Source organism: Colwellia sp. C2M11 (assembly GCF_018860915.1).
Lineage (GTDB): Bacteria > Pseudomonadota > Gammaproteobacteria > Enterobacterales > Alteromonadaceae > Colwellia.
In genome coordinates, this window is sequence record NZ_JAHKQD010000044.1 from 1 (window position 1) to 115,343 (window position 115,343).

The window sequence follows — 115,343 nt, forward strand, 5'->3', positions numbered from 1 at the left end:
TTAGCAGTACTATTGAGTTTAGTTACTAATACCAATCTCACTAACTATGTGATAATTGTTACTTGCTAAAATCACCAACTACATCGTTATTTATTTAATAATTAGAACAACTAGTTATTGCAATAAATGCCTTGTATTTGGCAATTTTTTCTACGTATAAAATTGTTCACTTAATTAATGAAATTGGTATTAACCATTTTTTCACTTAAATTTTTTCATTTAAAGGGTAGCGAGTGAATTTAAGTCGCTAGGGTAAGAAAAACCCTAGTAGCTTTATATGAAACAAAATTTAGTACAAGGCGGTATTTATTAATAGAGAATAACTCTCAATGACAAAGAAATACGGTTGAAATCACTGGCTACTACAGTTAAGCACCTTCAAGCAAAATCACCCTTGAGCGAAAACACCAGAATAACCTTTTTTGCTTTTTTCCAAGTAACTCAATTTGACTTTATTCAATATCTAATGGCTCTGGAGACAATATAATACCGGTGTTATCAGCATAAATATGATCATCAGGTAATATGGTTACGCCACCAAAGTTAATCGCAATATCAATTTCACCAAATTCATTATCGTTAGCGCCAACAGGAATTGAAACTAATCCTTGAATACCGATATCTATTTCTTCAATCGCGTCAACATCACGAACACTTCCATAACAAACAATACCTTCCCAGCCATTGTTTGCAGCAGTTTCTGCGATATCTAAGTCAATTAAAGCGCGCCTAGTTGAACCACCACCGTCAATGACGAGTACCTTGTTTGCTCCTTCCGTCATTACTGTTTTTTTTATGAGCCCAACACCTTCGAAGCACTTTATGGTGACTACTTTGCCCCCAAAAGAATGTCGGCCACCATAGTTGCTAAAAATAGGATCGATAACGTCAATTAAGTCAGCGTAGATATCACACAGTTGCGAGGTATCACATTCCATAACAATAGCCTTAAGTTTTAGAGATAATAGCTGTTAGTATAACCTGCTGAAGTGAAAATAAAATAGCTACTTGTATTTTGGACTAAAACTCTCTTTAATAGATGATTCATTCTCACTAATAATTGATATATTAATGCTTGTAAGTACGGACTCATTTACATTTTTATTTGCTATGCAAGCCATTGTGTTTGCTATTTTGTCATTAGTATTTTTAGTGTATTTTCGCTCTTTTAAACGTGAGTATGTCAAATGTTGGTTGTTTAGTTTAGTGGCATTAAGTGGCTATTATGTTATTAGTGCAGCACTTCCTATTACCGACATCTATATAAAAAATAACAGCTTATTGCTTTTTTATGAGCAAGTTCAACAAACAGCCTTATATCTCTTTCTAGCTTTTTTATTACTTGGCCTTTATCGCACAAAAAGAAAGCTCACAAAAACCTTTGTGAGTCTAGCCGTGTTACTCACTTTTTTTGTTAGCTTAACGGCATCAATTGCTTATTTATTTAGCGAAGATAACGCAGCTATGTACTTTGAGGTTAAAGCACAGGTACAAAGTTTTATTTTCATTATTAGTTTCTTAAGCGCAAGTTTATATCTCTTTATTGATCGCAAACCACACTTTTCTAGTAAACTTTTATTTGCCTTTTTCCTTATTTCTGCCATTCGTTATCTCGCTTATGTAACCATGACAGTGATGACTTTAACAGCTGAGTGGCTAAACCAATTAACGTTACTATTAACTTATTTTGATATTGGTGCTCACAGTATTTTAGGATTTATTTTACTTATTTGGATACAAGGGGATGAGCGTAATATCTCGAAACAGTCTATTCTTCGTGAGCAGTATTTAGGAAAGCATGACTTCTTAACGGGCGCGTTAAATCGCATTGCAGTAATGAATCAGCTAACAGAGGCAATTACTACTGCTAAACAACAATCATGTAAGCTTGCTGTATTTCTAATTGATATAAAGCAGTTTAAATTTATTAATGATACTTATGGGTTAAAAGTAGGTGACTGTATTCTTAAAGAAGTCGCAAGTAGGCTAAATAATAGTCTGCTACGGCCTAAGGCGGTAGGGCGGTTAAGTGGTGATTCTTTTATGTTTGTTATTGAGTATTATAATGAGCCGTCAGTTGCTCGAGTGCCAGAGCATCTCCATCAAATTATTGGTCGCCCTTATCAATATCATGATCAAGAAGCACATATTCAAGCGAGTATTGGATATACCTCTTTTCCCGAATATGGTGATAATGCTGAAGAATTATTGCAAAATGCAAACCTAGCTTTGCATCATGCAGAAACGAATAATATATCTACCATCAATTTTGAATCAGGTATGCAAGCAGGTGGACGACGTTTATTATTAAAAGAGAAAGAGCTTAAAAATGCCATTCTTAACGATGAATTCGTTTTATATTATCAACCGCAACTAAACTTGTTAACGAATCGCTTAGAAGGCGTTGAAGCTTTGGTACGTTGGCAGCACCCAACCAAAGGTTTATTGTTACCAGACGAGTTTTTAGATGATATAGATACTTTGTTTATGAATAGTCAGTTTGATAATTATGTTTTAAGTAAAGCCTGTAGTACGAATGCTCGATGGTATGAAAAATATAAACGCAGGGTAACTATTGCCGTTAATATTACCGCTGTTGAATTTCAAGACCCTCAATTTGTTAGTAATATTCAAACTTTATTACGTGATAATAATTTATCTCCTAGATATTTAGAGCTAGAAATCACTGAAAATGTGGTAATGACTGATATCGATACGGCTATGACCACTATTACGTCATTACAAAGTATGGGTATCAAAGTATCAATTGATGATTTTGGTACAGGCTATTCATCTTTGGCCTATTTACGCCAATTACCTATCGATAAAATTAAAATAGATCGTAGTTTTATCACTGAAGTTGCAACCAATGACTCTGATTTAACTATTGTTAAATCGATGATAAAACTCTCTCATGGTTTAGGGAAGCGTGTACTTGCCGAAGGTGTTGAAAATAGAGAACAACTAAATGTATTACGTAATATGGGCTGTGATGCAGTTCAAGGATACCTTATTGATAAACCATTGCCGGAAGAAACATTTGTTAGCTATTTAACTAAGCAGAATACAAGCACAAAAACTTAGTTTATGCTTATTATGAGGTTTAGCTGGCTTAGTGAATTGAGGTTGTCGTTAACGCGTAACTTATTAATTATATGATTTATTGTTTAGAGGGAGCTTTAGTTTGTATACGCTCTTTCGTGACTTGATCAAGCTTAATCATATAAGAATTTCTGCCAACGCCATAGAATTCTTCATCGGTAAAAATAATGGTGTTTTCGTCAGAAAAGGTCACTGCTTCTTTTTGTGTGACGATACCCAAATCAATTTTATAAGCATCACCTGAGAAAAAATCATCACCTTGCCAATTTTCAAATAACCATAGTCGTTCTGAGTCTAATAGTACTAATTTACTTCTATCTGGACTTAGAGCTGCCGACGTTATCCAGCAGAGCTTTTGATGTGTGGTACAAGTATTAAAGTTACTAATAAAACTGGCCTGATAATTATCTGCGTGATCACCAATTTTATATAAATTAGTATCGCCATCAAATGGCTTTGTTCTATTTTTTGAAAATAAATATAAGTGTCTTTTGTAAAAAACAAACGCCTCTAAATCAAAGTTTTTTTCTGACGCTTTAGGTGGAAAGTTTCGATGCTCTGGAAAGGTGAATTTAATTATTTCCGCTTCAGTTTCGGTTCCTTTAATATCAATAGGATTCTCAATTTTATAAATGGTAAGCCACTTACGCATATTGTCATTATTACCAAAGTCACCAATAAAAAAGTGGCCAAAATCATCCTGGGTCATGTCTTCCCAGTCTAAATTTCGCCCATTAGTAATAGTAACTGATTTTTTAATTTTTCCATCGCTTTGTACTTGGTGTATTTGTGCTGAATTACCGCCATCATTGATAGCCCATAAGTTGCCTGCTTTGTCGAATTCAATCCCCGAAACTTCTTTAATTCTGCTGTCTAAGGTGACGACTTTACTACTATAGAGTTCATAAGATTCACTGATTATTACAGCTAGAACGACGACTGCACTTAGACCCACAAACGCATAAAACGATTTTTTTATCATTGATTTTCCGTGTAAAGTTAAATCTATATGGTCGTGAGTATTGAAAAGCTAGGTTGACAAAACTATATATAAACGACAATAGCACTAGAGGTACAAGAATAGCTTAATTTACAATTGAGTGATATTGATCATTGCTTCACGAGAGTGCCCAGAGGCTTTTAAATTTGTAAGATAGTGTTGCCAACGATCATTCTGTTCTGTTACTAATAACGCTATATATTTAGTTGAATATATAGCGTTATGCTGATCATCAAAAATAAACCTAAAGCCATGTTTACCTAAATTTTCAATTGCGGTTAACACAACATCCTTTTTATGAGTAACTAAGCTTTGTTGTTTGGTCGGTTTATTTGCTGAAGGGGTAAAAACACGTAAATATTCAAAAGGTAAACAAGCAGACTGCCCATTGTTAAAATCAATGGTAAGACTTTTTGTATTTGTATTTATCAAAAAACTTTGAATATTCATAAGTGGTTGTAAACTCGTTAAAATATGTTTCTTATAGGATGAAACGGCTTAAATCTTCATCTTGTATTACGTCATTTAACGTTTTATCAACATGTGCTTTATCAATAACAATTTTTTCGCCTGAACGTTCATTAGCATTAAAAGATAATTCTTCCGTTAATCGTTCCATCATAGTATGCAAGCGACGAGCTCCTATGTTTTCGGTAGTTTCATTAACTTGCCAAGCAGCATTCGCTATTGCTTGAATACCGTCATCACTAAACTCAATATCCACGCCTTCTGTTGCTAATAACGCAATATACTGCTCTGTTAGTGAGGCGAAAGGTTCTGTTAATATTCTAACAAAATCTTCTGTTGTTAACGCTTTTAGCTCTACTCGAATAGGTAGGCGACCTTGTAATTCAGGAATTAAATCTGAAGGTTTAGCCATTTGGAAGGCACCTGAAGCAATAAATAGAATATGATCAGTTTTAATCATGCCATGCTTAGTACTAACCGTTGAGCCTTCAACTAAAGGTAATAAGTCTCGCTGTACGCCTTCACGTGATACATCACCGCCACTATTACTATCAGCACGCTTACAAATTTTGTCTATTTCATCAATAAAAACAATCCCATTTTGCTCTACCGCATAAATAGCTTTTTGCTTAATATCATCTTGATTAACGATTTTAGCGGCTTCTTCTTCTTGCAACGCCTTAAAAGCATCTTTAATTTTTAATTTGCGCTTTTTAGTTTTATCATTCGACATACTTTGGAACATGCTTTGCAATTGCGAAGTCATGTCTTCCATGCCTGGAGGTGCCATAATTTCTACGCCGACTTGCGGTGCAGCTAAATCAAGTTCAATTTCTTTATCGTCTAATTTACCTTCACGCAATTTTTTACGGAATACTTGACGAGTATTGTTATTCTCACCGTCTACATCATTTTTTTCAGCGTTTCCAAATCCATCACGAGCAGGAGGTAATAACACATCTAAAATACGCTCTTCAGCAGCTTCTTCAGCTAAATGTTGCACACGATTCATTTCGTCTTCTTTAACCATTTTAATTGCCATATCGGCAAGGTCACGAATAATCGTCTCAACTTCTTTACCTACATAACCCACTTCTGTGAATTTTGTGGCTTCAACTTTAATAAAAGGAGCATGTGCCAGTTTTGCTAAACGACGTGCAATTTCAGTTTTACCTACACCGGTAGGGCCTATCATTAAAATGTTTTTTGGGGTTACTTCATTGCGTAGCCCTTCGTTTAGTTGCATACGACGCCAGCGGTTACGTAAAGCGATGGCAACAGCACGTTTGGCTTCGCTTTGGCCGACAATATGGGCATCTAATTCATGGACAATTTCGCGGGGAGTCATATCTGACATATTTTAATCCTCGTTTTGTCTTGATTCATCAAAACAATAATCTTTTTGAAAATATAATGGAGAAACTACTATTAAGCCTGTGGCTTACAATTCATCTATCGTTTGAGATTGATTAGTGAAAACACATATATCACCAGCAATTGTTAAGGACTTCTCTACAATTTCTTTGGCGCTTAAGTCGGTGTTTTCTAATAGTGCGATAGCGGCTGATTGGGCAAAATTACCTCCACTACCAATAGCGATTAAGTCATGTTCGGGTTGAACAACATCACCATTACCGGTAATAATTAATGAGGCAGTTTCATCAGCAACAGCTAATAAAGCCTCAAGCTTTCTAAGGGCGCGATCACTACGCCAATCTTTGGCTAGTTCAACAGCAGCTTTGGTTAAATGGCCTTGATGTTGTTCAAGTTTACTTTCAAAACGCTCGAAGAGGGTAAAAGCATCAGCAGTACCGCCGGCAAACCCCGCCAATACTTTGTTGTTATATAAACGACGAACTTTTTTGGCATTACCTTTCATAACGGTATTACCTAGTGACACTTGACCGTCACCACCAATGGCTACTTTGCCATTACGTCTAACTGAAACAATAGTAGTCATGTTAACTCCAATCTCAATAAATACATTTTTTGTTGTAAATAAAGTTGGGGTTATTAATGAGTTTTCAAGGATAGAATTTATTTTATAGTCATTCTATCCAATTTATTTTGAAGGATAGGTTATTTCCATAACCAAATCTGACAACGATTAATGTTGTTATTACGTAATTTGTGTTTATCTTGCTCTGCAGCGCGTTTTCGTGAATATGGACCTAAAACGACTTTATGCCATATATTATTTTTGCCTTGTGCAGTTTGAATTGAACTTTCTAACCCAGAGAAAGCTATTTTAGCTCTTAGTGATTCTGCTTGGGCTGCCGTTTTAAAAGAACCACATTGCATTTTATAAGGACCATTTTGTTTAACTTCATACTGTCCTACTTCAATTTCTTTGGTTTTTAAATTTTCAACATAAGTCCATTTTTCTTTAGGAGGCTCAGGTAAGTCTTTCTCTTTTTTAGGCTTAACTTCATGTTGCGTTTGAATAGGCGTTTTAGTTGTTTCATCTGTTTTTAAAAACCATAAACTATAGACAAAAACGGAAATAAATATGATAGCTATCAGACCTAAAAACTTGAGTTTTCGAGTCGAAGTTGGATCTGGTTGTGCCGATTTTTTTTTGTAAGGGCTATTTTTTTTCTTTTTTTGCGGCGTACGAGAAATATAATCTTGATTTGACATGAACTACAGAAGAACCAGGAAGAATGTAGGCTATTTTATACTTAAGTTATTTCTAATTACAAGTAGATATAGCGAAAGCAAAACTATCCAGTAAAAGTAGGCTGCAGTTTAATTATTTGATTACCAATTTAAATCAATAGGATCAATGTCTAAACTCCAACGTACTTTACTTTGCCATTCATTATTCGGGATGGCAGCTAGTAACTGGAAAATAGCAATATGCAGATCTTTTCTTGATTTAGCCTGCAAAATTAAATGATAACGAAATTTGCCCGCCTTTTTCTCCATTGCTGCAGGAACAGGTCCGGCAAATTGACAGTTAGTGAAAGTAAGCTCAGTTAATAGTCGTAAGAACTTTTCAGGATAGCTTGGGTAATTGGCTTCAGCGCGGAATAAGGCTTGATAACTAAAAGGTGGCAACATAGCTTGCTTTCTTTCAGCTAAGGCTTGTTTGGCAAAGTGTTGGTAGCCGTTATGCACTAGGTCTTGTAGTAAAGGATGTTCAGGATAACTGGTTTGTACTAACACTTTACCTGGTTTACTCGCACGACCGGCACGACCAGCGACCTGAATTAATAGTTGTGCCATTTGTTCGCTGGCACGAAAATCAAAACTGAATAATGCACCATCGCCATCAAGCACCGCTACTAAGGTAACATCAGGAAAATGATGACCTTTAGCCAGCATTTGCGTACCAATAAGTAATTGATGCTTTTTATCTGTAATTTCTTGTAATAACTTAGTTAATTCACCTTTTTTACGGGTGCTGTCTCTGTCTATTCTTACCACACTAACATCAGGAAATATCTCACCAATTCGTTGCTCTAACTGTTCTGTTCCTTGACCTATAGGTGCAATACGAATACTACCGCATTTGGGGCATTGTTTTGGTACACGTTTTTGGCTACCACAATGATGGCAAATTAATAGTTGTTGTTTTTGATGGTAAGTATAAGGTTTATCGCAACGTTGGCAGTCAGCAAGCCAATGGCATTCTTGACAATTTATTGCGGGTGCATAGCCTCGCCTATTTAAAAAAATAAGAGCTTGTTCACCACGTGCTAGTGTTTGTTTAATCTCATGTTTTAAGCTGCCAGACAAACCAAATTCCATTTGTTGTTGAGCAACATCAATTAATGTTATTTGCGCTTTACTGCTTTTTCCAGCTCGCTTACGTAGCTGGTGGTATTGGTACTTGCCAGATAAGGCATTTTGTAATGATTCAAAACTAGGTGTAGCACTACCTAAAATAATAGGAATATTTGTTTGCCTAGCGCGTAAAATAGCAATATCTCGCCCATGATACCGAAAACTGTCTTGCTGCTTTAACGAGCTGTCGTGCTCTTCATCAACAATAATCATACCTAACTTGTGCAAGGGGGAGAAAATAGCAGATCGTGTGCCTATAACAATGGCAGCACTACCTTGTTGGGCGCTTAACCAAGTATCTAAACGCTCAGTATCGTTAAGGTTAGAGTGATGCAAACAAATAGGCACGCTAAAGCGTTGCTCAAAACGCAATAGCGTTTGTGGTGTTAAACCTATTTCAGGAACAATCACTAATACTTGTTGATGATTTGCTAATACATTTTCCATGGCCTGTAGATAAACTTCCGTTTTACCACTGCCAGTAACACCGTCAATTAAGTGGCAAGAGAAGCGATCTAACGATTGATTGATTGCGGCAACAATCAATGCTTGCTCGGTTGATAGCAATTGTTTGTTTTCTTGGGTTAATTTGTTATCTTGCCAAGAAAATTGCCCTGGTTTATGCTTAACCTGCTTGATAAGATCTTTGGCAACCAAGGCATTTAACTGTGCCTTGCTATAACCTAAAGTACGCAATTCTGCCCAGCTAATACCATGATGTTTTGCTATTAATTGAAAAAGTGCGAACTGTTTTGGCGCTTTAGTTTCAACCTTAGCTAATTGCTCTTGCTGTTCATTTTCGATTAGCTCTACACTTTGCCAAACCATCGGTGGCTGCAGATCTACTTTTTTTACCTGACGTAGTAATTTGGGGAGTGCTTGTTGAAAAACGTCACCAATAGGATGGTGGTAGTAGTTAGCACATAACTTGAGATAATTAACCAAAAAATCGCTTAAGTGAAAGCTATCGTTAAGGCGTTGTGAAATTGGTTTTATTTTTGAGTCAATATCACACTTGTCGGTTATCGCGATAACAATAGCGATAACTTTTCTTGCACCAAATGATACAGCAACACGTTCGCCAATTTTTATTGGTGGTGTTTGTAGTTCCTCAGGTACTTGATAGGTAAACAGCTGGCGCATAGGAACGGGAACTGCTACTTGTACATATTGCTCAGACACGAATAATATAGAATGCTTGTTATAAGAATAGGCCGTTTATATTACCGTAAAAATTACTATTTATTAATAAGTCTTTTTTAGTCAGTTTAGTATCAGTTTAGCTTGCAGTCGGTGCGGTGATCATTTATTATTCGCCTCCATTAATTTTTACACCGTATGGTGCTTGGCGTTTTAAGTTCATATAACTAAAGCGGCTGAGTGGCGATACGCCCAATTTCTCGAAAGAGATATAGAGGTCCCCATGAAAGACGGAATTCATCCTAATTATGTTGAGTTTAAAGCAACTTGTTCTTGTGGCAATGTTATTACAACTCGTTCAACAGCAGCTAAAGACGTGCATTTAGACGTATGTTCAGAATGTCACCCTTTTTACACTGGTAAGCAGAAAGCTGCTGAGACCGGTGGTCGTGTTGATAAATTCAACAAACGTTTTGGTGCTCTTTCTAAGAAGTAATTTTTACTTTTTAGTTTCTTTTCTTGTTATTAAGAAAAGTAGCATCGAAAAAAGCGCCGAAAGGCGCTTTTTTTATTTCTGACATTTGTAGATTTTAGTACTCTATTTTTTGTGGTGTTTCTGCTACATTAACCATCTTAGAAAAACCTTCTCAAATTTAAAATTAAGGCTCAATAAATGGCAGAAAGAAAGCCAGGTAAATTTGCTAAAGAAAGGCAATTTATCAAAGATAAGCAAATTGATGCATTAAAAACGCCACCGCATTCATTAGAAGCTGAACAATCTGTGTTAGGTGGTTTATTGCTTGATAATGAAACTTGGGATCGTGTTTCAGAAAAAACAGTGGCTGATGACTTTTATAGTCGTTCACATCGTCTGATTTTTGAAACTATTGGTGCCCTAATTGAACTAGGTGAACCGGTTGATTTAATTACGCTGTCTGAAGCCTTAGAAAATGATCAAAAGCTTGATGATGCAGGTGGTTTTGTTTATCTCGCTGAGATGATGAAAAATACACCAAGTGCGGCTAATATTACAGCTTATGCTGATATTGTTCGGGAACGTGCCGTTACGCGAGAAATGATCAGCGTAGCTAATGAATTAGCGGAAGCTGGTTATGATACGCAGGGTCGCTCTAGTGCCGATTTACTTGATTTTGCGGAAACGAAAGTATTTGCAATAGCTGAAAAACGCGCTAACAAGTCTGAAGGGCCTGAAAGCTTGCATTCAGTGTTAGAAAAAACCGTCGATAGAATTGAAAAACTATGTTCAACGGAGACCGGTGGTGTTACTGGTGTTCCTAGTGGCTTTGCTGATCTAGATAAAATGACGGCTGGTTTACAAAAGTCAGATTTAATTATTGTTGCGGCTCGTCCATCAATGGGTAAAACAACCTTTGCAATGAACTTGGCTGAACATGCTGCAATGACACAAGAGTATCCGGCATTAATCTTTAGTTTAGAGATGCCTGCGGATCAAATTATGATGAGAATGCTAGCCTCTTTAGGGCGCATTGATCAAACTAAAATTAGAACTGGGCAGCTAGACGATGAAGATTGGGCTCGCTTGTCTTCTACTATGGGCTTACTAATTGAAAACGGCAAAATGTTTATTGATGATGCTGCGGGCTTAACACCAACAGAAGTACGCTCTAGAGCGAGACGTATTCATCGAGATCATGGTGGTATTTCTATGATCATGATCGATTACTTACAACTTATGCGCGCACCTCAGTTTTCAGATAATCGTACTTTAGAAATAGCAGAAATTTCTCGCTCATTAAAAGCCTTAGCTAAAGAGTTACAAGTACCGGTAGTGGCGCTTTCTCAGCTAAACCGTGGCTTGGAGCAACGTAGTGATAAACGTCCAATTAACTCAGATCTACGTGAATCAGGTTCAATAGAGCAAGATGCCGATTTAATCATGTTTATTTACCGTGATGAGGTATATCACGATGATAGTGAATTTAAAGGGATGGCAGAAATTATTATTGGTAAGCAACGTAACGGACCTATTGGCCGTGTTCCACTGACTTTCCAAGGTAAGTACTCACGCTTTGATAATTATGCTGGGCCACATGTGCTTGAAGAAGATTAGTTGAGTGAGTATTGGCTTGTATTATTTTTTTGAATGTAAGCCTTTACTTAAGACTAATATTTTAACTTAACAGTAGTCATTGTTATAACGGATGCTAACTAATTGATTCCTTATATTATTCACCGTTGATGGTAGCTATTACTGTACGGCTACCACCATAATCTCTATGCTCGCCTAAATAAATACCTTGCCAAGTACCTAGGTTGAGTTGCCCATTAGTAATAGGAATAGTAATGCTTGAGCCGAGTAAACTAGCTTTTATATGGGCTGGCATGTCGTCATCACCTTCATAGGTGTGTTGATAATAAGGGGCTCTTTCAGGAACGAAAGTATTAAAGTGTTTTTCCATATCGGCGCGAACTGTTGGGTCGGCATTTTCGTTTATCGTTAGTGACGCGGAAGAATGTTGAATGAATAAGTGTAGTATGCCGTGTTGCACTTTTTCTAAGCCAGTAAGTTGTACTTGAACTTCATTGGTAATTAAATGAAATCCACGACTTTTTTTGGTTAACTTAATCTCCGTTTGTATCCACATATTAATATTTTCCTTTATAATACCAATCTCACTAGTTATATGATCATTTCTACTTGCTAAAATCACCAACGATATCGTTATTTATTTAAGAATTAGCACAACGAGTTATTGAAATATATGCCTTGTATTTGGCAATTTTTTATACGTATAAAATTGTTCACTTCATTAATGAAATTGGTATAACTATTCTGTTATCTCTGCTTTATTTAAACGTTCAAAAGCTGAAATAGTTTGTGGTATCAATTGCTCAATGATTTCAATATGCGGGCTTTGCGCTTGATAACGGGCGTAGAGCGTTTTATATATACCCGTCTCACCAATGCGTTTAGTTTGTACTAATGATTGCTTGCTTAAACTATTTACTAACCATTTAGGCAACACCGCTATACCCATATTAGCAGCAACCATTTGTAATATCATATGACTATTCGCAACTTGTTTGATCGCTTTTGGTTTGTATTTATTACCAGATTCTTGATTAGTATTTTTATTTAAAAAAAGCTTAAAGAGATCAAGCTCTTCTATTTTCACTGGGTAGGTGAGTAAAGTGTAGTGGCTAAAGTCAGCGGCTGATAAAAAATCTTGGGCTGTGGTTTCACTTTCTTTTGCTAGTACAGCAACTACTTCATAGGTTCCAAGTGATTGATAAATATAGTTATCGTTTTCATTTTTTTCATCAATAAATAGAATGTCGACATCATCAGCAGGTTTATTAGTAATAGGTTTAGGAAAAGCTTGCTCTAATGACGTTTTACCAAAAAAGGTTTGCTCCATAAAGTTAAGTTTTAATTTTGGATACTGTTGTGAAAATTGCTCGGTAATAGGTAATAACCACTGAAAACAAGCGTGACAGGCTATAGCTAAATTGAGGTGAGTTATGGTGCTTTTTTCTGTTTTTAATTCGTTTAGTGCCGTACTTATTTTAGGCAAAATATTATTGGCTAAAGTTAGTAATACTTGCCCTTTTTCGGTGAACTGAACAGGCGACGTATTACGAATAAAAAGTTGTGTATTTAAGCGCTGCTCTAAGTCCTTTAACTGATGAGAAAGCGCTGACTGACTAACAAAAAGTGCATCAGCGGCCTTTCTTATATTTCCGGTGTTTGACAAGGTGGTGAGTGTTTTTAGGTGCTTTATCTCAAACATTATGAAAATTCCTTCATGTCCATCGTGAATTTTTACCCGTTCAGCAACTAGGTATTATTTAAAAGTATAACCATTTGGGTGTCTAGACGTCTAGGTGTTTTTTCGTTTATTTGTAAGTAATGAATTCAATTGGAGCAAGCCATGTAAAGTTACCATTTATATTTTGCTTATTGGCGCTAAACGGAAGGCGAGGGAGTTAAGCTACTATTAGATAATATGGCACTAGCTGCTAAATAATTAAGTACAAAGTGTATTTACTCATTTAGTCACAATAATGTAGCAAGTAAACTTTTAGAATCTGCAATAAGAACCTCGACCCTGCATGATCGAGGTTTTCTATAAGTTTAAAAAGCTCTTAGCTTATTCTTCAAGGAAGCGAATAGTACTTGGGTTTAAGTTTGTCGCTAAACGTTCGTTTACTATTTCATTCGTTTCACTGTTGATAATATCAATACCAGGTGCACTCGGTGTTGGCATACTTAGCCATAGGAAATTGGCATTATCTAAACCAAGAAAGTTAATTCCTTCTGTACCTGTGTTCGCTACATTATTCTCTGTAATTTCGCCAGTGGTTGGGTTAAATTGGTATAGTGATGATATTTCATGAAAGCTTGGTACAAACACTGATTCACTAGTATAAAAATAGCCTTTTTCTGCTGATACAATAACGGCACTTTTAATAAAGCCACTAACGTTGTCTGTAATACTGCCCGCATTAAGTACTTGGCGAACGCTATAATCGGTTGGTTCAATTTCTTCAATACGACTCAATGTTAAATCAGTGTTGCTATAATCGCTACGGGTACTGATATATATTTTATCATTGCCTGTAGTAATGCTGTTTTCAAGTGGATTTAACCCTTCTAAAGGAATACCTTTAACAGTATCGTCACTATTAGCGTTAGTTTCTATTTCTTCATCAGTCGCGGTATCAAACACTGCTACATAACTAGTATTTGGTGCATAAGCATCTGATAAACGTTGCATAACAATATAAAGCTTACCATCGTTAATAACTGCAGCAGCAGGACTTGGTGTGCCATTGGTATTGTTTTCAGGCACATAACTAGATAAATCTAATTCACCCACTTTAAAGTCATCAATATTATCGGCTTGTGGGTTAACAACCCATACCTGGCTTGAACCATAGCGTAATAAGTAGGCTTTTGTATCGTCTAATGATACTAACGAATATGGATTACGGCTAATTGAATCTTGGCTATCTTGTGTTGAAAAAGACCATATTGCAGTATCTCTTTCACTAACTTCAGCACCATTATATTTAGTGATGGTATCAATGAAAAATCGGCCGATATGGTAAACATCAGTTTTGTAGCTAGCTAACGTATAGTCAGAAGCATCTTTGATATAATAACCACTATCAACTTGTTGAGTTTCCCCGTCCATATATACAACTTCAGAACTGCTATAGTCTGGCGCTATTGTTTGCACTACCGCTAATGAAGGAGTGTCTTTAATATCGCCAACAGTAACCGTAATACTTAATTCATCAGAGAGTTCACCACTATCAGTAGCCGTAACGGTAAGTACGTATGGACCCGTATCACCGTTGTCAAAATCAGGCGCGGTATTAAATGTTAGTAATCCACTTTGATCAATAGTAAATAGTGAATTATCTGCGCCTGAAAGGCTGAATGTTATGGCATCATTATCAGAATCTGTCGCAGTATATTGAGCTACAGTTAATGAGTTTTCAGCAACAACAGGTGCCGTTTCACCGGTGAGCGTTGGAGCATTATTGCTGTCTGAATTACAACCACTTAGCAAGGCAGCTGAGATTAACAAACTTAGGGGTAATACTTTTTTTGTATAGGTTGTTGACATTTATAGATCCTCTATTGAAAATTTGAGTTGAATACTTTTACCTTGAGCTGGCCTATTGGCCAGGTCTTGATATTTTTCGTTAAATACATTGTTAAATGATAAACTGGCGTTGTATTTTGGTGTTTGCCAGTTCAGTGCAATGTTCGTTAGGCTACGGTCGGCTGGATTACCGCTACCGAGATTACTATTTGTTGATTGAAATTGGTTGTTGCGATTAAAATAGAGCTCTTTATCAAGGCTGCTATTTATTTTTATCTGCCAATTGGGTTTGATCTTATATAATAATGAAGCACTGTATTGTTGGTGATAGATACCTGGTAGCTTTTTATTATCAAAAGCAATAAATGGTGAAGAGGTATCACTATCAATAAGGCTAACTTGCATTGAGAGCGATAAATTATCAAGTAATGAAATATTTCCCTGAAGTTCAAAACCATTTAATAAAGCGCCACCCACATTAGTATAAGAGCCAACACCACTAGAGTTAAAAATTGCAACAATTGAGTTCTCCAAGTCTTGACGGTAAAGAGAAGAAGATAGGTTGAATTGCTTAACTTGGTATTGGAGCCCTAAAGTGATTGTGTTTGCTTCTTCTGGTAATAAATTGCCATTACCTTTAAAAGATCCTCGGTCACCAAACAGCTCAAAGAGGGTTGGTGTTCGAATACCATTACTAAAGTTTACAGAAGTATTCAAGTTTCCCGTTCCGTAATTAATCCCCAATTCTTGAGTAGAGTAATGGGTATTTTTAGTCTCTTTTTGACTATCGATTGCGTTTAATGCGCTATTGGCATTCTTTTCTCGTAATTGATTACCTAATATGTAGCTGCTAATAGGATAACTATCGCTTTTCCATTCAATACGTGCACCAAAATTTATTTGTGTTTGTGCTGCTTCAACATCACAACTACTGATGCCATTACATTGAATGGCTTCACCATTTTGAGTGCTGAATGAGCTAAAATTCTGCCTGCTAATATCAACAAATGGTGTGAAACTTAGTGTCGACCAGTTAATATTTGGTTTAATACTAATCTGCTGTTTAGTGTTTTTGTAATCGCTAGTTTTTATTCTGTCTTCGTTTGGACGCTCTAAATACAGTTCATCTTTGGTTTCACCAGAATAATTAATTTCAATTCCTTCAAAATTTATATCACCTAAACTATTGATATCAGCTAACCAATAATGTTGAATGCTGTATCTAATTTGATCACTGTCTAATGTAGAGCTATTTTCTGGAGAGTTATTCTGATAGTTAGCTAGGGCTTTTTCTTGTTTGTTATATTGCAAATTAAAGCGTAATTGGTGCTGATCTAACTGAACATTGTCATTAACAAACAATGATAGCTTTTCAAATTCATTATTTCTTAATGGTTCATTAATCGATTCAGAAGGGTTTACAAAACTTTGAGGAACTAAATAGTTATAGTCATTATCACTGACCAAGTAATTTCCACCAAATGCTAGGCTGTGTTTTTTAAAAGCATTATTACTTAAAAAATTAACTTCTTTATAGCCAAATGAACCAATCGATAAAGCAATTTTCTTTTTGTTTTCACTTGGGTTATAAGTGTTTACTCTAATGACACCGCCAATTGGTGTTGAACCTGTTCCTAGTGCTTGGCTTTTACTAATCTCAATACTCTCAATTTGATCCGTCGGTATTTGGTTAAGATCAAAACCACCAAATTGACTATCGTTGACGAGTTGCCCATCGATATACATTTGTACTTGTTTACCACTTGAACCCCGGATAGAAATAGAGACAGGGTTACCTAAACCACTAATCTGTCTTATTTGTATACCATTGATATTCTTAAGAGCATCGGATAATGTTTGAGCAGAATTAATTAAATCTTCACGATGTAATACTTGATAATTGACACTATTGAATTCATGAGAATTGACGATTTCAATGGTTTCTATATCCGTTTCTACACTATCTATATTTGATTGTGCTCCATAACTTATTTTGGTAAAAAACAAGCAACAGCAGTAAAAACTAAGTGAAGGTATTGAGAGTAATTTATTCATAATTATTCGAACGCTTTATCTGAAATGTTGGCTTGGTAGAAGGCTCTGCTTTTATCTATATCGGCACAGAGTTTGGATAAGGCAGTTAAGCTTCTCATCGTCATACGATGCATTGAATCAGCATTTGGTTGAATTATTTGTTCGTTTTTAACGGCAGGTATAATTGGCCAGTCTTGCCAGTTGAAACCGACTTTAGCACTTTGATTTGCCGATAAAGGCTGAATAATTAATTGAATAGGTGCTTGTAATACTTTCTCTATATTTACTTGGGGATAGGCTATATCCACTTGCTCAAACGGATTATTGGCTTGGCAAATATTCAAGAATTGTTGAGGCCAACTATCTTTCGCTACCGTGGTTAATGGCTTAGACCATAATTCGTAAAAAATCGTGATAGGCGGTTTATTTTGGTATTGAGTTTTTATAAGGTTGAGTTGGCCAAGTAGTTTCTCGGCTTGAGCATTGGCTTTTTGTTCATGACCTGTTAATTGACCAAACTCACGCATTTCTTTCGCAATATCTTCGAAACTATGCGGTTGAGAATAGATAATGTTAAAGCCGAGTTGCTCTAATCGAGTAATGTCATCACTTGGGTTACCACTTTTCCAAGCGATAATATAATCAGGTTGTAATGTAATAAATTTTTCAATTTGCAGGCGTAAGTAATTACCCACAATAGGGATCTCTTTTGCTTGTTCGGGGTAGTCGGCAAATGTTGTGGTACCGATAATTTGTTCACCTGCTCCTATGTCATATAACATTTCTACAATATGAGGAGAAAGTGCGATAATACTAGGCTTCTGTGCTGCTCTTGAGGTTGGTGAACTGTCAGCAATACTTGCAAAGCTCAAGCTAATTAAAGCGAATAATATTAATTTGAGGGCTATATTTTTCATCTAGTAGATTTACCTTTATTACTGACAGCAATGCGCTACCAATCAATACCTTGTTGTGCTTTTATACCGTTATCAAATGCATGTTTAATTGATTGCACTTCACTCACAGTATCTGCTAAGTCAATGATAGCGCGGTGACAACCTCTACCTGTAATAATGGCGTGTTGGTTTACTGGACGGTTTTTTAATGCTTCAAGTACTTCATCTAACTCAATATACTTATAAGCAACCATGTAGGTTAATTCATCCATTAAAACCACATCAATACTTTCATCTTGTAATAATTTTTTGTTTTTTAGCCAAACTTGTTGTGCTGCGGCAATATCTTGCGTTTTGTCTTGTGTGTTCCAAGTAAAACCAGTTCCCATCACGTCAAAACCAACACCTGCATTTTCTAATAATGAACGCTCTCCACAAGCCCATGTACCTTTTATGTACTGAACAACAGCTGCTTTTAAGCCATGACCGACAGCTCGAGCAACAGTACCAAAACCAGATGTTGATTTACCTTTGCCATTACCAGTAATAACAATGATCAAACCTCGTTCTTCTTGAGCATTATCTATACGTTGATCAACTTTTTCTTTCACAGCTTGCATACGTTTTTTATGTTGTGCATTTTTTTGATCTAGGTTCTTTTCTGAATTGTTTGCTGAGTTATTATCTGTCATTTTATCTATCACTTTGCGTTTGTTTTATCGTTAAAATAAGCATTTAAGTAATCACTATTAATTAATATTTCTTGTTTTAACCATAATAAATAAGAAAAATATACTGCCTAAAGCAGAGGTTATTATACCAATGGGAATTTCAGCATTCGCTAATGCGGAGCGGGCAATAATATCGACCCAAATTAAAAAAATCCCACCAATTAAGGCACTACCAATAATCAGTTTTAATGTAGTGACTCCAAATACTTGACGCACAATATGTGGGATCATTAAACCTACAAACCCTATGCCACCACAATAAGCGACAATGGTAGCAGTTAAAGCGGCACAAAGAGCGAGCATGAGTAATCTTAGTTTATCTACATTAATACCTAAGCTTGCTGCACTTTCATCACCAAGTAAGAGCGCGTCAATTTGACGATGTAGGGCGGTAATGATGACAATAGTGATGAGCAATACCGCGGTAATAGCATAAAAGTTACTCATCTCAACACGCGCTAGACTGCCCATAAGCCAAAAGATAACACGATTAGTAGCATAGGGCTCACCAAAGAAAAGAATAAATTGCGTCACGGCAGCAAGCATAAATGAAACTGCAATACCGGTAAGTAATAATTGTTCCATTCGCTGTAATACTTTGGCAATAATAAGCACAATAACTATCGCTAATAAAGCACCCAAAAAGGCAGCAAGGGGAAGGGCAATAGCGAGTTGTTGTTCTAAACCAATGCTAGTTAACGAAATATTAGCAATAGTTACACCTAAGCCTGCACCCGATACTATGCCAAATAAATAAGGATCGGCTAATGGGTTACGGGTTGTATTTTGTAAAATTGCCCCTGCAATGGCTAATCCCATGCCAGCCACTAAGCCTACTAATACTCTAGGTATTCTGACTTGCCAAATCACCATTTGGCTTATTTTGTCTGGGCAGTTACCCACTAGACACTGAAAAATTTGAGTGTGATTGATATCTGCTGGTCCATAACTTAAACCTGCGATAGCTGAGAGCAAGGTGAAAATAATTAAGGAGATAACAATGAAGTATGATCTAGTCATTTTTATTCCTTAAATTGATTGTTTGTTGTTCTGGTAACGAGAAAAATACACGAGGTTTATGTTGTAAATCATCTTTTATGATTGAGCATGGTAATCTAAAAACTTTACTTAACTGGGTCTGTGTTAATACTTGCTCAGGTGTGCCATCAGCAATTAATTTACCTTGCTCTAATAATAATAATCGTTGGCAATACTGACTGGCCAAATTCAGATCGTGGACTGTCATGATTACCGTTATATTTAATTGATTAACTAGATTTAATACTTGGTGCTGATAATAAACATCAAGATGATTGGTTGGTTCATCTAAAATAAGTATTTGTGCCTTTTGTACTAGCGCTCTAGCAATCAGGACACGTTGTTGTTCACCACCGGAAAGTTGACTATAGGGCATCTTTTCTGTGTTAGATAAGCCCACTTTTTCTAACGCAAGTTTTATCTGTTGTTTGTCATGGTCATTATCAATGGCAAATAAACCTTTAAAAGGTAATAACCCCATTCTGACAATATCGAGCACAGTTAATGAGAAAATCGCTTCTGCTTTTTGGGTTACATTGGCAAAATTTCGGGCTAATTCTCGAGCAGAATAACCACTAATTATTTTGTTTTTTAGATGAACGGAGCCTGATAATGCTACGGTTTTATTGTGCTGTTGTTGATTGGTAATGCAACGCAATAAACTCGTTTTACCAGCACCATTTGGACCAATAATACCGATCACTTCTCCCTTACTCACGTTAAAGGAGATATTATTAAGGATGGCTTTATTGTTTACTTGCCAATGAAGCTGGTGAACTTTCAGTAGTACTGACATTGTTTGTTGGTGTTTTCCCGCACGCAAAATTTTTAAGGTTTGTTAATTATATTAAAAGGTTAAGTATCTGACTTATCGTTAAATTATTACCAATAAATAATGGTAGTAACTTATGAATCACAGTTGCGGGTACAGTGGAGGAATTCTTTATTAAAAATAAAGGCACCTCATTCCTTAACCATTTGGAGAGTTTACGCAGATAGTACAAAATAAGCAAGCTTTAGCGGTTTAGACGTCTAAATACCAATAAAAGAAAATAGGTAAAATTTCACTTATCACTTATTTTTCATCTACACTGAAGATAGGTTTAATATTTTCAGGAGTAAACAATGAAAGGTAACAGTAAAGTTATTGCGAGTCTTAATGGTTTATTACATAACGAGCTTGCCTCGATCGATCAATATTTTATCCACTCTCGTATGTATCAAGATTGGGGCTTAGATAAGCTATATGACCAATTAGAGCATGAAATGCAAGAAGAGCTTACTCATGCTGATGCACTAATAAAACGTATTTTATTTCTTGAAGGAGTACCTAATTTATCAGATCGTCGTGATTTACTTATTGGTGATGATGTTAGTTCAATGTTAAAAAATGATCTTATTTTAGAAATGGAGGTTGTGGCAGGACTTAAAGAAAGTATTAAATTATGTGAAGCTGAAGGAGATTACCAAAGCAGAATTATGTTAGAAAAACTCTTGGAAGATACTGAGGAAGATCATGTTTATTGGCTTGAAAGACAAATAGGGCTAATTGATAAGATTGGACTAAATAATTATATTCAATCACATATGGGTAATCACCTAGGTGGATAAACTAACAAGAGGGTTTTATTATGAAAGGGGATAAAGGTATTATTGCTTTGTTAAACAAAGCACTTGCGGTTGAGTTGATTGCAATTAATCAGTATTTTTTACATGCCAGAATGTATAAGAACTGGGGGTTGGAGCAATTAAACAAAGCGGATTATAAAACATCAATTAAAAAAATGAAGCAGGCTGATTCGTTAATTGAACGCATTCTTTTTTTAGAAGGTTTACCTAACCTACAAGATCTCGGTCGATTACATATTGGTGAGGAAACAACTGAAATACTTCAAGCGAATATAGCATTAGAGCATAAATCTCGTTCAGTACTACAAGAATTAATTGAGTCATGTGAACTGCAGCAAGATTATATTAGTAGGGATTGTGCTGAAAGCTTATTAGAAAGTGTTGAAACACAAATTGACTGGATTGAAGAGCAGCAATATTTAATTACGAATGTAGGGTTAGAAAATTACCTACAAACAATGATGAATTAAGCAACAAAGGCCTCAGTTTCTGCAATTTGTACTAATTTATCATTCAGAATACTTTTACTGCATTGGCAACATTTCCCACACTGTGAACCAATTTTTAATTCACTTGTTAATTGTTTCATGGTGTGAGCACCGTTGTCCACAGCGGCTTTAATTTGGGTGTCGGTTACGCCAAGACACAAACAGACATACATAAGTAATACCAAAAATACTTTAATTAAAATCAATGTTGATATAGTAATGTAAACAAGAGTGATTATCAATAAGGTTTGTGGTTTTTATTTAGTATTATGTTTTATATTCCATAAAAAAAGCAGCTAAAGCTGCTTTTTTTATCTAAACGTATTAAGTTTGAATTACCAAATTTTAACGCGTTTTTCCGGAGCTATGTACATTGCATCGCCTTCTTTCACATCAAATGCTTCATAGAATTCATTCATGTTTGAAAGTGAACCTAAAGCACGAAACTCTCCAGGAGAATGAGGGTCTGTTGCTACGCGGTTACGCATTGATTTTTCAACAATTTTAGAACGCCAAATTTGAGCATAACCCATAAAGAAACGTTGATCACCCGTTAAGCCATCAATTACAGGTGCTTCTTTACCATTTAATGATGCTTTATACGCTTTATACGCAATAGTTACACCTGATAAATCACCAATATTTTCGCCTAAAGTTAATTCACCATTTACGTTTAAATCATCAAATACTTGATAAGCAGCATATTGATCTACTAAGGCCTTAGTGCGAGCAGCAAACTCTTTAAGGTCTTGTTCTGTCCACCAATTACGTAAGTTACCTTTGGCGTCATATTTACTACCTTGATCATCAAAACCATGACCCATTTCATGACCAATAACTGCACCAATACCACCGTAGTTTACGGCATCGTCAGCTTCCATATTAAAGAATGGTGCTTGTAAAATAGCGGCAGGAAAAACAATTTCGTTAGCCGGCGGATTATAATAAGCGTTAACCGTTTGTGGTGTCATATGCCATTCCCATTTATGGATTGGGCCACCTAGTTTAGCGATTTCTTTATTATTTGATATTTTACGTGAGCGAATAACGTTACCTACTAAATCATCTGATTTAATAGTTAACGCTGAATAATCTTCCCATTGGTCAGGGTAGCCAATTTTAGGAGTGAAGGCCGCTAATTTTACATGAGCTGCTTTTTTAGTGTCTGCAGACATCCACGTTAGATCGTCAATACTTGTACCATAAGCGTTACGTAAGTTTTCTACTAATTCACTCATGCGTGATTTAGCTTGAGGTGTAAAATGACGTGTTACATACACTTTGCCAATAACTTCACCTAAGTTACCATTTACAACACTTACACCACGTTTCCACTGTGGACGTTGTTCTTCTCTACCACTAAGTTGCTTAGAGAAAAAGTCAAAATCTTCATTATCTAAGTCAGCAGTTAAATAACTTGCAAAAGCGCTTAATGTATTAAATGTTAAATATTGCTTCCAAACGTCGATAGAAGTTTGTTCGAATACTTCACCAAAGCCTTTAATAAAATCAGGTTGGTTAATAATAATATCTTTTTGTGTTGCAACCCCTTCAGCTGCTAAAAAAGCCTGCCAATTAAATTTATTGGTAAGGGTATCTAAGCTGCTTGTTGCTAGTTTGTTATATGTTTTTTCGCTGTCACGGTTTTGTACAGGAGTCCAGTGATGCTCAGCTAGGTTAGTTTCTAATTCCATGATATTTTTAGCAGCATCTTTTGCGTTGCTTAGACCTGCTAAGTTATACATATTTTCAATATGTGTAATATAGCCGCTACGTAATTTTACAAACCGTTCAGCATCATTAAAGTAGTAGTCTCTATCTGGTAAATTTAAACCATTTTGCCAAATATGCGCGGCGTAGCTTGCAGAGTCTTTAGCGTCAATACTAATATATAAAGCTAGTGGGTTATTGATACCAACTGTTGAATAGGCACCAAAAAAGGTGGCTAAGTCATCTTTAGTTTCAATAGTGTTAATCGCAGACAAGATTGATTGAATAGGGGCGATACCGTCAGCATTACGCTTTTCGCTATCCATATAAGAGCGGAATAAATCAGCAACTTTTTGTTCGTCAGAGCCTACTTTTAAACCGCTCGTAGCTGCAAGTTCTTCAATAATAGCTTTTACATCTTCGTCTGCTTTATCACGTAAGTCGTAAAATGAACCGATTGCAGTTTTATCACCAGGAATTGTGTGACTCTTCATCCAACCGCCATTGATGTAGCGGTAAAAGTTATCTTGTGGACGTACACTTTTATCCATGTTTTTTTGTTCAATACCAGAAGCTAAGGCTGTTTTTTGTGGAGCTTCCATACTTTTTTGAACTTCAGATTGATTCATGTTGCTGTTGCTACAGCCACTTAGTATCAGTAAAGAAGTACAAACTGCGCCAGTTATAATTGCTTTCATTTATTAACTCTCATTTATGTTTTTAATAATCATGTTGTTCAATTTATATTGTAAAGTGGAAAATAAGTATCTGAAAAACATGCCTAACTAATACTACGAAAGAATTCGTTCAAACTCCAGTTCAGAACACATCTATTTACATAATAAATTTATGCTAAGTTTATAAACAATTTATGCAGATTATACTAGTGCCATTAGGGTGATTGGTGGGCTTTATAGGATAGAATACGAGTTTTATTCTTTCTGAGAGGTAAGTAGCTCAACAGCACATTGACACATTTCATCAATTTGGCTGGCATCACCATAAATACCGTCAATAACCAGTTGTGCTATTCCGTGTAAGGTTGCCCAAGCAACCTGTGCTAAACGTAGTGAATTATGTGACTTTGGTAATATGCCTTTTTGTTGCCAAAGTTGTGTCATTTCAACTTGATACTGAAAGCTAGGATAGGCAACATCAATAAGTTTTTGTGTTCCTTTTGAGCCGTTATTGCCTTTTGTTTCATTCGTTTTTTCTGTTTTTTTCCATAATGTACTGCCAAACATTAATCGATAAATCGCCGAGTTTTGTGTGGCAAAGCGTACATAAAAATGAACAAATGTATGATATTTTTCTTGATCGGTTAGCATATTATTATTAAATATTTCTTCTGCTTGAGCTTTCCAACTAATAAAGCCTTGTGCAGCGATAGCTGAGAGCAAGTCATTTTTATCTGTAAAGTGATGATATGCCGCGGTGCGTGATACACCAATACGTTCAGCGAGTTTTCTCAATGATAAGGTTTCAATACCATCTTCTGATATCATCGCTGTTGCGGTCGCAAGTAAGCTACTCTGTAAGTCACCATGATGATAAGTTGAATTTTTACTATCAATAGTTGGATTGTTTTTTTTCATCATTATTTAAGTTTCTATTGTGTGTGCTTTAAAAAGGTTACCGCTATAGTGTTTTTCTATGAGGAATAGCTACATTTGAAAAAATAATCCCCGCAACTAAGGACATAAAAATAAGAAATGTTTGCGAGCCTAAGTCAGTCACATCTAACATTTGCTTTCCTGAAACTAAGCTGTTGAGTCCAATATAAACTTTACTACCAGGGACTAACACAACCAGTCCCAGTAAGCGCACTATAGAAGAAGGTAAATTCATAATTCGAGAAAATAAATTACTATAAATTCCTAAGGCAAAAGCTCCAACAAAAGCTCCTAAAGCGACTCCTAGATAGCTAGTAGCCCAAATACTTACGCCAAAAGAAATGTAACCGGCAATCATACCCCATGGCGCATCTTTTAATCGTACTTTAAATAAAATAACTAATGAAATAGTCAGAGTCGTGACGGCTAACCATGACGTCCAAACAGGCATAGTTTCAGGAGGAATAAAGGTGACTTCTCCCCACATTAAATTACCTAATGCCATGCCCAAAACAGCGCCAAAATAAAGTTTGAACAGTACCATAGCACCATCCATGATACGTGCTGTCCCTGACATTAAGTGCCTTGCTGCTAATTCAGATAAGCCAACTGTTAACGATAAACCAGGAATAAAAGATATAATACTGGAAAGAATAACCATAGGTATATTAATACTAGGATCAAATATTGAAATCAAAGAGGCTAATAAGGAGGTTGTTAATGCCGCCATTGGCTCTAGCATTTCGGTGACACGACGTGAACGCTCAGCCCACATTACAAATGAGAAAACAACAAAACCTAATATAGTTGACCAGAAAACATCATGCCAACTTGTGTGCATTAACATTGCAAAAGCACCGCTTGAGGCACCAAAAGCTAAAAAAGTTAACAAAAAACCATACGGAGGGGGCTTTGAATTGACTTCTTTTAAACGTTCAATAGCTTCATCTAGCGTTCTTTCACCGCTGGTTAACTCGTCTACTAATTCATCAATACGTGCTAAAGACCCCAAATCTATTTCGCCAGGTGCCACGCGAACTAAGTGATTGTATTGATGCTCATCTTCCTCATCAGATAAAATAAAAGTTAATGCCGTAGGAGTAACCATAAATGAAGCACGAATATCTAAAAAGTGCGCAATGGAGAGTAAATTATCCTCTAAGCGATATGCTGTAGAGCCTAACTTGTGAAGAGCCTTCCCAAGTTGGATGATAAATCGACGTTTTTGATAAAAATCATCTGCAGGTGTCATATAATTAGAGTAATAAAGGTAAATAAAGCTTGTGTGCTATGTTAATGTATTTTTAGTAATTAGCAATTGTAAAATTTGAAGGATATATATGACTTTATTCATTATTCTTGCGTGTGTGTTTGGTGTTGTTGCACTTATGGTCATACTCGGAGAAAGATTTGGTAGCCCAATGAGTAATGAACAACAAGCCAGGTTTAGTAAAGTAAGTTGGATACTTGTTTTTATGATTTTAGTTGGCGCTATTATTAAAGAGATGCTTTAGCGCAGAACACACAACAACTACGTTTAGTTGTTGTGTTAATTTTATAAGAAGGAGAAAGCCGCGCTGCTTTTGTGATGAAATAAAAGGCGGGCTACCAATAATATAACTACTCGTTAAACTATTGTTGTTGCCATGCTGAAAATAAAGCCTTTGCTTTAGCTTTTTCCGTAAAAGGTTTATCAGTTGACAAGCTCTCTTTTAGATAGCTTAAGGCTTCTTTTCTTCTATCTAACTTATCTAACGTTAAGGCTAAGTGATACTTAATTTCAGCATTATTATAATCCAATATATTCGCCTGCCTAAGTAAAGATAATGCCTTATTATAGTTGCCTAAAGCTAGCTCAACTAATGCATTAGTATCTATAATATTTACATTGTCTGGCGATATTTTAAATGCACGCTGAGCTAAGTTATGTGCTTTTTCTATATTATTGACAGTTAAATTGGCTAAAGCTGCATTATTTAATAAGGCGATATTTTTAGGGTTATTAGCTAAGTGTTTATCATAAAAGTCTATTGACTTATCTAACTGACCACTACGTTTATAGTTTTCAGCAAGCGCTAGGGTTATTTCAAGATCGTTCGGGTTATTGCTGAGCCATAACGTAAGTAAGGTATCAATGTCAGCATACTGTTTCTGCGCTGTATACAAAGAGTATAGGCCTAATAAAGCAGGTTTATTCGGTTGTGCTTGATATGAATTCTGATAAAAGCCAAGGGCTTGTTCATTATCTTTGCTCATATAAATTGAGCCTTTAAATTGCTCGATTAAATAAACGGGGAATAATTGAGGATCTAACTTATTTACCAACGCAAGCGCAGTATTCTTTTCATTATCTTGATTATATAGCTGTATGAGTAGTTGGTATGCTTCAAATAGGCTCTTATCAATAGAGATAGCATGCTCTAAGCTTTTTTTAGCTAGATCTTTTTTACCCAAATAAGTGTACATTTTTGCTTGTTTAAATAAAACAGGAGGTTTGTTTTGCGTATGCTTTAACGCCAAATCCATTGCACTTATCGCTTTTTCATGCTGTCTGTTTTGAATATATAAGTTAGACGCTAATAAATGTATGTTGCTATTGTCATTGTGTGTATCTAAATAGTTATTCACAATATCGAGTGCTTTTGTTAACGCTTTATTTCTCTCATAATGCCTTACTATTTTTTCAAGTGCGATGACATTATCTTGATTTTGAGATAATGCTTTTTGATACCAAACCAGAGCTTCTGATATATTTTCAGCGTAATAGTGAATATCGCCTAACTCGACCATTAAATCACTGTTATTGTTTTGCATTAATTGAGTTTTTATACGTTCAACGGCAATATCAATATTACCTTGTAACGCATCAATTCTAGCTAAGTGAATAACGGCCTGATTGTTATTATTATCGAGTGCGTACGCTTTTTCTAAAAACTGTTTAGCTTGAGGTAAATATCCTGATAAACCTAATAAGGTTGCGTGAATTTGATTAACACTAGAATTATTAGGGTAGTTTTTTATTAATACAGCGCTGATATTTAAACCGGCTTGAAGTTGATTGCTTTCTTGATAGGCTCTCGCTAACAAAAGTAATAATTCAAAATTTAAGTCGTCGTTAGTTTCATTGCGAATGGTTGAATCTTCATCAAGTACTTCACTTAATACTGTGACTATTTTTGTGTAATCACCTTTTAACAGTAATAACTTTGCTAAATCTATACGCGGTTGCAATTCATTAGGAAATGCAGTCATCACTTTATCAAAATAAAATTCTGCTTCATTTATATTTCCTGTCATTAAGTTAGCTTGGCCTAGCAATGCCCATGATTCGCGGTCGTTATCATCGTTCAAATAAGCTTTCACTAGATACTTACGGGCAACATAACTATTACCTAAAGCAAGTTCGGTACGCGCAAGTAGCTTTAATACCTGAGGATCATTAGGGGCTATTTTATTATATTTAATAAAGGCTTTTTCCGCGGCTTCCATAGCATTGTTTTGAAAGCTTATTAATCCTTTTAAAAAGTAATAAATGGGTTGTTCATCCATCACTTCCTCAGGAATAGCCATCATAACGGTATCTAAACGTTTTTTTATTTCTATCGTTAATTGCGATTGCTCACTTGCTTGAGCTGATAATAACTTAATATAATTGGCAATAGGTTCATTAGGTAGAACCTCAACAATTTTATCAATATCGGATATTGCTGAATCATGTTTTTGCATATTCATTAATAAAGTAGCTCGAACTAATAAAGCTGAATAATTATTAGGCTCATAAGTTAATAGCTGTGTTATATACTCTAAAGCTAACTTATCCTTTTTAAGTTGCTTATAAGTTATGGCTCCCATTAACAGTGCCTGGATATTATTTGGGTCAATTGTTAATGTATGATTAATTAATTCAATTGCTTCATCAAAGTTGAGCTCTTTTAAAGCCACCTTAGTTTTGCCAATAAAAGCCTCGGTATTATAAGGACTTAACTTTAGCGCTTTATTGAATTTATTTCGTGCTTCCTTGAGTTGATTGTCACCTGTTAACGCAAAACCATGAAAGGTTAACATTGTACTTTGATAGGTATCACTGGTTTGTGGCTCTATAGGTAAACTTAAAACTTGATCGAATTTATTTTGTAGCAAATAAGCCTTAGCGTATAAAGGGGCCAATAAACGAATAGCAGCGCCTTCTTGTTTAGAAAAATTAAGCTCTATCTCGGCTAATGCCCCTTTACCTTGAGCTAATAAATTTTCAGCCATTAGTACACGAGAAGGTAAATGCGAACTATCAATTGATAATATATTTTTAAGGTGGATAATTGATGTTGCATAATCACCATCATGAAAGCTTGTTAACGCATCTTCATAAGTTTTTGGATCGACGCTAGCATAACTAAGTGGGGAAAGCAGACTACTAAATACAACGATTAATAAGTTTCGTTTATATAATAAAAAAAAGTTACGTTTAATTAACTTCATAGGTTTCAATATTAGCTGTTTTAATGAGGTCAAAATATTTCCTTTATTTTAAATGTAGTCATAGTTATTTTATATCTAAAGCTAAGATCTAAAACGGAGCTAAAAAGCTCCGTTTTATTATCTAACGAGTTAACATAAAAAATCAAACGTTTAACTTTTTACGTTGATAGATCAAGCCAGTCATTGCAAGCAGCATAAGTACTATTGAGCTCGGCTCAGGTACTTGAGTGACAGGTCTTCCAGCTGAAGGGGCAGGAACTGTAACATCAACATTAGTCGCTAAATGTATTTCTGCATTAGTGATTAATGATAAAACACCTACAGAGCCATCAATATTCCCACCTGTTTGAGTAACTGTTGCATAAGGGGCTAGTAAAGCACCAACAAAATTTTGAGCGTTTAATGTAATGACTTCGGCTTCATAGAAATTCCAAATGATTTTAGAGCCAAATTTATTCTTATCAAAATTCATATTTGAATTATTTAACATTGATACATCATTGCCAGGTACATTAATGACAATATAAGCAAGATCATTTGCATTGTCTCCCGTCATACTTAGACTCAGATTGTTTAAATCAAATATATTCGTAGAGCCATCTAATGTAAATACTGCAATATCATTGTCAGTATTCAATCCTTTATCAATTGCAAATGTTTTGTTATTTCCATTTGTCTCTATTTTACTATTAGCGGCTAGCGAAGAAAAATATGCAGAAGAATTTTCTAACTGAGCTTTGTAATCTGCTTTAATTGCATCTAAACCTGTTGTTAACTTAACGTTATCGATCTTTGAATCTATTAATGTACTATTAATGAGCACTTGATTAGAATTTATTGCTGCCGTTACGATGTTTTTTTCCGAGCTTAATACGGTATCATGTACATAAACACCAACTTGTGCGTTTATTGAACCCGCAACAGTTAATGCAGTAATATCTGAACGTGAATTTTGGTCTAGTCTTTGACCGAAATCACTTTTTAGACCTGTATAGTTACCACCGACAAAAGTCTTACCGTCAACATGCGTCCCCCCGAGACCTTCAAAGTCCTCAATAGTGATTACATTATATTCATTCAGGATAAACTCACTCGCATTTGCCGTTACTGAGGCTAAAAGGAATAAACCTGAAAGTATAGAAATAAATTTTTTCATAACAACCTACTTTTCATATAAAGCGTAATTAATAAAATAAGCATTACGCTAGAACTAATATATATCTAAATTTAACTACTAGATAAAATGATTTACGATAATAAGCATTAAGCACAAATCAAGCCAAGATATAAAACTATAGTGTTATTAGGGCTGTACAAATGTTTTTTATGTGTCATCTTATTTATTTGTAAATATAACTGACAGTGATAACGTAAATATTATCAACTTATATTACCATTATAAGCTTAGTATAGCTCAATAGGAAATAAATGTAGATTAAAGCTTTATTTTTTATATTAGGAATATAACTGGGCCTAGCGATAAATTAACTAGGTAAGTTTTCCACTTTTTCACCATTAAAAAATAATCCATTTTGTTGAGTGTATAAGTAAAAATCACTTGCTGTCATTGGTCTTGCAAAATAATAACCTTGAAACTCTTCTGAGCCCATATCAGCTAGTGAAGCTATATACTCTCTTTTTTCTATACCTTCAGATACGCATTTTATATTAAGTGAGCGACACATAGCATGAACAGCTTTTACTAAATTATAGTGTCGTTTTGACGTAGTAATCATATTCGTTAATGATCTGTCTAACTTTAATTTATTGATTGGGTAATCAGCTAATCGCGCTATATTTGAATAACCAGTACCAAAATCATCAATAGATATAATAAATCCCCAAGATTGAAGACTTTGAATAATTTTAAGGGCATTAGTGTTGTTTTCTTCTAACGCTGTTTCTGTTATTTCTAATTCAATTTGATCGGGCTTAACATTGAAGTCGGCTAAATAGCGTATTAAATTTGAGACAAAATCTTTTTGGTTAAAATCAAAAGGTGATAAGTTAATTGCAATTGGCACTACATCGAACCCACTTTGATTCCACTTTTGTATTTGCGCGCATACTTTTTGGATGATTAAATTGGTTAACGGGCAAATTAATCTATATTCTTCTGCTACAGGAATAAAAGTATCAGGAGGCACAACACCAAGTACAGGACTATTCCATCTAGCAAGTGCTTCTAAACCAATACAAAGACCATCTTTAGTGACTTTGGGTTGATAATAGACATCAAGTGCTGCTGATTGAATTGCTTCATCGAGTAACATTGAAATTTCATGTTTTTTCAAAAATAGCTGCGAGCTTTCTTGGTTGTAATAGCTAAAAACATTAATATTGTCTGCACTTTTTAACGCTTCTTGTGCATTGGCAATAACTTTAGCACTAGAATTATTCTCTTGAGAAAATTGCGCAATACCAAATAAATAAGACTGGGTAAACGTACTATTAAATAGGGTGTACTCTGCATCTAATGTTTTTTTTATACGAGATAATAATTTTTCTAACTCTTCTACATTTGGCGTATTAATTAAAAAAACAAGTTTCCCTAACCCTGCATCTGAACATAGCAGGATTTCTTTAATATTATCGGTAATACGTTTATATGCCGCGATAGTAAGTGTGCGAAAATCGGATTCGCCAAATTTTAAATTTACATAATCATTATTGGCACTTTGAATAACAATAATATAAAAACCTGCAGATTTTTTAATAGCTAAACTTTCGCATTGGCGTTCAAACCAGTCTTTATTTGGTAAATTGGTTTGTGAATCGGTATAGCGTAAACGCTTATATTTTTCTTCTATTGAAATTAAATTTTTCTTTATTTTATGCTCTTGTGTACAGTCTGAAAATTCATACACCGTGTAGGTTGAGTTGACCACATTTTGTTTAGTGACTCGATGATATGAATCTTTAATTTGTATTAATTGGTCTTTGTGGTCGTTGCTTGTTAATTTAGGTAATAAAGTCGATAGATGTTCATTCGTAGTCTGGGTGTTTAACTCTATAGTAAATAAAATTTTAGCTTGTTCATTAAGATCGATAATCTCGCCTTTTTCGCTAAGAATAACTTTAGGCTTATAATAATGAGAAAAGAAAGTTCTATAGAGTTCATTTTTGGCGGTTAAGTGAGTATTCGAGTCTTGAATTGATTGATTTAAGCGTTTAGCAGCGACACTGGTACGGGCCACAGCAAGCGGTATACAAATATTATAAAAGGCGAAGATAACTCCCATTATATACCAGTTTGTATTGGGTAATTGCTCAGGTGGGCTGAAAAGTATTGATAAATCAACATTGTAAATAATCATGAAAAAAGGTGCTAAATTTAACAACGCATAACATATTGCTGATCGGTAACCCAGCAATATCAGTGCAATAGTAGGGCAAGCGAACATATACATTGAACCTACTTTGGCAAGTTCAAGATCCGTGATAAATAAATTTATTGCTAAACTCGCTAATACCGTCGTAATCAAAAAAAAGTGAGCACAGAATTTATAATATTTATAGCTAGCGATTAACAACGTAATGACAATTGAGAAGAATGAAACCGAGAGGATGATGATATGTATTAAACTGAGTTGTACCGCTGGGCCGAAGGTATGACACACAACGGCCAAACATACTAACATAACGGTAGATAGAATAATTCTCAGCGCGCTTATTCGCCAATTTGGTATTTTATTATTTGTATCATCATTATCCGTTAACAAAAAAAAATTAAGAATACTCGATTTATATTGTAACAACACTTAATTCCACCTACATCCATGATATAAATAATCAATTATTATAGTACCTTAATGAAAGTTTAATCATATTTCTAGTGTTAAATATTAATTCATGTCAGTAGGGCAACTATATGGACATATTTTCTTAAGAAGGTCCTATTTTAAATCGATTCTTTGTTCGTTTATTCGCCTAAGTCTATACAAGCTTTATTGGAAAATTCGTGGTTTCGAGTACTCATAAGTACACTGTTATTTTGTCATCTTTAATAGTGAAATGGTAATGGCTGTAAAACGGCTCAAGACTAAATTACAAATGCGATTATTATTGCTGTTACACCTAAAACACTATATTCAGGCATGCCACTCGGTAGTTTTGACATAAGTAAGAAACAAACAAAAGCTATAGCAAATAATATGGCACTGCCAATAAATACTCCAATTAATTCATGACCCATAATTAATCCTACAATAGCCAAAGGAATACTAAACAATAATGCTGAAAAATAAGGCTCTTTTTTTACTAAATATAGTTTATATGAAAGAGCTAACATTAACAGTTTGAAAATAAAAAAGAGCATGGGGGTACCTTAAGATAAATAGTGATAATAAAACGGCTAACGAATACTAATGTCAGTAAATTCTTGCTTAATTGCGTTAGTTAAAATAATACATATCGCGTTGTTTTCAATCTCAATAGCTAGCTATTACTTAATTGATAGCGGTACTCTGGTTTATTTTACTATTTACAATAAGCTTACAACTTTAATGAAACGAGTATCGAAGTATATGAACCTTGGATAAAGTAAGCGAAGCTGAAGAAAATAACAATTATTACTTGCTAGTAAATAAGTGAAGGGTAACTAGATATTTGTTGTTTTGGGGCGTTTTGAAACAAAAAAGCCCCTAATCATGACGATTAGAGGCTTCAATTCTAAAGAGTTAATGTCTAAACGTTAACTCTTTAGCTATTACTTATTAACCATTACTAACATCTTCAAATTCAGCATCAATGATGTCATCATCTTTAGCACTGTCATTGGCCGCATGTTCTTGATACTGCTCTCCTTGTGGTTGTGACTTCTGTTGCGCTTGTTCTGCTTGCATCATATTACTGTAAGCATCTTGTAATGCTTTTTGTCGCATTTCAATCGCAGATTTATCATTACCATTCACAGACATCTTCAATTGCTCAATTAACGATTTAAGCTCATCTTGTTGCTCTTGTGCCAAGGATGTCATTGATGTTTCTACTGTATGAATCAATTGATCCGCTTGGTTACGTTGCTCAACTAGTTCGCGCTTTTGTTTATCTTCCGTTGCGTGTTGCTCTGCATCTTCAACCATGCGATTAATTTCATCTTCTGTTAAGCCACTTGATGCAGTAATTTTAATACTTTGTTCTTTGCCAGTTGCCTTGTCTTTCGCTGACACATTTAAAATACCATCAGCATCAATATCAAACGTTACTTCAACCTGCACCGAACCGCGCGGACCTTGAGCTATATCGCTTAAGTTGAATTGTCCAAGCGACTTATTATCTGTCGCCATTTCACGCTGTCCTTGTAGAACATGTACTGTTACTGCAGCTTGGTTGTCTTCAGCAGTAGAAAAAACTTCAGAAGCCCGTGTTGGTATCGTAGTATTTTTATCAATGAGTTTAGTCATTACACCACCCAAAGTTTCTATACCTAATGATAATGGCGTTACATCCAGTAATAATACATCACCCACGGTTCCAGATAACACTCCGCCTTGAATAGCTGCACCCATGGCAACGGCTTCATCCGGGTTTACATCTTTACGTGGCTCTTTACCAAAGAAAGCTTGAACAGCTTCCTGTACTTTTGGCATACGTGTTTGACCACCAACCAATATAACTTCACTAATATCAGCTTTACTTACACCGGCATCTTTTAATGCTTGCTCACATGGAGCAATGGTACTTTTTATCAAATCATCTACTAATGACTCTAACTTGGCGCGAGTAACCTGTACATTTAAATGTTTAGGGCCACTAGCATCAGCAGTGACATAAGGTAAGTTTACGTCGGTTTGTAATGCAGACGATAACTCTATTTTCGCTTTTTCAGCTGCTTCTTTAATACGTTGTAATGCTAAAGAGTCATTGTGAATATCAATGCCAGTGTCTTTTTTGAATTCATCAGCAAGATAATTAATAAGGCGTAAATCAAAATCTTCACCACCTAAAAAGGTATTACCATTGGTTGCTAACACTTCAAATTGTTTTTCTCCGTCCACATTGCTGATTTCAATGATAGAAATATCAAAAGTTCCGCCACCTAAATCGTAAACCACGATGTTTTGATCGTTTTTACTTTTTTTATCGACCCCATAAGCTAAGGCCGCAGCTGTTGGTTCATTAATAATACGTTTAACATCAAGTCCTGCAATTTTACCTGCATCTTTTGTTGCTTGGCGTTGAGAATCATTAAAATAGGCTGGTACAGTAATCACTGCTTCAGTGACTGTTTCACCTAAATAGGCCTCAGCATCTTTTTTCAATTTACGTAAAAGCTGAGCTGAGACTTCTTGTGGTGACATGGATTTGCCATTCACTTCAACCCAGGCATCACCGTTATCTGCTTTTACAATTTTATAAGGTGCTAGCTTAATATCTTTTTGCACTTCTTTGTCATCAAATTTACGACCAATTAATCGCTTAATAGCAAATAATGTGTTCTCAGCGTTTGTCACTGATTGTCTTTTTGCTGGGTGACCTGCTAGTGTTTCATTGTTTGCATACGCGATAATCGATGGTGTAGTGCGACTACCTTCTGCATTCTCAATAATTTTTGCAACACCACCTTCCATCACTGATACACATGAGTTTGTCGTACCTAAATCTATACCTATAATCTTAGTCATAATAACCACCTATACTTAAAAAGGGTTTAATCAAAAAGGTCTTATGCTGTATGGCAATGTTCTGTTAGCAGCTAGACCACATAAACAACCTTGGCTGTTTGTTAGTGGGGCTATAATACGTGAGTTGAGGAAGTGCTACTGTCACAAATGTGACAGTAATGATAATTTTTTGGAATGTCATAAAAATGTGAGTTGAGAGCTACTTAATACATCACTGATAAAAGTTAATTAATATATCGACAAAAATATGAGTAACGTTATATCATATCATTTATGCCGAGACTTACATTACATTCACTGAGAAGCCAAACAACACTATTAAAATATATATTAGTGTTTGTTGTATTATTCAGTGCTTTTTCTGCTTGGCACGACACATCTCATGTCTTAAACACAGCTCAAGAATGTGAGCTGTGTTCTAGCTCTCTTGATTTAGAACATTCTATACCTACTAAAATAAGTCTCTTTGAGTCAGATGTTCATTCTTTTTCTTTAATAAAGTTAAGTAGTTGGCACCTTTATAGCGTATTTATTGGTCATGCCGGCAATAGGGATCCGCCAGTTGTTATTTTTTAATTAACCAGTTAAACGTATTTTATGCTCGTTATTTAATGATAACGAGAGAGTTTTATTGTGTATTTTTAGAGATAACAACATGAAAAATAATTATTCACCTATAGTGCTAGCCTTATTAACAGCAATGAGCAGCACTGCTTTTGCTGCCGACAAAAACATTCAAAAAGATGAAAACGATATTGAGCGAGTGTTAATTACCGCTTCTCCGTTAAAGCGCACCGTGCTTGAATCAAGCACACCGGTAACAATTTTAAGTGGCGAAGCATTAGATCAAAATCAAGCGGCAACTTTAGGCGAAACCCTAAAAAATGTACCCGGTGTACATAGTTCGTATTTTGGACCGGTTGCAAGTAGCCCAATTATTCGTGGTTTAGATGGGCCACGAATTAAAGTTGTTCAAAATGGTCTAGGTGCTTCGGATGCATCACGTGTAGGTCCCGACCATCAAGTTTCAACGGAAACTTCTACTGCTACTCAAATTGAAGTGTTAAGAGGCCCGGCGACGCTTTTATACGGAAGTGGTGCTATTGGCGGCGTAGTAAATGTGGTTGATAATCGTTTGCCTACACAAAGGCAAGATGGCGTAAACGGTGAAGTATTTGCACAATACAATAATGTTGCCGATGCTAGCACTGTTTCAACAGATTTAAATGCTGGCTCGGGTGATTTTGCTTTTCATGTTGATGGCTATACTCGCGAAACCGATGATTATAAAATACCAGTACCTGCAAATATAGATGAGGAAGGCGGCAGCACTACACTTGCTAACTCAGCTATTGATGCCAGCGGTTATAACTTGGGAGCAGGCTGGATAACTGATGATACCAGAGTTGCTTTTGCGTATGGCCATATGGACTCTGAATACGGTTTACCGGGTGAAGAGGGGGTGTTTATAAAGCTAAATCAAGACCGCTACCAAGGAGTCGTTGACTGGAATAACCTAGCTGGTTTTATTAAAGCGGTACATTGGCAAAATGCCTATACAGACTATGAACATTCTGAAATTGAAGGCACTGAAATTGGTACTACTTTTAAAAACGAAAGTATAGAGTCGAGATTATGGGCTGAACATGCACCTGTTTATGGTTGGAAAGGGGTTGTTGGTTTACATTATAACAAAAGTGATTTTGAAGCGATTGGTGAGGAAGCCTTTACCCCACCAACTAAAACAGACAGTGTAGCCGCATTTTTAATGGAAGAGAAAGAGGTAGGCCAACTGTTATGGCAGCTGGGTACACGTATTGAGCAATCGACTCATAATGTAAATAATGATTTTTTTGCCGATCTTAGTGCGTCTAACGATATCTCGTTCGATGATAAAGATTATACGGCGGTGTCAGGCTCTGCAGGGGTTGTTTGGAGTATTAACGATAAACACTCCTTAGCCTTTAATTATGCATACTCACAACGAGCGCCATCGTCTTCAGAAATATATGCCTATGGTCCTCATATCGGCTCAGGCACTTATGAAATCGGCGGTGGATTTGAGCTTAATAACGACAGTGGTCAATACAATGTTGTTCAATCAGATGAAAGTATGGAGAAAGAGGCTTCAAATAATATAGATCTTACGTATCGCTATAATGCCGACACATGGAATGCTAATTTTAGTGTGTTTAATAATGATATTAATAATTATATTTTTGAAGACGTTACAGGTTTAGTGATTAGTGATGGGGCCTTTATAACTTCTACTGTGTATGAAGACCAAGTAGCTATGTCAGGTGAGTCAGACGAAGAAACTGATGGTTTACCTGTGGTTTTGTTTGCACAGCAAAACGCACGCTTATACGGCTATGAAGCGCAAGTTGATTGGCATTTAAACTATGACTGGCGCTTAGAAGTATTTACTGATTATACCCGCGCTAAATTAGATTCAGGTGGCAACGTACCAAGGATACCACCAATGAGATTTGGTTCATCGGTTCATTATGAGTATGGCAATTGGCATACCGAAGTTGAAGTTATTCGTAACAGCAAGCAAGATAAAATAGCGGAAAACGAAACGCAAACGTCAGGCTATACAATGCTATCTGTCTCAGCTAATTACTATCTTGATTTAGGCGATGTGGATATGACTATTTATATCAAAGGCGATAATTTAATGGATCAAGAAGGCCGAGTACATTCTTCATACTTAAAAGACGAAGCACCTTTACCTGGACGATCAGTTAGTTTAGGTGTGAGAGCGCGTTTTTAATGTCTACTCATTAAGCATAGGGGAAGCAGTGATATCTGAATATTAGTTTCAAATATTACTGCTCTCTTTAAATTAAAATAAGTGAGGTGTTAATCGTTGTTATTGTTACTTTGAGAAAAACTAGTCTGAAAAATATGATTGCTAGATCGTATTGCTTTGGGTTCTATTCTTTGTGTTATTCGGTTGGTGTAATTTTTGATGAAAATATATCGCCGAAATACTTGCATACCTTCCTTTTACAATTTAATAGTCGTTTAGGTCGTTATGAATTAACTTTTGCTATGTAGCGCTAACACGTTAAAATAAAAACATACTTAAGTTCTGTATTATTTGGTTATGTTAAAAGAAGCATCTCATTTACCGCAAAAAGCCAGTCCGGTGTTAGTCAAGCAAGCGAATATGTTTGCCGATTTACCTACCAAGCTGATTGAAGATTTCCAACAAGAATTTCAGCTTAATGAATGGTATAAGGGCGATTACATTAATTCAGATATTCTAACTAAGCGCTTTTTTGTAGTTATTGACGGACATTTAGAAATAAAGAAGAGTAATCCAGAAACGGGTAGGGAAGCGACGTTAGATATGCTTTATGCAGGGGATTGTTTTGATTTAATGGTGTTATTTGACGAGCAACCGCACGATGTGATTATTTCGCCATTAACCACGGTAAAGCTACTGTCAGTGAAACTCACGACAATGCGACATTGGTTGTGGACTTACCCTGAATTTAATCAACAGTTCATGCCTTATTTAGCGAAGAAAATGCGTGAAAAAGAACAGCAAGCGAGTGATTTGATCCTGCATGATGTGCCTACGCGTTTAAGTCGTATTATTTTAGAGCATATTAATAAAATTAAGTTTTATACGGGAACAAAAGAGACCGAACATCAGCACCATTTAGTGAATGGCTTAAACGATGAAACATTGGCGCGAATGACTGGCTCGGTTAGACAAGTCATCAATAAACAATTACAGCTTTGGAAAAAAGCCGACATTATAGATAAAAAGCGTAACCAGCTAATTATTAAAGACTTAGAGGCATTAGAAAAAGCAGCCTATGACACGCAAACTTTACCAAATGCTCCTTTAGATGACTCGTTTTAGCTAAGTTTTTTAGTAAAGTTAAAAGCCCATTGCGGGTTAATCACTTATTTTTTGTAAAGAAAAGGCACCTCTAATATCACCAATAGAGAACCCCGTAGCTTGATCATGGGGGTATAACTCGTTTATTTTATCAGCAACATTACTGCTTATATTTTCACCATGACAAACTAAGCAACCACCAGCTGTCGGTATTGGCTTCATATAACGATAAATGGTTTTATCATCGCTTTGTACCATTGCTGAATATTCCATTGTTGCCACATTTTCTCCTGCCGCTTTACGTTGTTCAAATTGTGCTAATACGGTAGATTCCCATTTATCTGGTGTGTTATTGGTATTACGTACTTTTAATGATGTTCGGGCGATGGTCCAATTCGACAACGCTGAGTGCTTATTGGCAATAGGTCCTGCTTCGGTATTACAGACTTCTAATGCCTTTATTGGTCCTTCTGCTTTCATGGTAGAAACTAATACCGACTTCAAATCACTACCAAAAGCTTTTACCAATGCTCTCGCTTCAAGCGAATCCTTTGAAGATGCTGTTATATTATTAGTCACTTCATTGGCGTTTACTAATAAAGGCAAGGTAACTAAAGTTATGATCGTGCTTGTTAATAGCATTGTTGTAGTGATTAATTTCATTGTAAACCTCTGTTTTTATCAAAAATAATTAAGCAGCATTTGATAATACTGATTGTTACTAGCTAGCTCTTTATGATTACCTTGGGCGATAATGCTTCCTTGTTCCATCACGATAATTTTATCCATTTTTTCTAGCATAAGTGGTTTATGTGTGATCACAAGTAAGCTTTGATTATGTTGGTTAACATGCGCTAAGACATTTTCCATAACTGTTTGTTCGTTAATGCGATCTAAGCCTTTTGTTGGTTCATCTAGAATCAGTACACTCGCAGGGCGAAGCAATAATTGAGCTATTTGTAAGCGTTGCACTTGGCCGCCTGAAAGCCCTATACCGGTAGAGCCTAACCAGGTTTGCAAGCCATCAGGCAATTCATCAATAAAGTCTAATAAATTCACGGATTGACAAGCTTTTCGCATTTCTTCTAAGGTCGCATCGTGCTTAGCTAAGCGTAAATTATCTGCAATACTTGCATCAAAAATATGGCCTTGTTGGCTCATTAACGCGATTTCTTGGCGCAAAGAAGTTGACTCTATTAAACTCAAATCTGTGTCAGCTAATGTTATTTTTCCCTTGCTTGATGGTAGCGCTAAGCCTGTTGGCCAAAACCCCATCAGTAAATTAATCAACGTTGATTTACCTGCGCCACTTGCGCCGATAATAGCGACTTTTTCACCGGTTTTAATCGAAAGATTAATATTAGTTAAACTGGCTGATTTTTGTTCAGGGTAACAAAAGGTTAGGTTGTCAAAATGAATATCGCCTTGTTGGGCTTTTTGAACACCATTATTGGCAGGCTTTGGCTTATCAATAATCGCGAATAGTCTTGCTGCACTGGCTAAGCTTTGTGGAAGTAGTTGCAATGCTAACGGCATACTGTTCACTGTTTCAAAGCTTACTAATATTAGTAAAATAGCAGCCACTAACGATTTACTGTCTATTTCACCAGATGTTAAATAGGGTAATAAAATCAATAAGCAGGCCAGAGCTGATAAGTGAATAAGTAAGAAGGTTATCGCGCTTAAACGCGCATTAATACGTATTAAACGATAACGCACACCGTAATATTCTTGAGTAATATGGGCGATAGAGCGCTGAAAACGAGTGCTAACTTGATAGACTAGCAAGGTTTTAATCGCGCTCATGCCATTGACTAACTCTTCGGTTAGATGGCTTTCTAATTGTGATGTTTTACGAGCGTCTTTGAGTGATGCTACATAACTAATCACCGGGAAAATAAAGGCGACAATTAATAATGCTGCTAACATTAACCAAGCAATTTCAGTGGAAAAAGTAGCTAAAGTGTAACAAACAATAGGTACCGATATTAACGCAACGATAATGGGTAATAAAACACGTAAATAAAAATTATCAAGGTTCTCGATATCTTGCTGTAATCTTGCTAATAAATCTCCTGAACGTAAGTCCATTTGATAATAAGGTAATAAAGGCTCAAGTTGTTGATAAAAATAATGACGCAAGCTTGCTAACGCATTAAAGGTTGCTCGGTGAGTTAGCATACGCTCTGCATATCGACCGGCGGTACGAACAATCGCTAAAAACCGTATAATAGCCGCGGGCGTAAAATAATTTACCGTAATACCTGTGGCTCCACCAATAGCCATTAGAGTGATAAACCAGCCTGATACCGCTAATAAGCTAATGTTCGCTAAAATGGTAATTACCGATAATAACGCACCAAGTAACATCAAAGGTAGCTGCGGCTTTAGCAGGTAAAGCAAACGCATGAAGGTTTTCATGTTTGCTTTTTCATCTGCGGCTTGTGAGAAATTAGTCTTCATACATTCCCCTTCAAAAGCACTTGCTGAGCATAATAACCATTATGTGCTAACAGTTCTTGATGTGTACCTGATTCGATGATTTTCCCTTGCTCAAGCACAATAATTTTTTTAGCATCAATTACCGTATGTAAACGATGAGCAATAACAACCACAATATTATTTTTTGCATAGTCATTAATAGAGGAAGTAATAATTTTTTCAGTTTCTTGATCAAGATAACTCGTTGGTTCGTCGAGTATCAGCACCTTAGGTTGATGGTAAAAAACACGGGCTAAGGCTAAGCGTTGTGCTTGTCCGCCTGAGAGTCCAGCACCGGCTTCACCAATTTTACTGTTAATACCTTGCTCAAGGCTTTGTACAAAGCTTGATAAGCCTGATTTTTGCAGTGCATCTTTTACGCGATCTTCTTGATAATCGTCCGACATTGCAATATTAAAGGCTAATGAACCATAGAATACTTGGGCTTGTTGTGAAATCCAGCCACAATGTTGTAACCAGTTATCACGGTTAGCTGAGGTGAGTAACTGCTCATTAATGGTAACTTGTCCTGAATTAGGGGTAATAAAGCCTAATACTAAATCAGTTAAGGTTGATTTACCTGAACCACTTTCACCAATGACGGCATATAAACCTTGAGATGAAAGCTCAATGTTTATATTGCTTAAGGTATTACTACGCTGCGGATAAGCAAATTCGACTTGTGCAAGTTTAATCGTAAAAGGGGCGGTAAAGGTGGTTTGTAGTGATCTTTCTGGCACGGGTTGACTCAATATATCAACCAAGTCTTCCGCTGCGGTTATACCGGCCATTTTTGCATGGTACTGTGTGCCAAGCTGTCTAAAGGGTAAATAAAATTCTGGCGCTAGCAGTAAAACCCATAAGGCAAATACATAATCTACATCACCATAATACAAACGAAAACCTAATACGACGGCAACTAACGCAATTGAGATTGACGCTAAAAACTCTAAGACAAATGATGAAAGAAAGGCAATTTTTAAAACGCCCATCGTTTGATCACCATAATCATCACTAATTTTTTTGACGGCGGCAATTTCTCTTTTTGAGGCATTGAATATTTTTAGCTGGGTTAATCCCTTAATAATATCCAGAAAATGACTACTCATTCGTTGTAGTTTAGCCCAGTGTTTTTGGTTTAACTGTTCTGCTTTGTGACCAATAAGGATCATGAAAAACGGCACCATAGGTGCTGTTAATAATAAAATGAGTCCTGACTGCCAATCGATAGGGAATACCGCAATAAGTATTGCTAGTGGAATGACGGCACAATAGGCGATGGTAGGAAGGTAGCCAGCAAAATAATCTTCTAGTGAATCTATTCCTTGGTGTAATAGATGCGCTAACTTAGCACTACCTTTTGTTTGCGCAAAAGAAGGACCTAATTGAAAAACACGATACAGTAATCGTGAACGAATATTTGCTTTTATATTCATAGCACTGCGGCGACTATAGCATTCGCTAAAATAGCCAAGTACCGCACGACAAAAAATAAGCACTACTAACGCAATAATAACCATGCTAAAACCAGTAAACATGGTGCTATTAGTGGCTAGTTCATTACTTGCATCATTAAATAAATGAGTGCTTTTTTCTGAAAATATAACCCAATCAATCAGGTAAGCTAAAACGGCTGTTTGTAAGATCATTAATAGTCCATTTAATGATCCTAAAGCAATGGCGACACTCAACTTGCCGTGAGCGTGCTTCTTTTGGGCTTTGAGCCATTTATTTACATGCTTTTTTGGTTGCGTTGTTTTTTCGCTCATAATGTCCTTGGCTTACCATGAATCTTGTATGCTTAGCACTATTATATTGGTACTAAGCATATTGTTTCTGGTTAATTATTGATGACTATTTATCACCATTTTGATCATCGGCAACATTATCTACATGTTGTTCCATTTCGTACCACATAACATTAATAATGCCTAAAGATACGGCGAGTAATACACCTAAAATCCAACTGAAATACCACATAACATTTTCCTCTAAATTTATTTAACTTTTTAGTAACTATTTAAGCAACTAAGTATTAATAGGCACTGTGATTGTTTTGCTCAATCTCTTCAATAGTCACCGTACGCCACATCTTTTTATAACACCAAATAGTGTAGCCAAGAATAATAGGAACAAAAACAGCAACTACCGTGAACATTAGCGTTAGCGTAGTTTCACTTGATACGGTATCCCACATTAGTAAGCTGTGATTGGGATGGCTGCTTGAAGGCATAACAAATGGGAACATTGCAATGCCTGCAGTTAATATTACCGAAACAATCGTCACCGAGCTGGCAATAAAAGCAGTAACTTTTACTGTCATTCTGTTGCTTTTATTACTTAAGAAAAGTGCAACGATTAAGGGCATGATTATTCCGGTAAGTGGTACTAGCCATAATACAGGGGTGTTTTGGTAATTATGAAGCCACGCACCAGCGGTTGTGGTTACTTGTTTTAAAGTGGGTTGTGCTTGTCCCATTTTATCAATACTACTTGTTACTACATAACCATCAATACTTTGCCACACCATCACGCCTGCTAGGACGAACGCGAGTGATAACACCACGGCAACAACACGACCAATATTCGCTGAACGCTGTGCAACCTTGGCATCTGTTCGCATCACTAACCAAGTTGAACCATGCATTAATACCATAGCAACACTGACAATACCTGTTAGCAAAGTAAAAGGAGTGAATAAAGCGAAAAATGAGCCCGTATAAGTAACACGCATTAACTCATCGAAACTAAAAGGCACACCTTGTAATAAGTTACCAAAAGCAACACCAAATACTAATGGCGGTACCATAGAGCCAACAAATAATGCTTTATCCCAATTACTACGCCAGTTTTCAGATTCAATTTTACTACGATAATCAAATGCTAGCGGACGTAAAAATAAGCTAAATAGCGTTAGCATCATAGCAAAATAAAAGCCGCTAAACGCTGTAGCATAAACTAAAGGCCATGCTGCAAAAAGTGCTGCGCCTGCGGTAATTAACCATACTTGGTTACCATCCCAATGGGCCCCAACAGTGTTAATAACCACACGGCTCTCGACATCTTTTTTAGCAACAAAGGGTAACAAGCCACCGACGCCCATATCCATGCCATCAGTAATAGCAAAACCGATAAATAGGAAGCCGATTAGCCCCCACCATATTAGTTTTAATGTTTCGTAATCAAACATGTCTTTCCCCTTAAGAACTTTGGCTGCGAAGACCCGGTGCTAACACGGATTCTTTTTCAAAATGATAACGACCTGTATGTAAAGCACTAGGGCCTAATCGAGCAAATTTGATCATTAAATACATTTCAATAATAAATAAAATGGTATAGACAATAATAAAGGCTGCTAGCGAGAAAATTAAGTCGCTTACTGCTAGATTAGACGTTGACATGAAAGTCGGTAAAACTTCACTGATAGACCACGGTTGACGACCAAACTCTGCGACAAACCAACCTGTTTCTATTGCTATCCAAGGTAGAGGTAATGCGAAGAGTAGGGCTTTTAATAACCAACGTTTTTCTTCTATTTGTCGTTTAGCGTTAAAGTAAAAAGCTAAGCCAAATAACAGTAACATCGTAAAACCACAGGCAACCATTATTCTGAACGCCCAAAAAATGGGAGCAACTGAAGGGGTTGAATCTTTAACTGCCATTTGTATTTGTGCTTCAGTGGCATCTACCACATTATCAGTATAACGTTTCAGTAATAAGCCGTAGCCAAGATCATGCTTTGTTTCGTTAAATCTAGCGATATTTTCTGGGGTTTCTTCGCCATTTCTCAGTTTTTCTAAATATTCATAGGCAACCATACCGTTACGGATTCTAGGCTCATGGGCTTTTTGTAAATCACGTAAGCCCATAACTTCACCGTCTAAAGAGCGGGTAGCAATTATGCCTAATGCATACGGGATTTTTACCGCATAATCCGTTTCCATGGTTTCGTCATTAGGTAAACCTACTAGGGTAAACGCTGCAGGAGCTGGTTCGGTATGATATTCGGCTTCAATAGCAGCTAGTTTAACGCGTTGTACTTCGCCAACTTCATAGCCTGACTCATCACCTAAAAGAATTACTGATAGTATTGCGGCAAGACCAAAGCCGGCAGCGACAGAAAAAGAGCGTTTAGCAAAAGCAACATCTCTTCCTTTAAGTAGATAATAACTGCTAATACTTAAAACAAACATTGCGCCTGCTACATAGCCTGCTGCTACAGTATGAATAAATTTAACTTGAGCAACGGGGTTAAAAATTATTTCGCTAAAGCTAACTAATTCCATGCGCATTGTCATATAGTTGAATTCACTACCGACAGGGTTTTGCATCCAGCCATTGGCAATTAATATCCATAGAGCTGACATGTTGGTTCCTAATGCCATTAGAAAGGTGCCGATTAAATGCTGGCGCTTGCTTAATCTATCCCAGCCTAAAAAGAACATCCCAACGAACGTGGATTCAAGAAAAAATGCCATTAAACCTTCAATGGCTAATGGAGCACCAAAGACATCACCAACATAATGTGAGTAATAAGACCAATTGGTACCAAACTCAAACTCCATGGTTAGCCCAGTTGCAACACCAATGGCAAAGTTGATGCCAAATAGCTTGCCCCAAAATTTTGTCATGTCACGATAAATTTCGCGGCCAGTCATAACAAAAACGGCTTCCATAATAAATAAGATCCACGTTAACCCTAAGGTTAAAGGGACAAACAAGAAATGAAATAAGGCAGTAACAGCGAACTGCCACCGCGATAGCTCTACTAAGGTTTCATTGATCATATTGATTTCTCTCTTGCGTGATTATTGCACAACACATTATTTAACGTCTCGATGGTGTTTGGTTGTTCTAAATTTATTTATTCAGTTTGCTTTTTAGAAAATAAGGCTTGTTTAACTGATAATATCTTGGTCACACCTGTTCCTAATTTCATTAGCGTATTTAATTGTTCAGGGGTTAGTTTTTGTAATTCAGCAGCCCAATTGGTGATCATTTCTAATAAGTCATGAATGTCTTTCATACGTTGCTGAGCATATATTTCACTATCGGTTTCTGGCGTATCTAGTAGTAAATTTCGTAGTAATGATAGAGTCGGATCTACTTCACGTTTACGTCTTTCTTCAAAAACAATATTCGCCATGTCCATCACACTACCAATAGCATTGTAGTATTCTTTACGATCGCCCGGTACATGAGTAACTTGTACTAATTTCCATGACTGTAGTTCTTTAATACCCATACTGACATTGCCGCGAGAAATATTAAGCGTAGTTGCCAGATCGTTTGCGGTAATTGGTTTGTCAGTAATCACCAATAAGGCATACATTTGCCCAACGGTACGATTGAAGCCCCATTTACTACCCATTTCACCAAAGTGATAAACGAATGACTGGTTTTTCTCTGAAATTTCCATAGACTTAAAAATAAAGTTTCAATAATTTCTGAAAGTTTAAAACGTTTTGAACGTTTGATCCAGATCAAATTAAAAATATTCATCATCATTTTATCCCACATACTGAATTTAACTTTAAAAGTACTTGAATTTTAGAGTAAAAATGCTATTTCTTAGCTTAAGTTACTCTGATCAAAAGTGCTTGTTATTAGCGATGAATATTTAACATTAATTACTTATAGCAGTATCATGCTTGTATATTCAGTAATATGAATAGCAATATAAGTGCCAAAGAATAACGTTAAAATAAACACTTTTAAAACAGTGTATTAAGCTGTAAATATCGTTTTTTATAATAATCTGCTTTTAATTGAGTCATAAATGACATTAAATGGCGAGAGTTTGTGACAATTTTGGCTTAAGGGGGCGAAGTGGTACACCAAACAATTCAAGCAATTATCGAGTCTGTTGAAAAACCAGCTATTTACATTACCAATGATTACTCAATAGAGGCCGTCAACCAAGCTTATCGTGATACCTATAAAACAGAAGTATTGCTGGGAAAGAGTAAATGCTATGAAGTCTCGCACAATGCAACTAAACCTTGTGATCAGCAAGGTGAAACGTGTCCTTTATCATCTTGTAAAATAACCGATAAAAATAGCTCAGCGTTACATATTCATCGAACCGAGTTAGGCGATGTTTATTGTAGTATTTTGATGAAACCCGTTAAAAATAATGACGGAATAACCATTGGCTTTTTAGAAATATTAGAAAAAATTGATTTTGCTAGCAGTGTCAGTAGTGATCGAAAGCTAATAGGTAAAAGTCAGCCTTTTCAAAATTTGCTTAAAATGATCACGCGCAGCGCCAGCAGTAATATTAGTGTGTTGCTACAAGGCGACACCGGTACAGGGAAAGAGCTTGTCGCGTTATCAATACATCAGGCGAGTAAACGAAAAAATGAAGCGTTTATAGAGGTTGAATGTACTGGCTTAAGTGAATCGTTATTTGAATCTGAGTTGTTTGGCCATGAAAAAGGGGCTTTTACCGGTGCCAATACGAGTAAAAAAGGTTTGGTTTGCTTAGCAAATAATGGCACTTTATTTTTAGATGAAATAGGTGACGTCCCGCTTAACTTACAGGTGAAGTTACTACGTTTAATTGAAACAGGTTATTATCGACGTGTAGGGGGTATTGATAAGAAAAAGGCTAACTTTAGACTGATTTGCGCTAGCCACAAAAATATAGAAAAAATGGTGGTAGAAGGCACTTTTCGTGAAGACTTATATTATCGAATTGCAGGGTTTCCTATTCGTTTACCAACGTTAAAAGAAAGGCAGTCAGACATTTCGTTATTAGCCGAACATTTATTATCAAAAAGTGAGTTTTCATCAAAAATGTTTTCACCAGAAGCATTAACTAAACTGTCAAATTATCACTATCCGGGTAATATCAGAGAGCTTAAAAATATTGTACAGCGAAGTGCTTTATTAAGTGATGACGAATTCATTAATATAGAACACTTGCCTCAGCATATTACTAATGCAACTAAGGTGGAAGATCACCCTGCTAATTTACTATCCAATGAGAAAAAATATCTTATTGAGCTATTAAACAAATATGGTAATCAACCAAAAATAATTGCTGATAATTTAGAAGTAAGCGTTAGAACTCTTTATCGAAAATTACAAAAACATCAGTTGAATATCAGAGAATATACTTTACCTAAGTGAGTCAACGCATGCATCGTTTAAGTAATTTATGTTGCTGGAATAGAGAATTGCTGTTCTTTTACACATTTTCCTTGAGCATCATAACTCCTGTCATAAACAGAAATATTTCCTTGATTGTCTTGGGTGATTATATTGGTAGTACGAGTGCCATACTCTGGCGATACAATAAAAATTGAACTAAGGCGTTGCTCCCAATCTAATGGAACCCCCGTTTTAGGTAATTTCTCTATTTCGGCTTGTTGATTGTTTTTCATCAGGGTGAATAAGTTATTGATATTCAAAAGTTGACTAGCAGACTCCTGTATTGCCGTAGCAAGCTGTTCTTGTCCTAAAGCCATTTTAGGCCAAATATCGTCTAAGTCGCCATTACATAAACTATGAAAGCCAGTCGTTAATGTTTGCTGTTTTTTTGATGTGCTATTAAAGTAGGTGAGGTTGTCGAGTTTTCCAAACACTAGGTTAAAGCCATTATACTGATGTGCTGTATTCACTAGTTGTTTATTTATTTCTTGATCTTGCTTAGCTAATGCTTGTGTTACCAAATCACCACGTGATTGTTTATTTTTATCAAATAACTGTGGCTCGCGAAAATTAGTAAGCGCACTAAATCGACCTTGTTTATTTAACCCTAGCCAAGTGCCGCCTGCTTGTAAGTCTTTACCAGCTAAAATACTTGCTTGTTGCTTTGTTTCTGGCCACCAATGCATCATTTGGGTTGGTCTTTGATGAACTTCATCTCGGTTAGCACAAATAATCACTGGGTATTTAGGGTGTTCTTTAATGGCAAAAAATAAAATACACATATTAAGGTTGTTTTTAATTTGAAATTATAACTTATGATAACTCTTTCTTTATACCGAGTGTTAGCTCAGGTAGTATTCAATATAAAGAAATTCTCATATTGTACTCTGTGTATTACAGTGTACATACTTCAATTTATATATTGGAACGCAACTAGGTCATGAACATGTTCGAAATTCCCCCGATAAATTTAAAAGATAAAGTTTCAGCACAAGAATGGCAAACGCGTGTTGATTTAGCTGCCTGCTACCGATTGATGGTAATGCACGGTTGGGATGATTTAATCCACACTCACATTTCGGCACGTATTCCAGATAGTGAACATATTTTAATTAATGCTTTTGGTTTAGCTTTTGAAGAAGTAACCGCATCTAATTTAGTCAAAATTGATATTAACGGTAATATTGTTGATAAAGATTGCCCATTTGACATCAACCCTGCCGGTTTTACTATTCATAGTGCTGCTCATGAAGCGCGGCACGATGATATGTGTGTTATGCATGTGCATACTAATGAAACTATTGCGGTAGCGAGCTTGGAAGAAGGTTTATTACCTTTAAGTCAATATTCGATGTTTGCGCTTGCGTCACTCAGTTATCATGGTTATGAAGGCTTAGCGGTTAATCATGAAGAGAAGTTAAGGATTCAAGAGGACTTAGGTGATAAAAACTTTATGTTACTGCGTAATCATGGTGCACTGACCATGGGCAAAACCATTGGTGATGCGTTTATGCATATGTATGACTTAACGCGAGCATGCCAAATACAGTTACAAGTAATGGCAACAGATATGAAACCTATTTATGCGCCGCAAAGTATTATTGATGGCATTAAAGCACAAGCTAATATTGTACATACAGGAAAAACCGGTGGTGAAACTGCTTGGCCAGCAATGTTACGTCGAGTGTATCGCAAATATCCAGATTTTGCTGATTAACGTCAATTCCGTGCTTTTTCGTTCAAATTGAATCATACAGCTTAACGCTGGTAGTTAGTGGTTTAGTCGTTAGTTTTAAGATAAAGATAAAGATAAAGATAAATAAACTTATTAAAAGAGATAAAAATGAAAATTACTCATATTGAAGTATTTGATATTCATTGCCCCAAACGTCCTGCGTGGAATCCTGTTTTTGTACGTATTCATACTGATGAAGGGATAAGTGGCGTTGGTGAAGCTGGTTTGGCTTATGATTGGGGGCACAGCGCAGCAGCAGCAATGCTGAAAGAAATTTCGGAAGCGGTGTTAATTGGTTTTAATCCTTTTAATACTGAATTGTTATGGTCACGTATGCTCAGAGAAAGTTTTTGGGGCTTAGGTGGCGGACCTGTATTGTATTCAGCGATGAGTGCAATAGATACTGCTTTGTGGGATATAAAAGCTAAGGCATTAGGCGTCCCGGTTTATCAGTTATTGGGTGGTAAAGTAAATGACAAGTTACGTACCTATGCTAGCCAATTACAATTTGATTGGGATAGCGATATTAAAAAACTTATTGAGCCTGAAGAATATGCACAAGCTGCTTTAAAAGCGGTTAGTGAAGGTTATGATGCGGTTAAAGTTGACCCGATTGTGTATAACAAAGATGGTAGTTCTTCATTTGACAGAACCAAGCTTTTTACTCGACCACAAATGCGCCTTTTTGGCGATCGATTACGTGCTATTCGTGACGCAGTTGGACCAGATGTTGATATAATTTTTGAATCTCATTCACTTATGGGGGCTGCTTCTGCCATTCAAATGGGCGCTATTGTCGAAGAAGTTGATTGTATGATGTACGAAGAGCCGGTAAATTACTTAAATTCTGCTGTTCATAAAAAAGTTTCTGATAATGTGAATGTACCTATTGCTGGTGGAGAGCGTTTGTATCATCGCTGGGATGTGCGTCCTTATTTTGAAGATCAAAGTATTGATGTTTTACAACCTGATGTTGGCTTGTGTGGCGGCTTCACTGAAGCTAAAAAAGTGTGCGATTATGCAGATGTTTATGATATTCGTATTCAAGCCCATGTATGTGGTGGCCCAGTAGCAACGGCAGCATCATTGCATTTAGAAACTGCGATTCCTAATTTCTTAATTCATGAACATCATACTTATGCAATTAAAGATTGGAACCGTGAATTATGCTTACAAGATCCTCAGCCAGTCGATGGCTTCTTTCAAGTAACTGAAGTGCCGGGAATTGGCATTGAACTGAATGATGAAATAGTGAAACGTTCACCACATGTTACTATTAAATAATTGCTAAATTATTAACAACTTATAGCATACCAACGAAGCGCATTGTCATAACACAATGCGCTTTTTTCTTGCGCTGATAATGCTTGAATAAAGTCACTCTCGATAACCGAATACCAATAATTTTGATAGCTGTTATGACTGAACAAACATAGCGGAAAATTACTAGCCATCAGCATTCTATTTTGGCCAAAAATATCGAAAATTATTGTTAAGCTTTGAGTAAGCCAAGCTTGATTATAATTTCTGTCACTCATCTCCCAGCCGGAACATTTTATTGCAACATGAGGATAGCTCGATAGTTTAAGCAAGTTACTTTGCCAATATTGCCATTCAACACTTTGTATGTCGGTTGGGGGAAAGCCTGCATGGTTAATAATAAAGGAAATATTAGCATTATCATTAATCACATCACATAACGAACTTACTGAGGTTGAATTAATTAATGATAATTGTGCTTCAAAAATCAGTGTTTTATTTTGCTGTTTAGCAGCATTATTAAGTTGGCTGAAGTTTGTTAATACTTGCTTGTTTGTTAGTAATGGCAGCGTATCATCATCTAATATATGACGAACCCCAACAAAAGATTGTAGGGCGGTTAGTTTTGTTAAACAGTCATTAAATCCTTGGTTAGTTAGTGTTAAATCAATCGCAGCTATCGCTCGAAAAGGTTGTTTGCAATTTTGCTCTAAAGTGATTAATTCTCGCCAAGGTTGGGAGTTATCAAACCCTGCTTCAATATGAATAAAGCCAGCTAACGTAAACGTAGGCTCAAGGGCCAAATCACTTTCTTCAAAGGTTTGATTAATAGCAGACTTATCAGGCCAAAAAGGCGGATGATCCGGTTTTAACCAATGATAATCACCTTGTGCTAAGTCGAATAAATGCAGATGTGGGTCAATAATTTTCATGTTTTCTGCTCTAAGCTATTGTGCTGTGTAACCACCATCAATAACCTGTAAACTTCCTGTAATAAACTTAGCTTTATCTGAAGCTAAAAAGAATACTAATTCAGCCACTTCGTCAGGTTGTCCTAAGCGGTTTAGTGGCTGTAAGCTTGCTTCTTCGCGATGAACGTCTGCTTTATCTGCTCCAGATTTCTGGCAATAATTGTCAATAGCTTGATGATATAACGGTGTTTCAATGGTACCAGGGCAGACAGCATTCGCTCGAATATTAAACTGAGCGTAATCTAATGCGGTTGTTTTTGCCATGGAAGCAAGCGCACTTTTACTTAAGTTATAAGCAAAAGAATTGTGCTTAGCAATGAGAGCTTGATCAGAAGACATTAATATAATCGCGCCATTGTTATTACTTTTCATATTAGGTAACACCGCTTTTATTGCCGCAAATGCACCTTTCACATTGATGCCGATTACCTTATCAAAATCAGCTTCGCTAGTATTTTCAATGTTCGCAGAAAAGTGAATACCTGCGTTCGACACTAGTACGTCAATAGTATGCAGTTGGCTTATTTGGCTAATAATACTAGTGATTTGTTCAATATTAGTAACATCACATAAACAAAACTCGCCTAATGTTGAAGGTGTTAAATCTAGATTGAAAACTAGATAATCATGCTTTAAAAATAACTTAACTATGCTTAAACCTATACCTGAACTGCCGCCAGTTATAATACAAACCTTTTTCATTAATCTTCACTTTGTTGTTAATCACGCTTTGAAATTAAATCATACCGTTATCGTTAAGTGACTTCCATTTTCTTCTAACTATTATTTCGTTTCTTCTGCCTGCTATTTCGTTATAATGGCAGTAATTAAGTCAGTTGAGAATTTGTTATGAAAGCATGTGGTGTAGAAATAAAAAGCAATGAAGCAATCATTTGTATTATGTCCAAAGAAAATAGCTTGTATGATATTCCTCATACACGCGTACAAAAATTAGCCTTAGATAATGCGGGTGATGCGGAAGAAGTAAAGAAATTCCAATTTACGTTTGCTAAGTTAATGGAAGATTATCAAGTAACCGATGTAATTATTCGAGGACGCGCGTTAAAAGGTAAGTTTGCTGGCGGACCTATTGGTTTCAAAGTAGAAGCGGCAATCCAATTAATACAAGATCTTAATGTGCAAATTTTAGCCGGTAGCTTTATTAAAAAAGAACTGTCAAAAAGCCAAATAGATATCGACTTTCGTGATACAGGTTTAAAACAATATCAAGAGCAGGCTTTTGAAACTGTATTTGCTTTCTTAGAAGGCCATTAAATAGTTTTATCATTATTAGTATGATAACTTTTGTAAAATATAAATAAAAAATTTGCGTCTTTGTAGGATGGAAGAGAATCTCGATTTTTTGTCTAGAATATTATATTAGTTCTTTGATCGAGCCTCGAACCTAACTTACATCAAGTGATTTAAAATTAAATGATGAATTCTGAATCAACTACGTAGCTATTATAAAATAATAAAAACCACTTAACTTTAGGTGTTAGCTTTAGGAATTGTTATGAAGGAACCAATGCGTCAACTTTATAAAGTAATATTACTAACCACTGTTATTATGCTTCAAGCTTGTGGCAGCTCAGAAGATAAAACTGTTTTTTCTATTTCTGCTGATGTAAGTGAAGTGAGTTTTAGTAATGAGTTTTTACAAGAGTCAACAGAGAGCATTGCAATAAATGTAAGTTTTGTTGGTGACGGTGTTTTAGTCGGCTTTTCTCCTGAAGCCATTTCTGCGCCGTGGTTAGAATATCGAACTGAAAACGTTACCGAGAATTCAGCCACTGTTTTTATTGATGTTATTAATGCTCAATTCTTACTTACTGATACCTATAACACTACATTACGATTAGCGACAAGTAATGAAGACTCGAGTAAGTTTGCTTTTCATGATATTGATATTTCGTTACTAATTTGGAATTTAGCGGTAGATACTGAAAAAGTTAGCTATAGCGGTACTTTTGGTGATGAAACTATTCCTGCACAAAGTATTTCTATCTTAACTGAAGAGAAAGAATGGACAGCAAGTACCGATGTTGACTGGTTGTCATTAGATATTACCTCTGGCATTGGTGAAACAGAAATAGTCGTCACTCCTGATATCAGTGAATTTACTGAGCCAGGTTTACAACAAGGTAATATTATATTAACGGATATAGATTCAGGTGAAATAAAGCTAGTGCCAGTAGAAGTGGCGTTAGATAATGTTTATTTACTTGCCGATCAAACTGCAGTGGCCTTAAGTGCAACCAATAGTATTTCAACATTAGAAAAAACGGTATCAGTTAGTAATAATGCTGATTTAGATATTAGCTGGACAGCGACAACTGACGCGAATTGGCTGACGTTAACAAAAGACAATAATGAGCAATTAACAATAACGGCTGATGCGAGCCTTGCATCAGCGAATAATAATTCATCGGCTCAAGTGACTATTTCTGCTGACTCCGGTATAGCAGCGATCAGTGAAACGATTACTATCAATTTTTATAACAGTAGCCAAGATGTAAGTAATAACGTTATTACGCCGTTGGCTATCAATAGTAGTGAAATCGTAACTTCCCCATTAAAGCCTGTTTTTTATCTTGGTGTAGGAAATGAGCTACTTACTTACCATCAATATACTGGTGAGCTTGAATCCAGTGTAGAAATATCTCCAGAAGGCACTATCCTCGAGCAATTAATCATACATCCCAATGGTGATTATTTGTTGGTAAAAGCCACTGAAATAGTGACACAAGAAGATGAAACTAGCACTGAAGTGGTTCATCGCTATAGTGTTTCACTTGACGATTACAGCATTACTGAAATTATTGACACAGACATCATTAGTGAACCAATCGCTATTGTTCGTTTGTCAGGGCGTTATTTTGTCATAACACAAGCATTTGAGTTTGCGGATGAAAATCTTAATGTACTGTTTTGGGATGCTCCCAATGCGTTTCTTGTCAGTAAAGTAGCTGTCGCGTCTCAAGCTAATACACTGTTTGCTTTAGATAATAGTACGGCAAGCTTTAAACGCTATATTCCACAAGTAAATGACTTTGGTGATGATAAAGTCTCAGTTTCGTTAACGCATGAGTATCATCCAGAATTATTAGCTGATGACCAGGTTATTTTCGATTTTATGGTGACGAGTGATGAAGCGAATATTTATGCGCTTAGTCAAAGTAGCGAATGGATCAGTTTTGATGGTGATAACTTTGTCGATAATGGTTTATTAGAAGCCAGCGAAAGTGTTGTGACACTATCGTTAGTTAAAAATAGTAATGATCAGCCAAATTATTACAGATTTAATAGTGCTAATGAACTTGGCTTCTACTTAGATGTTTATGATAACCACCAAACAATTTCATCGACCACCTATACTCAAGGAAGTCAGCCAGCAAACCTTAGGTTATCAGGAGATGATCAACGTTTAATTATTTATGTTGATTCGTCAAGTGATGGTGAGCTTGATTCTCAAATAGAGCTAGTCACTATTCCCTAATAGTATTCTTTTACTATTCTAATTATGAAAGGAGCATTTTGCTCCTTTTTTGTTTCTTAAGCGTAGGCTAATAACCAGTACGTATAAAAAACAGTCAATATGGACGAAAATCTTCTTTCAAAAAAGTGAAGAACATGATTTAATCAAACAACTGTTTGAGGTCAGACCACTGACCATTTGTGTCAGCTATTATAAATTGACAAAAATAAATATTGGAGAAGCACTATGCCAGAATATAAAGCACCGATTAGAGACATGAAGTTTGTCATGCAAGAACTACTTGATTGCGACAGTCATTATCAAAAATTAGGTTATGAAGATGCTAGCCTTGATATGGTTGATGCTATTATGAGTGAAGCTGCTAAATTCACCGAGCAAGTTATTGCACCTATTAATAAAACTGGTGATGAGCAAGGTTGTACCTGGAATGATGGCGTAGTAACCACTCCTGATGGTTTTAAAGAAGCTTATCAGCAGTACGTTGAAGGTGGTTGGCCAACATTAGCACAAAACGTTGATTTTGGTGGACAAGGTTTACCTCATTCATTGAATACTGCGTTAAATGAATTTTTTTCTGCTGCTAACCATAGCTTTGCTATGTACCCCGGCTTAAGTCATGGTGCTTTAGCAACAATTGAAGAGCATGGAAGCGAAGTTCAAAAAAATACTTTTATGCCTAAATTGGTTGAAGGTACTTGGACAGGCACTATGTGTTTAACTGAACCTCATTGTGGTACAGACTTAGGTATGTTGCGTACAAAAGCAGAGCTCAATGATGATGGTAGCTATGCGATAACCGGAACAAAAATCTTTATTTCAGCGGGGGAGCATGATTTATCTGACAATATTGTTCATATAGTTATCGCCAGAATTCCAGGCTCTCCAGAAGGAAGTCGTGGTATCTCATTGTTTATAGTGCCTAAATTCAATGTAACCGACGCTGGTGAAGTCAGCGATAGAAATGCGGTAACTTGTGGTTCAATTGAACACAAAATGGGTATCAATGCGAACGCTACGTGTGTGATCAATTTTGATGGCGCAAAAGGCTATTTAATTGGTGAAATTAACCGTGGTTTAAATTGCATGTTTACTTTTATGAATGCTGCACGTTTAGGTGTTGCTAGTGAAGGGGTTGCAGCAGCAGATGCGTCTTTCCAAGGGGCATTAGCTTACGCTCAAGATAGATTACAAATGCGTTCTTTATCAGGTGTGAAAAATCCAAACGGACCAGCCGATCCTATTATCGTTCATCCAGATGTTCGTCGTATGCTCCTAACACAAAAATCTATTGCTGAAGGTGGCCGAGCATTAATTGGTTATTTAGCGCAATTAGTTGATATTGGTCATGCAAGTAAAGATGAAGCTGAAAAAGCAATAGCCGAAAGTAAATTAGCGTTATTAACACCTATTGCTAAAGCCTTCTTAACTGAACTAGGCTTAGAATGTACAAGTCATGGCGTACAAGTATTTGGTGGTCATGGCTTTATTAAAGAGTGGGGCATGGAACAGTTAATGCGTGATACTAAAATTAGCTGCTTATACGAAGGTACTACCGGTATTCAAGCACTTGATTTATTAGCACGTAAGATTTTAGGCTCGAAAGGTGAGATATTGAAGCCGTTTGGCGCTGAAGTTACCGCATTCTGTGTTGCCAATGCCGGCGATGAAGCGATGCAAGAATTCATTCAACCTATTATGACCTTTGGTGGTGATTGGCAGAAAATGACTGAAACCTTAGGTTTGAAAGCAATGCAGAACCCTGACGAAATTGGTGCTGCATCGGTAGATTACTTGATGTACTCAGGTTATTTAACCTTGGCTTATTTCTGGGCGAAAATGGCGAAAGTAGCACAAGAGAAATTAGCGGCTAGTGATGACGATAAAGCTTTTTATCAAGCTAAAATCAAAACAGCACGTTTCTATTTCCAACGAATTTTACCAAGAGCAAACGGCCATGCAGCTTGTGTAGCTAATGGTGCTGAATCAATGATGGCATTAGATAGTGAAGAATTTATTTTCTAAGTATATCTGCAGTGTTATCTAAAAAAGGGAAGCTATATGCTTCCCTTTTTTGTATTAATATAGCCACTATACGACTAATATTTATCTATTATACCAATCTCACTAGCTATGTGATCATTTCTACTTGCTACAATCACCAACTACATCGTTATTTAATAATTAGCACAACGAGTTATTGAAATAAATGCCTCGTATTTGTCAATTTTTCTACGTATAAAATTGTTCACCTAATTAATGAAACTGGTATTATTTTGTGATGATTCAAGTGCAGAGTGAAATTGCCAATTACGAATCTTATCTTTGATTAATTCGATAATCCCTATTGGCATATGAATGCTCCAGTGACTATCCTTAGGGCCGGCTTCAAATAAATAAATTTGATATTTACCACAAGTGGATAATTTGTCAGCTAACACGCATCCTGCCGAGCCGGCACCAATAATAATAAAATCAAAATTATTCATAAAGCTTTCCTCTACAAACTAGGTCAGACCGCCATGAGCTAAATTATTGATGATTTCAAGATTAATGATCAAGGGAATTTTAGTAAAAAGTATTACGATTTTTTGTTTTATTTTTTGAAATAATAAGTATGCTGTGATCAAAATAAATAACAAAGATCATGAATAACAATGAAACTTCCTCAAATCGGTCCTGCATTTTTAGTCACCGCTGCCTTTATTGGCCCAGGCACAGTTATTACCGCTTCTATTGCGGGTGCTGATTATGGCTTCGCTTTATTATGGGCATTGCTATTTTCAGTCCTTGCGACGTTAATTTTACAAGAAATGACTGCTCGTTTGGGTATCGTTACCCAAAAAGGTTTAGGTGAGAATATCCGTCAAGCGTGTACAAATCCTTTATTAAGAGGCTTGGCTATTACCTTAGTTTTGTCTGCTATTGTGGTTGGTAATAGTGCTTATCAAAGTGGTAATATTTCTGGTGCTAGCTTAGGGCTGGTAGGGATTTTTGAAGACATAGGTGTAAAATTTAGTTCTGCTCAAACAGTGTTTTCAATTCTCATTGGTGCTATTGCCTTTTTCTTATTAATTTCAGGTAGCTATAAACTTATTGAAACAGCACTTATTTTGTTAGTGTCAATAATGAGTTTAGCGTTCATTATCACCTTTTTGTTAACAAAACCCGATGTGATGGTGTTATTGTCAGGTTTATTTAAACCAATTATACCTGATGGTGCTACATTAACTGTGATTGCGTTAATTGGTTCAACTATTGTGCCCTATAATTTATTCTTACATGCTTCAAGTGTGAGTAAAAAATGGCAGTCCATTGCTGACTTACCGCAAGCGAGAAAAGATTTGTATATCTCACTTCCGCTTGGTGGCTTAATTTCTATGGCTATTCTATCTACAGCCGCCACTGCTTTTTTTGGTTCGCAGGTCTCAATCACGTCAGCAGCCGATATAGCACCGGCATTAAAGCCCTTGTTTGGTGATATGGCGAGTATTTTTATTGGTATTGGACTGTTTGCTTCTGGAATTTCGTCAGCAGTTACCGCGCCATTAGCGGCAGCCTTTGCCTTGAGCGGGATTTTAAATTCGAGTAAGGATTTACACTCTAATAGCTTTAAAGCTATTTGGATAGTGGTACTATTTTTAGGAGTACTAGGCTCTAGCTTAGGTTATAAGCCAATTGCCGTAATTTGGTTTGCACAAATAGCCAATGGTATTTTACTTCCTATAGTGACAATTTTTTTATTATGGATAATGAATACTAAGGTGCTCGGCGAGCATAAAAACAATATTTGGCAAAATACCCTTGGGGCAATCGTTGTTCTTGTTTCATTACTATTAAGTGGTCGAAGCTTAATGTCAGCGTTTGGTTTTTTATAAAAATTTAGAGCAGTAATTTGTCGGTTCTTTATTTAAGATCAACAGCTAATTAGTTATAAATGTTATGCTATTAACATATGAAAACTCAGTGAAGAGCTCACCTTGCTAGGCTTTAAAAAAAGACCATCGTTCTTGCTAGTACTACTATTGGTTATAGCTAGCTATAACCAATATACCTTTGCCAAAGTAACGCCTGTAACGGTAAATGACGATTTACAAAAAGTGCTTAATGCCAGTCAAGATGGTGATGTTATTACCTTGTCGGCTGGGAAATACCTAGGTAACTTTATTATTGCTAAACAAATTACCTTGCGTGGCGAAAACGGAACCGTCATTGACGCTCAAGGCCACGGACATGGGCTTGTACTAAAAAATTCTTATATCACCATTGATAGCCTAAATATTATTAATTGGGGGGCTGATCTTGATAAAGAAAATTCAGGTATTTACGTTAATAACCAAAGAATCAATGAAAGAGCTGTGGGCTTAGTTATTAAAAATAATAGTTTGTCAGGAGATGGCTTTGGGATTTGGCTCAATCATGCGACTAAGGCAACGATAGTTAATAATAAAGTGAATGGTAATTTATCATTACCTTCCGCTAAAAGAGGTAATGGCATACAAGCGACTAATATAACTCATAGTCATATTGTTAATAATGACGTCTCTGAAGTACGTGATGGCATTTATGTTATCGCGAGTCAGCATAATCTAATAGAAAAAAACACTGTGCATAACCTACGTTATGGTATTCATTACATGAATTCTAACGATAATGTCGTGAAGGATAATACTGCTTACAACACTCGGGCAGGTTATGCTTTAATGAGCTCTAGTCATTTAACGGTTACAGGTAATAAAGTCACCAGCAGTGAAGATTACGGGTTTTTATTAAATTTCTTGGATGAATCTATTCTTAGTGATAATTACATCAAAAATGTATGGACTAAGCCTGAAAATGTAATGGCAGGGCGCGCCGGTAAAGGTTTTTTTGTTTATAACTCAAGTGCTAACGTATTAGAGAATAATACTGTTGATACCACCGAAATAGGCATTCATTTAACGGCAGGTTCAGAAAACATGCAAGTTTATGGCAACAATTTTATTAATAATCCAACACCTGTGAAGTATGTATCGAATACCGAACAAGAATGGAGTAAAGACGGTCGTGGTAATTACTGGAGTAGCTATCTTGGCTGGGATATAGATAAAGACGGCATCGGTGATACTATTTTTGAGCCTAATGACGGTATTGATCAATTAGTATGGCAATACCCAGAAATGAAAATGATAATGGATAGCCCTGCTATCGTAATTTTACGTTGGGTACAGAAACAATTTCCAATCTTAAAGTCACCGGGAGTCACCGATAGTTACCCATTAATGAAGCCTTATTTTTATCAAGAAAAACCGAGTGATAATTCATTATCCGTTAATCAGTTAACGCCAAGGACTGTTCAATAATGACAAGCATAGGAAAGATAATATGAGCTCCCCGCTAGTTTCATTAGTTGAAGCAGGAAAGTCTTATGGCCAACTTAACGCATTAAACGCGATAAATATGTCGTTGAATGAAGGCGAAGTGCTTGGCTTGTTTGGTCATAATGGTGCTGGTAAAACGACTATGATGAAGCTTATTCTTGGTGTTATTTCACCAAGCTATGGCAAAGTAGAAGTGATGGGAATGGCACCTGATTTAAAAGAAGCTTGGCATTGTCGAAATAAGGTGGGATATTTACCTGAAAATGTTAGTTTTTATGAGCAGTTAACAGGGCTAGAAGTACTGACTTATTTTGTTAAGTTAAAAAGCCCTACCAACAAAGATAGTAGAAAGCAGGCAATAGATTTATTAGAACAAGTAGGCATTACTGAAGCAATACACCGTCAGGTAAAAACATACTCAAAGGGCATGCGTCAAAGGCTTGGATTAGCGCAAGCATTTATCAATAGACCAAAGCTTTTGCTGTTAGATGAACCAACGGTTGGCCTTGATCCCGTCGCTACTCAAGACTTCTATAAAACAGTAGACCAACTTAAGTCGACTGGCAGCAGTGTTATCTTATGTTCTCATGTACTGCCAGGTGTAGAACAGCATATTGACCGAGCAATGATTTTATCTTCTGGAAAGCTACTCGCTCTAGGAACATTGCAAGCATTACGTAAGCAAGCTGAGCTACCTGTTATTATTAAGTCGTCGGGAATAAATTACGCTATTGCTCAAAACAGTCATTTAACACAGTACTTAAGCAATGTTTGCTCTAATACACTAAAAGTGCCAGCGCATGAAAAAATAAAGGTATTAAAGCAGTTAATTAACATGGAAGGACTTAAGGATATTGAAATAGAATCAGCAAATTTAGAACAAGTATATCAGCACTTTATTTCAGTGCATGAGCTCACATTAAAGGCAAAAGATAATGGAGCACCGAGTTAATGCATCAAATATTTACGGTGGCTAATAAGGAGTTTCATGATGGCCTCAGAAACCGTTGGTTGGTTGCTATAACGCTAATTTTTGCGCTATTGTCTACTGGCTTAACTTACTTTGGCGCTGCAGCATCGGGTGCCGTTGGGGTTGCTTCGTTATCAACCACGCTTGCTAGTTTAGCAAGCCTGAGCGCCTTGCTTATCCCGTTAATTGCCTTGTTATTAAGTTATGACAGCTTCGTTGGCGAGCAAGAAAGCGGTACTCTACTTTTATTACTCACTTATCCGTTAAGTAAAAGCCAATTATTACTTGGTAAGTTTATTGGCCAAGGTGGAATTATAACCCTCGCTATCCTCGTGGGTTTTGGTGTTCCAGCTATGATTTTATATGGGCAACTGGGTGATTTAAATATATTGAATACCTTTGGCTTATTTATTATCAGCGCTACTTTATTAGGCCTAAGTTTTACCGCTATTTCTTATGTTATCAGTCTTTCTGTGGCAGAAAAGTCAAAAGCTGTCGGCTTTTCCTTGATGACTTGGTTCTTATTTTCTCTCGCTTTTGACCTTGTTTTGCTTGCTTTATTAGTGGGAGTTGAAGAAGCGATAACACCACAAGGTTTAATACAATTATTGATGTTAAACCCAACGGATATTTTTCGTCTTGTGAATTTTATCGGCCTAGATAATCGTAATGTTAGTGGTGTGCTATCTATTGCTACTAATGCCAGTTTATCTTACACATCATTATTTTTAGCGTTAATTGCTTGGGTTATTATTCCTTTAGCATTAGCTATATTTATTTTTAAGAAAAAGACACTTTAACTAGGGTTGTTAATAATCCTTATTTACTGAGAATATTGACCATGAAACAGTACAAACTATTGGCGTTAATTACAGCGCTCACACTAACTACTCCTTTGGTGATGTCTTGCTCTGATAATTCAGACCAACAAAAAGTTATACACCAAGCAGTCGCGATGGAATCAAGTGATGAATGCCATTTATGTGGCATGCTTATTACACGATTTGACGGCCCTAAAGGTGAAGTTTTTCGTAAAGAGCAAGACGATAAAGTTTTTAAATTCTGCTCTACGCAAGATATGTTTAGCTATTATTTAGATCCAGAAAACACCCGTAATGTTGCTCAGATGTTAGTACATGACATGAGTAAAATGCCATGGGGCAGTGACAGTATTAATGATAAATATTTTATTGATGCGAAAACTGCATGGTATGTAGCTGGTTCAGACAAAATGGGGGCAATGGGGAAAACCTTAGCTAGCTTTAGCCAGAAAGCTGATGCGGAAGCTTTTGCCAAAGAGTTTGGTGGGCAAGTAAATAGTTTTGAAGATATTAACCTGAATACGTTAATGTAATATCAATTATTATATTAGAATCCCCGTATTTATGTTTTATTAAATAAATCACTGCTTTATAGTTATTGAAGAACTTGCTAGGCTAAGGCAAGTTCTTCTATTTATAGCTTTCTCATCTATGTTCAAAACACTCATTATCATCACTCTTTTAACTTTTCTTATTGCTTGTTCAAGTATGAAAGAAGCGGGGGTGGTTTATCATGATGGTTTTGATTTTTCGTCAGTGAAAAGTTATAGCCTTTATGATCGAAACTCTACTTTCACTGAAGCACAGGGTTTATTAGACACTCGTCGTAACGCTATTGAAATTGCTATTGAACGTTCTATGGCGGAACAAAATTTTAATTATGCTGAGCTTGATGAAACTGATTTAATTGTTACTTATCATGTTGTTAGTGGTAGTCGTAAAGATTACGCTAAATATAATGAAGTCGTACGTTTTTGTACTTTCTGTTTACAGGCAACAACGTGGAAAACAGATCAACAATATTCAGCCATTCGTCGAGGAAGTTTAATTGTAGATTTGGTAGACCCTAAGCAAGGGCGCTCTGTATGGCGCAGTGTGTATAGTTTAGATTTAGAAGATAGAGAAAATAGCGCAGAGACTAATGATAGAATAAAACAAGCTATTTCAGCTATGCTGGCAAAATATCCGCGCTAGCTTAATTGTTTGTCGATACTTTTCTCTTTAAGGGATTAGGTTTAATATATTTTTCAAAAAACTATTCAATTTGCTATTCCCTGTTTATAATATCGACATTGATTTACACCTCCCACTAATGCCTAAAAAGCAGAGTAAAACTATGAATTTCCCCAATGATGAAACAGGTCAACTACTAGCAGAAATGCAAGAAGCAGGCATTAATCTTGAAATGACTCACGATGTTGTTTTTTTTCATTTATTTGAGCAAGAAGCCCAAGCACATGCAATGGCTGATTATATTAAAGAAAATATGAGCGGTGTAATCGTTAATGTTCATCCTGATGAAACACCTAATGTTTGGGATGTTGATTGTACAATACAGTTAGTACCAAGTTATGAAGCAATAGTTAAGCAAGAAAGTGAATTTGAAGCACTAGCAACTAAGTTTTCAGGTTATAACGATGGCTGGGGTGTTGAAGCGTAAGCTACCAATATTAAGGAGGAAACCTGAACCCTGTTTCCTCTGTTCTTCTAAGTTACTCTATTGCTAGAGAGTTTACTGGCCTTCCTTTTTTATATCTTCTTTCTCGGCAGGCTCTTTTTCTATAATATCAAATGCAGGTAGAGATACACGCCAATAAATAGCAGCCAACCTCACTAACAACGCACCTAAAATAGCCACTACAATAGCTTCATCTTCGGGCCAACCTTGTAAGTGAAATATAACAAATAAACCACCACCTAGCATGGCGGCTAAAGCATATATCTCTTTACTTAATATCATTGGAATAACATTACATAAAATATCACGAATCATACCGCCAGCGACACCCGTAATAGTCCCCAATACTATAGCGACAGATAAAGGCGCACCTAATGCAATTGACTTTTGTGTCCCTAATACAGCAAAGAGTGCTAAGCCAAAAGCATCAGCAATCAGTAAAAAACGTTTAGGGATACGCTTAGGTTGTCGAATTAATACAATGGTAAGTAGCGCAGTGGCCAAAACTACAAAAAGGTAATGAGTTTCAACGACCCAAAATATAGGGGTTTGTAAAATAGTATCTCGAATGGTGCCACCACCAACCGCAGTAACGAAAGCCAGCACAATGACACCAAAAGGGTCTAATTTATATCGGCCTGCCATTAATGCGCCAGAAAGCGCAAATACAACAATGCCAAATATATTTAAGTAGTAGAGTAGTTCAGTCATGAGAGGGGGATTACTTTAATAGAGCTTATTGTAATAATTATATTTTTATTTCACACTGACGACAGGTAACTTAGCTTCAAGCCAGCCATTCATATCACCAGTTAAATGTTGTAGATTCGAAAAACCATTTTTAGCTAAAACATCGATAGCAATAGCGGTACGACGACCAGAGCGACAATAAATGACAATATTACTGTTCTTATGTTGTGCTAATTGTGCTAGGTTTTCTTCAATAGTGTCATGGCTAATATTAATGGCACCAGCAACATGGCCAGCGTTATATTCCGCTTTAGTACGAACATCTAATAAGACAATACTATTTTGAGGGGAATTAAGCGCTGCTAACAAACTTTGCTGAGAAATTTGTGGTGCTTCACTTGCCAATACTGCCGTAGTGAAAAGGCTAAGTGTTAATGCTAATATTTTTATCACTCTAAACATAGTTTTTCCCTTAGTCGTAATTAATCTGTTTATTAATTATCTCTAATCTACTTGATTCTATGGCATTAGTCACCTGGAATTAGTTATGCTCACCTAGCTAATCATGACCCCTCAGTCAGAATAGTTACTTATCATCCTGAACAACAACTTGTCATTCTGAACTTGATTCAGAATCTCAAGTGTGTGGTGCTAACTTCATGGGATTCAGTATTACGTGTCCTGCGGCATGACTGGGTTAGTGACCTACGGAACTATGAGGCTGACGGTCTAAGTAATGACAAGCGAGCTTATATATTTGATGCAATATATTCAATAGCAATAGCGACAAAGATCATTAAAAATAGACTGACAAAAATCATGTTATTAATCTTTTTACTCGCATAAATAATATCAGCAATTTGTGGTTGTCTGGCTCTATCATTAAAGCTAATTTTGCGTAATTTTTCAGGGGAGTTTTTTTTATCATCATACATGGCAACACCCCCCAGTTTTATTGATAAATTTAGTGATAATAATAGCAAAGCAACATTGTTATTTAATTGAAAAAAATGCTTTCGACTTAAATTCCAAAAAAGAATACAGTTATTTCCTATACTCGAAAGTAGTAATAATGATGAGAATATTCTTACCGGTAACCACATGGTAAGATTTGCAAGGTGTTTACTGTAAATACCAAAGTGCTTGTGTATTATTAGTTTAGTGTTCCAGCAATAATGCATTTCCAGTAGCAGTCGATAACAAAGCGCCATTAATGGACCTAACGTCATAAATATAAAAGCTACGGCATATCCTTGTTGTAAGCTGCGTAATAACTGCATTTCGATACACGCTTTACTTAAGCCTAAGCTGGATAAAGGCTCTGTCTCTCTTAACACCCAAGGCTTTAATGTTTGTTTTGCGAGATAGTTTTGTTTCGCCGTTAACGCTTGTGCGATGTCCTTACTTGCTTTGGTTATTTCAAATGAACCAATAGCAATATACAGCAGTAGCACTTGCCATAGAAAATCAACTTCGACGAAAGATTCGAACAGCCACAAAATGATAATAATAGGTGGTAAGGTAACTACTATTGCAATTAAGCCTGCTATCGTTTGTTGATTAGGAGAGTTTGTTGGGTTATTGACTTTATCGCTCAGTTTTTGGCAATAAAATTGAAAAAATCGTAGAGGCTCATGATGAGAAAAATGACTAATGATCGCTTTACTTAATATTACGGCTAATAATATTAGTAGTTGATAGCTAAAAGAAGACAGTTCAGTTAAGTTAGTCATTTTTCATTCACTTATGTTTTTTAGATAGAATATTTATAAACTTAACGCTTGTCCTTTAAGCGCATTCAACATATTTATTACTAGAGTTGAAGAATTAACTGAAGCAGTTTCTAAATATTCATCAAAAGAGGTTGGAGACTCTTTTCCGGCAATATCAGATAGCGAACGGATGATCACAAACGGCGTTTTAAATTGATGGCAAGTCTGGGCGATAGCCGCACCTTCCATTTCAACAGCAGCCATTGTAGGAAAGTTAGCACGAGCTTTAGCGATATCATCGTCTTTCGTCATAAACGTATCACCCGTGGTAATTAACCCAACCATAGCTTGAATATTATCAAGTTGAGCAATACCTTTTTTAGCGGCTTCTACCAAAGTAGCATCAGGAATATAAGCGGCAGGATTTGCTGGCAATTGTCCTATCTCATAACCGAAAGCAGTAACATCAACATCGTGGTAGCGTACTTCTGAACTTACAACAATATCACCGACTTTAAGCTTGGCGTCAAAGCCACCGGCAGAGCCAGTATTCACTACATAATCAGGTTGAAATTTATCAATAAGTATGGCGGTGGCTAAAGCTGCTGCTACTTTACCAATACCTGATTGGACAATAACAACGTCATTGTTATTTAGTTGCCCGCAATAAAATGTATAACCTGCATGGGTGCTCGTTTCACAGTTCACTAGTTTTTCTTTTAAAATAGCTACTTCTGGCTCCATTGCGCCGATAATACCTGCTTTCATGTTTTTCTCTTTAGCTTATTAATTTATCAAGGATTATAACTTGGCTTGAAGAAAAAAGTTAGTTTATATTCATTTAGCGAAGTAGGGGATTAATAGGGAGTAAAAACGCCGTGGGGTATGATTATGTGATAAGCATAAACTTATTTTTACTGTCAACGAGTAAACTGAAAATAAAAAAACCAGTAATATGTTAATTTACTGGTTTTAGGTTTTCTGTTGGCTGGATTTTTATTTCAATTTATTAATGCGGCAGTGCTGCTACATTTTGCTCTGTTAGTCGACCATTAGTATGAGGTGATAATTCTGCTCGTGCCGCCGTAGGGCTTAATGCGCCTGAACTTTTACGCGCTTTTAGCATAGGAGCTGGTATATTGACGCCTTTAACTTTAGGTAATGGTGATTTGTTACCAAGTAAACGAGAGTTAATACATGCACGAATTTCATCTAATGTATAATTAGCTTTCACCTTAATTCTTAAATGTGGAATGGAAGCTGCTTCAAGTGCGCCACTAACAAACCAGTCTTTTTTAACTTTGTAACCACGACCTTGTGTATCTACTAAATCTACTGCACCCAATAGTTTCATAGAAGAGCGTTCACAAATAATAAAGTCTAAATATTTTCCTTCAGCATTGGCGGCAGCTTTTTGACTAGCTCTCTCAGAGACACCATTACGTATGGTTATTATGTCAGATAGCTTTACACGATTAAGTATACGGTATTTGGGACCCATTGCTTGTTCTAGTAAGTTTTGAAAGTTTTTTTCTGCGGCAGTAAAAACTGACGGTTTACTATCAAAGGGAAAGGGGAAGCTGTTGTCATTTAATCGACTTGCTAATACCGCAACGATGACAATAAGGCTAATTAAAGCAAATAAAATAAGTTCCATAAACATCTCCGGCAATTCAAATTCTTGACGCTTTACTTGTTTTAATAAATAAAGCGCATACTTAATGCTAATTAAGCAGAATTTGTGCCAGAAATATAAAGGTTAAACTTTAAAGTTTTTAGTGTGATTTAGAGGGGGACTAATTGGGGTATTTTTCTTCTAATGCTGCATATAATTGTTGTTGAAAGTCACTTGCTGTAGCATCAAGCGTATTGACTAAATTTGCTAATACTTCATTGTCTTCTTCACCGTGCCAAATCTTAATATAGCTACCTTCTTTATAGCCATGATCTTGACGGAAGAAATTTAGCGTGTTTTTACCTACGTATTGACGGAATAACTCATCTAGGTCCATATTCATTAATGACATACAGTCAGCTAATGCTTTGGCGTCAAATGATTTTTCAGTTACAGCTGCAGATGCTAAATTTTCTAAAGCTATTTTGAAGTCATTCTCGCCAGTACCTTGGTGTAATTCTTTAGCCAGTTTTGCCGAAATTTTTTCAACGCTAGCGCCGCTCATTAAGCGTAAGCTTAAACCAAAGTGAAAAATATCAACTAATTCAAGCTGAACTTGAGCAATGTCAATTTCTTGATGTTTCCACCACTTCCAGCCATGGTGATCTAGCATTTCAGCACATTCAACCCAAATAGCGCGATACCATTCGTAACCATTGCTACGCCATGTTTCGCTTACTCGTGAATTCATAGCATCTTGCATTGTTAACATTTGATTGATTTGCTTTTGCGCAATCGACAAAGCAGTAGATAATTGTTCGCTCATTTTCTTCTCTGATAATTAAAGGATCATAGCTATTTTGCCGTAGCTAATAAATAGTAGCAATAGTATTGATAGATTTATCTTGTTTAATAACAGCTTCATTAATTAAGTGAACAATTTTATACTTTAATAACAATGTGTTGAAAAATTTAACTTTGTTCTCTTATGCTTAATGTAAAAAAACACGGCAATGAATAGCAGTATATTTTTATGATTGGCTAAACAGTTTTTTTCTAACCATCGCACGATAATCTTTTGGTGTTAATGATAAATTTTGTTTAAATAAGCGAGTTAAATGCCCTTGATCTTGATAACCAACATGGTAAGAAACCTCTTGTATAGATAGGTTACTCGATGCAAGTAAATCTTTAGCGGCTTCTATTCTTAGCTGTTGCCAATATTCTGTTGCACGCATCCCTGTTGCTGTTTTGAAGCGGCGAGTAAATGAACGCTGGCTTAAACCAAATTGCTCAGCTAGCTCGGCTAAACTCAGTTCACTACTTAAATTAGTACGTAACCAAAACTGTATTTGTGCAATTAATTCATCGGCATGTCGATCAACAGCGCCCTCTAAATATCGTTGCTCTTCATAAGGTTTTCTAATTTCATGGGAAAAGTTGCTTTCAACATTTTGTGCTGCAGCTCTACCATACGTTTGGCGAATAATGTGAACTATAATATCAGCTAATGCGTTTAAACTTGCGGCACAATAAATACGCTCAGATTGGGTAATAAAAAAATCAGGTTTAATGAAAACCTTTGGATAATCTCGCTTGAATTGTTCCACGTAATGCCAGTGTGTTGTGGCACTATGATCATCAAGCAAGCCCGATTCAGCCAAAAAACAAACCCCTGTACCTACACCTAGTAATGTTGAACCTTGTTGCCAGCAATGTTTAAGCCAAGCAATGAGCTTTTCATGTTTTCTTAATATTGGTCTAGGGTTACGCCATAAACTTGGTATGAGAATTATATCGGGTACGTAATCTTTATCGTTAGGTAAATCAGTTAGCGCAATATCAGGTAATAACTGAATACCTGCACGCGAGGTAACCGTTTTGTTTTCTTGACTAACGAGTTGTGTTGTAAGCTTTGTTGTTGATTTATCATATCGACGAGCAAATGCTTCCCCTGCCAGTAGCATTTCAAGAGGTAAAGTCAGACCTGTTGCTAGTACATGTTGATAAATCACTAAACTTACTTTTAACTCGCCTGATTTTTCATCACCACTACTTTCAATAGACATGCCAATATCCAAATATTATTTTGGCCATTATGGCATATTTTGTGGCCTTTTAAACACATTAATATTTTACTCTTCGCTATAAAATAACGCCATAAGATTGGTTACTTCTCGTTACTCTATTATCGTATCAAAGGTTATTTACATGACATCATTACCCGTAGTTATTGGCATGGGTGGTATTAATGCCGCTGGCCGTACATCTTTTCATCAAGGTTTTCGCCGTATTGTTATTGATAAAATTAATGCGCAGGCGCGTGAAGAAACGTTTGTGGGATTAGCTAGCTTAATGAAGTTAGTGTCGATGAAGGATGGTCAATTAGTCGATCAAGCCGGAAATATTATTGCTGTAAATGAAATAGAGGCTAAATTTGGACAACAAATTCTTGATGGAACATTAATTAGAAAAATTGAAAAGAATCATTTTGATGTTGATGCAACGCATTGGCATCAAAAAATGCACGTACAGCCTACGGATAAAAACATATCTTTTGAGTTGCGTGCCAAAGAATTACCTCAGCCATTACCACATACCTGGTTAGTAACGGACATAGGTGAAGGTAAAGTAAGTGTTGAGATTCCTGAAGAATTAGTTATTACTCATGATGCATATCGCGATAACCCTATTAAAGCAGCAGGGCAAATGCCGACAGGTTTTGATCCCGGCGTACTTTATAACAGCCGTTACCAACCGCGAGGATTACAAGCAACTATTTTTGCTGCTACTGATGCGATTCGTTCAACAGGCATTGAATGGGATGCTATTTTGAATAAAATTAGCCCTGATCAAGTAGGAACCTATTCGGCTTCTGTTGTTGGGCAAATGCAGCAAGAAGGTTTAGGTGGTTTATTAAAAAGTCGCTTGTCAGGCTCAAGAGTTAGCACTAAACAGTTGGCGTTAGGACTAAATACTATGTCAACTGACTTTATTAATGCTTATGTTACAGGCAATGTTGGCACCACTTTTTCTTCATCAGGTGCTTGCGCTACTTTCCTTTATAATTTACGAACAGCAGTACAGGATATACAAGCAGGTAGAGTACGTGTTGCTGTTGTTGGTAGCGCGGAAGCACCTATTACACCTGAAGTTATAGAAGGCTTTGGCAATATGAGCGCTTTGGCTAATGAACAAGGTTTAAAGAAATTAGATCAAAGCGAGACAGTCGATCATCGCCGTACTAGTCGCCCATTTGGTAATAATTGTGGTTTTACTATTGGTGAAGCAGCACAGTTTGTTGTGCTGATGGATGATGAGCTTGCGCTTGAAATGGGGGCTAAAGTATTAGCTTCAGTTGCAGATGTTTTTGTTAATGCTGATGGTTATAAAAAGTCGATCACAGCACCGGGTCCTGGTAACTATATTACTATGGCAAAATCAGTTGCATTAGCGCAAAACATTCTTGGTAAAGAGTCATTGCAAGAACGTAGTTTTATTTTGGCGCATGGCTCAAGTACACCACAAAACCGCATTACAGAATCATTGATTTATGATCGTATTGCGACAAGTTTTGATATTAATAATTGGCCTGTAGCCGCTCCTAAGGCTTTTGTTGGCCATACTATCGGGCCTGCAAGTGGTGATCAAATGGCGATGGCATTAGGTATTTTTAGTGACAATATTATGCCTGGTATTACTACAATTGATAAAGTCGCTGACGATGTTCATAGTGATCGTTTAAACATTGCTGTTGAGCATTGGGATTGTGGTGAGATGGATACTGCTTTTATTAATTCAAAAGGCTTTGGGGGTAATAATGCTACCGCAGTAGTCTTGTCACCGAAAGTTACCATAGCAATGATGAAAAAACGTTATGGCGAGAAAGCTATGGACGAATACGAACAGAAGCTAGTGCTTGTTGAACAAGCTCAAAATGAATATCGTCAACGTGCCAACCAAGGTGAGTTTGATGTTATTTATAAATTTGGCGAAGGTTTAGTTGATGAAAACGAAATTGAAATTAGTGATAGCAGTTTAAATTTTAAAGAATTTAAAAATGAAATTTCTTTACCTGCAGAAAACCCATTTGCTGATATGATGTAATACAGCATAGATAACCTGAAGTCGGTTTAAGATATTTTTAACTGACAAATAAAGAGCAGCTACGGCTGCTTTTTTTGTTTAAATAATTTGGTACATCTTACCAAGGTAAAATAATGAAAAAATCAATAAAGGCAGCACTGTTATCAGCACTCATTTACCCGGGAGCAGGACATTTTTTTCTTAAAAAATCACGAGTAGGGGTTATTTTTGCAGGTGCTTTCTCTATACCTTTATATTTTGTTATTAGTGAAATTTTCGCTAAAGCAGAGAAAATTGTCGACCAAATTACCCGTGGAGAAATAGCTTTAGACCCAGCGGCTATCTCAGTATCGTTATCTAATTCAATGTCTGGTGTTGAAGGGCAAGCATTAGATATGAATATCTATGTGTTAATTATTGTTTGGGGAATTGCGATAATCGACTCATATCGATTAGGTATTACAAAAAAATAATGTTATTAAGCTGAACTAAATTAAATACATAGAGTCTATATAACACCTAATGTAGAACGGTATTATAGTATTTGTTATTAGATGGATTGGTAATAAAAGGAAGCATGGTAAAGCAAGGGGCAATGGAAGGCTCTAGTGTTACAGGAGTGCTATTGAAAAAACATTCTCTTGTTATTTTTTTATCGTTGCTGGTGCACATAGTACTGCTGTTGTTATTGCTTTTTATCACTGAATCAAAACAAGCGAAACAAGTTAATATCACTCATAAAGCGATTAAAAGCTACCTATATAAAATGCCCGCTAAAGTAGCGATTAATAAACCTACTTTAGTTAAAGAAATACCTGACGATATCAAAACAGTTGACTCGGATAAATTAGCCAAAACCGAAAAAAAACAAAACCAACAACAAAGCCCTATAACAGAAACCACTACTGATAAGCCAATAACACAGAAAGTTCATCCAGCAACAAACATGTCACTAATAAATGACTCAAGTAAAATAGAGCCTTTAGTTAAGCCGCCAATATCCTCAAAATTAACGCCGAAAAAAAAAGCGTCTGCTCAATCTTCTTTTTCAAGTTATCAACAACTTAAAGATTTACGAATGTCACTTAATAACAAAATACTTCAGCAAAGCTTTTCTGACTTACAACAATTTCGATCGCCTTCAATAATGCATGGTGAGCAAATACCGGTTCCTCATTCGGATAAGCAATTAAGTGAAGAAGAAATACGACAAAAAAGTACAGCACGAATGTCGAATGATATTTCAATCACTAAGAATGCTAATGGCACTTGTACAATAACAAGAGAACAATTTCTTGGTAGCCCAGTAGAAGCATCCACCTCAGGATTTTTTTGTGGCGAAAGCAAATTTGATAAAAGTTTCCGTGAACATATGAAAAAAGTACAAGATAAAATAATGCCTAGCAGGTAACTTTAATAAATAACTGTACACAAATACAGTAGATGAGTTATATTTAATAAATAATTTGATTACATCTACCTTATATTTGAAATTATATATTGCTGAAAAGCCTAGTTTAGGACGAGCTATTGCCGCAGCACTTCCTAAACCTCATAAAAATCATAAGACCCATATAGAAGTTGCTAACGGCGATGTTGTTAGTTGGTGCGTAGGACATATTTTAGAACAAGCAGATCCTCAAGATTACGATGATCGATTTAAAAAGTGGTCTATGGAAACATTGCCTATGCTCCCTCAGCAATGGCAATTAAAGCCTATTGCTCGCACGCGTGATCAATTAGCCGCATTACGTAAGCTTGTTAAGCAAGCCGATGATATTATTCACGCGGGTGATCCTGATCGTGAAGGACAGCTATTAGTTGATGAAGTTATTGATTTTTTTAAGGTATCTAAAGCTAAAAAATTAAGAGTTAAACGACTATTAATTAGTGATTTGAATTTACCTGCCGTTAAACGCTCGCTTAACGCCCTTAAAGACAATCAAGACTTCATGCCATTATCAATTTCAGCATTAGCACGTTCACGAGCTGATTGGCTGTATGGTCTTAATTTAACCCGAGCATATACATTGCAAGGGCAAAAGCAGGGTTATAATAGTGTTTTGTCAGTAGGGCGAGTACAAACGCCTGTGTTAGGATTAGTTGTTCGACGTGAACAAGCAATCGCGGAGTTTGTTTCTAAACCTTATTACCAAGTTCTCGCGCATATAGCACTAAGTGCCTTACAAGATAACAATGATTGTTTTACTGTTAAATGGCAACCGAGTGAAGCATGTCAGCAATATTGTGATGAAGAAGGGCGGGTGCTAGTTAAAGGGTTAGCTGAAAATGTTGTTACAAGAATTAATAATCAACCCGCTATTGTAGAAGACATTAAGACAGAACAAAAACAACAAAACCAACCTTTACCCTTTAACTTATCTAGCTTACAAATTTCTGCTGCTAAGCAGTTTTCAATGAACGCAAAGTTAGTGTTAGATGTTTGTCAGACGCTGTATGAAAAACATAAACTGATTACTTATCCACGTTCCGATTGTCGTTATCTTCCTACAGAGCAGTTAAAACAAGCGCCAGCCATTATCAGTATGTTAGCGGATTCTAATTTACCTTGTAATGTTCAAGCACAAAATTCAGATAAAACGATTAAGAGTAATGCGTGGAATGATAAAAAAATCACTGCGCATCATGCCATTATTCCAACAGAAAAATCACCTAATAATATTAATTTGAATTCGTTTGAAAAAAATATTTATTTATTAATTACGCGACAATATTTGGCGCAGTTTTATTCCGTTTATCGATACCAGCAGACTAAATTAGCGGTAAAAATTGCGGGTGGGTTATTCACAACTAGTGCTAAGGTTGAACAGCAACAAGGGTGGAAGGTACTATTTCCTCGGCAAGATAAATCGTCTGAGCCCAAAGATACATTTCTGCCGGCATTAACAAAAGGGCAGGTGTTGCATTGTAAGCGAGGGGAATTAATTGAAAAGCAAACCTCTCCACCAGAGTCTTTTACCGATGCAACCTTGCTAGGCGCGATGACAGGTATTGCTCGTTTTGTTAGTGATGTGAATATTAAAAAAGTATTAAGAGATACCGACGGCTTAGGCACAGATGCTACTCGTGCTGGGATTATTGATTTACTTTTTAAGCGTGATTTTTTACAGCGACAAGGGAAGAAAATTATTGCGACTGATGTGGGCAAAGCACTTGTTAATGCGCTGCCTATTAAAGCAACCTTGCCAGATATGACAGCACAATGGGAGTCAACATTAACGGCTATTTCAGAGAGAAATGCCAGCTATGTCAGTTTTATGGAGCCATTAATTAATACTATTACTGAGATGATTTCAGAGGCGAGCCAACAACCTTTTTCAAATTTACCTAAAGTGGCCTTTAAGCCAAAAAGAAAAGCTGGCACTAAGCGAAAATTTACTAGAAAACCCGCAATGAAAAAAGTAGGGTGAGACTGTTATACCCGTTTCATTAATTAAGTGAACAATTTTATACGTAGAAAAAATTGCTTAATACAAGGTATTTGTTTAATAACTAGTTGTGCTAATTATTAAATAAATAACGATGTCGTTGGTGATTTTAGCAAGTAGAAATGATCACATAACTAGTGAGATTGGTATTAAATATCATTGTTAGGTAACAAGTCGAACAAGAGGTATAAACCGCCTACGTATCTTATGTTAATGTGTAGGCGGTTATACTAATAAGTTTAAGCTTTTAGCTGATTACCTATAGGTAATTGTCTAATGCGTTTACCACATGCGGCAAAAATAGCATTGCATAAAGCTGGAGCGTAAACTGGCGTGGCTGGTTCACCAACACCTGCAGGAGGCGCATCACTAGGAATAATTTCTACCTCTATTTCTAGCGGACAATCATTCATACGTGGCACACGGTAGTCATGAAAATTACTTTGCTGTACACGACCTTTATCGAAAGTAATGCCTTCGCTGATCGCTGCTGTAATCCCATAAATAGAGCCACCTTGCACTTGGTTTTTCACGGTGTCGGTATTCACTACCGTGCCAGCGTCAATGCTTGCCCATGATTTAATTATTTTCAAATCACCTTTGTCTGAAACTTCTACTTCAACCACAGTGGCTACATAGGTTAAGAAACTTCTATGTGCTGCTATCCCTAAACCTCGGCCTTTAGGAAGCTTTCTACCCCATTTACTCATTTCAGCGACTTTTTCAATAACATGACGTAATCTACCAATATCTAACGGGTAAACAGCTTTATCACCGCCGTAGTTATCGTATTCAGCATTTTGCTCAGTTACATCAACAATACGATCGGGGCCAATTGTTTCTAGCAAATAGTCTTTTTGATCACGTCCTGCTTTATGTGCGGCTTCCGCAATAAATGACTGAATAGCAAAGGCATGAAATATATTCGATACTGAACGCATCCAACCAATTCTTGCTTTAGCTGGCGCTTCACCATTTTCTAATTTCATATTAGGCGTATTAATAGGGTTATCAGTAAACCCTAAACGTAACTCTGCGCTTAGTGGACTAGTCGCACCTTCCATAAAGGTAGAGGCTAAAGGCGAAAAAGCAGTGCGGTGTAAATAGGCTTCTATCGCACCATTTTTATCTAGTGACGCTTCAATGTGTTGCGCTGAAACTGCATGGTAGAAACCATGTTGTATATCATCTTCACGCGTCCATTGAACACGAATAGCCTTACCTGTTTTCATCGAAAGGTAAGCGGCTTCTGCTGAAAAATCAGGTTTAGACTTACGTCCAAATCCACCACCTAGCATAGTAACATGGACATTAATTTGCTCTTGTGGCTGGCCTACCATAGCCGCTACTGTTGCCATATCAGCTTGCGGGTTTTGTGTTGCAGCCCAAACGTCGACATGGTCTTTGTAATACATTGCGGTTGCACAAGGCGGCTCCATTGGTGCTTGTGCCAAATGCGGTGCATAGTAATCAGCTACTAGCTTATCACTGTCTTTGACTAGAATACTTGTTGCATCTCCTAGCTCTCGTACTGACGACTGTGACGAAGCCACTGTAGTTAGCAGGCTCTCTTTGAATGCTGCTGAGTTATAGTCACCATTTTTACCGTCTTCCCATGTTACTGTTAATGCTTCGCGGCCTTTCATGGCAGCCCAAGTATTATTGGCAATAATGGCAATACCACCTTTAGGCTGAAACATAGGTGCCCCTTGCGGTGCAGGAATTTCTACTATATCTACAACGCCTTCTATTGCTTTGGCAGCTTTTGCGTCAAAACTTTTAACTTTGCCACCAACAACAGGAGGTCGAACAATCATTGCGATCAGCGCTTTAGGCTCTAGTACATCAGCCGCAAATATTGCTTTTCCGGTTACAATATCTTTTAAATCAATATGTTCCATCGCGGTATTAATGTAACGCCACTCACTACGCTTTTTAAGCGGAATTTTAGCTGTTTCTGGTGGTGTAATATTTAATGCGTCGTTTACTAACTCAGCATAAGTTAATGTTTTCCCAGATGTATGGGTAACAATGTGCTGTTCTGCTGAACATGCGTCTAAAGAGACACCCCAACGCGTAGCCGCGGCTTGTCGCATAAGATGGCGAACACTTGCACCCATTTCACGTAAACGTTGCATATTGTAGCGGATACTGCGTGAACCATCAGTGTTTTGATCACCGTATTTAGGGTCGCCTTTACCCTGAATTACCACCACTTTGTCCCAAGCTGCTTCCATTTCATCAGCAACAATTTGTGCGATTGCAGTACGGATTTGCTGACCCATTTCAGAGCGATGACAAGTAATTTCAACGATGCCATCAGGACGTAAGGCAATAAATAAATTAGCTGCTTTTGCTGATTCAGATGGTTTAGCAAGTACCCCAGCCATTACTCTAGGGGCTGCTCCTGTAAAACACGTACCAAGTACTAAAGCACCTACTGCGGCACTCGATTTTAAAAAGCGACGACGGGTTAAATCAAAATATTGGCTCATGATTCTTCTCCTGCTTTCTCAGGAACATAATAGGCAACACCGGCCATTGACTTGGATGCAGATTTAATTGCTTTATGTATGCGAGGGTAAGTACCACATCGACAAATATTGCCTGACATGCTCTGTACAATCTCATCATCACTTGGTGAAGGGTTGCTAGCCAGTAAACTAGCCGCTTGCATCATTTGACCGCATTGGCAGAAGCCACATTGCGGCACTTTGTGTTCTATCCAAGCTTGTTGTACAGGATGCTCACCGTTTTCACTTAAACCTTCAATGGTGGTTATTTTTCCACCTGAAACTGCAGAAATAGGTAATGTACATGAGCGCTGTGCCTCACCGTTAATATGAACAGTACACGCACCACATTGGGCCATACCACAGCCAAACTTAGGGCCTGTTAATTGTAACTCATCTCGTAAATACCAGAGTACGGGCGTAGTAGGGTCGCCTGAAAACTTACGAGTTTCACCGTTGACGGTAAACGTAATCATGATTTGCTCTCCATTGTCGTAAGTAAACGATTATACTCCGCTTTGCTTACATTGCTTGATTGATTGTAACTATTGAAGTTTCTAACCGTATAGTACTAAACCTAATATTTAGTGTACTAGCGAATAACCTCTTAAACTTTGTAAGACTTTGTAAGGAATGTTAAATGAGGTTGAGTAAACTAAAGATACGCGTACTTTATCTTTCAGTCAAACTAGGCTTGATTGTTATGTGATAGTGATAAGGTCATCATGAAAGCAAAGCTGTAAAATTTACAGGGGCAACGCTAGTATCTTAGTTGTTATAAAACCGATACTGTTGATTTTCTTAATGAGGTATTATTCATTTATTTTACTTTGCTTGGAATAAGAATAATGACAATTAACGATATCGCTAAGAAGAATTATGAATGGGTTGAAGAAATGGGTTGGCATAATAAAACCGTCTTAGAAGCTTTAGCGCTTGTAGCATCGGAAGTTGGCGAAGCAATTAATGAATGTAGAAATGAAAAACCAACAGCAGCTTTTGGAGAAGAGTTAGCCGATATTATTCTTAGAGTGCTCGACATTGCTCATTGGCAAGGAATTGATATTGAAGCAGAAATTAATAATAAAATGCTTATTAATGAACAGCGAGGTACAAGAGGAAGACAGAAATAAAGTGAGCAATACTACTAACAACCATTAATATTTAGGTTAATTATTGTTAGTAGCATCAGTATATTTACAGCTTATTTAGCTTTAATCGTTTTGAATTAAACCTTTAAGCTCTTTTTTTACAAAGTTAGGCAAAGCAAATGCGGCAGTGTGTAATTGGTGGTTGTAATAATCAAACGCTAAACCGCTATCAATAACTCTTTGTGCATCAAAATCATTAATTGGGTGGTGATTTTTGGTGGCAAAGGTGAAGCTCCATAAACCGCCAGGGTAAGTTAAATTACTAAAACTGTATAAAAAGCATTGATCAAAAACGTTATTTAATACTTTTAATAATGACTGTTGAATATCCATGGCATACCAAGAAGACTCTCCCTGTGAAACCACAATACCGTCATCGGTTAAGCAGTTAAAAACGTCTTGATAAAACGCTTCACCAAATAGTGGTTGAGCAGGCCCGATAGGATCTGTGCTATCGACAATGATCACATCAAATTTTTCTGTTGTCTCTTTTACAAATTGTACGCCATCACCAATAATTAAATTAATTTTTGGGTTATCAAGCGCGCTAGCTGTTTGTGGAATATGTTCCTTACAAGCCTCAACAACCATAGCGTCAATTTCCACCATAGTACATTTTTCCACACTGTTATGACGTATTACTTCGCGTGCAGTACCACCGTCACCACCACCAATCACTAAAACATTCTTAGGATTAGGATGAACAAACAAAGGTAAGTGAGAAATCATATCGTGATAAGCAAATTCATCGCGCTCAGTTACCATGATTAAGCCATCGTTAAGTAGCATTTTTCCATGACCTTTAGTTTCAACAATATCCACTGTTTGAAAGTCACTTTTACCAGAAAATAATACGTTTTCTATTTTAAAACGTAAGCCTAAAAAGTCTGAAAATTTTTCTTCTACCCATAAATCAGAGTGCATGGTTTTCTCCCGTGAGATCGAGCTCTAGTGGTGATGAATATTGTGTTTCGGGTGTAATAAAGCTAGCAAAACAAACGAGGTAACCATTGTCTAGGGTTTTACTCACTAATGAATTACTGATGTATGGGCTGCTAATTTTAGCTGCTACTTTCTTTTCAAATTGAGGATCATTAAAACCAAGTAAATCAAAAGAAGAAGGGCTAAGGATTTCAAGGATTTTTGATGCTATATTCAATAAGTCCATATTTGATTCAAAGCTCACATAGCTACTACCTGCCTGTGGTGTAACATGAATCGTATAGTAGTCTGTACCTTTAATGGCGTTAAGTGAATAACCATAAGGGTCGAAAACAAAATCATCAATTTCAAAACCAGGCAATAAGTCATTAATACAGAAAAACTCTCTGATCTCTTGCTTGCTTAGTCCATGAGTTGTTAGCTTTTTAGAAGCGTGTTCACTTATTTGATAGGCCAATAATTCATAGGTAGTATCATCAGGCTCAGCTTGAAATTCATTATCTTGATGAAATACATAATTATGATGACTATATATTTCACCAAAACGGTATGCTTTACCGGTTAAGTATTTTGATAATAACTTAATGTCATCGCCAAATGAAGTTAATTGCGCATTTGAAAAATACTCATTTTTTCTTTGGTAAGTAACATGAAGAATGTCTTCTGGTTGCGTGTTTTGAATAAAATATTCAATAGAGTTAACTAATTTAGTTACCCCGCAGGTTAAAATCAAGAATCGATCATCCCAAACAAACAAGCTAGATTCAGAAAGCAAAAATGCTTTACAGTGCTCATTTTCAACAGAGGATAATATTTGGGCATTACAGCATTCAACAAGTTCTTGCCAAAATGTATTGCTGATATCGTTAAGAAGTGAAAGATTTTGGCTATTCACGACCACTTCAGCTTTTTTTTCTGAGCCTTCAAAAAACAAAAGTAAATCCTTAATATTTGCCTAAAATACTTCAAAATATTTAAAAGAACTAGACATAAAAAATTGCGGCGGTCATTGTACAAATAAAAAATATTTTTTCAATAAATACTTTTTTAATAATTATTAAGTGAAATTTGTACTAATGACATAGTAAAGCTAATAGCTTTGTAGTTAAAAAAACTAGCTTAATGCTAGTGTAAAAATTTACCTATTTTTGTTAAATAAAACTATACTTTTTTCATTTTATTTGGATAATTGGCGAAATTTTTAGGGTTACCTCTTATGAAAAAAATAAAAGAAATTAATATCGACTTAAGCTTACCTGAAATCGAGTTTAGTTGTGCCGAAATAACACCGGCAATATATGCGAATACAACCCATATTGTTGGTTTCGAATTTGACGGTACAGCCTGTTTTCGCAAAGGAACTAAAGCCGGACCTAATGCCTTAAGACTAGTATCCGATGGAATAGAAACCTATTCGCCTTATTTAGATCGTGATATTGAAGATTTTTCTTTTGTGGATTTAGGTAATTTATCTACGGTGCCAAATCAATCAAATCAAAGTGAACATCAAACCATAGAGCTACAATGGCAGCGCGCTACCGATGATTTTTGTACGCTATTTAATGACATTGATTTACCTACCTCAAAAGTACGTACATTAGTGCTAGGTGGTGAGCATTCTATTTCATACGCGCCTATTAAAACCTATTTAGAACAATACCCAAATTTAGTAGTATTGCATTTAGATGCGCACGCCGATTTACGTGATGGGTACCTTGATTTTCATTACTCACACGCATCTATTATTCGCCGAATACTCGACCATTTTGGCGACGAACATCAACTCATACAATACGGTATTCGCTCGGGTACAAAAGAAGAGTATCAGTGGATGCACCAGCATAAAACGATTAAATCATCGCGCCATGATTTTTTAGCCGCTGTTGAAGCTATCGCAGATGATCGTCCTATCTATTTAACATTAGATTTAGACTATTTTGATCCGAGCTTTTTCCCTGGTACAGGAACACCAGAGCCAGGAGGTGAAGATTTTCATTCATTTGTCAGCTTATGCAAAATACTATTTAAAAAGAATTTTGTTGGCTGTGACGTAGTTGAATTGTCACCAGTAATTGATTCTACTGGTAATAGCGATGTATTTGCCGCTAAGGTTGTACGTGAATTGTTAATTTGTTTGAATGAAAGAAACGTTTAATAAAGTAAGGTTTAATAAAATAAGGTCTAATAAAGCACTACTTTAATTAACATGCATAAACGACTTATCGCAACCCACATAATAGACTGCTCGTTTCTTATGTGGATTGCTATTAGATCAAAGCTTATTATTCAGCAATCGGCAATAATGTTATTTCTACTCTGCGGTTAAGTTCTTTACCAGCTTCAGTATTGTTATTTGCTACAGGTTGTGTTTCACCAAAACCAATAGATTCAATTCTGTCATTAAGAATACCAGCAGCACTTAGGTAGCCAGACACAGATTGCGCGCGCTGTACTGATAATCGTTGGTTTAGTGCATCAGAACCTGAACTATCTGTATGGCCAGCGACAACGATTAAGGTTTTATCAAACTCTTTTAAAACTAAAACAACAGAATCTAACACTGAATAAAAGTTTTGTTCAATATTCGCTTTGCTAGAAGAAAAAGTAATATTACCCGGCATAATTAAATTTATGTTATTGCCGTCGCGCTCAACACTTACGCCAGAGCCACGTAATTGTTTTCTTAATTCAGCTTCTTGGGTGTCCATGTAGTAGCCAATACCACCACCAATTGCAGCGCCACCGGTTGCGGCTTGTAAAATTCTTCGATTTCGTTTGCCAATATCGTCTTCATCTTTGTTAGCTATATAGGCAACTACGGCTGCAACACCAGCACCAATACCAGCACCTTTAGCAGTATTCGTCGTTTTTTCTTCACCTGTGTAAGGGTCGAAAGTTGAACATGCGCTTAACGCTAAGCAAGCAATTAGGGGAAGTGTAAAGTGTTTCATTTTTTTCCTTAAATAATTTATCGGTAAAATGGAATTTTAAAAAAGGTTTGCGAAGATAAACTCGATTAAAGCGCCACTATATTAGCATTATTCTAAAAAGTTATCCTTTATTTGTCCTGAGTGTGGCTTTTCCATTTTGAAACTACAAAGTAAGGTATTACTGTAAAATAATAGCGGTTTACTACGGTTAGTATCGGTGTGAATTAGTTTAAGTGAAAATTTAAATTACAATTTAAACAATAAGTTAGTCTATGGTGTCTTATTTAAGTAACTCGCCGTGTTGGTGATTTTTTTATTGTGATAAACGTTAATGACAGGGGAATTGAACAAGAAATATTACAATTTAAGTGAGTGTTTAGGCAATATCGGCTAGGTTTATCTGTCAGTATTATTCTTGTATGCCGTTGTTCAAAGCTTTGTTTGCTGTAATCCTCCTAGCTACAGATACAAGCAGGGCGAACATAACGAGAGATTAAGTGATAGTAACGGGTATCTTGTAATGAAACTTGCAGACGGCGAGATTGAGTTATAAGCAAACACCTGACGTGTTTATGATATAAACAGAGTCAGGAATTTTTATTTATTCAACAAAGTATGAGTGTCCTACTTTTTGGTCATCCTACTTTTTGCTCTTTTGTTCTACTCTTTGCTACTTTTTTTATTAATTAAGATTATTATTGAATGATATTTAGAAGCTTAAATACGTCCATAGTTAATTTCTTACGAAATTTTAAATCAGATTTTTCATTGATTTCAATATGGTTAGCAAAAAACCATGTTTGACCTTCAGTGATTAGATAACCTACATACCATCCATCTTTACCAGACCAACCCGTTTTTGACCATACCTTATAATTTTCATGATTGTCTGACAGCATGATACTTTTAAGTGTTTTAATATGAGATTTTTTTATAGGAAGATCTTCATTATATACTTTACGTAAAAACTGAATTTGTTCTTTAACTGAAATCCTTAACTCTCCATCTAGCCAGAAGCGAATTAAATTACTACCCGTTAGAAGGTTGCCATAATTAAATTTACGCAAGTACGTATGATACTTTTTATCACCAATTTGTTTCGCGTAATGTTGATAGCACCATACACACGAATATTGAAATGCACTTTTTAGCGTTTGATCTTGATTCCATGATGAATATTCCCGCTCTACGCCATCCCATTTGATAATATCAAATTGATTTTTAATTAAGTTTTCTTCTAACATAATAAGCGTATTAGGTATTTTAAAAGTAGAAGCAGGTACGAACTGTTCCTTATCATTGACGTTATAACGATATTCAGTTTTACTATCGATTGATTCAATGAGTATAGAGCCATTAATATTATTTGATTTGTATAGGTCTTCTATTGAATTTTCTTTTGCGTGCAAGCTGATAGAAGTTAAAAATAGTATAAAGATATTAAAATAAATCATTTATTCCTCGGTGCGGATTATTTGTAAGGTATAACGCCCACATCGATAAAGTATGAGTGTCCTACTTTTTTTACTTTTTTTCTTTTTCTGCTTATTTTAGTTATATTTTCTATGCCACTGCAAAATTTACAAAGTGGACATTTGTTAAATTGATTTTCTGTTTAGCATGCCAAAGATCGTAGTTGTCTTGCATTGCTAGCCAACTCTCAGGCGTTCTGCCAATTGCTTTAGATAAGCGAAGTGCCATTTCTGGTGATATTGCACTCTGACCTTTTAGCACTCTATTCAAAGTAGATGATGCTACGTCCAGTTGTTTAGCTAAATAACGACAGCTAAGTCCAGAGGGTTCCAAATAAACGTCATAGATAAATTCCCCAGGATGTGGCGGATTATGTTGCATACTCATTAGTGATAGTCCTCATAGTTGAGAATATAAGCATTACCATCGATAAACTCGAAAGTAATACGCCAATTACCATTTACAGTAATAGACCAAATCCCGTCACGATTCCCTTTTAATGGATGTAACTTAAAGCCGGGTAAATTGATATCATCAATTTCTTGTGCGGTATCTATTGCGGCAAGTTGCATTCGTAATTTACGTTGATGATTTGCCTGAATACCGGAAACACTACCAGTTTGGAAGTATTTTTTAAGGCCTTTATGTTTAAAAGATTTAATCATGCAATGAGTGTAGCGTGATGCGCATCGGTTGTCGATAAAAATATATAGCCTCGCTAAGCGGACTGAAACAGTAGGTTAAAATATGCAGTGAATCTAAACTTAACTCGCTGTTTTTTATTTTCTTTTTATAGGAAGAGATACACATAAATAATATCACCGTAACCTGATAAGACACCACCTAAACAAACAAAAAATATAGTGAGCCATACTGATAGTTTTAAATGAGGCTTAAATCGTCTTGCTTTATAAATCTCATATGTAAGTTGAGCAGGGTGAATTACACTAGCTAATTTATTTAATTTAATAACAAATAAATATTCACTCAACATAGCTAAGATAGGGATGATTGAGCCAGCCCTTTGAACCCTACTTCCCATTGTTTCATCAAGCATTCCATAATTGATAAAGCTAATAATAGAAATTATCGATAGAATCACAAAAATGGACCAATATATAAAATATTTCCATATAGTAGAAATATCTTCATCAAGTGATGCGCGTGTAGGTTCAGGGAAAGATTCGTAAATCTCTGCTAATGGCCTTTCATAATCTTCTTCTATAGTTGCCAAGTAATGATTCCTATTAGAGTCATAAATGAATAGCCCTATAACTCATATTATGAGGTACTGCTAAACAGTTTATTATGATGTGAAAGGTTGCTTCTTTCTACAAGAGGTTATCAATCATCCATAACTTGATAGTATATTCAGATTACTCGATTATTATCCGTAGATCAATTAGTTAAAAACATCGCTTTAACTAGTGGCGGTGTGAAAGAAGGAATTAGACCAAGCTGAGTGTAAATATAGCTTGGTCATTGAAAATAGATGGCTTTACGCGATATAAGTTATGTATAACTTATATCTGACTTTGTACGACTTATATAACTTTATGTGCGATATTCGGCATTAATTCTGACGTAGTCATAGCTAAAATCACAAGTCCAAATAGTGGCTTGTTCATTACCGCGGTGTAGTTGTACGGTAATATCAATTTCAGCTTCATTCATAATAGCCTGTCCGTCATCTTCATTATAACTGTCAGCACGACCGCCTTTTTCAGCAACTAATACATCGCCAAAATATAACTCTAAATCAGCCGTATCTAAGTCTTCTAACGACGCACATTCTCTTGACGCGTAACCAATAGCAGCAAGTACACGACCTAAATTAGGATCTGAAGCAAACATCGCGGTTTTAACTAAGGGACTTTTACCAATAGAAAAGCCGATAGTTTTAGCTTCATCATTCGTTAAAGCACCTTTAACGGTTACTGTTAAAAATTTGGTTGCACCTTCACCATCACGAACAATGGCTTGCGCTAAGTATTGAGCAGTTTCAAGCAGTGCCTTAAATACTGCTTTAAAACCGTTACTGTTTCGATCTGAAATTTCTGGTGTATTACTTTTTCCGGTAGCAATAACAATAAATGAGTCATTTGTTGAGGTGTCACCATCAACAGAAATGCAGTTAAAGGATAAATCCGCTATCTCTTTGGTTATTTCATCTAACAGTGTTTGGGTAATATTAGCGTCAGTAGCTACATAGCCTAGCATGGTCGCCATATTTGGATGGATCATCCCAGCACCTTTCGATATACCGGTGATGTTTACCACTTCATTTTTAACGTTTACCTGGGTAGCATAAGCTTTAGGCGCTACATCTGTTGTCATTATGGTTGACGCTGCATCGGCCCAGTTATTTGCAGTTAAGTTAGCTACTGCGTGCGGTAAACCGGCTAATAGCTTGTCCATTGGTAAGTGTTCTAGAATAACGCCCGTTGAAAATGGCAAGATAGATTGCACGGGAATAGCCATAATTTCAGCTAATTGCTCACACGTTGCTATGGCGTCATTCATTCCTTGCTCACCTGTGCCTGCATTGGCATTACCAGTATTTATCACTAATGCTTTAATACTTGGTACAGCTTGATTTTTTACGGCATTTAAGTGTTTTTTACACAAGGTTACTGGGGCAGCACAAAAACGGTTTTGGGTAAAAACACCCGAAACCGCGCTACCATCAGCAATTTCAATAATAAGTAAATCTTTGCGGTTTGGTTTTTTGATATTTGATTCAGCCCAGCCGAGGCGAATGCCTTCAATTGGGTTTAGTGAAGCGGGAATGATTTCAGGTAAGTTAACAGGCATAAAAAGAGATTATCAATATAAAAAAGTAAATAAATATTACGCTTTAATGATTTTTTATGCAAAACAATATTGTTATTAAATATGGGTTTTTGAGACAATAAAATGACAAGAATTTAATTTACTTGAGTTGACGAAATTCGTGATAATCAAGCCAGTAACAATGCGTCACTGGCTTCAAATTGCGTTAGTTACTTTTCACATCCGATTTATTATTTAAGTGATTGTTCATCAATAAGGTTTCAGCCTTAGCGCCTAAATAAACATAAATGCCTAAGCCAATCATCAAGCCTACTGATGCGCCCATCATGGCGACAGCATTCGTTAAATACTGAGGCGCGCCAAGAACAGATTTAAACATTAACAATAATGCTTCAATTGACACCGCGATTAATATGGTGGCCATAAACCGTGTGATAGTTCTTCTTGTTGAGCTATGCCTGAAGATATCTTTCTTCATTAATACTTCTTCTTCGATGGTTGTTTTGCCTAAATCGAATATTGCGAGTGCTAAGGTGAGAAATATAATGATGCCAAAGGGCTTGAGCTGGAGATTCTCGGGTGTAGGAGCAACCATTAAACTGACTATTTCACTACCTGCAGAAAATAACAGAATACCGACGATAAAAAATAACCCTGTAACAATTAAAGAATAGATAACGGTAAAGAAAGGGTGGAATTTTTTACGTTTTCGATCACCCATTAAAAATTCAATGGCATGAGCAAGGTCTATATCTAAAACTAATATCCCCATTAATTCGCCAGACTTATTTACATGTTTAAGTGCCGCTGAAATACACAGGTTATGACTTGATGTCGATAAATAGGGTTCGGTTACAATAATACCATCTTGTTTGTTGGCCTCTATATAATAAGGACGGTAAGAGCGATCTATACCTTTGCCTAAATTATCTTCTTTATTAGGGAAGTTATTATTTGAAATGTTTGGGCTTAATTGCACACCTTCACCATCTAAAGTAAACATTAGATCGACAAAAGGGTAATTTTTACCAAGCCAAGTCATTGAGTTCGCTAAGGTCTTTTCGTCATGAAAAAAAGCTTCATCGAAAGTCCCTGCGATAATAGATGCCATAAGTTCATGAATTGAATTTTTATAATCATGATACCTTTCAATTACACTAAGATAATTCATAATTTACCTTCTTAATATTATGAGAAAAATTGGGGGAGAGTATTAAAGTGGTAAGTGTTCGTTATTAATAATAATTGCGAGGGGAAAGTTTATTGGAGAGTCCCTTTGTTTACTATTTCTTTGATAAATCCTTTAATTAAAGCGTACTATAACGTACAGAAATTGAGGGTAACATAAAAATAACTGTATCTTGAAAATCTATTTTTTATGTTACCGCTGAGCTGTAAAATTAATCATTTCTTACCTATTTTATTGTGGCATTCTACCTTCATCTTTCTGGTCTATATCCCATTGGCTAATAGACAGATGCTTCATTTCATCAATAAACATAATGATAGAGTGTATGGGTTTAATAATTTTATATATCATAATTTACTCCTTGTGCTAAATTGAGTACTTATATTATTCAGAAAATATGCTATCTGCAGAATTATCTACTTCAAGTATTTTGTTTTTTAATAATTGTAAGTTACCAGCAGTAATAGTGTTTGAATTAATTGATGTAGCAACACTTAAATCATCCATTGCGCCTGAGAAATCTTTTTTCAAGTAACGTGCAATTGCTCTGTTACTGTAACTAAGTGATTGTAAGTAGCTCTTTTTTCTATCGTATGAATTCACTGAGCTAATTGATTCAATCGCCGCAGTACATGCAGATTCAGATTTTTCAACATTTTTACTTTTTAAGTATGCAACACATAAACCTGTGTTATTTTCAAAAGTATCTTCATTTGTAAGTGTTAATTGGTTGATACTTGCTTCTAAATCACCAGAAATAATTTCTTGTGATGCTGTTGTGTCTTTAATTACAGCAACTTTAAAGGTGCTAATTTCAGCCATCGCTGATGCAGAACAGCTGATAGCAATAGTTGCTGCTAAAGCTTTGTAAGAGATGTTTTTTATAGCCATGATATTTCCTAATATTTGTAGTGGACATCTTGTTGATGCCCACTAAATATAAGCAATAGAGGGGATAGTGACAAACGATAAAAATATAGGTGTTGGATGAATTAATTTCACCTATTTGAATAATGTAATGCTAATTAAATATTGCTTTAATATTATACAGCAAAGGTTTTCTTTACCCAGTCAGCGAATACCGTTAATTCAATTTTGCTTTCCATATTTTCATGCTGAATTAGGTAGTATCTGTCATTGGTATTTAGCTCTTCATCAAAGAGCTTTACTAATAGCTCTTCACTAAACCAAGTTTTACTCATTGGTAAAGGAACTAAAGCGATTCCCATACCTTGCTGGGCTGCTCTAACAACACCAAACATGCTATCAAATTGAATAATTTGTTTAGGATCAAAGTCATCTACACCCACATTATCAGCCCATTGATGCCATGACCAAGGTCTAGCTCTGTGCAAAATTAATGGCGTATTTTGTAGTGCTTTAAAGCCTGAATTCTTTAACTTTTTATAAAGCTTTTTATTACAAGCTGGAGCATATCTAATTGGAAATAGCTCTTGAACAATACTTGCATTAGGTTTTCCATTTGCAAGTACGATAGAAAGATCTGCTATTTGTGATGGCTCACTACCTGACTTTACTGTTTCTAGTTGTAGATTAATATCTGGATTTTGTTCAGACCATTCACTTAACTGAGGAATGAATAATTCACTGGCAAAAAATTCAGGCAAGCTGATCACAATTGTTTTGTTTTCTTGTGTATTAGTAAACTCTGAAATAGTTGACTCTAATTGATGAATTATCGGCTGTATTGATTGATAAAATTGTTTTCCTGCACTGGTAAGCTCAATTGATCTTGTGCCTCTTTTGAACAAGGTTAAATCGAGTTGTGATTCCAATTGTTTAATTTGATGGCTTACAGCTGAAGGTGTTAAAAACAGTTGTGCTGCAGCGTGTTTAAAGCTTAAACATTTTGCAGCAACACAAAATGAACGTAAGCCTCGTATGGGAGTTTGAATTGCCATGGTGTTCTTTATTCTATAAATGATAAACCCATATAGCAATAATCAAACCGTTTTTAATATATTGAATTTTAAGGGGAAAATATCTATAGATATACTATATAACGTAAGGTTTGCACTATATTGGTGCGTTTGCACAGTAGACTAACAACATAATTATGAGCAGAGCTAAAAAAAAGGACATCTAACGATGTCCTATAAATTTAACCAAATGAAACAACTTGTTTATAAAATCGGGGAGATTCAAAAACTGAAATGAGTGTATTTTTATTTAGTATTTACAGCAAACGAAATAAATTCACGCAATAGGTGAGTTATTTTATCTTATAGTACAGACATATGTTTGGGTGCGGTAATTGGGTTTGAAGTTATCGTGCTATGGTTATTGTTATCTAATCTTAAGCAAGCTTAGTCAATGTAGGTTTAGCTAAAGTTAAAAATTATCGAATTACCATCGAGTAAATAATATTTATCGGTAATTTAATAAATTGTTTTTTACGATAGTAATGAGAGGCTGCAAAAAGAATAAAAAAAAGGACATCAAATGATGTCCTCTAAGTAAAGCAAATGAAACAATTTGTTTATAAAATCGGGGAGATTCAAAAACTGAAACCAGTATATTTTTTTCGGTTATTTTCAGCAAACGAAATGATTTCACTCGATAGGTGAATTATTTTAACTTATCTGCTGAGTAAGACTTTTTTTTGCACAAGATTATAAATAACGAGCGTTAATGATAAATTATTTTATGCTGGTTAATGTTAGTGAAATTTTGCGAGTGGATAAAAAAAAGGACATCAAATGATGTCCTCTAAGTAAAGCAAATGAAACAATATGTTTATAAAATCGGGGAGATTCAAAAACTGAAGCCAGTATATTTTTCTCGGTTATTTTCAGCAAACGAAATGATTTCACTCGATAGGTGAATTATTTTAACTTATCTACTGGGTAATACTTTTTTGCACAAGATTATAAATAACGAGCGTTAATGATAAATTATTTTATGCTGGTTAATGTTAGTGAAATTTTTCGAGTGGATAAAAAAAAGGACATCAAATGATGTCCTCTAAGTAAAGCAAATGAAACAATATGTTTATAAAATCGGGGAGATTCAAAAACTGAAGCCAGTATATTTTCCCCGGTTATTTTCAGCAAACGAAATGATTTCACTCGATAGTTGAATTATTTTAACCCATTAAGGTGGAGTTAATATTTTAATGACGATTGAATACTTATGGTTAACAAATTGAGAAGCCAACATTAGGCTTAGTAAATTAGCGAAAATATTTGGTTAACAGTACCTAATGAGTCATATTTAATTCGTAACTTTTGGCTGGTAATTTTTAAGATGAATAGGATGTAGTTGAGATGAGGTTATTGTTAGATAAAAAAAAGGACATCAAATGATGTCCTCTAAGTAACGCAAATGAAACAATTTTGTTTATAAAATCGGGGAGATTCAAAAACTAAAGCGAGTATATTTTTATCTACTGGTCTCATCAAACGAAATAATTTCATTCGATAGTTCAATTACTTTCATTTGTTTGAAATTTATCCATATCATTTATGTTATAAAAGCCTCCTTTATCAGCTGTAGCGCATGAAACCATTAAATTGAATTCAATGTAAATTGCAGACATTTATTGTCACTAATCACTTGTTTTATTAAATTTTTAAATTTGTGAATGTTTTGTGATAATTTAAGGCGAAAAACACGCTACCCTAATACAAATTAATTTTGTGAGTACTTTTAATGAATCACCACTACTGGGTTATTGTGAGCTTTGCCATTTTGTCTGTATTAAAATCTGATGCTGTGTCGGCTTTTGACTTTGACTTGAAATCAATACGAACAACTATTTCAAATCCAAGTACCAGCCATACGTTAATATATGATGATTTGGCTAGGAGCAATCAAAAAGCACTGTTTATGTTAGAGCCTGTAAACAATCAGCGAGTGGGGGTGTTTTTTGATATTAACGACATTGAAATTGGTTATTCAGCTGATATTTTTAATGATGACGTTGAAACAAAAACACAAGATGTGCTGCTTTCATATAGAAAATTTAAAAACTCTAAAATCACTTTTAACTATCAAACGCTTGAAGGGTTGAAAAGCACGGCTAAAAATTTAAGCGGTAATCAAACAGAACAAATTTTCTCGAAAAATACACGGTCAACTAAGTTTGAGCTGTCTGGGCAACACAATTTTTATACTTTTAATAATAAAGAATCTTTGTTTGAGCATTTTTTTCTTAACAGACCAAAGCTAAGTAATGAGTTTGATGTTGCGCTAAGTATTGTTGGTGCCTGGTCTTTTAAGCATGTATCTCTAGAAGATAAAGATAATATAGTGTTTCAAGCTGATTTTTTAAATTCATCTGCACCAAAAGCCACTAAATTAACGTCTAATTCGTATGGAGTTAGTGTTGGTTCACTCTTATCATTTTCTTTACCGCATAATGTTCATGTATTTGCTGAGTACAAAGTAGGTAAAGGGAATATTCGAAATATAGATCCAGAGCTCGGTTTAAAAGATTCGGGTGACGAAAGAGTCACAGCATATGGCGGTGGTATTTCTTGGACCGCAAGTAATAAAGCGTTAATGGTAGTACTACGAGCTTGGGAACAAACAGGTAGACATATAGACACCTCTTTTGGTGATTTGTCAGTGATTAAGTTTTTTTAACCTTTATCACTGAGGCTATCGCATTTCTGTTTTTGATATTTACACATTAACATCATTGTTTTATCTAACGGTTCAGCCCCTTTAAGTAACGCTTTGTAGTTTACGATGAGTTGTTTAATAACAGTTGCATAGCGCTAAGGTTAACGGTAGTTGAATAGGGAATCCCAACGTTGATCTAAGTGCTTTTTTGCTTGCTCTAAAGGCAGTGCTTGATATTTATCACCCTCAATAGTAATTAACTGCATACGCTCTAGCTTTGCTAGGGCATCAGATATTTCAAAGTCTAGCTGGCAGTTGTATTTATCTTTAAACCAGGTTTCAATTAAGTCATCTAGCTCTGATGACGTTAGTCCTTGCGTATTTATGAGTAAGAAGGTGTAAGCGATTAATGCTTCTTTAAAATCTTCATCTTCAGCTGCATCAATTAAGGTATGAAAAACGCCAGCATTATTATCTAAGTTTTTATAATAAAGATTATCTGATAAGGCTTTCATAAATTTAATTTTTCTATTTTTAAATTTACTCCATTCTTTAAACACAAAGCCAAAAAAAACCGCCATACCTAGGCCAAATGAAATAATATGTTGCTGCGTCATCACGACAGATTCAGCACGCCAACCTAACCAAAATGACAGTAAAGCAGCGAGTAAAATAATAGAAGCACCAAGTTTGGTTACTAATACCACTGCGCCGCCCACTAAAGCTGAAGCGCCAATAATAACTTTATCTATCCGGCGCATCCTTACTTCACTATTAGGGAATAGCATTTCTAAATCAGCTTTTGGCACATTTTGAAAAAGTTTTATTATGGTTGAACTGGGTTCAAACCCTATTGGCTGTTTGTTTTTTTTATCAAAGTAGGCTTTATTTTTAAACGTAATGTAAACCGCGACACGATCGTAATTGGTAAAGTTAATTGTTTGTTTGCGAAGTCCACCAAAGGAAGTAATAGTTTCGCTCTTTTGTGACTCGCCTCGGCGATAAAATACCACTTGTTCAAAGTCATCAAATTCTACTTCTAATCTAACTTTAAACAATGATTCTTCAGTGAGTGCTTCTTGTAAGTCTTGGTCAGTGACCTTTTCAAAGTTAGCTGCATTTAGAATTTCAGCAAAGTTTTCAGCAAAAACTTTTTGGCAATGTTCACGTTGCTCTAAACTAAGATTTTTTAATTGCTGAGTATTGGTATTTGGATCAAAAGGGGCGTAATTATTTTTTAATGACTCAAGTAATTCGTGATAATCAAAGTGGGTAACACTTGATAGAAGCTGGCAAAACTGCTCAAAGGAAAGCTTAGACTTTTCATCAGTTAATGCTTGAGAGCACATTTCAATAATATCTTGTTTTCTAAAAGGGATGAATCGTTCGTTAGCCATAATATAAAGTTGTTTTAAGTGAATGATTAGAGATTAAGGTGATAGTAAAATATAAGAATAATGGAATAAAAAAGGGCGTCTAAACACCCTTTAATAAAAATTACTGTTTATCTTGAAGGCGACGTTTTTTAAAGTCAGAGTTTTCTTTCCATTTAGGCCAGTCATTATTTGTGGCCAACTCGCTAACGATATCAACAATTAATGAAATATCTTGTTCAACACCACCTAAAGACCAATCGCTAGAGTAGTCATCTTCTTCTTTGTGATATTTATGTGCAATATAATCAGGATCAGTATCACCAAGGCTCATAAATAACAAACTTGGTACGCCTTGTTTAGCAAATGAGAAGTGGTCTGAGCGGAAGAACAAACCATTTTGAGGTCTAGGATCAAGTTTTACTTGGCGTTGTTGTTTCGCGGCAGCTTCTGCTAAGTAATCTTCCATCTCTGACATGTTTTTACCATATTGTAATATATAGTCGACACCATCTAAGGCGTTCATACCGTCAATATTCAATAGGCCAACCATCTGTTTTGTAGGGATGATATCACCTCTGGCAAATAACTCTGAGCCGATTAAACCGGTTTCTTCAGCGGTAAAATTAACAAACAAAATAGAGCGTTCAAATGGTTTTATTTTGTGTTGCTCTTTAAGTATTCGGGCAATCTCTATTGTGCCTGCTGTGCCAGTAGCATTATCAATTGCGCCATTATAAATTTTAGGGCCAGTGGGTGTTTGCTTAGTGCCAAAATGATCCCAATGCGCACTGACAATAATATATTCATCTGCACGAGTTGTGCCTTCAAGTAACGCAACAACGTTATTTGATTCTGCATGCTCTATGGTGCTATTTAGCTCTAGATTAGCGGTTAAATTTAATGGAATCGCTTTAAAGTCTATCATTAACGCTTGTTCTTTCAATGCTTGATAATTTAGACCTGCTGCAGACATCAGTTTTTCGGTTGCATCGTAATGTAACCAACCCATAATAGGTAGTTTGCTACTATTATTAAATTCATCAATTAAGGTATATTTACTACCTGTATTTGAACTTTCTACTACGCTCCAAGGATAGGCTGCAGGTGCAGTTTCATGGATAATAAGAACCGCTTTTGCGCCTTGTCTTGCCGCTTCTTCATATTTATAAGTCCAGCGCCCATAATAGGTCATGGCATTGCCGGTAAATAAAGAATCGTTTTGAGTGGCAAAGCCGGGATCATTAACTAATATAACGACTGTTTTACCGGTAACGTCAATGTCTTGATAATCATTCCATTGGTATTCTGGTGCATTAATGCCATAACCAACAAAAACGATCTCAGATTCAACTAAGGCTATTTTTTCAGTGATTTGTTCTGTACGTGCAGTAAAATCTTTACCTGCCGTAAATTCCAAGTTGCCTATTTTCAGCACCATAGCTGGATCTGGCGTTAGTTTTGCCATAGGCACAGGCTGGAAGAATTCACCGTTGACACCACCAGCTAAACCAAGTTTTTTATATTCTTCGGCCAAATAATTAATAGTAAGTTCTTCACCAATAGTTAAAGGACCACGACCAGCGAATTCGTCAGATGCAAGCGTCTTAACATGTTTATGAATATTATTAAGATTTACCGTGTCACTATGAGAGGAGAATATGTTGGTTGTACATGCTGAGATAAAAAGCGATAACCCTATAAAGCTTAAGCCTATGTATTTGTTAGTCATTATTAAAATTCATGTTATGGAAAGTTATTAATACTATAAAGCACTTATAGGCACTAGAAAACTAAATTTTTCGTATATAGCAAGCTTTATACATATAGGCATAAAGCTTGCTTTTGCTTTACTAACGTCAATTTTTTGTTGAAGCATACAATGATTAATAATATTAATACTTATAGTAACTTATTTAATGCTAGCTCTTCTGCATCTACAACTACTTCTGAAATAGATGAAATTATCGCTGCTAATAAGCAAGAAACAATAACAACAGAGCAAGCAGGGGAGAGTAATTCAAACTTATTTTTAAGTAGTAGAGCACAAAAAGTTGATTCATTAAGTCGAGAGTTTTTTAATCAAGGTGGACTAAATTTTGATGATATAGATTTATTTAAAGAAAGAGCTTATGAGTTAGGACTGATTTCTAAGCAAGATTACTCTCGTTTAGCAGGAACTGCTTCTGCAGCATCAGATGCAAGTGAAGCAGCAGATAATGCATTACCGAACCAAAGCTTGGTCAGTTATATTAGTGATTTTTTAGTGCGTTTAGATGAACCAGACTCAACTGAAACCGATATCTCAGATGAAGAAAGTAGTGATGAAGATAGCGACGCACTTACCGAATTAAAACAAGCGTTATCAACGGCTAAAACGATTTTAGATGATGTGGAATTGGCCAAAACAGATCCTGATTTTAAAGAGTCTTTAACAAGTACGCTTGCTTTACTTAAAGAGACAATTGACTCAGATTCATTTGATAAAATACCACTTGACGATAGAGCAGGCTTGGCTGAAGTATATAAAGCGGTTGATATTATAGACAAAATATCACCACAAAGATTGAATAATGATAAGCTCAATCAATATATAAAAATTGGTTTAGTGTAGATATCAGTTAGGTTTAATAAAGTGAAAGTTGTTTAAGTGTGGCGAAAATTAAGCTAAATAACAGCTATCTGCTATTGGTTTTGCTATTAACATAATACGACTAATTTAATCGTTATTTATTACTTCCTTATTTTCGCTCTGTGAGTAATCCTCTATTAGTGGCTTCCCTTATTATTAGTTATGTGAAGTGAGTAACTATTGGTGCAGAATAGTGACTAACGTCTGATTGTGCTTAATTTGAGTGCGATACGTTGCTATATATTAACGTATTTATTGGGCTCGCGCGGTGATATACGAGTGGAACAATTCTTGCTGTATCAAACTATGAGCTGCAGAGATAAGGATTTCTCTAACAAGGCAGCTCATATTATTCATTAAATGTTACTAGGCTAATGGGATTCTTTATGTATAAATCACTCCTTTATTTATTACTACTTTCTACCTCTATTATTAGTACTCAAGCTTGGTCTGATGATAAGCCCAGTAATTTGACTGTTGATCAAGTAATTGCGTATTTAGGCCTTGAAGGCCACGTTGAAGGTGGTTTTTACCGTCGTACCTATGAAGCTAGTAACACAGCGAAAGTAGCCACGGAAAGTGGAGAACGATTTTCGATGACGTCAATTTTTTACTTACTAAGTGCTGAATCACCGATAGGGCATTTTCACCTTAATAAGTCAGATATTGTGCATTATTTTCAATTAGGTGATCCAATAAAATACTATCTTATTGACCCTGAAGGAAAGCTTAAAACTGTTGTTATGGGGAAAAATTTGGCAGCTGGTGAGTTACTACAACTAACAGTGCCTGGTGGTACGTGGAAAGCATCGAAAATAATTGAAGGTGGTAAACAGGGATATTCATTAATTAGTGAAGCGGTATCACCTGGATTTGATTTTGCAGATATGACCCTAGGTTATCAGGCGTTACTTTTAAAAATGTTTCCACAACATAAAGAGATCATTTTACAACTAAGTCCATCTGTTTCCCCTGAATCACCAGTATCCAAGAAATAACGATTGTTACTAGTGATTCAAGTTAACTTAATGTGGGAGCTTTAACTAAAGCGCCTTTTTATATCGACGTGATGCTAAACCAATCATACCTAATGCAAAAATAGCAAATGTAGATGGCTCTGGCACTGAAGTAGTTGAAACATTACCGTTAAAAGTGACTTCGTGTAATGCTATTTGACTACCATTGTTATAACCAAACCGAATAGCATTTCCGGTTACCGAGCCAAAATCTACACTTACGTTTTGAGTAGTCGCTTGATTATTCATTATGCTTAAGGTTAAGCCTAAATCACCAGTCGTACCACTAACTAAAGTTGTCCAGTTATTACCATCAAACACTTCAGCAAAAAATGGAGTTAATAAACTGTAATTTCTAGATATTAATAAATCTAAGCCACTGAAAGTAGTTGTTTCGACAAAATTATAAGTAAATGCATGGTAGCCGAATGTAGACCAATTATATATACCATTTACTTTACCTGTATTACCCGATGAAAATTCATAACCATCAGACAATAACGTGTCAATTTCGCTCAGGTCGGCTGTATTATCGACATAACCCTTTGAACCAGCTAAGTTCCAATTGGTGTTACCCCAAGTAAAAGATCCATCAATATTAGTTAGTTCATAGTCTGCAGAGTTAATAATTCCTGCGCTAGATAATGTACTTAATGCTAATAATCCACTTGTAAAAATAACTTTTAATAATGTAAATTTCATTTGATCGCCCTTACTCATATCGCTTAATTGTGTCTATGATACTCAAGGCGAAAAAGTTAAAATATGGCTAAACTGTCCTATATTCTTTTTTATTAAAATAATTCTACTGTAAATGACTAACATTATTAGGGGGTTGTCTTCAAGCCAAAAGCGTTAAACAGCCTAAAGTCAGTTGATAAGGTTAGCTAGGGTTGGTTGAGGGGAATTGTACCATCTTGAATAACAGTTAATGGCGGCATAAAAGGAATGTTGATATCTAGTTTTGTTTTTAATTGATAGTTAATGCCTTGGTTTTTATTTTTCATAAGGGCACTTATTACTTTGATGCCTTTTAATAAGCTAGTTGAAACCGGCACCATAAAGCGTGATTCACCGTAAGCTTCCGTGGTTGGAATATTTTTAGCTACACCATGGGCTAGGGTTTCGTCTGCTACGTTCAGTTGGTAACTAATACCATTTAGTGGCAATGCAAAATTATTAGGGTTAACTAACTTCAGGCCTATTTCAAAGTTCTGCTCGAAGCCGGTAACAGGCAGCGCTTTAAAAGAAACTATTTCAACACTTGGCTCCTCGTAGGTTAGGTTCATAGTGGCGCAGCCAGATAACAAAAATAAGGTCGCTATGAAAAACAGGTGTATTGGTAGCTTTGTCACTATAGTCATTGTTTGTCCTCAGGAATTAATTTTTTTCAACTTATCATAATACCAATCTCACTAGCTATGTGATCATTGCTACGTATAAAATTGTTCACTTAATTAATGAAACGGGTATAAGACAATAAATTATAACATAGGAGTGATTAGTACTCCTTTATTAGGTTATACCAATCTCACTAACTATGTGAGCATTTCTACTTGTTAAAATCACCAACTACATCGTTATTTATTTAATAATGAGCACAACTCGTTATTGAAATAAATGCTTTGTATTTGGCAATTTCTTCCACGTATAAAATTGTTCACCTAATTAATGAAAAGGGTATTAGTAAGATTATTTATAAAAAATGAGTGTAATGAACCCTTGAAATTTAAACTGAAACTGAAATTTTTTAAGCCACGTTTAAAGCTTATTCGATTTAAAGCGTGGCTTAATTGACTCAAGAGCTGAGTATTATTACTTGTTGTTAACGATTATTGTCGCTTGTGTTTGACCGTCCACAAATGTGCTAATTCTAAAGCGATTGTTGCTGCGGCTAACGAGGTAACTTCACTATTGTCGTAAGCTGGCGCTACTTCAACTACATCCATGCCGATAATATTAATACCTGATAAACCTCGTAAAACCTTTAATACTTTATCTGTACTCATGCCACCACATACAGGCGTACCTGTGCCAGGTGCAAAGGCAGGATCTAAGCAATCAATATCAAAGGTTAAATAAACCGGCATATTACCCACTCTGTCTTTAATTAATGTTGTTATTTCATCAACACTTATATCATTTGCTTGCATAGCATTTATGACAGAAAAACCGTGGTCTTTTGATCTGTAATTCGTGCGAATACCTACTTGAATAGATTTATTTCTATCAATTAAGTTTTCTTTAGGCGCATGATAAAACATAGTGCCATGATCATAACAACTACCATTGTTGTATGTATCAGTATGAGCATCAAAATGTATCAGTGCCATAGTGCCAAACTTTTTTGCATAGGCACGAAGTATTGGCAAGGTGACAAAATGATCGCCGCCTAGCGACAACACGGTTTTATCCGAAGCAAGCAACTGGCCAACAGCCGTTTCTACTTGCTGACAAAAGTGTGCCGAATCGCCAGGAGAAAAAACCAAATCGCCAGCATCAACAATCTTACAATGCTTTAATAAGCTAAAAGGCCACGGAAATCGTTTTCCTTCCCAAGCTAAATTTACCGATGCTTGCCTAATAGCGGTAGGCCCCATGCGGGCGCCTGAACGTCCCGTTGTTGCCATGTCAAACGGTAAGCCTAAAATTACAATATCGGCAGCTGATTTTACCGGGTCTTTAACTAAAGGCTGGCGCAAAAAGGTCATCGCATTTGAGTAAATAGACCCATCGACCTGATTAAAAATATTTTTCATTATTTGTCTCTAAAAATATAGACGCTACAAGTGTAACCTTTAGAAATCTTCAAGGTAGGTATAGCCTTTTAAGCCATCAACTAACTCTTTAAATATTTCATCACCTTCACTTTTTGATAACCTAGCTTCGATAAGATCGGCATAAGTTTGTTGAAATAATTTTGCATCTAAATGCACATAATTCAGCATGTCTTCAACGGTATCACCTTCATTTATTTCGGTAATTTCGGCTTCACCATCGTCATTTACAACTACTACTGCGCTATGGGTATCACCAAATAAATTATGCATGTCACCTAAAATTTCTTGATATGCACCGACTAAGAAAAAGCCGAGTAAATATGGCTCATCTTCTGTCCATGCTGGTACAGGTAAGGTGTGTTCAATACCTTGTCCGTCAACATAGTGATCAATGGTGCCATCAGAATCACACGTAATGTCTAACAATACTGCACGTTTTTCATGGTACTTTTCTAAGTTATTTAATGGTAGAACCGGAAATACTTGATCAATTCCCCATGCGTCTGGTAATGATTGAAATAAAGAAAAGTTCACAAAAAATTTATCTGCTAGTTTTCCTGTTAAGTCATCCATTATTGGGCGATGGAATCGGTTTTTAGCATCCATTAATTGATTTAATTCATAACACACGCGTAAATTAATTTGTTCAGCCCAAGCACGCTGAGTTAAATTCAACAGGCCCATTGAAAATTGGCTATGTACTTCTGCTAAATCACTTTGTGTGTCGTGATAAATTTCAATTAATGCGCGATCATCGTTACGATCGTTTAATTGTTCTAACGAATGCCACATATTATTTAGTAAAATAGATTCATCTGGTATCGGTGCTTGTATGTTTTCTGGTTCATATGATTCAGCACCAATAACATTAGAAATCAGTACTGCATGATGCGCGGTTAATGCTCTACCTGACTCTGAAATAATCATGGGCATTGGTTGATCATAGCTTTTACAAATGTCACCAATAGTGTGAACAATATTATTGGCATATTCAGCTAAACTATAGTTCATAGAGTTATGTGATTGGCTACGTGTTCCATCATAATCAATAGCTAAACCACCGCCAACATCCATACATAACAAGCCTGCACCAATACGGCGAAGCTCACAATAAAAGCGTGCCGCTTCACTAACACCTAACCTAATGTCTCGAATGTTGGCAATTTGTGATCCTAAATGAAAATGCACTAGCTTTAATGCATCAAGCATATTTTCTTGTTTGAGAATTTTAACAACGTTGAGTACTTGTGACGCTGATAAACCAAACTTTGATTTTTCACCACCACTTGCTTGCCATTTTCCTTTGCCTTGTGATGCTAAACGCACACGTATTCCCAGGCGAGGTTCTACATTCAACTTTTTAGCTTCGGCTAAAATCATTTCAAGTTCAGACATTTTTTCTAGCACAATATGTACTTGATGTCCGAGTTTCTCGCCGATTAACGCTAAACGCACGTATTCTCTATCTTTGTAGCCATTACAAACAATAACCGAAGACACTTTTTGAGCCATTGCTAAAACAGCAAGCAATTCAGCTTTACTGCCAGCTTCAAGCCCCAATTGAGTGTATTCTTTGTTATGTTGGCTCGCCAAAATTTCATCAACAACTTCTCGTTGCTGGTTGACTTTAATAGGGTAAACCAATAAATATTTTTGCTGATAATCATATTCATCTATTGCTTTATTAAACGCTTCACATAGGCTATGAATGCGATGATGAATTATTTGTGGAAATCGCACTAAGGCGGGTAGTGTTAATCCTTTATCTTCAATCATTTTAGCAATACTATTTAAGTCTACTGTGTGCTCTTGATTATCAACTTTAGGTGCAACATATACCTTGCCTGCATCATTGATTCCAAAATAGCCCTGACTCCAATGACGTACGTTGTAATGTGCGCGTGCGTTATCAAGATTATCTTTATTCATTCGTTTTCCTTTAGCCTTGCCATCTAATAATAGTAAGGGAATTAGTCATATGTAATTGGGGCGAATTAGAATTTAACAGCCGTTTAATGTCAAACAAAAAAAATGATTACAAATAACCATTATTATTGATTAGTACGAGATAGCAGAACGTTGTTATTAATATTCTCTTTATGGTTTTCTAATATTTTTAATGAAACGTTTATCCATTTTATGATGTTTTTTTATTTTATAAGCATAAATATATTGGATTACAATCAAAATCATACTCTGATCGAGTTGTTCTTCTTAAATGCCTACTTCTAGAATAAAGTTAGCAGGCTGGTGATTTACTGGTTGGGCCAGTTATGTCGAGTTATTTTACAGTTTTATTTTTATACGTTTTTTCAAATTACTATCTACTTGAATTTTAGATGTATTACTGCAGCGGTATATTTATTGCATTGTTAATATATTGTTAGAAATATGAATATAATTTAAAAGGAATAAAAGTGAAATTTAAGATTTTAAATACAGTGGTTGCTGGATTGATAGTACTTGTTAGTGGAGCTGCTAATGCAGGTATAATTAATTGGAGTGAAGTGCAAAATACTACTGATTTTAATGATGTATTTAATTTAGGTACTACTGTTGAAGCGATTAATGCGACAACTACAAACTCTGGAAGTGTTACAGTAAATGGTGTTGAATTTGATAATTCTACATCTTTATTATCTAGACGTGGTTTTGTTGGCGCATTAGATGGTTCATCAACCGATGATTCAGGTTACGATGCTTTCCTTAATAGTTTTGATTTTGGAAATGGATCTGACTTAACTGCATTGACTATTGGTGGCGGTAACTTGATCGAAGGCGTAGCTTATTCTATTCAACTATGGCTGACTGATTTAAGACCTCAAAGTCGTGAAATGTATTTTGATGATAGTAATGGTAATAGCTCTACATTGAATGCTAAAGGTAATGGACTTGGCCAATATGTTATCGGAGAGTTTACTGCAACAGGTAACACTCAAGAACTTCGTTTAGATGCTCTGAATTCAAGTAATGCTCATATAACTGGTTACCAAATTAGATTATCTGCACCAGCAGCAACAACTGTTTCTGAACCTTCAACACTTGCTATTGTTGCATTAGGTTTGATGGGATTTGCTTCTCGTCGTTTTAAGAAAAAATCTTAATAATTTATTTAAATAATTAGATTTAAAAAACATCAATTGTAATGATTGGTGTTTTTTTTGGGTGATTGAAAAATATAAATTTATAAGAACAAGCCTCTTTTATCCTCTCTTTTGTTAACCATTCTCTTCATCGTTAAATTTACTTGCGAGCTAAGTAATAAACTTTTCGAGTAAAGGCATAGTGTATTCATTAAGTTGAATATATATTTTGTGTAGAATTTACTTTTTCTATTATTGTAGAGTAAAAAAACCTCAACATTTCTGTTGAGGTTTTATTAGTTAGATTATTGAAACAAAAAGATTAAATTAGTTAAATTTAGTTATTAACCAATCTTTATTATCGCTAAAATACAACGTACGAATTTCATCTTTACCTTCAATATTAACCATATTGATTTGTGTAGGCCAAAGGTCGCGTAATGTACCATTAAATAACTTCAATCCATCCAATCCTTTTGGTATCGCTGTTTCTTGATACACCCAGAAAAACTTACCTTCAATTTCATAGCCTACGGCTGTTAAAGGTAGTTCTTCATCAGCTAAAGTGCGTACTAAAAATTGCTTAGCAACATAATCAGCAAATTGCTGTTGTGTTTTCTTGAGGTTAATGATGTCAGCATTCTTATCAAATAATGCTTGCACTGCATGCTCAGTGTCATGCATGTAAAACCTGTGCGATACCTCTAGTTGACCTGAACGTTTGTTAAACGTAACGGTTGTTTCAGCAGCTTTTTGTTGGTGCGCAAACGCTAAGTTTGTAGAAACAATACTCGATATCGCTATTAAGAAAACCGCTATAAAAATGATTAAACGTTTAGACATTAGTTGTCCTTCTTATCTTCTGTTTCATCATCTTCGTCAGTTTTAAGCTCTGTTTTAATATCTTTCATGATATCGCGACTAACTTTAGCTGTGCTCTTCTTCGCTTTATAGGCTTCAACACGTGTTGGTATAATTTGACGTGGGTAGTGGTTATTTTCTACGTCAACATCAGCCGTTTCCCAACCTGGATCAACAGTAACACTAACCAATTCTTTGTCGTTATCAGTCACAACAAGTTTACTCACGTGTTTTGGTGTTCTACGCCAAATTTCAGCAGGTATGTACTGACTTTCTGTTGAACCATCTTTATAGGTTAGTTCTAAAATAATCGGCATAACTAAACCACCAAGATTTGAGAACTCTAATACATAATAGTTTTTATCTTCTTTTACGGCACGTTCTAGTGCTTTAAGTTCCCAAGGCTTTAAACCCTTTAAGAATTTTTTGTACTTGTTACGTTCTTTATTGGTTACGGTGAAACGGTCGTTTTCGTCATAAAAATCTGTTACGTCAGGATTACGGTCAACCCATAACTCTTTGCCTTCTGCTTTGTTACGCTCAACAAATAATGAAGAAGGTTTATCGAGTTCGATTTGGCGTAAACGGCCGTAATCAATATCCGGGTTATGAGTATCTAAACGCATTTTATATACTTTATCTATTGAGATATCTACATGATCTGTAGAGTAGAACCAGCCGCGCCAGAACCAATCTAAATCAACACCAGATGCTTCTTCCATTGTACGGAAAAAATCAGATGGGGTAGGGCGTTTAAACTTCCAACGAGTAGCATATTCTTTAAAAGCGAAATCAAATAACTCACGACCTAAAATAACTTCTCGTAAAATGTTAAGTGCAGCAGCAGGTTTTGTATAAGCATTAGGACCTAAACGTAAAACGCTATCAGATTGCGTCATAATTGGTACCTGGTTTTGAGACTTCATATAACCAGTAATATCACGAGGCTCAACACCCCATGGAATTGTTGGATCCCATTCACGCCCAGCAACACCATCTAAAAAGCTGTTTAAACCTTCATCCATCCAAGTCCATTGACGCTCATCAGAGTTAACGACCATTGGGAAATAAATGTGACCTACTTCATGAATTACAACACCAATTAGGAAGCGTTTTTCAGCTTGTGAATAAGTGCGTGAACCATCGTCTTGTAATTCAGTACGAGGGCCATTAAAAGTGATCATCGGATATTCCATACCGCCTACAGGACCATTAACTGATTGTGCTGTTGGGTATGGATAGTCAAACGAGTAACGTGAGTAAACTTCCATTGTATGGACAATAGATTCCGTAGAGTACTTCTTCCAAAGATCGCCACCTTCTTTAGGGTAGAAAGACATTGCCATAACAAATGGCATATCGTCGCCACCTTGTTTATAACCTTTAGCATCCCACATAAACTTACGTGAAGAAGCCCAAGCAAAGTCACGAACATTGTCAGCTTTAAACTTCCACGTTTTGCGCTTATTAGTACCTTCTTTCTCGTTTTCTAATGCTTCTTCTTCCGTAACAATAAATACAGGACGTTTAGACGTTTCAGCTTCTTCTAAACGATTACGTTGTGTTTTTGTTAGTACATCTTTAGGGTTAGCTAATTTACCTGTAGCACTTACGATATGATCTGCAGGAACGTCAATTTCTACTTCATAGTCACCAAACTCTAGGGTGAATTCACCACGACCTAAAAACTCTTTGTTATTCCAACCTTCGTAATCTGTGTAGGCATGCAGGCGAGGGAACCACTGTGCAAGTAAGAAGATGTCGTTACCGCCTTCGCGTTCGTCTTTTTCAAAGTGTTCATAACCTGAACGTGCCGATACCGCATCTTCTTCAACAATGTTGAAAGCGAAGTCGATAGAAAATTCAACATTAGCGCCAGATTTTAAAGGCTTAGGTAGGTCGATACGCATTTGTGTACCAACAACAGTAAAGTTTAACTTCTTGCCTTTACTGTCTTTTATGGCGCTGATCTCATAGCCTAATTCGTTATCAGCCATAAATTGTTGGCGACGTAATTCACCTAAGCTAATTTTTGCTGGTGTTTGTGCATCACCTGTTTTGGTGTAAGGACCTCGGCGACCAACACCACCAAAGTTGTTTGCCATATTAGCAATAGAGTCATCTTTGAAGATATTTTGATCTAACTGCACCCATAAATACTTTAATTTGTACGGAGAGTTATTCTGGTAGGTGATTTTTTCACTGGCTGTTATACGACGTTTTTCTTCATCAAGTGACACTTTAATTTTATAGTCAACTTGCTGCTGCCAATAATTTTCACCCGGTTCACCTGCGGCATTTCGGTATACATTTGGGGTAGGAAGTACTTCCTCTAATTGACGAAATTTGTCTTCAAAGTCGCCTTTGCTTTGTTTAATCGCTGATGCATTAACAGTTGAAGCTATTGAAAGCGGCAAAATTAATGCAGTAAAGATTTTTATAATGTTAATGTTAATTTTCATTTATCCATTCTTATTTTGTTGTGTTGAATTAATACAGTGAAAAATAGGGGAGCTATTATCACTCATCTGAGAAGTTAATATAAAATTACGAGTAGTTTATGGTGTTATCTTTTCTTGCAAAACGTAATTTTTTGTTTACATTCGGTTGTTTTTATTCGACTAAATTAACCTATTGTCGGTGGAGAAACCGCAATAAAAGCGAATAATTTTCATGTTACTGAAATACTATCATTTTAAATCATGGCTACTACAACTTAGTAAAGAGTTGATGCGTTTTTGTCCAGAACTCGCTAGATATTTGGTTAATAACATTAGCTTCGGCATTGATTAGTATCGCAAAACCTATATCTAATTCAGGTGAGTAACCAATATCGGCCCGAAAGCCTTCTACCCAACCTGAATGATAGATAATTTTTTGCTCATTAAGTTGATAAATGCGCCAGCCGTAGCCGTAATGAGCATCAGTTAAATGCTCTCGCCAATACCTTCTACGTAAATCTTTTTTGGTTTTTATTCTTGGTGTTGTAATTTCACTTAATAATGCTGGTGATAAAACGTCAGAATTATGCCCCAAATTTGCTATAAGCCATTTGGCTAAATCGGAAATACTGGAATTAACCCCTGCGGCAGGTGCCACTTTATAAAAATCAGGCGCTACATTTACAGTACGCCAAATATATTGCTTTAGCCTTTTTCCTTGCTTATTTTTTTTGTTGGTTAAAATAGTTTTTCTTAATATATGAGGCTTAGCTGTATTTTTAAGTTCTTGAAAAGGTTTTATTCCAATGGAGCTGTCGTTCATTTTTAACGGAGAGAATAGTCTTTCAGTTAGTAAAGTGGAATAATTTTTGTTTTGACTACTTTCAATGGCGGACTGTAATAGTCCAAAAGTGATATTTTGGTAGCCGTAACATTTGTCTGGTTGGCAAATAGGAGTAATACGATCAAAACGACCAATAATTTTATCCATGCTCCAGTTTTCATGAAGCAAATTATCATAAGCATTCGGCATTAAACCACTAGAATGGCTGAGAATATGCTTTAACTGAATTTTTTCTGCTGCGCCTTCTTGCGCCAAAGAAAAGTTGGGTACATATTTAGTGATGGGATCTGATAAGTCAAGCACATGTTCTTGTGCAAGCATAGTGGTAATGGTGGAGGCAAAAGTTTTAGATACCGAAGCTAAACGAAATATAGTATTGCTATTAACTTTTTGTGATTTTGCTTTATCAATATGGCCAAATGTTTCTAAAGAAACTATATTATTATTTTTTACAATGACATAAGCGCCACCAGGAATATTGTATTTTTCCAGCTGTTCAGCAACATGCATTGAGAATCCCGGATTAAACTCTTTAAGTGGATCGGCATAAGAACATGACATAACAAGAGTTAAAAAAAGACAATATATCCGAATCAACACAAACCCCTTTGATAAAATTAATTTTTTCTATAAATAAAACAGCCCCAATATTTTTGTTGATGACTGATATGAATGGTACCGATTGACTGTCGGAGTCTAACTCTTAATTACAAGTTAGTTGCTCTACAAATTGAGCTTACTAGTTTCATGAGAACGTTTGCAATAATTATGTTTACTGCATCAACTACCTTGATATTGAAACGATATTTTAATCTCAAATTATATCATGATATTTAAAGATAATAATCGCTTCTTTTGTCAGTGTGCTTTGCATATAAGTATTCTGACCTAACATGAACAACTTTTAGACTTCTGACAAAGTTTATAATTTTGAATATGAGCAAAAGCTATAACTATGGCACCTAAAGTGGTTAATCCTTTTTCACCCATCTCACCAAGGTAACTTTCACTAAAGAGTAGTGCGGAAGCTAGGATAATAAGCCCCAATCCACCATATAATCCAATCGACATTTTGTTATGTTTCTTACATCCCATCGTCAGAGCGTAAATACTTATAGGTAATACACAAATAACCATCAATGTATGAAATATTTCTTGATCCATCGTGGTAGCAATTACCGTTGGCAGTAAAACTGTTACTAAAGGAAGTAAAAGGCAATGAGCCAAACATAATACAGATAATGTAATTGCAGATTTATCTAAGGAGGCCGAGACAGTTTTCATTTTTATAACCTATATATTTAAAAGTAGAATTGCTTTTAGCAATTATTATGTGCTGAAAGACAAGTATTGCAGGTACCGTTTAACTCAATTTGTGGTGATGATAATTGATAGCCAGTTTGTTCAGCTTTATCTGTTAAATCGCTTAAATTATTACTGGTATTATTGTTTAATTCATCAACACGTAAGCATTTCTGGCAAATTAAAAAATACGGTAACTCATGGGAAGACTTGCAACCAATATGAGCACAGGCTACATATTTATTGGCGATGTTAAGTCTATGCGCTAATTGCATTCTCTCTAGAAACTCTAAAGTTCGATAAGCTGTCATAGGCAATAACACTTCATTAAAGTGAGTTTTAAATGCTCCCATCAACTCATAGGCAGACAGTGCTTTGTCAGTTATTAACAATAGTGTTAAAACCTGTCGACGTTTCTTGGTTAAGAGAACATCATGTTGCTTACAGACTTTTGCTGCTAATTTTAAGCTGGCTTGTATTTGAATATCTTGGTTCAATGAAATCTTATCCTTGTATTATTTTCGTCAAGACTTACAGAGTCATGTTCATAATAGCCAAATGATATAACGTAAGTTTTATGTTCAAAATTAAACAGTGTTGTAGTCGGTGTTATTACACCCCACCTATTGATATGTTATAACATATCAATAGGTGGGGTGTAAACTATTAAGAATACTTTATATTGAATAGAGTTATATAAGGTTCTGGTGTTATGAGTAACATATCTTAGGCTCTTGAAAAAGATGGAGGGATGTTTTGCACTTTGCTGGAAGAAAGTAGCACTCGTTAAGAATCATGAGAGCAAGTCAAACAATTTTATACGTAGAAAAAATTGCCAAATACAAGGCATTTATTTCAATAACTGGTTGTTCTAATTATTAAATAAATAACGATGTGGTTGGTAGTTTTAACAAGTAGAAATGATCACATAGTTAGTGAGATTGGTATAGATCAGTAGAATAGTTTTTATGAATGGTACCGACCGCCGGAGTCGAGCTGCCAACCCTGCTTAGCTACTGATTTCATCAGTAGGCCAGTTTTTAATAGAAATAAAAAAGCCTCAACATTGCTGTTGAGGCTTCATTATGAATGGTGCCGACCGCCAGAGTCGAAGTCGAGCTGGCGACCTACTGATTACAAGGTAGAGACTCTAGAAAGACAAAGTCACTGTCTATGCGTTATAACTATATGTTAAATAAAGAAGAATACAAAAATAGCCCTAGCTATTTTAAACCCGATAAATTGCACTAATCATGTGATTTATGTGTGCTTCTAACTATCTTTCAATTTTAACATTCTGGTTAGAGTTGTCAGAAAGTCACCCATGAAAATAAGCTAGCGCATTTTGAGTGGTCTTCATCAATCGACCTGTTGATCAAAATTTTGATGATTATTCAATTTTAGCCTAGCTCTATAACCAGTACTAAGTCAGGTTTTGAATGTCTTCCGATTGTGCTAATTGGCTTATAACGTTATTTAACTCAGAGCTGAAATCAGATTCAGTTGCCACTGAGCCTATAGCTGATATTAAGTCAGAGTAAAAATCTTCATCACCCGTTAGACGATGCCAAAATTCAGCACCTGTATAAACTGGAAAGTGGTACTGAGATGTTATTCTTCTGTAGTGTGCACTTGTTTGTTCTAGTTCTCCGTAAATTATCCCAACTATCATGTCATTATGGGTAATCCTAAGATTATTTGTTCTACCTAAATTTATGACACCTTGAAAATGGTGTGCAATGGTTTCAACGTCATCATGATTTATAGTATTTGGACCTGACTTCAATTGACAGTATTTTTTATGCCCATCTAACTGGTCGATAAACTCTATGTCGATCCCGCTAGTCACGCTTCCAAAGCCTTCCAGAACGGTATTCGTAAAAGTTTGAATTTGAGTACCAAAAGATGTCGTTATTGAAGTACCTAATACACGGGGTAAAATTAGAGCTTTAGCAATGCTTTCAGGGTTAGAGTTTCCTGTAAGAAAATTTGCTAGATACACCGCTAAAAAAGGGTTGATGTTAAACTTGTTTGGGCTTGATAACTTAACTGTGTTAGCAATGTGATTTGTGGCTATGGAATCTCTAAACCAAGCTTTTGTTTTATCTAAGATCTCAGCTTTGTTAATCGTCATTTCAGGTATATCCTTATCTTTTATTACTAAATTATTGTTTAATTTAATATAAATATATGAATAAAGATATTTTAAAGTATGAGAAGTAGTAATGTTTTGACAAATGATTGATTTTAATCAATAGCCTAATAAGAGATACTGTTTAATAAATGGCAGAAGATGAAATCTCTACCATTAAAGGTAAGAGAGACTTTCTAACTCGTTAAATAAGCTAATTAACGAGTTACCAACCCTTTCAGCTAGGTTTACTGGTACAGCATTGCCAATTTGTTTGTACTGGTTGGTTAATGAACCTTCAAACTTCCATGTATCAGGGAAAGTTTGAATACGAGCGTATTCTCTATATGTTAAAGGTCTCTCTTCATCAGGGTGACACCTTTCTGTTTGTTTCTGTGCTGGCGATGTAGTCAGAGTTAATGAAGGTTCATCCCATGAGAGTCTTCTTGCCATACCTGTTTTTCCACCGCCAAGATAATATGAACCTTTCATGTATTCTTGTTGTAAATCATCATCTAAGTTCCGCCAATATCCACCTTGTGGTACTTTTTTCATGATTTGTTGTTTTCTTAAAGGATATGATTGGCCCTCTGATGCAGGAACATCAGTATCAAATAATTCACCTGCTTTTAAGCCATCTTTAACAGTATAAATTTTTTCGCAAGGTGAAGGCCATTTAAATAAGTTAAGATCAATTTTTTCAGCTATTTCATTTTTAATTCCCACTAGAAATAGTCGTTCCCGTTTTTGAGGAACCCTATAAAAAATAGCTTTCAACACTTTTGGTGGGATTAACGTATAGCCTAACTCTTCAATTGTATTTTTTATTGTATCGAGCGTCTTTCCACCTTCATGATTCAATAGGCCTTTTACATTTTCACCAAGAAATACAGTAGGTTGAATCTCTTTTATCGCTCGAGCAAACTCGAAGAAAAGAGTGCCTCTAGTATCTTCAAATCCATGTTTATTACCTGCATAAGAGAAAGCTTGGCAAGGAAAGCCACCAGATAAAAAGTCGACTTTATCTTTAAGAGGTTTAAAGTCAATTTGAGAAATATCGTTATTTAGAATTAGTGGTTTTTCTATAGAAGCGTTGATTAATTGACTATTAATATCTTCTATATTCTCAAGTAACTCAGCGCCGGAAATGTTTGATTTTAAAGTTCGGCTAGCTGATTTATCTAATTCATTTAATGCAATATGCTTGAAACCGGCATTTTCTAAGCCTATTGCTAAACCGCCCGCACCAGCAAATAGCTCAACAGATTTGAACTCTCTGCAAGGTCTTATTGTGATTTCAGACTTCCAGTCAGAATTTAACATTTCAGCAATGACTTTATGGGTAACTAACTTGTTTATCGTGAAAAAGTGATTATCACCATCAGATGAGCATGGGGTTAACTCACCTTTACTGATTCTTGACGCAATGTTTCTTTTAGAAATAGAAAGTATGTCTGCTAATACAGAGTCTGAAATAATCACGAATAGCCTTAGATTACAAATACAAAAAAATTACTGTGTCTATATACAGTAGCCTGTAGTTGTTATTAATTCAAATTAAGATTGAATTTTAACAGTCTTCCAATTCAATTTGTACTTTAAATGAATAATAAACTTAAGTATCTGT

101 protein-coding genes (1 of these 101 running past the window's edge) are annotated in these 115,343 nt (G+C 35.9%); 32 read left to right on the forward strand and 69 right to left on the reverse strand.

The window, feature by feature from the left end; translation table 11 throughout:
* Positions 1-452 precede the first annotated feature (452 nt).
* Entirely contained in the window at positions 453-938 is a 486-nt protein-coding gene (gene rraA / locus KO509_RS11850) for a ribonuclease E activity regulator RraA (protein ID WP_215973489.1), read from the reverse strand.
* 133 nt (positions 939-1,071) lie between these two features.
* On the opposite strand from rraA, the gene KO509_RS11855 reads away from it, so the two are divergent.
* The gene (locus KO509_RS11855; protein WP_215973490.1) at positions 1,072-3,084 is read left to right on the forward strand and encodes a bifunctional diguanylate cyclase/phosphodiesterase; all 2,013 of its coding nucleotides are present in this window, start codon (positions 1,072-1,074) and stop codon (positions 3,082-3,084) included.
* 76 nt (positions 3,085-3,160) lie between these two features.
* On the opposite strand, the gene KO509_RS11860 is transcribed toward KO509_RS11855, so the two are convergent.
* The 6 genes from KO509_RS11860 to priA all read right to left on the reverse strand — a co-directional run bounded on the left by KO509_RS11860 (position 3,161) and on the right by priA (position 9,541).
* Positions 3,161-4,084 carry a hypothetical protein gene (locus KO509_RS11860; RefSeq protein WP_215973491.1) on the reverse strand — a complete coding sequence of 308 codons (924 nt, stop codon included), beginning with the start codon at positions 4,082-4,084 and terminating at the stop codon, positions 3,161-3,163.
* Between the two features lie 108 nt (positions 4,085-4,192).
* The gene (locus KO509_RS11865) at positions 4,193-4,552 is read right to left on the reverse strand and encodes a gamma-butyrobetaine hydroxylase-like domain-containing protein (RefSeq protein ID WP_215973492.1); all 360 of its coding nucleotides are present in this window, start codon (positions 4,550-4,552) and stop codon (positions 4,193-4,195) included.
* Positions 4,553-4,583: 31 nt separating this feature from the next.
* Positions 4,584-5,927, reverse strand: a complete 1,344-nt coding sequence (hslU, locus tag KO509_RS11870; RefSeq protein WP_215973493.1) for an ATP-dependent protease ATPase subunit HslU — start codon at positions 5,925-5,927, stop codon at positions 4,584-4,586.
* Positions 5,928-6,011: 84 nt separating this feature from the next.
* Complete coding sequence (hslV, locus tag KO509_RS11875) at positions 6,012-6,530, reverse strand: ATP-dependent protease subunit HslV (protein ID WP_215973494.1); 519 nt, start codon at positions 6,528-6,530, stop codon at positions 6,012-6,014.
* Positions 6,531-6,649: 119 nt separating this feature from the next.
* Positions 6,650-7,210 (reverse strand): SPOR domain-containing protein, encoded by a 561-nt coding sequence (locus KO509_RS11880; protein WP_215973495.1) that lies wholly within the window; start codon positions 7,208-7,210, stop codon positions 6,650-6,652.
* Between the two features lie 120 nt (positions 7,211-7,330).
* Positions 7,331-9,541, reverse strand: coding sequence for a primosomal protein N' (gene priA / locus KO509_RS11885; RefSeq protein WP_215973496.1), 2,211 nt, complete (start codon positions 9,539-9,541; stop codon positions 7,331-7,333).
* Between the two features lie 241 nt (positions 9,542-9,782).
* Between priA and rpmE the strand changes: the two genes are divergently transcribed.
* A complete protein-coding gene (gene rpmE / locus KO509_RS11890) occupies positions 9,783-9,995 on the forward strand; it encodes a 50S ribosomal protein L31 (RefSeq protein ID WP_215973497.1) in 213 nt (70 codons plus the stop codon).
* 177 nt (positions 9,996-10,172) lie between these two features.
* Positions 10,173-11,591, forward strand: a complete 1,419-nt coding sequence (gene dnaB, locus KO509_RS11895) for a replicative DNA helicase (RefSeq protein WP_215973498.1) — start codon at positions 10,173-10,175, stop codon at positions 11,589-11,591.
* Between the two features lie 115 nt (positions 11,592-11,706).
* On the opposite strand, the gene KO509_RS11900 is transcribed toward dnaB, so the two are convergent.
* From KO509_RS11900 to KO509_RS11935, 8 genes are all read right to left on the reverse strand, one after another.
* Positions 11,707-12,126, reverse strand: a complete 420-nt coding sequence (locus tag KO509_RS11900; RefSeq protein WP_215973499.1) for a secondary thiamine-phosphate synthase enzyme YjbQ — start codon at positions 12,124-12,126, stop codon at positions 11,707-11,709.
* 183 nt (positions 12,127-12,309) lie between these two features.
* Positions 12,310-13,272: a LysR substrate-binding domain-containing protein gene (locus tag KO509_RS11905; protein ID WP_215973500.1), complete on the reverse strand. Its 963-nt coding sequence runs from the start codon at positions 13,270-13,272 to the stop codon at positions 12,310-12,312.
* 360 nt (positions 13,273-13,632) lie between these two features.
* On the reverse strand, positions 13,633-15,117 hold the full coding sequence (locus tag KO509_RS11910; RefSeq protein WP_215973501.1) for a cadherin repeat domain-containing protein: 1,485 nt from the start codon (positions 15,115-15,117) through the stop codon (positions 13,633-13,635).
* A complete protein-coding gene (locus tag KO509_RS11915; RefSeq protein WP_215973502.1) occupies positions 15,118-17,151 on the reverse strand; it encodes a TonB-dependent receptor in 2,034 nt (677 codons plus the stop codon). It lies immediately after the preceding gene.
* A 2-nt stretch (positions 17,152-17,153) separates the two neighbouring features.
* Positions 17,154-18,047, reverse strand: coding sequence for a cobalamin-binding protein (locus tag KO509_RS11920; RefSeq protein ID WP_215973503.1), 894 nt, complete (start codon positions 18,045-18,047; stop codon positions 17,154-17,156).
* Positions 18,048-18,082: 35 nt separating this feature from the next.
* The gene (gene cobO, locus KO509_RS11925) at positions 18,083-18,718 is read right to left on the reverse strand and encodes a cob(I)yrinic acid a,c-diamide adenosyltransferase (RefSeq protein WP_215973504.1); all 636 of its coding nucleotides are present in this window, start codon (positions 18,716-18,718) and stop codon (positions 18,083-18,085) included.
* Between the two features lie 57 nt (positions 18,719-18,775).
* Positions 18,776-19,777 (reverse strand): iron ABC transporter permease, encoded by a 1,002-nt coding sequence (locus KO509_RS11930; protein ID WP_215973505.1) that lies wholly within the window; start codon positions 19,775-19,777, stop codon positions 18,776-18,778.
* Positions 19,770-20,591 carry an ABC transporter ATP-binding protein gene (locus KO509_RS11935; protein WP_215973506.1) on the reverse strand — a complete coding sequence of 274 codons (822 nt, stop codon included), beginning with the start codon at positions 20,589-20,591 and terminating at the stop codon, positions 19,770-19,772. The genes KO509_RS11930 and KO509_RS11935 overlap by 8 nt, the downstream gene beginning before the upstream one ends.
* A 329-nt stretch (positions 20,592-20,920) precedes the next feature.
* Between KO509_RS11935 and bfr (KO509_RS11940) the strand changes: the two genes are divergently transcribed.
* Together bfr (KO509_RS11940) and bfr (KO509_RS11945) are read left to right on the forward strand one after the other, a co-directional pair.
* Entirely contained in the window at positions 20,921-21,406 is a 486-nt protein-coding gene (gene bfr / locus KO509_RS11940; RefSeq protein ID WP_215973507.1) for a bacterioferritin, read from the forward strand.
* A gap of 20 nt (positions 21,407-21,426) precedes the next feature.
* Entirely contained in the window at positions 21,427-21,894 is a 468-nt protein-coding gene (gene bfr, locus KO509_RS11945; protein ID WP_215973508.1) for a bacterioferritin, read from the forward strand.
* Here bfr (KO509_RS11945) and KO509_RS11950 read toward each other — a convergent pair.
* The 4 genes from KO509_RS11950 to KO509_RS11965 form a co-directional block, all read right to left on the reverse strand.
* Entirely contained in the window at positions 21,891-22,085 is a 195-nt protein-coding gene (locus KO509_RS11950; RefSeq protein ID WP_215973509.1) for a (2Fe-2S)-binding protein, read from the reverse strand. The genes bfr (KO509_RS11945) and KO509_RS11950 overlap by 4 nt on opposite strands.
* Positions 22,086-22,247: 162 nt before the next feature.
* Positions 22,248-24,320, reverse strand: a complete 2,073-nt coding sequence (locus KO509_RS11955) for a M13 family metallopeptidase (RefSeq protein WP_215973510.1) — start codon at positions 24,318-24,320, stop codon at positions 22,248-22,250.
* 234 nt (positions 24,321-24,554) lie between these two features.
* The gene (locus KO509_RS11960) at positions 24,555-25,217 is read right to left on the reverse strand and encodes a TetR/AcrR family transcriptional regulator (RefSeq protein WP_215973622.1); all 663 of its coding nucleotides are present in this window, start codon (positions 25,215-25,217) and stop codon (positions 24,555-24,557) included.
* A gap of 43 nt (positions 25,218-25,260) precedes the next feature.
* Positions 25,261-26,487 carry a threonine/serine exporter family protein gene (locus tag KO509_RS11965; protein WP_215973511.1) on the reverse strand — a complete coding sequence of 409 codons (1,227 nt, stop codon included), beginning with the start codon at positions 26,485-26,487 and terminating at the stop codon, positions 25,261-25,263.
* An 88-nt stretch (positions 26,488-26,575) separates the two neighbouring features.
* Here KO509_RS11965 and KO509_RS11970 point away from each other — a divergent pair, with 88 nt between their 5' ends.
* Entirely contained in the window at positions 26,576-26,749 is a 174-nt protein-coding gene (locus KO509_RS11970) for a hypothetical protein (protein ID WP_215973512.1), read from the forward strand.
* Between the two features lie 118 nt (positions 26,750-26,867).
* Here KO509_RS11970 and prsT read toward each other — a convergent pair whose 3' ends face one another.
* The 5 genes from prsT to dnaK all read right to left on the reverse strand — a co-directional run bounded on the left by prsT (position 26,868) and on the right by dnaK (position 36,337).
* Positions 26,868-29,744 carry an XrtA/PEP-CTERM system TPR-repeat protein PrsT gene (gene prsT, locus KO509_RS11975; protein ID WP_215973513.1) on the reverse strand — a complete coding sequence of 959 codons (2,877 nt, stop codon included), beginning with the start codon at positions 29,742-29,744 and terminating at the stop codon, positions 26,868-26,870.
* Positions 29,745-29,853: 109 nt separating this feature from the next.
* Positions 29,854-30,867: a collagen-binding domain-containing protein gene (locus tag KO509_RS11980; protein WP_215973514.1), complete on the reverse strand. Its 1,014-nt coding sequence runs from the start codon at positions 30,865-30,867 to the stop codon at positions 29,854-29,856.
* A 328-nt stretch (positions 30,868-31,195) separates the two neighbouring features.
* Complete coding sequence (locus KO509_RS11985) at positions 31,196-33,472, reverse strand: GGDEF domain-containing phosphodiesterase (RefSeq protein WP_354668417.1); 2,277 nt, start codon at positions 33,470-33,472, stop codon at positions 31,196-31,198.
* A gap of 281 nt (positions 33,473-33,753) precedes the next feature.
* The gene (locus KO509_RS11990; protein WP_215973515.1) at positions 33,754-34,029 is read right to left on the reverse strand and encodes a hypothetical protein; all 276 of its coding nucleotides are present in this window, start codon (positions 34,027-34,029) and stop codon (positions 33,754-33,756) included.
* Positions 34,030-34,426: 397 nt separating this feature from the next.
* A complete protein-coding gene (gene dnaK, locus KO509_RS11995) occupies positions 34,427-36,337 on the reverse strand; it encodes a molecular chaperone DnaK (RefSeq protein ID WP_215973516.1) in 1,911 nt (636 codons plus the stop codon).
* Positions 36,338-36,610: 273 nt separating this feature from the next.
* Here dnaK and KO509_RS12000 point away from each other — a divergent pair, with 273 nt between their 5' ends.
* The 3 genes from KO509_RS12000 (at position 36,611) to KO509_RS12010 (ending at position 40,217) form a co-directional block, all read left to right on the forward strand.
* Positions 36,611-36,913 carry a hypothetical protein gene (locus KO509_RS12000; RefSeq protein WP_215973517.1) on the forward strand — a complete coding sequence of 101 codons (303 nt, stop codon included), beginning with the start codon at positions 36,611-36,613 and terminating at the stop codon, positions 36,911-36,913.
* A gap of 79 nt (positions 36,914-36,992) precedes the next feature.
* Entirely contained in the window at positions 36,993-39,113 is a 2,121-nt protein-coding gene (locus KO509_RS12005; protein WP_215973518.1) for a TonB-dependent receptor, read from the forward strand.
* A gap of 336 nt (positions 39,114-39,449) precedes the next feature.
* On the forward strand, positions 39,450-40,217 hold the full coding sequence (locus KO509_RS12010) for a Crp/Fnr family transcriptional regulator (RefSeq protein ID WP_215973519.1): 768 nt from the start codon (positions 39,450-39,452) through the stop codon (positions 40,215-40,217).
* 36 nt (positions 40,218-40,253) lie between these two features.
* Here the strand turns inward: KO509_RS12010 and KO509_RS12015 are convergent, their stop codons facing one another.
* The 7 genes from KO509_RS12015 to KO509_RS12045 all read right to left on the reverse strand — a co-directional run bounded on the left by KO509_RS12015 (position 40,254) and on the right by KO509_RS12045 (position 48,096).
* Entirely contained in the window at positions 40,254-40,859 is a 606-nt protein-coding gene (locus KO509_RS12015) for a DUF3365 domain-containing protein (RefSeq protein WP_252727535.1), read from the reverse strand.
* Positions 40,860-40,877: 18 nt separating this feature from the next.
* Positions 40,878-42,659 (reverse strand): thiol reductant ABC exporter subunit CydC, encoded by a 1,782-nt coding sequence (gene cydC, locus KO509_RS12020; RefSeq protein WP_252727536.1) that lies wholly within the window; start codon positions 42,657-42,659, stop codon positions 40,878-40,880.
* Positions 42,656-44,446, reverse strand: coding sequence for a thiol reductant ABC exporter subunit CydD (cydD, locus tag KO509_RS12025; protein WP_215973520.1), 1,791 nt, complete (start codon positions 44,444-44,446; stop codon positions 42,656-42,658). Before cydD ends, cydC begins: the two co-directional genes overlap by 4 nt.
* 85 nt (positions 44,447-44,531) lie before the next feature.
* Positions 44,532-44,657, reverse strand: a complete 126-nt coding sequence (cydX, locus tag KO509_RS12030; RefSeq protein ID WP_215973521.1) for a cytochrome bd-I oxidase subunit CydX — start codon at positions 44,655-44,657, stop codon at positions 44,532-44,534.
* 55 nt (positions 44,658-44,712) lie between these two features.
* A complete protein-coding gene (gene cydB / locus KO509_RS12035) occupies positions 44,713-45,867 on the reverse strand; it encodes a cytochrome d ubiquinol oxidase subunit II (RefSeq protein WP_215973522.1) in 1,155 nt (384 codons plus the stop codon).
* A 10-nt stretch (positions 45,868-45,877) separates the two neighbouring features.
* Positions 45,878-47,464, reverse strand: a complete 1,587-nt coding sequence (locus KO509_RS12040; RefSeq protein WP_215973523.1) for a cytochrome ubiquinol oxidase subunit I — start codon at positions 47,462-47,464, stop codon at positions 45,878-45,880.
* Positions 47,465-47,541: 77 nt separating this feature from the next.
* Positions 47,542-48,096: a MarR family transcriptional regulator gene (locus tag KO509_RS12045; protein ID WP_215973524.1), complete on the reverse strand. Its 555-nt coding sequence runs from the start codon at positions 48,094-48,096 to the stop codon at positions 47,542-47,544.
* A gap of 410 nt (positions 48,097-48,506) precedes the next feature.
* Here KO509_RS12045 and KO509_RS12050 point away from each other — a divergent pair, with 410 nt between their 5' ends.
* On the forward strand, positions 48,507-49,811 hold the full coding sequence (locus KO509_RS12050) for a sigma-54-dependent Fis family transcriptional regulator (RefSeq protein WP_215973525.1): 1,305 nt from the start codon (positions 48,507-48,509) through the stop codon (positions 49,809-49,811).
* 26 nt (positions 49,812-49,837) lie between these two features.
* On the opposite strand, the gene KO509_RS12055 is transcribed toward KO509_RS12050, so the two are convergent.
* Entirely contained in the window at positions 49,838-50,614 is a 777-nt protein-coding gene (locus KO509_RS12055) for an NRDE family protein (RefSeq protein WP_215973526.1), read from the reverse strand.
* Positions 50,615-50,778: 164 nt separating this feature from the next.
* Between KO509_RS12055 and KO509_RS12060 the strand changes: the two genes are divergently transcribed.
* Entirely contained in the window at positions 50,779-51,549 is a 771-nt protein-coding gene (locus KO509_RS12060; protein WP_215973527.1) for a class II aldolase/adducin family protein, read from the forward strand.
* 126 nt (positions 51,550-51,675) lie between these two features.
* On the forward strand, positions 51,676-52,851 hold the full coding sequence (locus KO509_RS12065; protein WP_215973528.1) for a mandelate racemase/muconate lactonizing enzyme family protein: 1,176 nt from the start codon (positions 51,676-51,678) through the stop codon (positions 52,849-52,851).
* An 11-nt stretch (positions 52,852-52,862) separates the two neighbouring features.
* Here KO509_RS12065 and KO509_RS12070 read toward each other — a convergent pair whose 3' ends face one another.
* Together KO509_RS12070 and KO509_RS12075 are read right to left on the reverse strand one after the other, a co-directional pair.
* Complete coding sequence (locus KO509_RS12070) at positions 52,863-53,759, reverse strand: amidohydrolase family protein (RefSeq protein ID WP_215973529.1); 897 nt, start codon at positions 53,757-53,759, stop codon at positions 52,863-52,865.
* Positions 53,760-53,774: 15 nt separating this feature from the next.
* Positions 53,775-54,500 carry an SDR family oxidoreductase gene (locus tag KO509_RS12075; RefSeq protein ID WP_215973530.1) on the reverse strand — a complete coding sequence of 242 codons (726 nt, stop codon included), beginning with the start codon at positions 54,498-54,500 and terminating at the stop codon, positions 53,775-53,777.
* A 147-nt stretch (positions 54,501-54,647) separates the two neighbouring features.
* Here KO509_RS12075 and KO509_RS12080 point away from each other — a divergent pair, with 147 nt between their 5' ends.
* The 3 genes from KO509_RS12080 (at position 54,648) to KO509_RS12090 (ending at position 59,319) form a co-directional block, all read left to right on the forward strand.
* The gene (locus KO509_RS12080; protein WP_215973531.1) at positions 54,648-55,073 is read left to right on the forward strand and encodes a DUF3010 family protein; all 426 of its coding nucleotides are present in this window, start codon (positions 54,648-54,650) and stop codon (positions 55,071-55,073) included.
* A gap of 241 nt (positions 55,074-55,314) precedes the next feature.
* Positions 55,315-57,297 (forward strand): hypothetical protein, encoded by a 1,983-nt coding sequence (locus tag KO509_RS12085; RefSeq protein WP_215973532.1) that lies wholly within the window; start codon positions 55,315-55,317, stop codon positions 57,295-57,297.
* 225 nt (positions 57,298-57,522) lie between these two features.
* Positions 57,523-59,319 carry an acyl-CoA dehydrogenase C-terminal domain-containing protein gene (locus KO509_RS12090; RefSeq protein ID WP_215973533.1) on the forward strand — a complete coding sequence of 599 codons (1,797 nt, stop codon included), beginning with the start codon at positions 57,523-57,525 and terminating at the stop codon, positions 59,317-59,319.
* Positions 59,320-59,546: 227 nt separating this feature from the next.
* Here KO509_RS12090 and KO509_RS12095 read toward each other — a convergent pair whose 3' ends face one another.
* Positions 59,547-59,783 (reverse strand): FAD-binding protein, encoded by a 237-nt coding sequence (locus KO509_RS12095; protein WP_215973534.1) that lies wholly within the window; start codon positions 59,781-59,783, stop codon positions 59,547-59,549.
* Positions 59,784-59,951: 168 nt separating this feature from the next.
* Here KO509_RS12095 and KO509_RS12100 point away from each other — a divergent pair, with 168 nt between their 5' ends.
* The 7 genes from KO509_RS12100 to KO509_RS12130 all read left to right on the forward strand — a co-directional run bounded on the left by KO509_RS12100 (position 59,952) and on the right by KO509_RS12130 (position 66,105).
* Positions 59,952-61,172, forward strand: coding sequence for an Nramp family divalent metal transporter (locus KO509_RS12100; protein WP_215973535.1), 1,221 nt, complete (start codon positions 59,952-59,954; stop codon positions 61,170-61,172).
* Between the two features lie 102 nt (positions 61,173-61,274).
* A complete protein-coding gene (locus KO509_RS12105; protein WP_215973536.1) occupies positions 61,275-62,636 on the forward strand; it encodes a nitrous oxide reductase family maturation protein NosD in 1,362 nt (453 codons plus the stop codon).
* Between the two features lie 22 nt (positions 62,637-62,658).
* Positions 62,659-63,606 (forward strand): ABC transporter ATP-binding protein, encoded by a 948-nt coding sequence (locus KO509_RS12110; protein ID WP_215973537.1) that lies wholly within the window; start codon positions 62,659-62,661, stop codon positions 63,604-63,606.
* Positions 63,606-64,424, forward strand: a complete 819-nt coding sequence (locus KO509_RS12115; protein ID WP_215973538.1) for an ABC transporter permease subunit — start codon at positions 63,606-63,608, stop codon at positions 64,422-64,424. Before KO509_RS12110 ends, KO509_RS12115 begins: the two co-directional genes overlap by 1 nt.
* 41 nt (positions 64,425-64,465) lie before the next feature.
* Positions 64,466-64,978, forward strand: a complete 513-nt coding sequence (locus KO509_RS12120; protein ID WP_215973539.1) for a nitrous oxide reductase accessory protein NosL — start codon at positions 64,466-64,468, stop codon at positions 64,976-64,978.
* A gap of 118 nt (positions 64,979-65,096) precedes the next feature.
* Positions 65,097-65,639, forward strand: coding sequence for a DUF4136 domain-containing protein (locus KO509_RS12125; protein WP_215973540.1), 543 nt, complete (start codon positions 65,097-65,099; stop codon positions 65,637-65,639).
* A 142-nt stretch (positions 65,640-65,781) separates the two neighbouring features.
* Complete coding sequence (locus tag KO509_RS12130) at positions 65,782-66,105, forward strand: ribonuclease E inhibitor RraB (RefSeq protein ID WP_215973541.1); 324 nt, start codon at positions 65,782-65,784, stop codon at positions 66,103-66,105.
* Between the two features lie 72 nt (positions 66,106-66,177).
* On the opposite strand, the gene KO509_RS12135 is transcribed toward KO509_RS12130, so the two are convergent.
* The 7 genes from KO509_RS12135 to KO509_RS12165 all read right to left on the reverse strand — a co-directional run bounded on the left by KO509_RS12135 (position 66,178) and on the right by KO509_RS12165 (position 72,209).
* A complete protein-coding gene (locus KO509_RS12135) occupies positions 66,178-66,834 on the reverse strand; it encodes a trimeric intracellular cation channel family protein (RefSeq protein ID WP_215973542.1) in 657 nt (218 codons plus the stop codon).
* A 45-nt stretch (positions 66,835-66,879) separates the two neighbouring features.
* Positions 66,880-67,275 carry a rhodanese-like domain-containing protein gene (locus KO509_RS12140; protein WP_215973543.1) on the reverse strand — a complete coding sequence of 132 codons (396 nt, stop codon included), beginning with the start codon at positions 67,273-67,275 and terminating at the stop codon, positions 66,880-66,882.
* 287 nt (positions 67,276-67,562) lie between these two features.
* Complete coding sequence (locus KO509_RS12145) at positions 67,563-68,546, reverse strand: cobalamin biosynthesis protein (protein WP_215973544.1); 984 nt, start codon at positions 68,544-68,546, stop codon at positions 67,563-67,565.
* A 33-nt stretch (positions 68,547-68,579) separates the two neighbouring features.
* Positions 68,580-69,293: a 5'-methylthioadenosine/S-adenosylhomocysteine nucleosidase gene (gene mtnN, locus KO509_RS12150; RefSeq protein ID WP_215973545.1), complete on the reverse strand. Its 714-nt coding sequence runs from the start codon at positions 69,291-69,293 to the stop codon at positions 68,580-68,582.
* A 241-nt stretch (positions 69,294-69,534) separates the two neighbouring features.
* Positions 69,535-70,182, reverse strand: coding sequence for a DUF2726 domain-containing protein (locus KO509_RS12155; protein WP_215973546.1), 648 nt, complete (start codon positions 70,180-70,182; stop codon positions 69,535-69,537).
* Positions 70,183-70,321: 139 nt separating this feature from the next.
* Complete coding sequence (locus KO509_RS12160; protein ID WP_215973547.1) at positions 70,322-70,966, reverse strand: dUTP diphosphatase; 645 nt, start codon at positions 70,964-70,966, stop codon at positions 70,322-70,324.
* A 205-nt stretch (positions 70,967-71,171) separates the two neighbouring features.
* Positions 71,172-72,209, reverse strand: coding sequence for a helix-turn-helix domain-containing protein (locus KO509_RS12165; RefSeq protein WP_215973548.1), 1,038 nt, complete (start codon positions 72,207-72,209; stop codon positions 71,172-71,174).
* A 142-nt stretch (positions 72,210-72,351) separates the two neighbouring features.
* On the opposite strand from KO509_RS12165, the gene KO509_RS12170 reads away from it, so the two are divergent.
* The 4 genes from KO509_RS12170 (at position 72,352) to KO509_RS12185 (ending at position 77,657) form a co-directional block, all read left to right on the forward strand.
* Positions 72,352-74,247: a beta-ketoacyl synthase gene (locus KO509_RS12170; RefSeq protein ID WP_215973549.1), complete on the forward strand. Its 1,896-nt coding sequence runs from the start codon at positions 72,352-72,354 to the stop codon at positions 74,245-74,247.
* 113 nt (positions 74,248-74,360) lie between these two features.
* Positions 74,361-74,699 carry a hypothetical protein gene (locus KO509_RS12175; RefSeq protein ID WP_215973550.1) on the forward strand — a complete coding sequence of 113 codons (339 nt, stop codon included), beginning with the start codon at positions 74,361-74,363 and terminating at the stop codon, positions 74,697-74,699.
* Positions 74,700-74,851: 152 nt separating this feature from the next.
* Positions 74,852-75,637: a hypothetical protein gene (locus tag KO509_RS12180; RefSeq protein WP_215973551.1), complete on the forward strand. Its 786-nt coding sequence runs from the start codon at positions 74,852-74,854 to the stop codon at positions 75,635-75,637.
* A 76-nt stretch (positions 75,638-75,713) separates the two neighbouring features.
* Complete coding sequence (locus KO509_RS12185) at positions 75,714-77,657, forward strand: DNA topoisomerase III (RefSeq protein WP_215973626.1); 1,944 nt, start codon at positions 75,714-75,716, stop codon at positions 77,655-77,657.
* A 257-nt stretch (positions 77,658-77,914) separates the two neighbouring features.
* On the opposite strand, the gene KO509_RS12190 is transcribed toward KO509_RS12185, so the two are convergent.
* Together KO509_RS12190 and KO509_RS12195 are read right to left on the reverse strand one after the other, a co-directional pair.
* A complete protein-coding gene (locus tag KO509_RS12190) occupies positions 77,915-80,170 on the reverse strand; it encodes a molybdopterin cofactor-binding domain-containing protein (protein WP_215973552.1) in 2,256 nt (751 codons plus the stop codon).
* Positions 80,167-80,664, reverse strand: coding sequence for a (2Fe-2S)-binding protein (locus KO509_RS12195; RefSeq protein WP_215973553.1), 498 nt, complete (start codon positions 80,662-80,664; stop codon positions 80,167-80,169). Before KO509_RS12195 ends, KO509_RS12190 begins: the two co-directional genes overlap by 4 nt.
* Before the next feature lie 372 nt (positions 80,665-81,036).
* Here KO509_RS12195 and KO509_RS12200 point away from each other — a divergent pair, with 372 nt between their 5' ends.
* Positions 81,037-81,321 (forward strand): MazG nucleotide pyrophosphohydrolase domain-containing protein, encoded by a 285-nt coding sequence (locus tag KO509_RS12200; RefSeq protein WP_215973554.1) that lies wholly within the window; start codon positions 81,037-81,039, stop codon positions 81,319-81,321.
* 81 nt (positions 81,322-81,402) lie between these two features.
* On the opposite strand, the gene speE is transcribed toward KO509_RS12200, so the two are convergent.
* Together speE and KO509_RS12210 are read right to left on the reverse strand one after the other, a co-directional pair.
* Positions 81,403-82,263: a polyamine aminopropyltransferase gene (gene speE / locus KO509_RS12205; RefSeq protein ID WP_215973555.1), complete on the reverse strand. Its 861-nt coding sequence runs from the start codon at positions 82,261-82,263 to the stop codon at positions 81,403-81,405.
* Positions 82,253-83,215: an adenosylmethionine decarboxylase gene (locus KO509_RS12210; protein WP_215973556.1), complete on the reverse strand. Its 963-nt coding sequence runs from the start codon at positions 83,213-83,215 to the stop codon at positions 82,253-82,255. Before KO509_RS12210 ends, speE begins: the two co-directional genes overlap by 11 nt.
* Before the next feature lie 282 nt (positions 83,216-83,497).
* On the opposite strand from KO509_RS12210, the gene speB (KO509_RS12215) reads away from it, so the two are divergent.
* Entirely contained in the window at positions 83,498-84,436 is a 939-nt protein-coding gene (speB, locus tag KO509_RS12215; protein ID WP_215973557.1) for an agmatinase, read from the forward strand.
* 127 nt (positions 84,437-84,563) lie between these two features.
* Here speB (KO509_RS12215) and KO509_RS12220 read toward each other — a convergent pair whose 3' ends face one another.
* From KO509_RS12220 to KO509_RS12260, 9 genes are all read right to left on the reverse strand, one after another.
* Positions 84,564-85,232: an OmpA family protein gene (locus KO509_RS12220; protein WP_215973558.1), complete on the reverse strand. Its 669-nt coding sequence runs from the start codon at positions 85,230-85,232 to the stop codon at positions 84,564-84,566.
* A gap of 674 nt (positions 85,233-85,906) precedes the next feature.
* Positions 85,907-86,620: a penicillin-binding transpeptidase domain-containing protein gene (locus KO509_RS12225; protein ID WP_215973559.1), complete on the reverse strand. Its 714-nt coding sequence runs from the start codon at positions 86,618-86,620 to the stop codon at positions 85,907-85,909.
* 154 nt (positions 86,621-86,774) lie between these two features.
* Entirely contained in the window at positions 86,775-87,071 is a 297-nt protein-coding gene (locus tag KO509_RS12230; protein ID WP_215973560.1) for a HigA family addiction module antitoxin, read from the reverse strand.
* Positions 87,071-87,349, reverse strand: a complete 279-nt coding sequence (locus tag KO509_RS12235) for a type II toxin-antitoxin system RelE/ParE family toxin (protein ID WP_215973561.1) — start codon at positions 87,347-87,349, stop codon at positions 87,071-87,073. The genes KO509_RS12230 and KO509_RS12235 overlap by 1 nt, the downstream gene beginning before the upstream one ends.
* Before the next feature lie 125 nt (positions 87,350-87,474).
* Complete coding sequence (locus tag KO509_RS12240) at positions 87,475-87,918, reverse strand: hypothetical protein (protein WP_215973562.1); 444 nt, start codon at positions 87,916-87,918, stop codon at positions 87,475-87,477.
* A 320-nt stretch (positions 87,919-88,238) separates the two neighbouring features.
* Positions 88,239-89,498, reverse strand: a complete 1,260-nt coding sequence (gene argJ, locus KO509_RS12245; RefSeq protein ID WP_215973563.1) for a bifunctional glutamate N-acetyltransferase/amino-acid acetyltransferase ArgJ — start codon at positions 89,496-89,498, stop codon at positions 88,239-88,241.
* A 184-nt stretch (positions 89,499-89,682) separates the two neighbouring features.
* The gene (locus KO509_RS12250) at positions 89,683-90,648 is read right to left on the reverse strand and encodes a PDC sensor domain-containing protein (protein ID WP_215973564.1); all 966 of its coding nucleotides are present in this window, start codon (positions 90,646-90,648) and stop codon (positions 89,683-89,685) included.
* A 402-nt stretch (positions 90,649-91,050) separates the two neighbouring features.
* On the reverse strand, positions 91,051-91,557 hold the full coding sequence (locus KO509_RS12255) for a hypothetical protein (RefSeq protein ID WP_215973565.1): 507 nt from the start codon (positions 91,555-91,557) through the stop codon (positions 91,051-91,053).
* Between the two features lie 152 nt (positions 91,558-91,709).
* On the reverse strand, positions 91,710-92,582 hold the full coding sequence (locus KO509_RS12260; protein WP_303495266.1) for a LysR family transcriptional regulator: 873 nt from the start codon (positions 92,580-92,582) through the stop codon (positions 91,710-91,712).
* A 1,756-nt stretch (positions 92,583-94,338) separates the two neighbouring features.
* Between KO509_RS12260 and KO509_RS12265 the strand changes: the two genes are divergently transcribed.
* Positions 94,339-95,274, forward strand: a complete 936-nt coding sequence (locus KO509_RS12265) for a hypothetical protein (RefSeq protein ID WP_215973567.1) — start codon at positions 94,339-94,341, stop codon at positions 95,272-95,274.
* Between the two features lie 140 nt (positions 95,275-95,414).
* On the opposite strand, the gene KO509_RS12270 is transcribed toward KO509_RS12265, so the two are convergent.
* Positions 95,415-96,650 carry a DUF3754 domain-containing protein gene (locus KO509_RS12270; RefSeq protein WP_215973568.1) on the reverse strand — a complete coding sequence of 412 codons (1,236 nt, stop codon included), beginning with the start codon at positions 96,648-96,650 and terminating at the stop codon, positions 95,415-95,417.
* Between the two features lie 100 nt (positions 96,651-96,750).
* Positions 96,751-98,358, reverse strand: coding sequence for a M28 family metallopeptidase (locus tag KO509_RS12275; RefSeq protein WP_215973569.1), 1,608 nt, complete (start codon positions 98,356-98,358; stop codon positions 96,751-96,753).
* Between the two features lie 150 nt (positions 98,359-98,508).
* On the opposite strand from KO509_RS12275, the gene KO509_RS12280 reads away from it, so the two are divergent.
* A complete protein-coding gene (locus KO509_RS12280; RefSeq protein ID WP_215973570.1) occupies positions 98,509-99,240 on the forward strand; it encodes a hypothetical protein in 732 nt (243 codons plus the stop codon).
* Between the two features lie 404 nt (positions 99,241-99,644).
* Positions 99,645-100,256: a cupin domain-containing protein gene (locus tag KO509_RS12285; protein ID WP_215973571.1), complete on the forward strand. Its 612-nt coding sequence runs from the start codon at positions 99,645-99,647 to the stop codon at positions 100,254-100,256.
* Between the two features lie 45 nt (positions 100,257-100,301).
* Here the strand turns inward: KO509_RS12285 and KO509_RS18075 are convergent, their stop codons facing one another.
* From KO509_RS18075 to speA, 4 genes are all read right to left on the reverse strand, one after another.
* Positions 100,302-100,976: a PEP-CTERM sorting domain-containing protein gene (locus KO509_RS18075; RefSeq protein WP_252727537.1), complete on the reverse strand. Its 675-nt coding sequence runs from the start codon at positions 100,974-100,976 to the stop codon at positions 100,302-100,304.
* 185 nt (positions 100,977-101,161) lie between these two features.
* The gene (locus KO509_RS12295) at positions 101,162-101,638 is read right to left on the reverse strand and encodes an LEA type 2 family protein (RefSeq protein WP_215973572.1); all 477 of its coding nucleotides are present in this window, start codon (positions 101,636-101,638) and stop codon (positions 101,162-101,164) included.
* A gap of 468 nt (positions 101,639-102,106) precedes the next feature.
* On the reverse strand, positions 102,107-103,033 hold the full coding sequence (gene speB / locus KO509_RS12300; RefSeq protein ID WP_215973573.1) for an agmatinase: 927 nt from the start codon (positions 103,031-103,033) through the stop codon (positions 102,107-102,109).
* Positions 103,034-103,072: 39 nt separating this feature from the next.
* Positions 103,073-104,983, reverse strand: a complete 1,911-nt coding sequence (gene speA, locus KO509_RS12305) for a biosynthetic arginine decarboxylase (RefSeq protein WP_215973574.1) — start codon at positions 104,981-104,983, stop codon at positions 103,073-103,075.
* Between the two features lie 488 nt (positions 104,984-105,471).
* Here speA and KO509_RS18080 point away from each other — a divergent pair, with 488 nt between their 5' ends.
* A complete protein-coding gene (locus KO509_RS18080; RefSeq protein WP_303495261.1) occupies positions 105,472-106,158 on the forward strand; it encodes a PEP-CTERM sorting domain-containing protein in 687 nt (228 codons plus the stop codon).
* Between the two features lie 306 nt (positions 106,159-106,464).
* On the opposite strand, the gene KO509_RS12315 is transcribed toward KO509_RS18080, so the two are convergent.
* The 8 genes from KO509_RS12315 to KO509_RS12350 form a co-directional block, all read right to left on the reverse strand.
* Entirely contained in the window at positions 106,465-106,980 is a 516-nt protein-coding gene (locus KO509_RS12315; protein WP_252727538.1) for a DUF6702 family protein, read from the reverse strand.
* Positions 106,980-109,460 (reverse strand): M1 family metallopeptidase, encoded by a 2,481-nt coding sequence (locus KO509_RS12320; protein WP_215973575.1) that lies wholly within the window; start codon positions 109,458-109,460, stop codon positions 106,980-106,982. The genes KO509_RS12315 and KO509_RS12320 overlap by 1 nt, the downstream gene beginning before the upstream one ends.
* A 247-nt stretch (positions 109,461-109,707) precedes the next feature.
* Positions 109,708-110,844, reverse strand: coding sequence for a serine hydrolase domain-containing protein (locus tag KO509_RS12325; RefSeq protein WP_252727540.1), 1,137 nt, complete (start codon positions 110,842-110,844; stop codon positions 109,708-109,710).
* A gap of 327 nt (positions 110,845-111,171) precedes the next feature.
* Entirely contained in the window at positions 111,172-111,567 is a 396-nt protein-coding gene (locus tag KO509_RS12330) for a MerC domain-containing protein (RefSeq protein WP_215973577.1), read from the reverse strand.
* 35 nt (positions 111,568-111,602) lie between these two features.
* The gene (locus KO509_RS12335) at positions 111,603-112,082 is read right to left on the reverse strand and encodes a transcriptional repressor (RefSeq protein WP_215973578.1); all 480 of its coding nucleotides are present in this window, start codon (positions 112,080-112,082) and stop codon (positions 111,603-111,605) included.
* A gap of 926 nt (positions 112,083-113,008) precedes the next feature.
* A complete protein-coding gene (locus KO509_RS12340) occupies positions 113,009-113,719 on the reverse strand; it encodes a PmeII family type II restriction endonuclease (protein WP_215973579.1) in 711 nt (236 codons plus the stop codon).
* Between the two features lie 174 nt (positions 113,720-113,893).
* Positions 113,894-115,198, reverse strand: a complete 1,305-nt coding sequence (gene dcm, locus KO509_RS12345) for a DNA (cytosine-5-)-methyltransferase (protein WP_215973580.1) — start codon at positions 115,196-115,198, stop codon at positions 113,894-113,896.
* 133 nt (positions 115,199-115,331) lie between these two features.
* Positions 115,332-115,343 carry the 3' portion of a hypothetical protein gene (locus KO509_RS12350; RefSeq protein ID WP_215973581.1) on the reverse strand. 2,085 nt of this gene lie beyond the right edge of the window, so the window shows 12 of its 2,097 coding nt (coding positions 2,086-2,097); its start codon lies beyond the right edge, outside the window — the gene reads right to left on this strand; the stop codon is at positions 115,332-115,334.

Bases quoted from the DNA above. Each gene is read 5' to 3' on its own strand.
- KO509_RS11900 (WP_215973499.1), bottom strand. From the start codon at position 12,126: ATGTGGATACAAACGGAGATTAAGTTAACCAAAAAAAGTCGTGGATTT.
- KO509_RS12220 (WP_215973558.1), bottom strand. From the start codon at position 85,232: ATGAAACACTTTACACTTCCCCTAATTGCTTGCTTAGCGTTAAGCGCA.
- rraA (WP_215973489.1), bottom strand. From the start codon at position 938: ATGGAATGTGATACCTCGCAACTGTGTGATATCTACGCTGACTTAATT.
- KO509_RS12095 (WP_215973534.1), bottom strand. From the start codon at position 59,783: ATGAATAATTTTGATTTTATTATTATTGGTGCCGGCTCGGCAGGATGC.
- KO509_RS12285 (WP_215973571.1), top strand. From the start codon at position 99,645: ATGTATAAATCACTCCTTTATTTATTACTACTTTCTACCTCTATTATT.
- speB (WP_215973557.1), top strand. From the start codon at position 83,498: ATGAAAAAAATAAAAGAAATTAATATCGACTTAAGCTTACCTGAAATC.
- KO509_RS11935 (WP_215973506.1), bottom strand. From the start codon at position 20,591: ATGTCAGTACTACTGAAAGTTCACCAGCTTCATTGGCAAGTAAACAAT.
- KO509_RS11960 (WP_215973622.1), bottom strand. From the start codon at position 25,217: ATGAAAAAAAACAATCCAACTATTGATAGTAAAAATTCAACTTATCAT.
- KO509_RS12320 (WP_215973575.1), bottom strand. From the start codon at position 109,460: ATGAAAATTAACATTAACATTATAAAAATCTTTACTGCATTAATTTTG.
- KO509_RS11910 (WP_215973501.1), bottom strand. From the start codon at position 15,117: ATGTCAACAACCTATACAAAAAAAGTATTACCCCTAAGTTTGTTAATC.
- KO509_RS11990 (WP_215973515.1), bottom strand. From the start codon at position 34,029: ATGCTCTTTTTTATTTTCAAACTGTTAATGTTAGCTCTTTCATATAAA.
- bfr (WP_215973508.1), top strand. From the start codon at position 21,427: ATGAAAGGGGATAAAGGTATTATTGCTTTGTTAAACAAAGCACTTGCG.
- KO509_RS12280 (WP_215973570.1), top strand. From the start codon at position 98,509: ATGATTAATAATATTAATACTTATAGTAACTTATTTAATGCTAGCTCT.
- KO509_RS12000 (WP_215973517.1), top strand. From the start codon at position 36,611: ATGCCGAGACTTACATTACATTCACTGAGAAGCCAAACAACACTATTA.
- KO509_RS12065 (WP_215973528.1), top strand. From the start codon at position 51,676: ATGAAAATTACTCATATTGAAGTATTTGATATTCATTGCCCCAAACGT.
- KO509_RS12040 (WP_215973523.1), bottom strand. From the start codon at position 47,464: ATGATCAATGAAACCTTAGTAGAGCTATCGCGGTGGCAGTTCGCTGTT.
- KO509_RS12165 (WP_215973548.1), bottom strand. From the start codon at position 72,209: ATGTCTATTGAAAGTAGTGGTGATGAAAAATCAGGCGAGTTAAAAGTA.
- KO509_RS12340 (WP_215973579.1), bottom strand. From the start codon at position 113,719: ATGACGATTAACAAAGCTGAGATCTTAGATAAAACAAAAGCTTGGTTT.
- KO509_RS12010 (WP_215973519.1), top strand. From the start codon at position 39,450: ATGTTAAAAGAAGCATCTCATTTACCGCAAAAAGCCAGTCCGGTGTTA.
- KO509_RS18075 (WP_252727537.1), bottom strand. From the start codon at position 100,976: ATGAAATTTACATTATTAAAAGTTATTTTTACAAGTGGATTATTAGCA.
- KO509_RS12170 (WP_215973549.1), top strand. From the start codon at position 72,352: ATGACATCATTACCCGTAGTTATTGGCATGGGTGGTATTAATGCCGCT.
- KO509_RS12135 (WP_215973542.1), bottom strand. From the start codon at position 66,834: ATGACTGAACTACTCTACTACTTAAATATATTTGGCATTGTTGTATTT.
- KO509_RS12255 (WP_215973565.1), bottom strand. From the start codon at position 91,557: ATGGCTATAAAAAACATCTCTTACAAAGCTTTAGCAGCAACTATTGCT.
- KO509_RS12075 (WP_215973530.1), bottom strand. From the start codon at position 54,500: ATGAAAAAGGTTTGTATTATAACTGGCGGCAGTTCAGGTATAGGTTTA.
- KO509_RS12110 (WP_215973537.1), top strand. From the start codon at position 62,659: ATGAGCTCCCCGCTAGTTTCATTAGTTGAAGCAGGAAAGTCTTATGGC.
- KO509_RS12060 (WP_215973527.1), top strand. From the start codon at position 50,779: ATGTTCGAAATTCCCCCGATAAATTTAAAAGATAAAGTTTCAGCACAA.
- KO509_RS12090 (WP_215973533.1), top strand. From the start codon at position 57,523: ATGCCAGAATATAAAGCACCGATTAGAGACATGAAGTTTGTCATGCAA.
- KO509_RS11950 (WP_215973509.1), bottom strand. From the start codon at position 22,085: ATGTATGTCTGTTTGTGTCTTGGCGTAACCGACACCCAAATTAAAGCC.
- cydC (WP_252727536.1), bottom strand. From the start codon at position 42,659: ATGAAGACTAATTTCTCACAAGCCGCAGATGAAAAAGCAAACATGAAA.
- dnaK (WP_215973516.1), bottom strand. From the start codon at position 36,337: ATGACTAAGATTATAGGTATAGATTTAGGTACGACAAACTCATGTGTA.
- KO509_RS12295 (WP_215973572.1), bottom strand. From the start codon at position 101,638: ATGACTATAGTGACAAAGCTACCAATACACCTGTTTTTCATAGCGACC.
- KO509_RS11880 (WP_215973495.1), bottom strand. From the start codon at position 7,210: ATGTCAAATCAAGATTATATTTCTCGTACGCCGCAAAAAAAGAAAAAA.
- speE (WP_215973555.1), bottom strand. From the start codon at position 82,263: ATGCACTCTGATTTATGGGTAGAAGAAAAATTTTCAGACTTTTTAGGC.
- KO509_RS12145 (WP_215973544.1), bottom strand. From the start codon at position 68,546: ATGACTAACTTAACTGAACTGTCTTCTTTTAGCTATCAACTACTAATA.
- KO509_RS12080 (WP_215973531.1), top strand. From the start codon at position 54,648: ATGAAAGCATGTGGTGTAGAAATAAAAAGCAATGAAGCAATCATTTGT.
- KO509_RS12115 (WP_215973538.1), top strand. From the start codon at position 63,606: ATGCATCAAATATTTACGGTGGCTAATAAGGAGTTTCATGATGGCCTC.
- KO509_RS11955 (WP_215973510.1), bottom strand. From the start codon at position 24,320: ATGAAAGCAATTATAACTGGCGCAGTTTGTACTTCTTTACTGATACTA.
- KO509_RS11965 (WP_215973511.1), bottom strand. From the start codon at position 26,487: ATGACACCTGCAGATGATTTTTATCAAAAACGTCGATTTATCATCCAA.
- KO509_RS12230 (WP_215973560.1), bottom strand. From the start codon at position 87,071: ATGAGTATGCAACATAATCCGCCACATCCTGGGGAATTTATCTATGAC.
- cydB (WP_215973522.1), bottom strand. From the start codon at position 45,867: ATGTTTGATTACGAAACATTAAAACTAATATGGTGGGGGCTAATCGGC.
- KO509_RS12070 (WP_215973529.1), bottom strand. From the start codon at position 53,759: ATGAAAATTATTGACCCACATCTGCATTTATTCGACTTAGCACAAGGT.
- KO509_RS12120 (WP_215973539.1), top strand. From the start codon at position 64,466: ATGAAACAGTACAAACTATTGGCGTTAATTACAGCGCTCACACTAACT.
- KO509_RS11930 (WP_215973505.1), bottom strand. From the start codon at position 19,777: ATGACTAGATCATACTTCATTGTTATCTCCTTAATTATTTTCACCTTG.
- mtnN (WP_215973545.1), bottom strand. From the start codon at position 69,293: ATGAAAGCAGGTATTATCGGCGCAATGGAGCCAGAAGTAGCTATTTTA.
- rpmE (WP_215973497.1), top strand. From the start codon at position 9,783: ATGAAAGACGGAATTCATCCTAATTATGTTGAGTTTAAAGCAACTTGT.
- KO509_RS12200 (WP_215973554.1), top strand. From the start codon at position 81,037: ATGACAATTAACGATATCGCTAAGAAGAATTATGAATGGGTTGAAGAA.
- KO509_RS12155 (WP_215973546.1), bottom strand. From the start codon at position 70,182: ATGGAACTTATTTTATTTGCTTTAATTAGCCTTATTGTCATCGTTGCG.
- KO509_RS11905 (WP_215973500.1), bottom strand. From the start codon at position 13,272: ATGTTTGAGATAAAGCACCTAAAAACACTCACCACCTTGTCAAACACC.
- speA (WP_215973574.1), bottom strand. From the start codon at position 104,983: ATGAATAAAGATAATCTTGATAACGCACGCGCACATTACAACGTACGT.
- KO509_RS12125 (WP_215973540.1), top strand. From the start codon at position 65,097: ATGTTCAAAACACTCATTATCATCACTCTTTTAACTTTTCTTATTGCT.
- KO509_RS11915 (WP_215973502.1), bottom strand. From the start codon at position 17,151: ATGAATAAATTACTCTCAATACCTTCACTTAGTTTTTACTGCTGTTGC.
- KO509_RS12175 (WP_215973550.1), top strand. From the start codon at position 74,361: ATGAAAAAATCAATAAAGGCAGCACTGTTATCAGCACTCATTTACCCG.
- KO509_RS12015 (WP_252727535.1), bottom strand. From the start codon at position 40,859: ATGAAATTAATCACTACAACAATGCTATTAACAAGCACGATCATAACT.
- cydD (WP_215973520.1), bottom strand. From the start codon at position 44,446: ATGAGCGAAAAAACAACGCAACCAAAAAAGCATGTAAATAAATGGCTC.
- bfr (WP_215973507.1), top strand. From the start codon at position 20,921: ATGAAAGGTAACAGTAAAGTTATTGCGAGTCTTAATGGTTTATTACAT.
- cydX (WP_215973521.1), bottom strand. From the start codon at position 44,657: ATGTGGTATTTCAGTTGGATTTTAGGTGTATTACTCGCCGTATCTTTA.
- KO509_RS11920 (WP_215973503.1), bottom strand. From the start codon at position 18,047: ATGAAAAATATAGCCCTCAAATTAATATTATTCGCTTTAATTAGCTTG.
- KO509_RS11855 (WP_215973490.1), top strand. From the start codon at position 1,072: ATGCTTGTAAGTACGGACTCATTTACATTTTTATTTGCTATGCAAGCC.
- KO509_RS12270 (WP_215973568.1), bottom strand. From the start codon at position 96,650: ATGGCTAACGAACGATTCATCCCTTTTAGAAAACAAGATATTATTGAA.
- hslV (WP_215973494.1), bottom strand. From the start codon at position 6,530: ATGACTACTATTGTTTCAGTTAGACGTAATGGCAAAGTAGCCATTGGT.
- KO509_RS12100 (WP_215973535.1), top strand. From the start codon at position 59,952: ATGAAACTTCCTCAAATCGGTCCTGCATTTTTAGTCACCGCTGCCTTT.
- KO509_RS12140 (WP_215973543.1), bottom strand. From the start codon at position 67,275: ATGTTTAGAGTGATAAAAATATTAGCATTAACACTTAGCCTTTTCACT.
- KO509_RS12005 (WP_215973518.1), top strand. From the start codon at position 36,993: ATGAAAAATAATTATTCACCTATAGTGCTAGCCTTATTAACAGCAATG.
- KO509_RS12055 (WP_215973526.1), bottom strand. From the start codon at position 50,614: ATGTGTATTTTATTTTTTGCCATTAAAGAACACCCTAAATACCCAGTG.
- KO509_RS12195 (WP_215973553.1), bottom strand. From the start codon at position 80,664: ATGATTACGTTTACCGTCAACGGTGAAACTCGTAAGTTTTCAGGCGAC.
- KO509_RS12315 (WP_252727538.1), bottom strand. From the start codon at position 106,980: ATGTCTAAACGTTTAATCATTTTTATAGCGGTTTTCTTAATAGCGATA.
- hslU (WP_215973493.1), bottom strand. From the start codon at position 5,927: ATGTCAGATATGACTCCCCGCGAAATTGTCCATGAATTAGATGCCCAT.
- KO509_RS12235 (WP_215973561.1), bottom strand. From the start codon at position 87,349: ATGATTAAATCTTTTAAACATAAAGGCCTTAAAAAATACTTCCAAACT.
- KO509_RS11970 (WP_215973512.1), top strand. From the start codon at position 26,576: ATGACTTTATTCATTATTCTTGCGTGTGTGTTTGGTGTTGTTGCACTT.
- KO509_RS12330 (WP_215973577.1), bottom strand. From the start codon at position 111,567: ATGAAAACTGTCTCGGCCTCCTTAGATAAATCTGCAATTACATTATCT.
- KO509_RS11865 (WP_215973492.1), bottom strand. From the start codon at position 4,552: ATGAATATTCAAAGTTTTTTGATAAATACAAATACAAAAAGTCTTACC.
- dnaB (WP_215973498.1), top strand. From the start codon at position 10,173: ATGGCAGAAAGAAAGCCAGGTAAATTTGCTAAAGAAAGGCAATTTATC.
- KO509_RS12130 (WP_215973541.1), top strand. From the start codon at position 65,782: ATGAATTTCCCCAATGATGAAACAGGTCAACTACTAGCAGAAATGCAA.
- KO509_RS12275 (WP_215973569.1), bottom strand. From the start codon at position 98,358: ATGACTAACAAATACATAGGCTTAAGCTTTATAGGGTTATCGCTTTTT.
- KO509_RS12085 (WP_215973532.1), top strand. From the start codon at position 55,315: ATGAAGGAACCAATGCGTCAACTTTATAAAGTAATATTACTAACCACT.
- KO509_RS12045 (WP_215973524.1), bottom strand. From the start codon at position 48,096: ATGGAAATTTCAGAGAAAAACCAGTCATTCGTTTATCACTTTGGTGAA.
- KO509_RS11980 (WP_215973514.1), bottom strand. From the start codon at position 30,867: ATGAAAAAATTTATTTCTATACTTTCAGGTTTATTCCTTTTAGCCTCA.
- cobO (WP_215973504.1), bottom strand. From the start codon at position 18,718: ATGACAGATAATAACTCAGCAAACAATTCAGAAAAGAACCTAGATCAA.
- KO509_RS12190 (WP_215973552.1), bottom strand. From the start codon at position 80,170: ATGAGCCAATATTTTGATTTAACCCGTCGTCGCTTTTTAAAATCGAGT.
- KO509_RS12160 (WP_215973547.1), bottom strand. From the start codon at position 70,966: ATGAGCGAACAATTATCTACTGCTTTGTCGATTGCGCAAAAGCAAATC.
- KO509_RS12325 (WP_252727540.1), bottom strand. From the start codon at position 110,844: ATGTCATGTTCTTATGCCGATCCACTTAAAGAGTTTAATCCGGGATTC.
- argJ (WP_215973563.1), bottom strand. From the start codon at position 89,498: ATGCCTGTTAACTTACCTGAAATCATTCCCGCTTCACTAAACCCAATT.
- KO509_RS12265 (WP_215973567.1), top strand. From the start codon at position 94,339: ATGAATCACCACTACTGGGTTATTGTGAGCTTTGCCATTTTGTCTGTA.
- KO509_RS11860 (WP_215973491.1), bottom strand. From the start codon at position 4,084: ATGATAAAAAAATCGTTTTATGCGTTTGTGGGTCTAAGTGCAGTCGTC.
- KO509_RS12250 (WP_215973564.1), bottom strand. From the start codon at position 90,648: ATGAATTATCTTAGTGTAATTGAAAGGTATCATGATTATAAAAATTCA.
- speB (WP_215973573.1), bottom strand. From the start codon at position 103,033: ATGAAAAATATTTTTAATCAGGTCGATGGGTCTATTTACTCAAATGCG.